We start from the raw sequence: 112,103 nt of genomic DNA, 5'->3' as shown, positions 1-112,103 counted from the left end.
TGAAGGTGGGTGGTGTGGAAAAAGTCTTTAGTGGTGGTGAGCTCAGTCTGAGGTTGCGTGATGATTCTTGAGCTCGACTGCGGAAACAGTTTTATCAAGTGGCGTGTGCTCGACGCGAATGTTCGGCGGGTGGTTGGCGAGGGTGTCGTTGATTCGGATCTCGCTTTGTTGGAGAGCTTGAAAACGCTCAAGGGGCTCGCTCTCAAGTTTTGTCGGTTGGTCAGTGTCAGGACCGCCGAAGAAACCAGTGCGCTGATTTCTCTGCTGAGAGAAGCTTTTGGTGTGTCGGCGGTATGTGCAGCGCCGTCCCGCGAAATGTCCGGGGTTCGTAATGGTTATGAGGAGTTCGAGCGGTTAGGGCTCGACCGTTGGCTGGCGATGCTTGGGGGATTCCAGCTGGCTTCGGGTGCGTGCCTTGTGCTTGATTTTGGTACGGCTGTTACCGCGGACTTTATCTCTAGGGATGGAGAGCACCTCGGAGGATTTATATGCCCGGGAATGCCTCTGATGCGAAACCAATTGCGTACCCACACCCGTAGAATTCGTTATGGCGATCTAGCAGCCGAGCGCGCTCTGGAAAGCCTTGTTCCTGGTCGGACAACTGTCGAAGCGGTCGAGCGGGGATGCTCGTTGATGCTGAGAGGCTTTGTCCTGACGCAGTTAGAGTTGGCGCGTAGCTATTGGGGAGATGATTTTGCTGTGTTCCTCACTGGAGGAGATGCAGACCTGGTTTCCGAGATCGTGCCTGAGGCCAGGGTGGTTCCTGATCTGGTGTTTGTAGGTTTGGCTATGGCGTGTCCCTTGTCCTGAGGTTTTTATGCGTTGGTTGTTTCTGCTGCTGCTTGTTCTCAATGTGTTCTATTACATCTGGCACCAGCAAGAGGCTCCTCTGCGTGCGAAGGATGTAACTCCTTTGAATTTGTATAGGGGATCGCAGCAGGATATTCGCTTGTTGAGTGAAACGACTGAAGCGGCTCGTGATAAAGGAAAACCTGCCCGGTCAGACGAAGGGTGCCTCTATCTTGGCGGTTTTGCTCGTCAGGAAGCGGCTCAGGCGGTTGAGCGGCGATTGAGTGGCATGGAAATCAAGTTCGAGTCCTTGCTGAGGGCCCCCGCTGAGTCTGATGGTTACTGGGTGCGCGTGGCACCAGAAAGCCGGCGTTGGCTGGATGACTCGCAGCTGAAAAACCTTTCTAGAGAATTCAATGAGTTAAAACATAAAATAATGCCGTGCGAGGGGGTTGCACCCGCCGAATAGTTTGCATAGAATGGCGCCCGCTTCGCAGTGAAGACCTTTAATGGTTAACACCGCAAAGTAATGTCAATGCAGCTAACCTCAGGTTTTTAATGAGAAAATGCTTGACAGAAGGCTGGCATGATATAGAATGCCGGCTCGCTTAGGAGGGGTTCCCGAGCGGCCAAAGGGATCAGACTGTAAATCTGACGTCTACGACTTCGAAGGTTCGAATCCTTCCCCCTCCACCATTTTTAGCGAGAGCTGCAAGCTCGCGGGTATAGTTTAGTGGTAGAACCTCAGCCTTCCAAGCTGATGATGCGGGTTCGATTCCCGCTACCCGCTCCAAGTTTGCAGATCCTGCATAGCGTTACGCTCTTGTAGCTCAGTTGGTAGAGCACACCCTTGGTAAGGGTGAGGTCAGCGGTTCAAATCCGCTCAAGAGCTCCATATAACAAGGCAGATATGAAAATATCTGCCTTTGTTTTAATGGCTTGTTTGACCTGCTCAATTCTTCTCCTAGGGGTGATTTTGATGGCTAAGGAAAAGTTCGAACGTAATAAGCCGCACGTCAACGTTGGTACCATTGGTCACGTCGATCACGGTAAAACTACTCTGACTGCTGCTTTGACCCGCGTCTGCTCCGAGGTTTTCGGTTCGGCAAAGGTTGACTTCGACAAGATCGATAGCGCCCCTGAAGAAAAAGCTCGTGGTATTACCATCAACACCGCTCACGTTGAGTACGATTCGGCCGTGCGTCACTACGCACATGTTGACTGTCCAGGTCACGCTGACTACGTAAAAAACATGATTACCGGTGCTGCTCAGATGGATGGCGCGATTCTGGTTTGCTCGGCCGCTGATGGCCCGATGCCGCAAACCCGTGAGCACATCCTTCTGTCTCGCCAGGTTGGCGTTCCGTACATCGTTGTCTTCCTGAACAAGGCTGACATGGTCGATGATGCTGAGCTGCTGGAGCTGGTTGAGATGGAAGTGCGCGACCTGCTGAGCGCTTACGATTTCCCAGGTGATGACACTCCGATCATCATTGGTTCAGCGCTGATGGCGCTGAATGGTCAAGACGACAACGAGATGGGCACTACTGCCGTCAAGAAGTTGGTCGAGACTCTGGATAGTTACATTCCGCAGCCTGAGCGTGCTATTGATAAGCCGTTCCTGATGCCGATCGAGGATGTTTTCTCGATCTCCGGTCGCGGTACTGTTGTGACTGGTCGTGTTGAGCGTGGCATTGTCCGCATTCAGGAAGAGGTTGAGATTGTTGGTCTTCGTGACACTGTCAAAACTACTTGCACTGGTGTTGAGATGTTCCGCAAGCTGCTCGATGAGGGGCGTGCTGGCGAGAACTGCGGCGTATTGCTGCGCGGTACCAAGCGTGATGATGTTGAGCGTGGCCAAGTTCTGGTCAAGCCGGGCACTGTCAAGCCGCATACCAAGTTCACCGCTGAAGTTTACGTTTTGAGCAAGGAGGAGGGTGGTCGTCATACGCCATTCTTCAAAGGCTACCGTCCACAGTTCTACTTCCGGACCACCGACGTGACCGGTAACTGCGAACTGCCGGAAGGCGTTGAAATGGTGATGCCAGGTGATAACGTCCAAATGACGGTCACTCTGATCAAAACCATCGCAATGGAAGATGGTCTGCGTTTCGCCATTCGTGAAGGCGGTCGTACCGTCGGCGCTGGTGTGGTTGCTAAGGTTATCGAGTAAATTGTTGTAATGTCTTTTTCGGGCCGGCATAATGGTCGGCCTGATTTTGTTTTAGGTCAGTAGCTCAATTGGCAGAGCGACGGTCTCCAAAACCGTAGGTTGGGGGTTCGATTCCCTCCTGACCTGCCAGATTCACTTGGTGTGTCTGGCTTTCTTTTCACAGGATCTTCATAGATGACTCCTAAAGCTGAAGCTCAAGGCTCTCGCTTCGATCTGCTCAAGTGGCTAGTAGTAGTTGCTTTGGTGGTTGTTGGCGTTGTTGGCAATCAGTATTACTCTGCTTCGCCGATCCTGTACCGCGTACTTGCTTTGCTCGCCATTGCTGCTGTAGCTGCCTTTGTAGGCCTGCAGACGGTCAAGGGCAAGTCTTTCTTTGTACTGGTTAAGGAAGCTCGCACCGAGATTCGTAAAGTCGTATGGCCAACTCGCCAAGAAACCACGCAGACCACGTTGATTGTTGTGGCTGTTGTTCTGGTTATGGCGTTGCTGTTGTGGGGGCTTGATTCCCTGCTCGGCTGGCTTGTTTCCTTGATTGTCGGCTAAGGGTGTCCCGTGGCTAAGCGTTGGTACGTTGTGCATGCTTACTCCGGTTACGAGAAGCATGTCATGCGCTCGTTGGTAGAGCGCGTAAAGCTGGCTGGCATGGAAGATGGCTTCGGCGAAATTCTGGTTCCCACTGAAGAAGTGGTTGAAATGCGTAATGGCCAGAAACGCAAAAGCGAGCGCAAGTTCTTCCCAGGTTATGTGCTGGTTCAGATGGACATGAATGAGGGTACTTGGCACTTGGTCAAGGATACTCCTCGGGTGATGGGTTTTATCGGCGGTACTGCTGATAAGCCTGCACCTATCACAGATAAAGAGGCAGAAGCGATTCTGCGTCGCGTCGCTGATGGTAGTGACAAGCCGAAGCCGAAGACGTTGTTCGAGCCAGGTGAGTCGGTACGTGTCAATGACGGTCCGTTTGCCGACTTTACCGGTACGGTCGAAGAAGTTAACTACGAGAAGAGCCGGATCCAAGTGGCAGTGCTCATTTTCGGTCGCTCTACTCCGGTAGAGCTAGAGTTCAGCCAGGTCGAAAAGGTCTAGCTGAGCAAGCATCCCAACCCCGCAGCCCTAGGCTGTGGGGTTTTGTCGTCACTGGGATAAACGCGCAAGTAACCGGGGAGCCTTTCGAGGCGTTCGAACCCGTAATTGGAGTGCCTCATGGCCAAGAAGATTACCGCTTACATCAAGCTGCAAGTGAAAGCCGCTCAGGCTAACCCAAGCCCACCTGTTGGTCCTGCTCTGGGTCAGCACGGCGTGAACATCATGGAATTCTGCAAGGCTTTCAACGCCCGTACTCAGGGTATTGAACCAGGTCTGCCGACTCCAGTGATCATCACTGTCTATAGCGACCGTAGCTTTACTTTTGAAACCAAGTCTACCCCTGCTTCGGTTCTGCTGAAGAAGGCTGCTGGTCTGACTAGCGGTTCCGCTCGTCCGAACACCGTTAAGGTTGGCACTGTGACCCGTGCTCAGCTGGAAGAAATCGCGAAAACCAAAAACGCGGATCTGACTGCAGCTGATATGGACGCAGCCGTGCGTACTATCGCCGGTTCTGCTCGTAGCATGGGCCTTAACGTGGAGGGTGTGTAATGGCTAAGTTGACCAAGCGTCAAAAGGCTATCGCCGGCAAAATCGAAGCAGGCAAGTCCTACAACTTTGTAGACGCTGCTGCTCTGCTGGCTGAGCTGTCGACTGTCAAGTTCAGCGAGTCGTTCGACGTTGCTGTAAACCTGGGTGTTGACCCGCGTAAATCCGACCAGGTTGTTCGTAGCGCTACTGTGCTGCCACACGGCACTGGCAAGACTGTTCGCGTTGCTGTGTTCACCCAGGGTCCAGCTGCTGAGGCCGCTCTGGCTGCCGGCGCTGACCGTGTAGGTATGGACGATCTGGCTGCCGAAATGAAAGGCGGCGACCTGAACTATGACGTAGTTATCGCATCCCCGGATGCAATGCGCGTTGTGGGTCAGCTGGGTCAGATCCTCGGCCCACGTGGCCTGATGCCTAACCCTAAAGTCGGCACCGTAACTCCAGACGTAGCTACCGCGGTTAAAAACGCCAAGGCTGGTCAGGTTCGTTATCGCACCGACAAAAACGGCATCATTCACACCTCCGTTGGCAAAGTCGGCTTTGATGCCGTCAAGCTGAAGGAAAACGTTGAAGCCCTGATCTCTGATCTGAAGCGTATCAAGCCGGCTTCCTCGAAAGGCATTTATGTCAAGCGCATCACCCTGAGCACCACCATGGGCCCGGGCCTGGTCATCGACCAAGGTTCGCTGGAAGCGTAAGACAAAAATTGGCGCAAGCGATTGCGCCAATTGAAAGATTGGGGTCCCTGCCTGGCGGGGGCTATCCAAGACCGTAGGCGACGCAAGTCTTAAACCTCAAGCCTACGCAGATGGTGCTCCCGGTTCCTTACCGAATCAGACACCAAAACGACATCTGACCTCGGTTGGATGAAACGGTAACAAGCAGGAGTTTTTCCCGTGGCAATTAAACTTGAAGACAAGAAGGCCATCGTCGCTGAAGTCAACAAGGCTGCCCAAGTTGCTCTGTCCGCTGTCGTGGCTGATGCCCGTGGCGTAACAGTAGGCGCTATGACCGGACTCCGTAAAGAGGCTCGTGAAGCTGGCGTATACGTACGTGTTGTGCGTAACACCCTGCTCAAGCGCGCCGTTGCTGGCACTCAATATGACGTGCTCAACGACGTGTTCACCGGCCCGACCTTGATTGCATTCTCCAAAGATCATCCGGGCGCTGCTGCCCGTATCTTCAAAGAGTTCGCAAAAGGTCAGGACAAGTTCGAGATCAAGGCAGCTGCGTTCGAGGGCAAGTTCCTCGCGGCTAATCAGATCGACGTACTGGCAAGCCTGCCGACCCGTGACGAAGCAATTTCCCAGCTGATGAGCGTGATTCAAGGCGCAACCAGCAAATTGGCTCGTACTCTGGCGGCTCTTCGCGACCAGAAAGAAGCTGCCGCAGCCTAAGGCTGAGCGACTCCTTTCAGCGTTTATTGTTTATTTCGATGGCCGCGTAGGCTGTCACCCCAATACAGGAATTTATAGTCATGTCTCTGACTAACGACCAAATCATCGAAGCAATCGGCGAAAAATCCGTTCTGGAAATCGTTGAGCTGATCAAGGCCATGGAAGAGAAGTTCGGCGTTTCCGCTGCCGCTGCTTCCGCTGGTCCAGCTGCTGTCGCTGCCGTTGTTGAAGAACAAACTGAATTCAACGTCATGCTGCTGGAAGCTGGCGAGAAGAAAGTTAACGTGATCAAGGCAGTACGTGAACTGACCGGTCTGGGCTTGAAAGAAGCCAAGGCTGTAGTTGACGGCGCTCCTGGCATGGTTCTGGAAGCTGTTTCGAAAGACGCAGCTGACAAAGCCAAAGCCACTCTGGAAGAAGCAGGCGCTAAAGTCGAGCTGAAGTAAGCATCGACTTTGCGTCTCCAGCCCGAGCGTTAAGCGAAAGGCTGATGGCTGGTGGCTCTTGCCACCGGCCTTTTTCCGTTATTGGCAGCCGACTGGGTCGGTGTTGATAACGAGCTGTAACCACCCGATGCGGTGGCGCAAACCATGGGGTTTGCACGATTTTCTGGCTGCTCCCGTCGGGAGGGGCCAAACAAGCAGGTGACCAAGCTGGGGAACGCTGATGGCTTACTCATATACTGAGAAAAAACGTATCCGCAAGGACTTTAGCAAGTTGCCGGACGTCATGGATGTGCCGTACCTCCTGGCCATCCAGCTGGATTCGTATCGTGAATTCTTGCAAGCGGGAGCGACTAAAGATCAGTTCCGCGACGTGGGCCTGCATGCGGCCTTCAAATCCGTTTTCCCGATCATCAGCTACTCCGGCAATGCTGCGCTGGAGTACGTCGGTTATCGCCTGGGCGAACCGGCATTTGATGTCAAAGAATGCGTATTGCGCGGTGTAACTTACGCCGTACCTTTGCGGGTAAAAGTGCGCCTGATCATTTTCGACAAAGAATCGTCGAACAAAGCGATCAAGGACATCAAAGAGCAAGAAGTCTACATGGGTGAAATCCCCCTGATGACTGAGAACGGTACCTTTGTAATCAACGGTACCGAGCGTGTAATCGTTTCCCAGCTGCACCGTTCCCCGGGCGTGTTCTTCGACCACGACCGTGGCAAGACGCACAGCTCCGGCAAACTGCTGTACTCCGCGCGCATCATTCCTTACCGCGGTTCGTGGCTGGACTTCGAGTTCGACCCGAAAGACTGCGTATTCGTGCGTATCGACCGTCGTCGCAAGCTGCCTGCATCGGTACTGCTGCGCGCGCTCGGCTATACCACTGAAGAAGTGCTCGACGCGTTCTACACCACCAACGTATTCCATGTGCAGGGCGAAAGTATCAGCCTGGAATTGGTGCCTCAGCGCCTGCGTGGTGAAATCGCTGTTATCGATATTCTCGATGACAAGGGCAAGGTTATTGTCGAGCAGGGTCGTCGTATCACCGCTCGTCACATTAACCAGCTGGAAAAAGCCGGGATCAAAGAGTTGGTTATGCCTCTGGACTACGTCCTGGGCCGCACCACCGCCAAGGTCATCGTGCATCCGGCAACCGGCGAAATCCTGGCAGAGTGCAACACCGAGCTGAACACCGAGATCCTGGCAAAAATCGCCAAATCCCAGGTTGTTCGCATTGAAACTCTGTACACCAACGATATCGACTGCGGTCCGTTCGTCTCCGACACTCTGAAGATCGACTCCACCAGCAACCAATTGGAAGCGCTGGTCGAGATCTATCGCATGATGCGTCCAGGCGAGCCGCCAACCAAAGACGCTGCCGAGACTCTGTTCAACAACCTGTTCTTCAGCCCTGAGCGCTATGATCTGTCTGCGGTCGGCCGGATGAAGTTCAACCGTCGTATCGGTCGTACCGAGATCGAAGGTTCGGGCGTGTTGTGCAAAGAAGACATCGTCGCGGTTTTGAAGACTCTGGTCGACATCCGTAACGGTAAAGGCATCGTCGATGACATCGACCACCTGGGTAACCGTCGTGTTCGCTGCGTAGGCGAAATGGCCGAGAACCAGTTCCGCGTTGGCCTGGTACGTGTTGAGCGTGCGGTCAAAGAGCGTCTGTCGATGGCTGAAAGCGAAGGCCTGATGCCGCAAGACTTGATCAACGCCAAGCCAGTGGCTGCGGCAGTGAAAGAGTTCTTCGGTTCCAGCCAGCTTTCCCAGTTCATGGACCAGAACAACCCGCTGTCCGAGATCACCCACAAGCGTCGTGTGTCTGCACTCGGCCCTGGCGGTTTGACTCGTGAACGTGCTGGCTTTGAAGTTCGTGACGTACACCCGACTCACTACGGTCGTGTATGCCCGATTGAAACGCCGGAAGGTCCGAACATCGGTCTGATCAACTCCTTGGCCGCTTATGCGCGCACCAACCAGTACGGCTTCCTCGAAAGCCCGTACCGTGTGGTGAAAGACGCTCTGGTCACCGACGAGATCGTGTTCCTGTCCGCCATCGAAGAAGCTGATCACGTGATCGCTCAGGCTTCGGCCACGATGAACGACAAGAAAATGCTGATCGACGAGCTGGTAGCTGTTCGTCACTTGAACGAGTTCACTGTCAAGGCGCCGGAAGACGTCACCTTGATGGACGTTTCTCCGAAGCAGGTAGTTTCGGTTGCAGCGTCGCTGATCCCGTTCCTCGAGCACGATGACGCCAACCGTGCGTTGATGGGTTCGAACATGCAGCGTCAAGCTGTACCAACCCTGCGCGCTGACAAGCCGCTGGTCGGTACTGGCATGGAGCGTAACGTTGCTCGTGACTCCGGCGTTTGCGTCGTGGCTCGTCGTGGTGGCGTTATTGATTCCGTCGACGCCAGCCGTATCGTGGTTCGTGTTGCTGATGATGAAGTTGAAACCGGCGAAGCTGGTGTCGACATCTACAACCTGACCAAATACACCCGCTCCAACCAGAACACCTGCATCAACCAGCGTCCGCTGGTGCGTAAAGGTGATCGGGTTCAGCGCAGCGACATCATGGCTGACGGCCCGTCCACCGACATGGGTGAGCTGGCGCTGGGTCAGAACATGCGCATCGCGTTCATGGCCTGGAACGGTTACAACTTCGAAGACTCCATCTGCCTGTCGGAACGAGTTGTTCAAGAAGACCGCTTTACCACGATCCACATTCAGGAACTGACCTGTGTGGCACGTGACACCAAGCTTGGGCCAGAGGAAATCACTGCAGACATCCCTAACGTGGGTGAAGCTGCACTGAACAAGCTGGACGAAGCCGGTATCGTTTACGTAGGTGCTGAAGTTGGCGCAGGCGACATCCTGGTTGGTAAGGTCACTCCCAAAGGCGAGACTCAACTGACTCCGGAAGAAAAACTGCTGCGTGCCATCTTCGGTGAAAAAGCCAGCGACGTTAAAGACACCTCCCTGCGCGTGCCTACCGGCACCAAGGGTACCGTCATCGACGTACAGGTCTTCACCCGCGACGGCGTTGAGCGTGATGCTCGTGCACTGTCGATCGAGAAGACTCAACTCGACGAGATCCGCAAGGACCTGAACGAAGAGTTCCGTATCGTTGAAGGCGCAACTTTCGAACGTCTGCGTTCCGCCCTGGTCGGCCACAAAGCCGAAGGCGGCGCCGGTCTGAAGAAAGGTCAGGAAATCACCGACGAAGTTCTCGACGGTCTTGAGCATGGTCAGTGGTTCAAACTGCGCATGGCTGAAGATGCTCTGAACGAGCAGCTCGAGAAGGCTCAGGCCTACATCGTTGATCGCCGCCGTCTGCTGGACGACAAGTTCGAAGACAAGAAGCGCAAACTGCAGCAGGGCGATGACCTGGCTCCGGGCGTGCTGAAAATCGTCAAGGTTTACTTGGCAATCCGTCGCCGCATCCAGCCGGGCGACAAGATGGCCGGTCGTCACGGTAACAAAGGTGTGGTCTCCGTGATCATGCCGGTTGAAGACATGCCGCACGATGCCAATGGCACCCCGGTCGACGTCGTCCTCAACCCGTTGGGCGTACCTTCGCGTATGAACGTTGGTCAGATCCTTGAAACCCACTTGGGCCTCGCGGCTAAAGGCTTGGGCGAGAAGATCAACCGGATGATCGAAGAGCAGCGCAAAGTCGCTGAGCTTCGTAAATTCCTCGACGAGATCTACAACCAGATCGGCGGTCGTAACGAAGATCTGGACAGCTTCTCCGACCAGGAAATCCTGGATCTGGCGAAGAACCTGCGTGGCGGCGTTCCAATGGCCACTCCAGTGTTCGACGGTGCCAAGGAAAGCGAAATCAAGGCCATGCTGAAACTGGCAGACCTGCCAGAAAGCGGCCAGATGCAGCTGACCGACGGCCGTACCGGCAACAAGTTCGAGCGCCCGGTTACTGTTGGTTACATGTACATGCTGAAGCTGAACCACTTGGTAGACGACAAGATGCACGCTCGTTCTACCGGTTCGTACAGCCTGGTTACTCAGCAGCCGCTGGGTGGTAAGGCGCAGTTCGGTGGTCAGCGTTTCGGGGAGATGGAGGTCTGGGCACTGGAAGCATACGGTGCTGCTTACACTCTGCAAGAAATGCTCACAGTGAAGTCGGACGATGTGAACGGCCGTACCAAGATGTACAAAAACATCGTGGATGGCGATCACCGTATGGAGCCGGGCATGCCCGAGTCCTTCAACGTGTTGATCAAGGAAATTCGTTCCCTCGGCATCGATATCGATCTGGAAACCGAATAACACGTGACGCGAATCGAGAGCGGGGCAGGATTGCCCGCTCTCTGCTCCGCCAGGAGGAAAGGCCTTGAAAGACCTACTGAATTTGCTGAAAAACCAGGGTCAAGTCGAAGAGTTCGACGCCATCCGTATTGGATTGGCATCGCCTGAGATGATCCGTTCGTGGTCGTTCGGTGAAGTTAAAAAGCCGGAAACCATTAACTACCGTACGTTCAAACCTGAACGTGACGGCCTGTTCTGCGCCAAGATCTTTGGCCCGGTAAAGGATTACGAGTGCCTGTGCGGTAAGTACAAGCGCTTGAAGCACCGTGGTGTGATCTGCGAGAAGTGCGGCGTTGAAGTCGCGCTGGCCAAAGTTCGTCGCGAGCGCATGGCGCACATCGAGCTGGCCTCGCCAGTTGCCCACATCTGGTTCCTGAAGTCGCTGCCGTCGCGTATCGGCTTGCTGATGGACATGACCCTGCGTGATATCGAACGCGTTCTCTACTTCGAGAGCTATGTCGTTATCGATCCAGGCATGACCACCCTTGAAAAAGGTCAGCTGCTCAACGACGAGCAGTACTTCGAAGCGCTGGAAGAGTTTGGCGACGATTTCGATGCTCGCATGGGTGCCGAAGCGGTCCGCGAACTGCTGCACGCTATCGATCTGGAGCACGAGATTGGCCGTCTGCGTGAAGAAATTCCGCAAACCAACTCCGAAACCAAAATCAAGAAGCTGTCCAAGCGTCTGAAGTTGATGGAAGCCTTCCAGGGTTCCGGCAACCTTCCAGAATGGATGGTGCTGACCGTTCTGCCGGTTCTGCCGCCAGATCTGCGTCCACTGGTCCCGCTGGATGGCGGTCGCTTCGCGACTTCCGACCTCAACGATCTGTATCGTCGAGTGATCAACCGTAACAACCGCTTGAAGCGCCTGCTTGATCTGTCCGCTCCGGACATCATCGTGCGCAACGAAAAGCGTATGTTGCAGGAAGCTGTCGACGCACTGCTCGATAACGGTCGTCGTGGCCGCGCTATCACTGGTTCCAACAAGCGTCCTCTGAAATCCCTGGCTGACATGATCAAGGGTAAACAAGGTCGTTTCCGTCAGAACTTGCTCGGTAAGCGTGTTGACTACTCCGGTCGTTCGGTAATTACCGTAGGTCCGACCCTGCGTCTGCACCAGTGCGGTCTGCCGAAGAAAATGGCTCTCGAGCTGTTCAAGCCGTTCATTTTCGGCAAGCTGGAAATGCGTGGTCTCGCTACCACCATCAAAGCTGCCAAGAAGATGGTCGAGCGCGAGCTGCCGGAAGTTTGGGACGTTCTCGCTGAAGTGATCCGTGAACACCCGGTTCTCCTCAACCGTGCGCCGACCCTTCACCGTCTGGGTATCCAGGCGTTTGAACCGGTACTGATCGAAGGTAAGGCTATCCAGCTGCACCCTCTGGTCTGTGCTGCGTACAACGCCGACTTCGACGGCGACCAAATGGCCGTGCACGTACCGCTGACACTGGAAGCCCAGTTGGAAGCGCGTGCGTTGATGATGTCGACCAACAACATTCTGTCGCCAGCCAACGGTGAGCCAATCATCGTTCCGTCGCAGGACGTTGTATTGGGTCTGTACTACATGACTCGTGAAGCGATCAACGCCAAGGGCGAAGGTCGTGTGTTCGCGGATCTGCAAGAAGTTGACCGTGTGTTCCGTGCTGGCGAAGCCGCACTGCACGCTAAAGTCAAAGTGCGGATCAACGAAACCGTCAACGATCGTGATGGCGGCAGCGTCAAGAACACCCGTATCGTCGACACCACTGTCGGCCGTGCGCTGCTGTTCCAGGTTGTTCCACCTGGCCTGTCGTACGACGTCGTCAACCAGCCGATGAAGAAAAAGGCGATCTCCAAGCTGATCAACCAATGCTACCGCGTGGTTGGTTTGAAAGAGACCGTGATCTTCGCTGACCAGTTGATGTACACCGGTTTTGCCTATTCGACCATTTCCGGCGTTTCCATCGGTGTTAACGACTTCGTTATCCCGGATGAAAAAGCCCGCATCATCAATGCTGCTACTGATGAAGTGAAAGAGATCGAAAGTCAGTACGCCTCCGGCCTGGTAACCCAGGGCGAGAAGTACAACAAAGTGATCGACCTTTGGTCCAAGGCGAACGACGAAGTTTCCAAGGCAATGATGGCCAACCTCTCGAAAGAGAAAGTCATCGACCGCCATGGCGTCGAAGTCGACCAAGAGTCTTTCAACTCGATGTACATGATGGCCGACTCGGGCGCACGGGGTTCTGCTGCGCAGATCCGTCAGCTCGCCGGTATGCGTGGCCTGATGGCCAAGCCGGACGGTTCCATCATCGAAACGCCGATTACTGCGAACTTCCGTGAAGGTTTGAGCGTACTTCAGTACTTCATCTCCACTCACGGTGCTCGTAAAGGTTTGGCGGATACCGCATTGAAAACTGCGAACTCCGGTTACCTGACTCGTCGTCTGGTAGACGTGGCGCAGGATCTGGTTGTGACCGAGATCGATTGCGGCACCGAGCATGGCCTGGTAATGACTCCGCACATTGAAGGCGGTGACGTTGTTGAGCCGCTGGGTGAGCGCGTATTGGGTCGTGTTATTGCTCGTGACGTGTTCAAGCCAGGTACCGAAGAAATCATCGTTCCTGCCGGCACACTGGTAGACGAGAAGTGGGTTGAGTTCATCGAGCTGAACAGCATCGATGAAGTGATCGTGCGTTCGCCGATCAGCTGCGAAACCCGCTACGGCATTTGCGCCAAGTGCTACGGCCGTGACCTGGCTCGTGGTCACCAGGTGAACATCGGTGAAGCGGTCGGCGTTATTGCTGCCCAGTCCATCGGTGAGCCGGGTACCCAGCTGACCATGCGTACGTTCCACATCGGTGGTGCGGCAAGCCGGACCTCCGCTGCGGACAGCGTTCAGGTGAAGAATGGCGGTACCGTCCGTCTGCACAACCTGAAGCACGTTGAGCGAGTGGATGGTTGCCTGGTTGCTGTGTCCCGTTCGGGTGAGCTGGCAATCGCTGATGACTTCGGTCGTGAGCGCGAGCGTTACAAGCTGCCGTACGGTGCTGTGATTTCGGTTAAAGAAGGTGACAAGGTCGACGCTGGCGCAATCGTGGCCAAGTGGGATCCGCACACTCACCCAATCGTTACCGAAATGAAAGGTACCGTGACCTACGTGGGCATGGAAGAAGGCATCACGATCAAGCGTCAGACTGACGAATTGACCGGTATGACCAACATTGAAGTACTCGACGCCAAAGACCGTCCGGCTGCCGGTAAAGATATCCGTCCTGCTGTGAAGATGGTTGATGACAACGGCAAGGATCTCTTGCTGCCGGGTACTGACGTAATTGCTCAGTACTTCCTGCCTGCTAACGCCCTGGTTGGTGTAGCGGATGGTGCGAAGATTGCGATCGGTGATGTTATCGCTCGTATCCCGCAAGAGACTTCGAAGACCCGTGACATCACCGGTGGTCTGCCGCGTGTTGCCGACTTGTTCGAAGCACGTCGTCCGAAAGAAGCCTCGATTCTGGCTGAAGTCAGCGGCACCATCGCGTTCGGTAAAGAGACCAAAGGCAAACGCCGTCTGGTTATCACTCCGAACGACGGCACCGATCCGTACGAAGAGCTGATTCCGAAGTGGCGTCACCTGAACGTCTTCGAAGGCGAACAGGTAAACCGCGGCGAAGTTATCTCCGACGGCCCGAGCGATCCACACGACATCCTGCGTCTGCTGGGTGTGAGTGCGCTGGCCAAGTACATCGTGAACGAGATCCAGGACGTTTATCGTCTGCAAGGCGTGAAGATCAACGACAAGCACATCGAGACCATCCTGCGTCAGATGTTGCGTAAGGTTGAAATCGCTGAATCCGGCGACTCGACTTTCATCAAGGGCGACCAGATGGAGTTGACTCACGTTCTGGTAGAGAACGAGCGTCTGGCGGGGGACGAGAAATTCGTTTCCAAGTTCACTCGCGTGCTGTTGGGTATCACCAAGGCGTCGTTGTCCACCGAATCGTTCATCTCGGCGGCTTCCTTCCAGGAAACCACTCGCGTACTGACCGAAGCGGCGGTTACCGGCAAGCGCGATTACCTGCGCGGCCTGAAAGAAAACGTGGTCGTGGGTCGTCTGATCCCGGCGGGTACCGGTCTGGCTTATCACAGCGAGCGCAAGCGCCGCCGTGATGCTGACAAACCGTTGCGCGTAAGCGCCAGTGAAGTGGAAGCGGCACTGACCGAAGCACTGAACTCGAGCGGTAACTGAGTTCGGAAGTAAATGAGCGAGAGGCCCTGATCGTTCCGTTCATCGAATCGAGACAATTTGTCGAGGTTGGATGAGTGGGGAGGTCAGGGCCTTTCCTTGACTGGGGGCAAGATCCTCTTTAGACTCTTGTACCCCTAAATTTGGCGGGAATTCGTTCCTGCCATTTTGCTTTTCTTGCAAGACAATAGCGTCGCAAGACAACAGTGGAGCTAGTAGATGGCAACTATCAACCAGCTGGTACGTCAGCCGCGTAAGCGTATCGTCGAGAAATCCGACGTGCCTGCGCTGCAGAACTGCCCGCAACGTCGTGGCGTATGCACCCGTGTGTATACCACCACGCCGAAAAAACCTAACTCGGCACTGCGTAAAGTATGCCGTGTGCGTCTGACCAACGGTTTCGAGGTTTCCTCGTACATCGGCGGTGAAGGCCACAACCTGCAAGAGCACAGCGTGGTACTGATCCGCGGCGGTCGTGTAAAAGACTTGCCAGGTGTTCGTTACCACACCGTGCGCGGTTCTTTGGATACTTCCGGTGTTAAAGGTCGTAACCAGGGTCGTTCGAAGTACGGTACCAAGAAGCCTAAGTAGTAGCGGCTTTTTGTAAAAACTGATTTTCTATTTTTCTGAGTCGATAAGAGTAAGGTCGGAGGCGTCCCGTAAGGGCACCGATTCCGAGCGAACCTGAAGACCGTTTGAGGGCTTATCCATGCCAAGAAGACGCGTAGCAGCCAAGCGCGAAGTGCTTGACGATCCAAAATACGGAAGCCAAATCCTGGCCAAGTTCATGAACCACGTAATGGAAAGCGGCAAGAAAGCCGTTGCCGAGCGTATCGTTTATGGCGCGCTGGACAAGGTTAAAGAACGCAAGAACAGCGATCCCCTGGAAATCTTCGAGAAAGCTCTCGACGCCATCGCTCCGCTGGTCGAAGTAAAGTCGCGCCGTGTAGGCGGTGCTACTTACCAGGTTCCGGTCGAAGTTCGCCCGTCCCGTCGTAACGCCCTGGCAATGCGCTGGTTGGTAGACTTCGCCCGCAAGCGCGGCGAGAAGTCTATGGCTCTGCGTTTGGCTGGCGAACTGTTGGACGCCGCTGAAGGTAAAGGTGCTGCAGTTAAGAAGCGTGAAGACGTGCACCGTATGGCTGAAGCTAACAAAGCTTTCTCGCACTACCGCTTCTAATTTTAGCGTCACTAATTTTGCGAGGGCTTTATGGCTCGTACAACACCGATTAATCGCTACCGTAACATTGGTATCGTTGCTCACGTGGATGCTGGTAAAACCACCACCACCGAGCGCGTCCTTTTTTACACTGGCAAAAGTCACAAGATGGGCGAGGTGCATGACGGCGCCGCGACCACAGACTGGATGGTTCAGGAGCAGGAGCGTGGTATTACCATTACTTCTGCTGCTATTACCGCCTTCTGGCAGGGTTCCGAGAAGCAGCACAAAGACCAATACCGCTTCAACGTCATTGACACCCCGGGCCACGTTGACTTCACCATTGAAGTTGAGCGTTCCCTGCGTGTTCTCGACGGCGCGGTCGTTGTGTTTTGTGGTACCTCGGGCGTTGAGCCTCAGTCGGAAACCGTATGGCGTCAAGCCAACAAGTACGGCGTTCCACGTCTTGTTTACGTAAACAAGATGGACCGTGCTGGTGCGAACTTCCTGCGCGTGATCGGTCAGATCAAGCAGCGTCTGGGTCACACCCCGGTGCCAATCCAGTTGGCTATCGGTTCCGAAGACAACTTTCAGGGTCAGATCGATCTGATGGCCATGGAAGCTGTTTACTGGAATGATGCTGACAAAGGCATGGTTCCAGTTCGCAAGCCTATCCCTGCTGAACTGCAGGAATTGGCTGACGAGTGGCGCGGCAACATGGTTGAGGCTGCGGCCGAAGCCAGCGAAGAGCTGATGAACAAGTACCTCGAAGGTGAGGAACTCACCAACGCGGAAATCAAGGCCGCTCTGCGTCAGCGTACTATCGCTGGTGAGATCGTTCTGGCTGTTTGTGGTTCTTCCTTCAAGAACAAGGGCGTTCCCCTGGTTCTCGACGCCGTTATCGATTACCTGCCTGCACCAGTTGATATTCCTGCCATCAAGGGTACTGACCCGGATGACGAGACTATCGACCTGGAGCGTCACGCAGATGACAGCGAGCCGTTCTCGGCTCTGGCTTTCAAAATCGCTACCGACCCATTCGTGGGTACCTTGACGTTCGTCCGCGTTTACTCGGGCGTGTTGGCCTCCGGCGACGGCGTGATCAACTCGGTCAAGGGCAAGAAAGAGCGCGTGGGTCGTATGGTGCAAATGCACGCAAACGCCCGTGAAGAAATCAAGGAAGTGCGTGCTGGTGACATCGCGGCCTTGATCGGCATGAAGGACGTCACCACTGGTGAAACTTTGTGCGACGCTGCCAAGCCAATTATCCTGGTTCGCATGGACTTCCCGGAGCCGGTTATTTCGGTTGCCGTAGAGCCTAAGACCAAGGACGACCAGGAAAAAATGGGTGTCGCTCTGGGCAAGCTCGCTCAGGAAGATCCATCTTTCCGCGTCAAGACTGATGAAGAGACTGGTCAAACGATCATCTCTGGCATGGGCGAGTTGCACCTGGACATCCTGGTTGACCGGATGCGCCGTGAGTTCAACGTCGAAGCCAACATCGGCAAGCCTCAGGTTTCCTATCGTGAGCGCATCACGAAGAACTGTGAAATCGAAGGTAAGTTCGTTCGTCAATCCGGCGGTCGTGGCCAGTTTGGTCACTGCTGGATTCGTTTTGCGCCTGCTGACGAAGGTCAGGAAGGTCTGCAATTCGTGAACGAAGTAGTGGGTGGTGTGGTTCCTAAGGAATACATCCCGGCTATCCAGAAGGGTATCGAAGAGCAGATGAAGAACGGCGTTGTCGCCGGCTATCCGCTGATCGGCCTGAAGGCTACCGTGTTTGATGGTTCCTACCACGACGTCGACTCCAACGAGATGGCGTTTAAGGTGGCTGCTTCCATGGCGACCAAGCAGCTGGCCCAGAAGGGCGGTGGTGAGTTGCTTGAGCCGATCATGGCGGTAGAGGTTGTTACACCTGAAGACTATATGGGTGACGTGATGGGCGACCTTAACCGTCGTCGCGGCATGATCCTGGGTATGGAAGACACGGTTTCCGGCAAAGTGATTCGTGCCGAAGTTCCGTTGGGTGAAATGTTCGGTTATGCGACCGACGTTCGTTCCATGTCCCAAGGTCGCGCAAGCTACTCTATGGAATTCAAAAAATACAATACAGCTCCGTCGCATATCGTCGAAACTGTTACCAAAAAACAAGGCTGATTCAGCCCCTTTAGGCTAGGAGTTAATTGTCGTGGCTAAAGAAAAATTTGTACGTGACCTCCCGCACGTCAACGTTGGCACCATCGGTCACGTTGACCATGGTAAAACCACGCTGACCGCTGCTCTGACTCGCGTCTGCTCCGAAGTTTTCGGTTCGGCCGCTGTTGCTTTCGACAAGATCGACAGCGCTCCGGAAGAAAAGGCTCGTGGTATCACCATCAACACCGCGCACGTTGAATACAACTCGCTGATCCGTCACTACGCTCACGTTGACTGCCCAGGTCACGCTGACTATGTGAAGAACATGATCACCGGTGCTGCTCAAATGGATGGCGCTATCCTGGTTTGCTCGGCCGCTGATGGTCCGATGCCACAAACCCGTGAGCACATCCTGCTGTCCCGTCAGGTTGGCGTTCCGTACATCGTTGTCTTCCTGAACAAGGCTGACATGGTTGACGACGCTGAACTGCTGGAACTGGTTGAGATGGAAGTGCGCGATCTGTTGAGCACTTACGACTTCCCAGGTGATGACACTCCGATCATCATCGGTTCGGCTCTGATGGCTCTGAACGGCCAAGACGACAACGAAATGGGCACCACTGCCGTTCGTAAACTGGTTGAGACTCTGGACAGCTACATCCCAGATCCAGTTCGTGTTATCGACAAGCCGTTCCTGATGCCTATCGAAGACGTATTCTCGATCTCCGGTCGCGGTACTGTTGTAACTGGTCGTATCGAGCGCGGTATCGTCAAGGTTCAGGATTCGCTGGAAATTGTTGGTCTGCGTGACACCGTTGTCACCACCTGCACTGGCGTTGAAATGTTCCGTAAGCTGCTCGACGAAGGTCGTGCTGGCGAGAACTGCGGCGTGCTGCTGCGCGGCACCAAGCGTGACGACGTTGAGCGTGGCCAGGTTCTGGTCAAGCCAGGTTCGGTTAAGCCGCACACTACCTTCGAAGCTGAAGTGTACGTGTTGAGCAAAGAAGAAGGCGGTCGCCACACTCCGTTCTTCAAAGGCTACCGTCCACAGTTCTACTTCCGGACCACTGACGTGACCGGTAACTGCGAACTGCCGGAAGGCGTTGAAATGGTAATGCCGGGCGACAACATCAAAATGGTTGTCACCCTGATCAAAACCATCGCAATGGAAGACGGTCTGCGTTTCGCTATTCGTGAAGGCGGTCGTACCGTCGGCGCTGGCGTCGTAGCCAAAATCATCGCTTAATAAGTGATGACTTGAAAAAGCCCCCGCCTAGCGGGGGCTTTTTTATTGGGTTGACACTGTAGTAGCCCGTCTATAGAATTGCGCCTCCTTTTAACGGGCGTATTGCGCTCGCTGGGAATAGCAGCCGGAGTCTGAAATCCAATGCAAAATCAGCAAATCCGTATCAGGTTGAAGGCTTTTGACCATCGCCTGATCGACCAATCCACCCAGGAAATCGTGGAAACCGCGAAACGTACTGGTGCTCAAGTGCGTGGTCCGATTCCACTGCCTACCCGTAAAGAGCGGTTCACCGTTCTGGTCTCCCCGCACGTCAACAAAGACGCGCGTGACCAGTATGAGATCCGTACTCATAAGCGCGTTCTGGACATCGTCCAGCCAACGGATAAAACCGTTGATGCGCTTATGAAGCTTGATCTTGCGGCCGGTGTGGAAGTGCAGATCAGCCTCGGCTAAGACTCGGTCTTAGTCGTGTAACGCTCTGAAATGGGCGGCCATAGCGGGTGAAAGCCCCGTACACTCATGAGGTTTACAACATGACTATTGGTGTAGTCGGTCGTAAATGCGGTATGACCCGTATTTTCACCGAAGAAGGTGTCTCCATTCCGGTCACGGTCATTGAGATCGAACCGAATCGCGTCACCCAGTTCAAAACTGAAGAGACCGATGGCTATCGTGCAGTGCAAGTCACTGTAGGCGAGCGTCGTGCTTCGCGTGTTACAGCTGCTCAAGCTGGCCACTTCGCTAAAGCGAACGTTGCCGCTGGTCGTACCGTAATGGAATTCCGTCTTGAAGAAGGCGAGTACCAGGCCGGCGATCTGATCAACGCTGAAATCTTCGCCGCTGGTCAACTGGTTGATGTAACCGGTCAGTCCAAAGGTAAAGGCTTCCAGGGTACGATCAAGCGTTGGAATTTCCGCGGGCAAGATAATACCCACGGTAACTCCGTGTCCCACCGCGTTCCAGGCTCTATCGGCCAGTGCCAGACTCCTGGTCGTGTATTCAAGGGCAAAAAAATGTCCGGTCATATGGGCGCTGAGCGCGTGACCGTGCAGTCCCTCGAAGTAGTGCGCGTGGACGCTGAACGCAATCTGTTGTTGGTCAAGGGCGCTGTTCCTGGCGCTACTGGCGGCAACTTGGTTGTACGTCCAGCAGCCAAGGCTCGCGGTTAAGGGGAAGCTGACATGCAATTAAATGTAAATGACGCTCAAGCGATCGAAGTTTCCGAACTGACATTTGGCGGCGAATTCAACGAGACGCTGGTTCACCAAGCAGTCGTGGCCTACATGGCCGGCGGCCGTCAAGGTAGCAAGCAGCAAAAGACCCGTTCCGACGTTCGTGGTGGCGGTAAGCGCCCATGGCGTCAGAAAGGTACTGGCCGTGCTCGTGCCGGTACTATCCGTAGCCCAATCTGGCGTGGCGGCGGTACCACTTTCGCAGCTCGTCCTCAGGATCACACTCAGAAGCTGAACAAGAAGATGTATCGCGCAGCAATGCGTTCCATCCTTGCTGAGCTGGTGCGTACTGATCGTCTGGTTGTGGTTCAGGACTTCGCTGTTGATGCACCGAAGACCAAAGATCTGCTGAACAAACTGACCGGCATGGGCCTGACTGACGTCTTGATCGTGTCTGAAGTGGTTGATCAGAACCTGTACCTGGCTGCTCGTAACCTGCCACACGTTGATGTACGTGACGTGCAAGGTTCCGATCCAGTTAGTCTGATCGCATACGACAAGGTGTTGATCACCGTGTCGGCCGTGAAGAAATTCGAGGAGCTGCTGGGATGAACCAGGAACGCGTATTTAAAGTTCTGCTTGGCCCGCACGTTTCCGAGAAGGCTACGGTTCTGGCTGACAAGAAAGGCCAGTTCGTTTTCAAGGTTGCAACTGACGCAACCAAGCTGGAAATCAAGAAGGCCGTCGAAAGCCTGTTCAGCGTGAAAGTAGAGCGTGTTACTACCCTGAATGTTCTGGGTAAGAGCAAGCGCACTGCTCGCGGTCTGGGCAAGCGTAATGACTGGAAGAAGGCAGTTATCTCCCTTCAGCCAGGCCAAGATCTCGATTTCAGCAGCAGTGCTGAGTAAGGAAGGGGTGCATCATGGCAATCGTTAAATGCAAACCGACTTCCCCTGGCCGCCGTTTTGTGGTCAAGGTGGTCAACCAGGAGCTGCATAAAGGCGCTCCTCACGCACCGCTGCTCGAGAAAAAATCGAAGACTGGTGGTCGTAACAACAATGGTCGTATTACCACTCGTCACATCGGTGGTGGCCATAAGCAGCATTATCGTCTGGTCGATTTCCGTCGCAACGACAAAGATGGCATCTCTGCCACTGTCGAGCGTATTGAATACGATCCAAACCGTACTGCTCACATCGCTCTGCTGCTGTACGCAGATGGCGAGCGTCGCTACATCATCGCCCCTAAAGGCGTGAGTGCTGGCGACCAGCTGATCGCAGGTGCTCTGGCACCGATCAAGCCGGGCAACGCTCTGCAACTGCGTAACATTCCAGTTGGTAGCACCGTACACGGCATCGAATTGAAGCCAGGTAAAGGCGCGCAAATCGCTCGTTCCGCTGGTGCTTCGGCTCAGCTGATCGCTCGTGAAGGTGTCTACGTGACCCTGCGTCTGCGTTCTGGTGAGATGCGTAAAGTGCTGGCTGAATGCCGCGCGACCCTGGGTGAAGTCTCGAACTCCGAGCACAGCCTGCGTTCGCTGGGTAAAGCTGGTGCCAAACGCTGGCGTGGCGTTCGCCCAACCGTTCGTGGTGTTGCCATGAACCCGGTTGACCACCCACATGGTGGTGGTGAAGGTCGTACCTCTGGTGGTCGTCATCCGGTATCGCCATGGGGCTTCCCGACTAAGGGCGCGAAGACTCGTGGTAATAAGCGTACCGACAAAATGATCGTCCGTCGTCGCAAGTAAATAGAGGGATACGACAGTGCCACGTTCTCTGAAAAAAGGTCCTTTTATTGATCTTCACCTACTGAAGAAGATCGAAGTGGCGGCGGAAAAGAACGATCGCAAACCAGTTAAAACCTGGTCGCGCCGTTCCATGATCCTGCCACAAATGGTCGGTTTGACCATTGCAGTGCATAACGGTCGTCAACATGTCCCAGTTCTCGTGAACGAAGACATGGTCGGCCACAAACTGGGCGAGTTTGCCGGTACCCGCACATATCGTGGGCACGTGGCAGACAAGAAAGCCAAGCGTTAAGGGGTAAGGAACGATGGAAGTAGCCGCTAAGTTGTCGGGCGCTCGAATCTCCGCCCAGAAAGCCCGCTTGGTCGCCGACCAGATCCGCGGGAAGAAGGTGGGCGAAGCGCTCAACCTGTTGGCTTTCAGCAGTAAGAAAGCCGCCGAGATCATGAAGAAAGTGCTGGAGTCGGCCGTAGCCAACGCCGAGCATAACGAAGGCGCAGACGTTGATGACCTTAAAGTCAGCACCGTTTTCGTCAACGAAGGGCGTTCGCTGAAGCGAATCATGCCACGTGCCAAAGGCCGTGCTGATCGCATCGTCAAGCGGTCTTGCCATATCACTGTCAAGGTTGCTGACAAGTAACGGAGTCGAAGAGATGGGTCAGAAAGTACATCCCATTGGCATTCGCCTGGGAATCGTCAAGGAGCACACCTCCGTCTGGTACGCAGACGGTCGGACTTATGCGGACTATTTGTTCGCTGATCTGAAGGTGCGCGAGTATCTCCAAGACAAACTAAAAAGCGCGTCCGTAAGCCGTATCGATATCCATCGTCCGGCTCAGACTGCACGTATCACCATCCACACCGCTCGTCCAGGTATCGTTATCGGGAAGAAAGGTGAAGATGTTGAGAAACTGCGTCAGGACCTGACCAAGCAAATGGGTGTGCCTGTGCACATCAATATCGAAGAGATCCGCAAGCCGGAACTCGACGGTATGCTGGTTGCGCAGAGCGTAGCTCAGCAGCTGGAGCGTCGCGTAATGTTCCGTCGCGCTATGAAGCGCGCTGTTCAGAACGCCATGCGCATTGGTGCCAAAGGCATCAAAATCCAAGTGAGCGGTCGTCTCGGCGGTGCTGAAATCGCACGTACTGAATGGTATCGCGAAGGTCGTGTGCCACTGCACACCCTGCGTGCCGACATCGACTATGCCAACTACGAAGCTCACACCACTTACGGTGTGATCGGTGTAAAGGTTTGGATCTTCAAAGGCGAAGTAATTGGTGGTCGCCAAGAAGAACTGAAACCACAAGCACCAGCGCCTCGTAAAAAAGCTGCTAAGTAAGGGGTACGCCAAATGTTGCAACCAAAGCGTACGAAGTTCCGCAAGCAGATGACAGGCCACAACCGTGGTCTGGCACAGCGCGGTAGCAAAGTCAGCTTCGGCGAGTTCGCGCTGAAGTCTGTAGCTCGTGGTCGTCTCACCGCTCGTCAGATCGAGTCAGCGCGTCGTGCTCTGACCCGTCACGTTAAACGTGGCGGCAAGATCTGGATCCGTGTATTCCCGGACAAGCCTATTTCCAAAAAGCCACTCGAAGTTCGGATGGGTAAAGGTAAGGGTAGTGTGGAGTACTGGGTTGCCCAGATTCAGCCAGGCAAAGTCCTGTATGAAATCGAGGGTGTTACTGAAGAGCTGGCGCGTGAGGCTTTTGCCCTGGCTGCTGCAAAGCTGCCGCTCGCCACCGCCTTTGTTAAACGGACGGTGATGTGATGAAAGCGAATGAACTTCGTGAAAAATCCGCACAGCAGCTGAACGAGCAACTGCTCGGCCTGCTGCGCGACCAGTTCAATCTGCGTATGCAGAAAGCAACTGGCCAGTTGGGGCAGTCTCATCTGCTCTCGCAAGTTAAACGTGACATCGCTCGCGTGAAGACTGTGCTTAACCAGCAGGCAGGTAAGTAATCATGGCTGAAGCCGAAAAAACTGTCCGTACGCTGACTGGCCGTGTTGTCAGCGACAAGATGGACAAAACCATCACCGTTCTGATCGAGCGTCGCGTTAAGCACCCGATCTACGGTAAATACGTTAAGCGTTCGACTAAGCTGCACGCGCACGACGAAACCAATCAGTGCCACATCGGCGACAAAGTCACTATTCGTGAAATTCGTCCGCTGGCCAAGACCAAGTCTTGGGCATTGGTTGATGTTCTCGAACGCGCTGTGGAAGTCTAAGGACTAGGGGTCGGAGAAATTATATGATTCAGACTCAATCCATGCTCGATGTGGCCGATAACAGCGGCGCTCGCCGTGTTATGTGCATCAAGGTGCTGGGTGGCTCCCATCGTCGTTACGCTGGTATCGGTGACATCATCAAAGTTACCGTGAAGGAAGCAATTCCTCGCGGTAAAGTGAAAAAAGGCCAAGTGATGACTGCTGTTGTAGTCCGCACTCGTCACGGCGTACGTCGTGCTGATGGCTCCATTATCCGCTTTGATGGCAACGCTGCTGTTCTTCTGAACAACAAGCAAGAGCCGATCGGCACCCGTATCTTTGGGCCAGTGACCCGTGAACTTCGTACTGAGAAGTTCATGAAGATCGTCTCGCTCGCCCCAGAAGTGCTGTAAGGAGATCCGACATGCAAAAGATTCGTCGTGACGACGAGATCATCGTGATCGCCGGCAAAGACAAAGGTAAGCGCGGTAAGGTGCTTAAGGTTCTCGCTAATAACCGTCTGGTTATTGGTGGTCTGAACCTGGTTAAGCGTCATACCAAGCCTAACCCGGCGTCGGGCGTACAAGGCGGTATCGTCGAAAAAGAAGCTCCACTGGACGCTTCTAACGTCGCCATTTTCAACGGCGAAACCAACAAGGCTGACCGCGTTGGTTTCAAAGTAGAAGACGGCAAGAAAATTCGTGTCTTCAAGTCGACCCAAAAAGCGGTTGATGCTTGAACACTGCTAGGTAGAAGACCATGGCACGACTAAAAGAGATTTACTGGAAGGAAATCGCACCGAAGCTTAAGGAAGAACTTAAGCTTTCGAACGTGATGGAAGTTCCACGCGTTACAAAAATCACCCTGAACATGGGTCTGGGCGAAGCGGTCGGTGACAAAAAAGTCATCGAGCACGCTGTTGCCGACCTGGAAAAGATCACCGGCCAGAAAGTCGTTGTGACCTACGCTCGGAAATCCATCGCTGGCTTTAAAGTCCGTGAAGGTTGGCCGATCGGCGTCAAAGTGACCCTGCGTCGTGAGCGTATGTACGAGTTCCTGGATCGTCTGCTGTCGATCTCCCTGCCTCGGGTTCGCGACTTCCGCGGCCTGAATGCCAAGTCCTTCGATGGTCGTGGTAACTACAGCATGGGCGTTAAAGAGCAGATCATCTTCCCGGAAATCGACTACGACAAGATCGATGCTCTCCGCGGTCTGGACATTACCCTGACCACCACTGCCAAGAACGATGATGAAGGTCGCGCCCTGTTGCGTGCTTTCAAATTCCCGTTCCGCAACTGATTGGAGTAGGAAAATGGCCAAGATGAGCATGAAAAACCGCGAGCTGAAGCGTCAGCTCACGGTTGCCAAGTACGCCAAAAAGCGTGCAGCACTGAAAGCTATCATCGTTGATCTGAACGCAAGTCCAGAAGCACGTTGGGAAGCTACAGTAGCTCTGCAGAAGCAGCCACGTGACGCAAGCGCCTCGCGCATGCGTAACCGCTGCCGCCTGACCGGTCGTCCACACGGCGTTTACCGCAAGTTCGGCCTTGGCCGTAACAAACTGCGTGAAGCTGCAATGCGTGGTGACGTACCTGGTCTGGTTAAAGCCAGCTGGTAAGCACTATCAAAGTCTCGGTGTTCGGGGTCGCAAGATCCTGACCGCCGGTGACCTTGAACTTGAATCAAGCCCCTTTTGGGGCTTGATTCATTTGTGGGGTGTGTCTAGAATACCCGGCTCGCCTGAGCCCGTGCTTTTTCCGCATGGATGAGCTCGGCGACAAGTAGTAGCCGCAAGGCTAATTTTTTTGTATTAGGAGCGTCTAGCCCATGAGTATGCAGGACCCGTTAGCGGACATGCTAACTCGAATCCGTAATGCCCAGATGGCTGAAAAGTCCGTCGTAAGCATGCCATCTTCTACTTTGAAGGTAGCTGTTGCCAAAGTCCTGAAGGACGAAGGTTACATTGCGGGTTATCAGATCAGCAGCGAAATCAAACCACTGCTGTCCATCGAGCTGAAGTACTTCGAAGGCCGTCCGGTCATCGAAGAAGTGAAGCGCGTTAGCCGTCCAGGCCTGCGTCAGTACAAGTCCGTCGATGATCTGCCAAAAGTTCGTGGCGGTCTCGGTGTGTCTATCGTCTCCACCAACAAAGGTGTGATGACGGATCGTGCTGCGCGCGCTGCCGGTGTCGGCGGCGAAGTTCTTTGCACTGTGTTCTAAGGGGGGATAAGCATGTCACGCGTCGCTAAGAACCCCGTTAAGCTGCCAGCCGGTGTCGAAGTCAAATTCGCAGGTCAACAGCTTTCGGTGAAGGGTGCCAAGGGCACTCTCGAACTGAACATCCATTCGTCCGTTGAGATCGTTGAAGAAGCTGGTGAGCTGCGTTTCGCTGCTCGCAATGGCGATCAACAAACTCGCGCAATGGCTGGTACCACTCGTGCGTTGGTAAACAACATGGTCCAAGGCGTAAGCCAAGGCTTCGAGCGCAAGCTCCAGCTGGTCGGTGTTGGTTACAAAGCGCAAGCAAAAGGCACAGTGCTGAACCTGGCTCTTGGCTTCTCGCACCCAGTGGATTATGAACTGCCGGAAGGCATCACCGCTGAGACTCCTAGCCAGACCGATATCCTGATCAAGGGCATCGATAAGCAGCTGGTAGGTCAAGTGGCCGCCGAGATCCGCGACTTCCGTCCACCAGAGCCGTACAAAGGCAAAGGTGTGCGCTACGCGGACGAAGTCGTCCGTCGTAAAGAAGCCAAGAAGAAGTAGGGCATAGCAAATGACCGACAAAAAAGTTACTCGACTGCGTCGCGCTCGCAAAGCACGCCTGAAAATGCACGAACTCGAAGTCGTGCGTCTCTGCGTGTTCCGCTCGTCGCAGCACATCTACGCCCAGGTCATTTCGGCCGACGGCAACAAAGTCCTGGCAAGTGCCTCGACTTTGGATAAAGAACTGCGTGATGGCGCCACTGGCAACATCGACGCGGCCACTAAGGTTGGCCAGCTGGTCGCTACGCGTGCTAAAGCCGCTGGCGTCTCGCAGGTGGCTTTCGACCGCTCTGGCTTCAAGTATCACGGCCGCGTCAAGGCGCTGGCTGATGCTGCTCGTGAAGCTGGGCTGGAGTTCTAAGTTATGTCAAATAACGACCAAAAGCGCGACGAAGGCTACATCGAGAAGCTGGTTCAAGTTAACCGCGTAGCCAAAACCGTTAAAGGCGGCCGTATCTTCACTTTCACCGCGTTGACCGTGGTTGGTGATGGTAAAGGGCGTGTTGGCTTCGGCCGTGGCAAGTCGCGTGAAGTGCCTGCTGCGATCCAGAAGGCAATGGAAGCTGCTCGCCGCAACATGATCCAAGTTGACCTGAACGGCACCACTCTGCAGTACGCGATGAAGTCCGCTCACGGCGCTTCGAAGGTGTACATGCAGCCTGCTTCTGAAGGTACCGGTATCATCGCTGGCGGCGCTATGCGTGCTGTCCTCGAAGTTGCTGGTGTTCAGAACGTTCTGGCCAAGTGCTACGGCTCGACTAACCCGGTAAACGTGGTTCACGCCACTTTCAAAGGTTTGAAAGCTATGCAGTCTCCTGAATCCATTGCCGCCAAGCGTGGAAAAAGCGTCAAGGAGATCTTCTGATCATGGCTACCGTTAAAGTTACGCTGATCAAAAGCATGACCGGCCGCATCCCTAACCACAAACTGTGCGTTAAGGGTCTGGGTCTGCGTCGCATCGGTCACACTGTAGAAGTACTTGATACTCCCGAGAATCGCGGGATGATCAACAAGGCTTACTACATGCTGCGTGTCGAGGGTTAATCGATGAAACTCAATGATCTGAGTCCAGCGCCGGGTTCCCGTCGCGAAAAGCATCGTCCGGGCCGTGGTATCGGTAGTGGTTTGGGCAAGACCGGTGGCCGTGGCCACAAAGGTCAGTCCTCCCGCTCCGGTGGCACCATTGCTCCAGGCTTTGAAGGCGGTCAACAGCCGCTGCATCGTCGCCTGCCGAAGTTCGGTTTCGTTTCCCTGAAAGCCATGGATCGCGCAGAAGTGCGTTTGTCCGAGCTGGCTAAAGTGGAAGGCGACATCGTCACCGTGCAGTCCCTGAAAGATGCCAACGTGATCAACGTCAACGTACAGCGTGTGAAAATCATGCTGTCCGGCGAAGTTACTCGCGCTGTCACCATCGGAAAGGGAATCGGCGCCACCAAAGGTGCGCGTGCGGCTATCGAAGCAGCTGGCGGCAAGTTCGAGGAATAAATGGCTAAGCAAGGTGCTCTCTCTGCGCTCGGCAAAGGCGGTATGTCTGAACTCTGGGCTCGTCTGCGTTTTCTGTTCCTGGCGATTATCGTCTACCGAATAGGCGCACACATCCCGGTTCCAGGTATCAACCCGGACCGACTCGCGGACCTGTTTCGACAGAATGAGGGGACCATTCTTAGCTTGTTCAACATGTTTTCCGGCGGCGCGCTGGAGCGGATGAGTATCTTTGCACTGGGAATCATGCCGTACATTTCGGCATCGATCATCATGCAGCTGATGACCGCCGTCAGCCCGCAGCTGGAACAGTTGAAGAAGGAAGGTGAAGCTGGGCGTCGCAAGATCGCTCAGTACACCCGCTACGGCACTGTCGTCCTCGCTCTCGTTCAGGCAATTGGCATGTCCATTGGTCTGGCAGGGCAGGGCGTTGCGTTCACTGGTGACTTTGGCTTCCATTTCGTCGCGGTATCCACGTTTGTGGCTGGTGCGATGTTCATGATGTGGCTGGGTGAGCAGATTACTGAGCGTGGTGTTGGCAACGGTATCTCGATGTTGATTTTCGCAGGTATCGTCGCCGGTCTTCCGAGAGCGATCGGGCAGTCTTTCGAGTCTGCGCGTCAGGGTGATATCAACATTTTTGCCTTGGTTGCCATCGGTTTGCTGGCAGTAGCGATTATCGGTTTCGTGGTGTTCATTGAGCGTGGTCAGCGTCGTATTGCTGTTCATTACGCCAAGCGTCAGCAGGGTCGTAAGGTCTTTGCTGCGCAGACTAGCCACTTGCCGTTGAAGGTGAACATGGCCGGTGTTATACCAGCCATTTTCGCGAGCAGCATTTTGCTGTTCCCGGCTTCGTTGGGTACCTGGTTTGGTCAGTCTGAAGGTATGGGCTGGCTGCAGGACATCTCGCAGTCGATCGCTCCTGGTCAGCCGTTGAATATTCTGCTGTTTAGTGCAGGGATTATTTTCTTCTGCTTCTTCTATACGGCGTTGATGTTCAATCCGAAAGACGTAGCGGAAAACCTGAAGAAGTCCGGTGCCTTTATTCCGGGCATCCGTCCAGGTGAGCAGTCTGCGCGCTACATTGATGGCGTTCTGACTCGTTTGACCCTGTTCGGTGCTCTATATATGACGGCCGTGTGCCTGTTGCCCCAGTTCCTGGTGGTTGCAGCAAACGTTCCGTTCTACCTTGGCGGGACCTCGTTGCTGATCGTGGTCGTGGTTGTGATGGACTTCATGTCTCAAGTACAATCGCACCTCGTTTCGCACCAGTACGAATCCCTGATGAAGAAAGCCAACCTGAAGGGTTACGGCAGCGGCATGTTGCGCTGAGTACCCATAAGGTTCGAGGAGTTGGTGATGAAAGTTCGTGCATCGGTGAAAAAGCTGTGCCGTAACTGCAAAATTATTCGCCGCGAAGGTGTTGTTCGAGTAATTTGCAGCGCGGAACCGCGTCACAAACAGCGCCAAGGCTGAGTGTGATTGTGCTTCAAGCCCGGCAGCTAGTGCGCTGCCGGGTTGATTATTTGTTATTACAGCGATATTATCTCGCGCCCTATTTCTTGGCTTCCGGGGCGTAGGTAGCTGTCAATTGGAGTCCCACTGAATGGCCCGTATTGCAGGCGTTAACATTCCAGATAACAAGCATACTGTTATCTCGCTGACCTACATCTATGGTGTTGGTCGCACTACTGCACAGAAGATCTGTGCAGTGACTGGGGTAAACCCAGCCGCAAAGATCAAAGATCTGAGCGACGAGCAGATTGAACAGCTGCGTGGCGAAGTGGCGAAGTTCACCACTGAAGGTGACCTGCGTCGCGAAATCAACATGAAAATCAAGCGTTTGATGGACCTCGGTTGCTATCGCGGTCTGCGTCATCGTCGTGGTCTTCCAGTGCGCGGTCAGCGTACCAAGACTAACGCGCGTACCCGTAAAGGTCCGCGTAAGCCGATCCGCAAGTAATCGCCCCAGCGAATCGACAGGAAATTAATCATGGCTAAACCTGCTGCTCGTCCTCGTAAAAAAGTTAAAAAGACAGTGGTTGATGGCATCGCCCACATCCATGCATCTTTTAACAACACAATCGTGACCATCACCGACCGTCAAGGCAACGCTCTTTCCTGGGCTACCTCCGGTGGTTCGGGTTTCCGCGGTTCCCGCAAGTCCACGCCGTTTGCTGCTCAAGTAGCTGCTGAACGTGCTGGTCAAGCTGCGCTGGAATACGGCCTGAAAAACCTCGACGTTAACGTCAAAGGTCCAGGTCCAGGTCGTGAATCTGCAGTCCGCGCTTTGAACGGCTGTGGCTACAAGATCGCCAGCATCACCGACGTGACGCCAATCCCGCACAACGGGTGCCGTCCGCCGAAGAAGCGCCGCGTGTAATCCAGGAGATTGTAAAGAATGGCTCGTTACATTGGTCCAAAATGCAAACTCGCTCGTCGCGAAGGCACCGATCTCTTCTTGAAGAGCGGCGTGCGCGCGATCGAATCGAAGTGCAACATTGAAGCAGCACCTGGTATCCACGGCCAACGCCGCGGTCGCCAGTCCGATTACGGCACCCAACTGCGTGAAAAGCAGAAGGTTCGTCGTATCTACGGCGTTCTCGAGCGTCAATTCAGCGGCTACTACAAAGAAGCTGCTGGCAAGAAAGGCGCAACTGGCGAAAACCTGTTGCAACTGCTCGAATGCCGTCTGGACAACGTTGTATACCGTATGGGTTTTGGCTCTACTCGTGCCGAATCCCGTCAGCTGGTATCGCACAAATCCGTAAGCGTTAACGGTCAGACCGTAAACGTGCCGTCGTACCAAGTTCGTGCTGGTGACGTGGTCGCGATTCGCGAGAAAGCAAAGAACCAACTTCGCATTGTCCAAGCTCTCGATCTGTGTGCCCAACGTGGCCGCGTAGAATGGGTAGAAGTAGACACTGAGAAGAAGTCGGGCGTTTTCAAGAACGTTCCTGCTCGCAGTGATCTGTCCGCCGACATCAACGAAAGCCTGATTGTCGAGCTCTACTCCAAGTAAGGGCTAGAAAATAGGTGCATCCATGCAGATTTCGGTAAATGAGTTCCTGACACCCCGCCATATTGATGTGCAGGTTGTCAGTCCAACCCGCGCCAAGATCACTCTCGAGCCTCTCGAGCGTGGTTTTGGCCACACCCTGGGCAACGCGCTGCGCCGCATCCTGTTGTCCTCAATGCCCGGCTGCGCAGTAGTCGAGGCCGAGATTGACGGTGTGCTCCATGAGTACAGCGCCATCGAAGGTGTACAGGAAGACGTAATTGAAATCCTGTTGAACCTTAAAGGTCTGGCTATCAAGCTGCACGGCCGTGACGAAGTTACGCTGACCTTGTCGAAGAAGGGTTCGGGGGTGGTTACCGCTGCCGATATTCAGCTGGATCATGATGTCGAGATCGTTAACCCCGATCACGTAATCGCTAACCTGGCGTCTAACGGCGCCCTGAACATGAAGCTCACCGTAGCTCGTGGTCGTGGTTATGAACCGGCAGACTCGCGTCAGAGCGATGAAGACGAAAGCCGCAGCATCGGTCGCTTGCAGCTTGACTCTTCGTTCAGCCCGGTTCGCCGTATCGCATACGTGGTGGAAAACGCCCGTGTCGAACAGCGTACTAACCTGGACAAGCTGGTTATTGATCTGGAAACCAACGGTACTCTGGATCCTGAAGAGGCAATTCGCCGCGCTGCAACCATTCTGCAACAGCAGTTGGCTGCGTTCGTCGACCTCAAAGGTGACAGTGAGCCAGTGGTTGTCGAGCAGGAAGACGAGATCGATCCGATCCTGCTTCGCCCGGTTGACGATCTGGAACTGACTGTACGTTCGGCTAACTGCCTTAAGGCGGAAAACATCTACTACATCGGTGACCTGATTCAGCGTACCGAAGTAGAGCTGTTGAAGACTCCGAACCTTGGCAAGAAATCCTTGACTGAAATCAAGGACGTTCTGGCCTCCCGCGGTCTGTCCCTCGGCATGCGCCTCGACAACTGGCCGCCTGCAAGTCTTAAGAAGGACGACAAGGCGACTGCCTGATCGTCGTAATCACCGAACGTTGTGTTTGGTAAGGAATGAACCATGCGTCATCGTAAAAGTGGTCGTCACCTGAGCCGCACTAGCTCGCACCGCAAGGCCATGTTTCAAAACATGGCAGTGTCGCTGTTCGAGCACGAGCTGATCAAAACTACACTGCCGAAAGCTAAAGAACTGCGTCGCGTTGCTGAGCCGCTGATCACTTTGGCCAAGACAGACAGCCTGGCTAACCGCCGTCTGGCTTTCGACCGCACTCGTTCGAAAGCTATCGTTGGTAAGCTCTTCAACGACCTGGGCAAGCGTTACGCTACCCGTGAGGGTGGCTACCTGCGCATCCTCAAGTGCGGTTTCCGCACTGGCGACAACGCGCCTATGGCGTACGTCGAGTTGGTTGATCGTCCTGCCGGTGGTGAAGCTGTATCCGCTGAGTAAGACGTCAGTCTGAAACGAAGAGCCGGGCCTAGTGCCCGGTTTTTTGTGCGCGCTCGAAAAGTATCGAAAAGCCTAAGCGATAAAGCCTCATTAGTATTTATCTATCGATTCTCACAATTTAATGAATTTGATGGTGCCATGTTGATGGTCAATACTCCCTCTCAGCCGATTAGCCGGCAGTAGGAAAGACTGACAGAGGAAGACATTGCATGAGCCAAAATAAAACACTTACCACCGCCAGTGGCGCTCCTGTCGCTGATAACCAGAACTCCCGTTCCGCCGGCCCTCGTGGCCCGCTGCTGCTCGACGACTTTCACCTGATCGAGAAGCTTGCCCACTTCAACCGTGAAAACATCCCGGAGCGCCGTGTACACGCCAAAGGTTCGGGTGCTTACGGTACGTTCACCGTAACTCGGGACATCACCGAGTACACCAGCGCCAAACTGTTTGAATCTGTCGGCAAGCAAACCCCAACCTTCCTGCGGTTTTCCACCGTGGGCGGCGAGCGCGGTTCTGCTGATACTGAGCGTGATCCACGTGGTTTCGCCCTGAAGTTCTATACCGAAGAAGGTAACTGGGACATCGTCGGCAACAACACGCCAGTGTTCTTCATCCGCGATCCTTTGAAATTTCCGGACTTTATTCACACCCAGAAACGTCTGCCGCAAAGCAACCTGAAAAGCGCGCAAATGATGTGGGACTTCTGGTCGCACTCACCTGAGGCGCTGCATCAGGTCACCATTCTGTTCTCGGACCGTGGCATCCCCGATGGCTACCGTCACATGCACGGCTTCGGCAGTCACACCTACAGCCTGATCAACGCCAATGGCGAGCGTCACTGGGTGAAGTGGCACTACAAAACCAAGCAAGGGATTAAAAACCTGGCGCCAGCAGAAGCAGCACGCCTGGCCGGTACCGATCCGGATTACGCACAGCGTGATCTGTTCGGCGCGATTGAGCGCGGTGATTTCCCGAAATGGCGCGTGTGCATCCAGATCATGACGGAGGCACAGGCCGCGGCGCACTACGAGAACCCGTTTGACGTGACCAAAACCTGGTCGCAGAAAGAGTTTCCGCTGATCGAAGTTGGCGAACTGGAGCTTAACCGCAACCCACAGAACTATTTTGCTGAAGTCGAGCAAGCGGCGTTCGGGCCGAGCAACATGGTCCCGGGTGTCGGTTTGTCGCCTGACCGCATGCTGCAAGGTAGAGTGTTCGCTTACGCAGATGCTCACCGCTACCGCATTGGCACCAACCACCAGCAATTGCCGGTGAACGCGCCTCGCGGCCCGGTAAACAGCTATCAGCGCGACGGTTCGATGGCGTTTGGCAGCAATGGCGGTGCAACACCTAACTACGAGCCGAACAGCTACATCGAATCGCCGAAACAAGCGCCTCGCTATGCAGAGCCCGCGCTGGTTCTAAGCGGGGCGGCTGATCGTTACGATCATCGCGAAGATACCGACTATTACAGCCACGCCGGTGCGCTGTTCCGTCTGATGAGTGATGAGCAGAAAGCCCTGCTGGTCAACAACATTGCCGGCGCCATGGGCGGCGTCTCCGGCGACGTGATTGATCGTCAATTACAGCATTTCTTCAGGGCCGACTCGGCGTACGGAGAAGCAATCGCAGCGGCGTTGGGCGTACAGCTTAACGAAGTCTAAACGAGAAGCAGAACCGCCCTCATTTGGGCGGTTTTTGCGTTATTTAAACCACTTTTCTCAGAATATCTTCGCTTTTATCGCGCAAGCAGAGTGACCAAACAGTCTGCTTGGTTCAAACTACAGACTTTCAAGCAGGGAGATGTAGGGCGATGCAAGGCCACCCAGACGTAATCGATTACCTCAACACGTTGCTGACCGGCGAACTGGCGGCGCGTGATCAATATTTCGTCCATTCGCGGATGTATGAGGACTGGGGTTTCACCAAGCTCTACGAACGTATCAACCACGAGATGGAAGAAGAAGCCGGGCACGCTGATGCCCTGATGCGCCGAATTCTGATGCTCGAAGGTACGCCGCGCATGCGCCCGGACGACCTTGATGTCGGCACTACCGTGCCGGACATGCTTGCCGCTGACCTGCGACTTGAATACAAAGTCCGCGCCGCGCTCTGCAAGGGTATAAAGCTCTGCGAACAGCACAAGGACTATGTCAGTCGCGAGATGCTGCGGGTTCAATTGCATGACACCGAAGAAGACCACACCTACTGGCTTGAAAAGCAGATGGGTCTGATCAAGTTGATCGGTCTCGAGAACTACCTGCAATCTCACGCCTGATTGCACCGATACAAAAAGCCCCTGTCGCTGAGCAAGTGACAGGGGCTTTTTTGTGCGCTGGATTCAGGCCCGATCGCGCTCCAGCAGCGGTTTGAGGTAGAAGCCGGTATGAGACTGTTTCATCTCCGACACTTCTTCCGGCGTACCGACGGCAATGATCTGACCGCCCTTTGAACCGCCTTCCGGCCCCAGGTCCACCAGCCAGTCGGCTGTTTTGATTACATCAAGGTTGTGTTCGATCACCACCACAGTGTTGCCGTGGTCGCGCAATCGATGCAATACGTCGAGCAACTGCTGAATATCAGCGAAGTGCAGGCCAGTTGTCGGCTCATCGAGGATATACAGCGTCTTGCCGGTATCGCGCTTGGACAGTTCGCGGGACAGCTTCACCCGCTGGGCTTCACCACCCGACAGCGTGGTCGCTGACTGCCCAAGCTTGATGTACGACAGGCCGACATCCATCAACGTCTGAAGCTTGCGCGCCAGGGCCGGAACCGCATCGAAGAACACTCGCGCCTCCTCGATCGTCATCTCGAGGGTTTCGTGGATGTTCTTGCCCTTGTACTTGATCTCCAGAGTCTCGCGGTTGTAGCGCTTGCTCTTGCAGACGTCGCACGGGACATAGATATCCGGCAGGAAGTGCATTTCTACCTTGATCAGGCCATCGCCCTGACAAGCTTCGCAACGTCCGCCCTTTACGTTGAAGGAGAAGCGTCCAGGACCATAACCGCGGGAGCGGGACTCCGGCACACCGGCGAACAGTTCGCGAATCGGTGTGAACAGTCCGGTGTACGTCGCCGGGTTTGAGCGTGGCGTGCGTCCGATCGGACTCTGATCGATGTCGACAACCTTATCCAGATGCTCCAGACCTTTAATGCTGTCGTGAGCAGCCGCTTCAAGCGTCGTTGCACCATTGAGTGCCGTGGCGCTCAAAGGAAACAGCGTGTTGTTGATCAGTGTCGACTTGCCCGAGCCAGACACGCCGGTGACGCAAGTCAGCAGGCCGATTGGAATGTCCAGGTCGACATTGCGCAAGTTGTTGCCGCGAGCGCCCTTGAGGGACAGCGACAGCTTCTTGTTCCTCGGTGTGCGTTTGGCCGGGACTGCAATTTTTACCCGGCCCGACAAGTACTTGCCGGTCAACGAGTCTGGATGAGCCATGACCTCGGCCGGCGTACCTTCGGCGACAATGTGTCCGCCGTGTACACCTGCGCCCGGACCGATATCCACCACGTAGTCAGCCAGGCGAATCGCATCTTCATCGTGCTCGACCACGATCACCGTGTTGCCGATATCCCGCAAGTGCTTGAGCGTACCGAGCAACCGATCGTTGTCTCGCTGGTGCAGGCCAATCGATGGTTCGTCGAGAATGTACAGAACGCCAACCAGGCCTGCGCCAATCTGGCTGGCCAGACGGATACGCTGCGCTTCACCACCGGACAACGTGTCCGCACTGCGATCCAGTGACAAATAGTCTAGGCCAACGTTGACCAGGAACTGCAGTCGCTCGCGAATTTCCTTGAGAATCTTGTCGGCAATTTCACCGCGACGGCCAGTAAGTTTCAGAACACCGAAGTACTCACAGGCATCGCCAATCGGCAGATTGGTCACCGCCGGCAGCGTCTTCTCGCCCACCCAAACATGCCGCGCCTCACGACGCAGGCGAGTACCACGGCAATCCGGGCAAGGTTGTGTGCTGAGGAACTTGGCCAGCTCTTCACGCACCGAGGCGGACTCGGTTTCACGGTAGCGACGTTCCAGATTAGGCACGATGCCTTCGAACGGGTGCGAACGTTTGACGATGTCGCCACGGTCGTTCAGGTATTTGAAGTCGACGTTCTGCGAACCGCTGCCGTGCAGGATGAACTTCTGCTGATCGGCCGGCAGTTCGTTGAACGGCACTTCCAGGCTGAACTTGTAGTGCGAAGCCAACGACCCGAGCATCTGGAAGTAATAGACGTTGCGCCGGTCCCAGCCACGAATCGCGCCTTCCGCGAGCGTCAGTTCGCCATTGACCAATCGCTTGATGTCGAAGAACTGCTTAACACCCAGACCATCGCAAGTCGGGCAAGCGCCGGCCGGGTTGTTGAAGGAGAACAGCTTGGGTTCCAGCTCGCTGATGGCATGACCGCAGATCGGGCAGGCGAAGCGCGCGGAGAAGATGATTTCTTCGCCGGGCTCGTCGTCCATCGGCGCGACCAGGGCAATGCCGTCCGCGAGCTTCAAAGCGGTCTCGAACGACTCGGCCAGGCGCTGTTGCAGGTCGGCGCGCACCTTGAAGCGGTCGACCACCACATCGATCGAGTGCTTCTTCTGCTTATCCAGCTTCGGCAATTCGTCCAGCTCGCAGAGCCGTCCGTTGACCCGAGCCCGCACAAAGCCTTGGGCGCGCAGTTCTTCGAAGACCGAAAGGTGTTCGCCTTTACGCTCGCGGATCACCGGCGCTAACAGCATAAGCTTGCTGCCCTCCGGTTGGGCGAGCACAAGGTCGACCATCTGGCTGACGGTCTGGGCTTCCAGCGGAATGTCGTGATCCGGGCAACGCGGAATACCCACGCGGGCGTAAAGCAGGCGCAGATAGTCGTAGATTTCGGTGATGGTGCCGACCGTCGAACGCGGGTTGTGCGAGGTCGATTTCTGCTCGATGGAAATGGCTGGCGACAAACCTTCAATAGTGTCGACGTCAGGCTTTTCCATCATCGACAAAAATTGCCGCGCATAGGCCGACAGCGATTCGACGTAGCGGCGCTGGCCTTCGGCGTACAGCGTGTCGAATGCCAGGGATGATTTTCCGGAGCCGGACAGGCCGGTGATGACGATCAGTTTGTCCCGTGGCAGGGTCAGGTCGATGTTCTTCAGGTTGTGGGTTCGGGCCCCACGAATCAGGATCTTGTCCAAAGTGGCCTCGCTCGGCGGGCGTCGAAAACGTAGGAGTATACGGCCAAATACTGGATGGATGCACACTATCGAATGAGCGGGTTGCAGCCTTACATGAAGAGTCTGTCAGCAGAGCGCGTCAAAGCGTCGCGATATACCCCGTCAATCGATGGGACTGGTAGAATCGCCGCCGGTTCACATGAGGTTTTTCCATGCACGATCCCCACAGCGAACGCATGAGTGGCAGTGAGACCCGCGCAGCAAGCGGTCTGGCCCTGGTGTTCGCCTTCCGTATGCTTGGCATGTTCATGGTGTTGCCGGTACTGGCGACCTATGGGATGGATCTGGCAGGAGCGACCCCGGCCCTTATCGGGCTGGCGATTGGCGCTTACGGCCTGACCCAGGCGATCTTTCAAATTCCTTTCGGCTTCATTTCCGACCGCATCGGTCGCCGTCCGGTGATTTACCTGGGGCTGATCGTCTTTGCCCTCGGTAGCGTGCTGGCGGCCAATGCCGACTCGATCTGGGGCGTGATCGCCGGACGAATCCTGCAAGGCGCCGGGGCGATTTCCGCGGCGGTGATGGCGTTGCTGTCAGACCTGACCCGCGAACAGCATCGGACCAAAGCCATGGCCATGATCGGCATGACGATCGGTCTGTCGTTCGCTGTCGCGATGGTTGTAGGACCGTTGTTGACCCGCGCCTTTGGTCTGTCCGGGTTGTTCCTCGCCACGGGCGGCATGGCGCTGTTCGGCATCGTAATCGTGATGTTCATGGTGCCGCGCTCGACCGGGCCGTTGCAGCACCGAGAATCCGGCGTTGCGCGCCAGGCACTGATACCGACGCTCAAGCATCCAGACTTACTGCGTCTGGACCTGGGCATTTTTGTGTTGCACGCGATGTTGATGTCGAGCTTCGTTGCATTGCCGCTGGCGCTGGTCGAAAAAGCCGGGCTGCCCAAAGAGCAGCACTGGTGGGTGTACCTGATCGCGCTGCTGATTTCCTTCTTCGCCATGATCCCGTTCATTATCTACGGCGAGAAGAAACGCAAAATGAAACGAGTTTTACTCGGCGCCGTCGCGACGCTGATGCTCACTGAGCTATTCTTCTGGCAGTTCGGCGATAGCTTGCGAGCTCTGGTGATCGGGACGGTGGTGTTCTTTACCGCGTTCAACTTGCTGGAAGCTTCGTTGCCATCGCTGATCAGCAAGGTTTCACCGGCAGGCGGCAAGGGCACGGCGATGGGGGTTTATTCCACCAGCCAGTTCCTCGGTTCGGCACTGGGCGGCATCCTCGGCGGCTGGCTGTTTCAGCATGGCGGTCTGTCGGTTGTGTTCCTTGGATGCGCCGGTCTGGCTGCCCTCTGGCTGGCCTTTGCTGTTACCATGCGCGAACCTCCCTACGTGACGAGCCTGCGCTTGCCGTTGTCGCCCGAGGCGATCCGCGAAGCGGGTCTGGTCGAGCGCCTGAAGGCCGTCGTAGGGGTAACAGATGCAGTGATCGTCGAAGATGAAGCGGCGATTTACATCAAATTGGACACAGAACTATTGGATCGCACCACCCTTGAACGCCTGGTGAACAACCCGGCCGGGGCAGCGTGCGTAGCCTAGGAGAACGTTATGGCCCGTGGGGTTAACAAAGTCATACTGGTCGGCACTTGCGGCCAGGATCCCGAAGTTCGCTACTTGCCTAACGGTAACGCCGTGACCAACCTGAGTCTGGCGACCAGCGAACAGTGGACCGACAAGCAAACCGGTCAGAAAGTCGAGAAGACCGAATGGCACCGTGTGTCGATGTTCGGCAAGGTTGCCGAAATCGCCGGCGAGTACCTGCGTAAAGGTTCGCAGGTCTACATCGAAGGCAAGCTGCAGACCCGCGAGTGGGAAAAAGACGGTATCAAGCGTTACACCACTGAAATCGTGGTCGACATGCAAGGCACCATGCAACTGCTGGGCGGCCGTCCACAGCAGGGCGACCAACAAGACGGGGGCAACAACTACCAGCAGTCCGCCCCGGCCCCACGCCAACAGGCCCCGCGTCCGCAGCAGTCGGCACCGCAACAGTCGCGCCAGGCACCAGCTCCACAGCAGGCCGCTCCGCAGCCGGCTCCGGATTTCGACAGCTTTGATGACGATATCCCGTTCTAACCTACATAAGAGCAAAACGTAAAGGTGATTGATTAGCTCAGCGGTTTAAATCATAGCCTTACGTGAGTAAACAAAAGCCCTCTTTGCTGTAAAGCTGGGAGGGTTTTTTTTCGCCACGTGTAAAGCTGACCTACAATTTGCTCCACAATCAAAGAATGTAAAAATAAATGCTCGTTTGGCGCTTGATCAAGCCTTAGCGCAAGAACAGATATTGGATGGAGCTGAGGATTCGCCCTTTTTGCAAGTTATGAACATCCACAAGGCGAAGGGAAAGCAATTCGATGGCGTAATTTTGGTTCGGGAGGCAAGGAGAAGCGGCGCCGTTGCGGAGTCATCGTTCATTTGGCGAGGCGGCGCGAAGCAGGGAGCTGTTTGTCACCACTACACGTGCTGTTTCCTTCGGTGGGGCGAGTGGTGATCGATGGCGATGCATTTCGCTGGGTGGCGGCGTTCTGGGATTACTGATGTCGAAGAGCGGGTTGTGGTGAGCCCGCTCACCACAACCACCGACAATAAATCTCGCCCCTGTGCAGCTGACGAGAATACGGCGTTATACCACCGCGGCAGCCGTGGCGGGTTCACCGTCGACCACTACGTTGTACGGTGCCTGTTCGCGATCACGCAGGCCGTAATCACGAATCACCGATGTCACGCGCACGCGATAGTCATCGAAGATTTTGTCGCGCCCGGCACGCTGGGCCGACAGGTGGGCTGTCACGTTGCGCCACTGCACCACGGCTTCCTCATCGCGCCAGGTGGTGACCGACATCACCTTCTTGGGGTTCAGCGTGCTTTGAAAGCACTCGACGGAGATAAACCCGTTCATGGGTTCAAGAAGCGGGGTCAGCTTGTTGACCAGGTCAACATAGGTCTCGCCCTGGCCTGGCAGTGCCTGCAACTCAAACAAAACTACGATCATTTTTGACTCCTCATCCTTGACGGTATTTTTCAGGTGGTTTTACACGGTGTAAATGCGGTGGGAGGTTGCCCGACCGCCTTTAGTGTTTTATCGGGGTGCCCAGGTTGTTCAGCCAGGCCCGCATGACGTGGCCCGCAGCGCGGCTCAGGCGGTCGCCGAGGTTAATGGCCTCGCTCCGCAACGCAACAGGATCGATGCCGGTTTGAGCCAGTTCGCTTGCATGGCCAACCAGCCATTGCTCGATGTTGGCGGTATCGGCTTCGAGGTGAAATTGCAGGCCGAGAATCGTGTTGCCCACGGCAAACGCCTGATGAGCACCCACCTGGGTACTGGCCAGCAGCACAGCGCCTTCCGGCACATCGAACTGGTCGCCGTGCCAGTGCAGCACGGGGGTGTCCATCAGCGCGGCGAGCGGCGAGTCTTGACCGGCCGCGGTCAGGGTCAGCGGTGAAAAACCGATCTCCTTGACCCCCATCGGGTAGACGTCGGCATGCATGGCCCGGGCGATCAATTGCGCACCGAGGCAGATGCCCAGCAAGGGATTACCGGACGCAACGCGCTGGCGCACCAGCTTCAATTCGTCGTGCAAAAACGGATACAGCTGCTCGTCATGGGCCCCGATAGGGCCGCCGAGTACGATCAGCAAGTCGGCCTGCAACACCTGCTCGCTGTAAATGGCGTCGACCGTGGGGTCCAGGTAAATCAGCGTATAGCCTTCTTCGGCCAGAACGGCATCCAGGGTGCCTACGTCTTCGAAGTGAATGTGGCGCAATGCAATGGCAGTTTTCATGGAAAAACCCAGTTGTTGAAGTAAGCACGGTAATGGTTCATGCCGTGGTGGTGAGGTCGACCTTGATCGTCCCGGATTGGGGGAAGGTGCAGCAGGCGAGGGCGTAGCCTTCGTCCTTGTCCTTGTCCGTCAGGCAAAAGTCGGGCTCAAGGGTGTAGTGACCCTCCGACACCTTCAGCCGGCAGTGACCGCAGATGCCGGCGCGGCAAAGGCTGCGCACCGTAATACCGCTGGTTTCGAGCATATCCAGCAAACTCTTGCCGGCGGGTGGCTCCAGCACCTGATCGTTGTGGTTCAAGTACAGGCGCAGCGTCGCGTCGGTCTGAGCCTCGGTCTGTGCGGCGGTGACCGGCGCGGCCGGTGGCGTGAATGACTCGATCAGCAAGCGGCTGGCGGGGAACATGGCCAGCGTGTGTTCGCGCATGCCCTGGGCGAAGCCATGGCTCCCGCAGATAACCACACTCTCGGGGTTACCCAGCCGGCGCAGGTCCTGGCCTTGGGGACGACCGGCACTGAAGTGCCCGTTGTTGTTGACCGCTTCGCGGGTGACGAACACCTGCAAGGAGAACCACGATGTGGTCAGCTCAAGCTCCAGCAACTCATGTAGAAACGGAATCTCGGCGATGGTCGGCACACACAGCAGCAGGCTCACATCGGGCACCGCCAGTCCGCGTCGCGCGCGCTCGACCAGGCCGCGCAGCAACGCAATCGGTAAGGTGATGCCGATGCCGCCGGCGAGCATGCCGACTTGTCGGCAACCCAGAACCGACTCCAGCGAAATATCACCCGCCACAAACTGCACCGAGGTGGTCGAGCCGGCTTGCAGCGTAGCGTGCAACTGGTCCGAAACCCCGCCATGGCCTTCGCGCTTGACTGCAATGTCGAACCGGTCGGCGCCGCGCTTGCGCGTGATCGAATACAACCGCTGGTGATGGGTGCCCGCCATGTCAGCGGCGTGCAGGGCCACGTGTTTTCCTGCTTCCAGGCTGTCGAGGAGTTCGGCGGTTGCGTCCACCGCGCGCAGGGTGAAGACTTTTACGTTGGCCGTTTCAATGGTCACGTGTTCGCACAGGGCCTGGAGGGACGTCATGGCGTTCATGCGCGGGCCTTCTCGCCTAAGGTTTCAATGGCATGCTCGGCACTGCTGAGGCCGTTGCCGGTCAAACCGATCCGGTCTATCAGGGCTTCGAGCGAGTCGGTGTAGACGCTGATTTCGTTGTTGTCGCCCACGTCATGCAGGATCTCGCCGGCATGGGGGAAATCCAGCATCGAAAACACGGTGGACCATGCGCCCATTTCGTTATTGGCGAACATCTGCACCGTGCGCAGGATGATCAAGCGCAGGTACTCGCGTTCCTTGCGGCTCAGGCCATTGACGATGTCGGAAGCGACGAAGCTGAAGACGCTGGAATGGCTCCACTCGTCCATAGCATGGGTGCGCGTGACCTCATGGCACACCGCCTGAATGCTGGCGTCCTCGGCCATGGTCTTGAGGTAGTCGGTGATCAGTGTTTCGCTGGCGCACGCGACGCCGAAGCGGGTCAGGCGTCGCTCCCATTCGGCGGTGCAGTTTGCCAGAAGGGCCTCGCGCCAGGTCACCAGGTTGAAGGCGCTGAAATCCAGCGGGGTGAGTTTGCGCATGTCATAGATATAGTTGCAGGCCATGATGGACATGCGGGTGTGCAGGGCTTCGTCGAGCAGTGCCTGAGACATCACGTCCTGCAGCAGGGCGCGGTTGTTGCTCGGCGGCGGGGTCTTGATAATGTCCTCGCAGGCAGGCACGACCACATTGCATTCGATGTAGATGGTCTTGAGGTTGTAGATGCCCCACGCGTAGGACAGGCATTTGGATTGCAAGTCCTGGGGGGCTTCGAGCCAGGCCTGGTGATAACGAAACGGCAGCAGCGACAGACTGAAGTCGTGCTTGTCGGCATCAAAGGCGAGGCCCCAGTAGTTCGGTTGCGGGTTGTTGACGGCGGCGCGGGTTTTCCAGAGCGTGGATAGTTTGGCCAGCATGTTTTTTACCACGTCATCGGTACCACAATTCAAACGTTCCATGTTTTAACTCCAAGGAAATCGACTATTGGTGTTCGGGTTTACCGTGCAGTCCTTGCAAAAATAACGGGTCCGCACAAGCGGGGGGGGGGCAGCGCAATCAATGCGGGACGTTGCCCTCCAAGTCTGCGGCAAAAACACACTGGGGCTATTGATCCAGGTCACTTGAATGCCACTTGCAGTGCCATCATTTTTCGGGTCCTGGCCAAGGACCGCTCCTGCATCAGGGTCAGTACAACGGTCAGGCCCATGAAGGCGGCGCTGGCCCAGAAAATTGCGTCGGGGTGGCCTTGGTCGAGCAGCCAGCCGAACCCGACGGGACCGATGGCGCCACCGATATTGAAACCTGTAGAGACGATGCCGAAGGTTTTGCCTTCGGCATCCTTCGGGGCGGCCGCACGTACCAGCATGTCGCGGGACGGTGCGATCACCCCGGTCAGGAAACCCGCTGTCCCCAGCACGACCAGCAGCGCCGGCTCGCTCAAGCGTGCCGTGGCGACCAGCAGCATCAGCACGGTGGCCAAGGCAAACGCGCTGGCTGCCACTACGCCATGGCGGCGGGTCCGGTCGGCCAAGGCTCCCCCTGCCAGCACGCCGAAGGCGCTGGCAAAGAGGAAGGCGGTCAACGCCGAGTTGGCCCAGGTCAAGGCCACGCCCTGGCCTTGCATCAGGGCGGCGACCGAGAACTTCTCAATAGCGCCGGTGCTCAGGTTCAGCAGCACGAACAACAGGGTCAGGCTTAGCACCATAGGCGAGAGCAGTGACAGGCGACGGGCGCCGAGGGGTGTCGGGTCGGCGGCGGGATGCACGCGACTGACCCGGGCCAGTGCGGAGCCAGGGATCAACAACAGCGCCAGCGCGAAAAAACCCACCAGTGCCGCCGCCGCGAAGGCCATGGCCGGGTTGCTCGACACCGCGATACCCAGCAAAAACACAGGGGCCACGGCCGCGCCAAGGAAACCGGCAAAGGTATGCACGGAGAACGCCTTGCCGATGTGGGCGGGGTCAATGTGTCGGGACAGCAGGGCGTAGTCGGCCGGGTGATAAATGGCGTTGGCGACGCCGGCCAGCGCCATGCCGATCAACAAACAGGTGTAGCCGGGCAGGAGTGCAATCAGCAGGAAACTGCTGCTGCCCAGTGCCAGCGCGACCAACAGCAAGCGCTTGGCACCGTGGCGGTCCACGGCAAACCCCATGGGCGCCTGTACCAGCGCCGTGACGATATTGAACAGGCTGAAAGCCAGGCCCAGCTCGACATAATCCACGTTGAAAAAAGCCGGAAGCAGGGGGAACAGCGCCGCCAGCACCATGATGTGCAAATGACTGACAAAGTGCGCTGCGGCGACCTGAGGCAACAACCCGATACGAATCGTCATGGCGAAACCTATGTGATGAGCATGGCAAAACCGGCGCAGAGCTTAATGAGGCGATGGTCTTGCGCGATAGTCCATTACCGATGAGTCCATCAGACCACTTTGAATGGCTGCGATTTCGCGACGCCTGCCCCTGCGTAGACGTGTGGCAGCGGCATTGAGCGCGGTGGTCTGCAACGTCGGCACGAACTGGTATGGCTGGCCGGTCCGTGGGCGGCTAGGGTAATGCGGCGTGTTATCGGACGTTTACACAGGGAGTGACCATGCCGCATTTCGCTTATCGGGAGGGCCACGCGCTGCCAGGGGTCAGTGGCATTGCGCTGCCCCAGGTGGACGGGGAGGTGTGGCGCGCCATCGACGCCGAGCGTCAGCGCCAGGTGCAGTCAATCGAGCTGATCGCCGCCGAAAACGTGGTCAGTCGTGCGGTGCTCGAGGCCCAAGGGTCGGTGCTGACCAACAAATATGCCGAGGGCTACCCAGGGCGTCGCTATTACGCCGGTTGCTGCAATGTCGATGCAATTGAAGAACTCGCCATCGATCGGGCCAGGCAGCTGTTCAGCTGTGCCTATGCCAACCTGCAACCCCATTCGGGCAGCCAAGCCAACCAGGCTGTGTTTCTGGCTCTGCTGGCGCCGGGGGACAAGATCCTGGGCCTGGACCTCAAGTCCGGTGGGCACCTGTCCCATGGTGCTGCGTTCAACTTGTCCGGGCGCTGGTTTCAGGCCCTCAGCTATGGGGTGCACTCGGTGACCCATAGGGTCGACATGGATCAGGTCGAGCAGATCGCCCGACAAGAACGCCCACGCCTGATCATCGCAGGGGCCTCGGCGTATTCACGGGCGCTGGATTTCGCCCGGTTTCGTGAGATTGCCGACGAGGTGGGGGCGTTCCTGATGGCCGACATCGCCCACGTCGCCGGGCTGGTCGCGGGTGGTGCGTATCCGTCTCCAGTGCCGTTCGCCCACGTCACCACCCTCAGCACCCACGCCACGTTGCGCGGTCCGCGTGGCGGGATGATCCTGTGCAATGAGCAGGCCATTGCGCAGAAGATCAATGCGGCTGTATTCCCCGGCCTACAGGGCGCGGCACTGATGCACACCGTAGCGGCCAAGGCCGTGGCGCTGGGTGAGGCATTGCAACCGGCCTTCGGCGCTTATGCCCACGCCGTGGTCGCCAATGCCCAGGCCTTGTGCGGCCGATTGGCTGAAGGTGGGCTGTTGGTCGTGTCGGGCGGCACCGACTGTCACTTGGGGGTGATTGACCTGCGGCCCTGGGGCTTGGTGGGGAATGTCGCCGAGCGTGCGTTGGAGGCAATCGGCATTACCGTGAACAAAAATGTCGTGCCCGGCGATGAGGTCAAGCCCACCGTGACGTCCGGCATTCGTCTCGGCAGTGCGGCGTGCACTTCGCGTGGCATGGGGGTCGATGAATTCAGGGAGATCGGCGACATGATTCTGGCCATGCTCGGTGGCTTGCGCAGCGGTGCCCTCGACGGCCGCACTGAACGCTCGATTCGTGAAGGCATCAGCGACCTGACCAAGCGTTTCAGGTTGCCGTATTAAACCGCCTGCGCTTTTTTGAAAAGGAATTCCAAATGCCCGGCATCATCCCCACCGGCCGTCTAGCGGCCACCCGCACGTCACGGTTCAGATTGTTCACCACCGCCAAGCCTCAACCCGTCATCGCGGTTGAATGCCCCAAGCTGCCCAGGTGTGCGCGGATGGCCGCCCAGGCCCAGCAGCTGCTGATGAACTATGCGCTGGGCCATTAGATTTTCAGGGCGTTGGCCAGGCGCAACATGGCGGCTTCGATTTCATACGCGGTCAGGGAGGAGTAGCCCAGCAGCCAGCCCTGTTGCTTCGGGTCGCCCGCGTACAAGCCGCTGAGGCCGGACAGTTGCACGCCGGCAGTGGCGGCCTGGCGGATGGTTTTTTCCTCGGACCATCCGGCTTTCAGCAAGCAGGGGATTTGCAACCCGCCCGGCGGCAGTTCGGCGGTGACCACCGTGCTCAAGTACTTGCCGATGGCATCGTGCATGATCGACCGGCGTCCGGCATACAGCTTGCGCATGGCCCGGACATGCGCGTTGTAATGGCCGTCTTCCATAAAACGCGCAAGCGTCAGTTGCAGCGTTTGCGGAGTGTGGCCGTCCATCATGCTGCGCGCATAGGCAAAGGGCTTGACCAGCTCGGAGGGCAGCACCATATACCCCATGCGCAGGCCGGGGTAGAGGGTCTTGCTGAACGTGCCGATGTAGAGCGTGCGCTGATACTTGTCCAGGCCCTGCACGCACGCCGTGGGTTGCCCGTCGTAATGGAACTCGCTGTCGTAGTCATCTTCGATGATCCACTTGCCTTTTTGCGCCGCCCAATTGATCAACTCAAGACGCCGCTCCAGCGGCAACGTCGCGCCGGTGGGGTATTGGTGCGAGGGCGTGACATACACGCAATTGGCGCCGCTGCGGTCGGCGTGCAGCAGGTCGGTGCGGATGCCCCGTTCATCGACATCAATGGGCAGCACCTTGGTTTCGGCGATTTCGAAGGCCTTGCGGGCGCCGTAATAGCCGGGGTTTTCCAGCAGAATCGGCTTGCCGGCGTCCACCAGCAACTGTGCGCACAGATACAACGCCTGACGCGTACTGCTCAATACCAGCACCTGGTCGGGGGAGCATTTGGCGCCGCGTTCGAGGTTCAGGTAGGTGGCAATCGCTTTGCGCAGGGGCTCGGCCCCTTGTGGATCGCCATGCAGCAGCACGTTCGCGCGATAGTCCTTCATGACCTGGCGCTGCAAACGCTCCCAGACATCCGTCGGGAAGCTGCGGGTTTCCGGCAGGCCGGTGGCGAATGCCTTGATGACTTGCTGATCGCGCACGCCGCCGGTGTCGAAGATCATCCGCCCGCGTTGGCTAAGTTCGGCGCCCGGTGCGGCGACGCTGCTCCTGACTTCCTGAGCCTTGAGGCGTCGGCGGCCGGCACCGCGCAATTCGACGCCCACCGTGTCGCAGACGTAACTGCCGGCGCCTTCGCGGCGCACGATAAACCCGTCCCGATGCAACTGCACATAGGCGTTCTCAACGGTGTCGCGGGCGCAGCCCAGTGACTTGGACAGCACCCGCGTGGCGGGCAGTTTCAAGCCGGGGCGGAGAGCGCCGTCGAGTATCAGCGCACGCAACGCACGCTGGATCCGCTGGTGCAAATCCAGCAGCTGAAACTCAGCGTCGTTGAGGCGCATCTTCAGGGTTTCCAGCTCGAAGGTCTTTGCCATGTGGTCTGCTCTCTTTCTATGAACTGGCAGGTAAAGGCAGGCCAGTTTATCCGTAGACTCTGGCCCTCGCCACCCCAGGCTTTACCTCGGTGATTACGCACAGGGCAAGCGTTCTTGAACAGGAGTTACTCAACCATGGCTCGGTCACACAACTTCAGCGCAGGCCCCACCGCGGTGCCGTTGGACGTCCTCACTCAGGCGCACGAGGAGTTTTTCGATTTTGCCAGCACCGGCATGTCCGTGATGGAAATCAGCCATCGTTCGCAGGTGTTCATGACGGTGGCCCGCGAGGCCGAACGGGACCTGCGCGATATCCTCGGGGTGCCGCCCGCCTACAAAGTGCTGTTCCTGCAAGGGGGCGCCTCGTTGCAGTTCGCTCAAGTGCCGATGAACCTGATAGGCGATAAAGGCACAGCGGATTACCTGCACACCGGCCTCTGGTCGGGCAAGGCGATCGAGGCTGCACGGCGCTACTGCGATGTGCGCGTGGTTGCCAGTACCCACGCGTCCGGTTTCGACCGCGTCCCCCACGCCTCGGAGTGGCGCCTTAACGCCGACGCCGCCTACTTGCACTACACCGAGAATGAGACGGTGCACGGCGTGCAGTTCATCGACACGCCCGCGAGCGACGCGCCGCTGGTGTGCGATGCATGTTCAAGCCTGCTGTCCAAGCCGATCGACATCGCCAGGCATGGGCTGGTGTATGCCGCCGCGCAGAAAAACATGGGCGTGGCCGGGTTGACGGTGGTCATCGTGGACCCGGCGTTGCTGGAGCGTTCCCATGCCTTTACCCCGGACATTCTCAACTACGCGCGCATCAGCGACGCGCAGTCGATGCTCAATACCCCGGCGACCTTCCCCTGGTACCTCACCGGCTTGACGCTCAAGTGGATCAAGCACAGCGGCGGTCTGCAGGCCCTGCATCAGCGCAACCAGACTAAGGCGGGAATGCTGTACCGCGCGATCGATGGGAGTGACGGGTTTTATCGCAACCCTGTGCAGTTACCGTATCGCTCCATCAACAACGTGCCCTTCCGGCTGGCCGAGGCGGTTCTGGAGAAGGCCTTTTTGCGGAGCGCCGAGCAGGCCGGCCTCAATGGCCTCAAAGGCCACGCCAGCGTCGGCGGCCTGCGCGCCAGCCTCTACAACGCCGTTTCAGTGCCGGCGGTCGAGGCGCTGTGCGATTTCATGAACGTGTTTGCGCGCGAGCATGGCTGAGCCGACCGCGCAAAGTGGTCTGGTCTGCTGCGTTAAAGCGTAGGGGTAAAACCTGCCATTCAACGGCTATAAATGACCGCTTACCAGCGACCGGATACATCGTCCAGCAAGGAGCCAAGACCTATGTCATCTACTCAATCCCTCTCGTCCCTGGGTCTGCGGGACCTGCTGCACCCGGTGGTTGCCGGGCTGATTTCGGTGATCGTCAATTACGGCGGCACCTTCATCCTGGTGTTTCAGGCCGCCAAGGTCGCAGGGCTCAGCCCTGAGTTGACGGCGTCGTGGGTTTGGTCGGTGTCGATCGGGGTAGGGGTGACCGGGCTGTTCCTCAGTTGGGTGAGCCGCGAACCGATCATCACCGCCTGGTCGACCCCGGCGGCGGCTTTTTTGATCGTCGCCTTGGCTACCACACCCTACGCCGAGGCCATCGGGGCGTACATGATTTCGGCTGCAGCGTTCGTGCTGCTGGGCGTGTCCGGCTACTTTGAAAAAGCCGTTCGCCTGACCCCGCCCGGTGTGGCTGCGGGCTTGTTGGGCGGCATCCTGCTGCAGTTCGGCATCGGTGCGTTCGCCAGCATGAGCGTCGACCCGTTATTGGTCGGGGTGTTGATCGGCGCCTACATCGTGTTCAAGCGCTTGAGTGCGCGCTATGCGGTGGTCGGCATTCTGGTGCTGGGGCTTGGCTTTCTGCTGATGCAGGGGCGCGTGGATTTCATGGGGCTGGCGCTGGAGTTTGCGACACCGGTGTTCACACGGCCTGAGTTCTCGGTCAATGCGTTGTTGAGCGTGGCGTTGCCGCTGTTTCTGATCACCCTCACGGGGCAGTATATGCCGGGCATGCTGGTGCTGCGCAATGACGGGTTCAACACCAGTGCCAACCCGATCCTCAGCGTGACCGGGCTGGGTTCTTTGCTGATGGCGCCGTTCGGTTCCCATGCCTTCAATATCGCGGCCATCACGGCCGCCATCTGCACTGGCAAGGAAGCGTCTGAAGATCCGTCCAAGCGCTGGATCGCAGGCGTGGCCGCGGGCATCTTCTACATCTTGGTGGGGATTTTCGGCGTGACCCTGGCGGCGGTGTTCATGGCCTTCCCGGCGACCTTCATTACCACCCTGGCCGGGCTGGCCCTGTTGGGCACCCTCGGCGCGAGCCTGGCCAATGCCATGGCAGACGTGAAATCGCGGGAAGCGTCGCTGATCACCTTTCTGGCCTGCGCGGCCAATATCACCCTGCTGGGCATCGGCGGCGCGTTCTGGGGCCTGGTCATCGGCCTAGCGGCCTACGCCGTGCTCAATGGGCAGTTGCCGCGTCGTGAAAAGGCTGCTGTCCCACAGGCCGAACCGGTTGCAGTGCCCACCAAAGGAGCGGCCAACTGATGCCTGATCAAACCGAAGACCTCAACATCCTGCATGCGCGCCATGGTCGTTACCCACAGGCCGACAGTGTCGAAGATTTTCGCCGCAACCTGGCCGCCGTGCAGCAACGCATTGTCGAGGCGTGCCGTCGGGTAGGGCGGGACCCGGCCGGTGTGCGCTTGCTGCCGGTCAGCAAAACCTTTGATGAAGCTCATCTGCGTCTGGCCTATGCCGCCGGTTGCCGCCTGCTGGGCGAGAACAAGGTGCAGGAAGCACAGCGCAAGTGGGAAGCCATGACCGACCTGCAAGACCTGCAATGGTCGGTGATCGGCCATTTACAGACCAACAAGGCCAAGCAGGTCGCACGCTTCGCCAGCGAGTTCCAGGCCCTGGACAGCCTGCGGGTGGCCGAGGCGCTGGACCGTCGCCTGCGCATTGAAGGTCGGCAGATGGACGTGTTCGTCCAGGTCAATACCTCCGGCGAAGCCAGCAAGTACGGGCTGGCGCCCGATGACGTGGCGGCTTTCCTGGAGGCTATGCCAGCGTTCCCGACACTGCGGGTTCGCGGGTTGATGACGCTGGCGCTGTTCTCGGCTGACGCGGTGCGGGTGCGCCCATGCTTCGTCCGGCTGCGTGAATTGCGCGACCGCTTGCGTCATTGCGCCCCTGATGGGGTGTCGCTGCAAGAGCTGTCGATGGGCATGTCGGGTGACTTTGAAATCGCCATTGAAGAGGGCGCGACCGTGGTGCGCGTCGGACAGGCGATCTTCGGTGCCCGAGCCATGCCGGATGCGTACTACTGGCCGACCGCCGATGCCCGCCCCCTCAGTGAAGACACGTTGTTGTCGATCACTCCCAGCCGTTGATCCCCCTCTACAGGAAGGCCCGCAATGTCCGCTGCACCCGCTTACCTCATGCACACCTCAGCCCGACAACCGGTTTCGTTCAGCCGAGGCCAGGGCGCCTCGTTGTGGGACACCGAGGGTGTTGAATACCTGGATGCCATCGCCGGTGTGGCGGTGGCGAGCCTGGGGCATGCCAACCCCGAAATTGCCGCGGCCATCGCCGAACAGGCCACGGTGTTACTGCACACGACCAACCTGTTCCGTATCCCATGGCAGGAGCAATTGGGCGAACGACTGTGCCTGCTCTCGGGCATGCAACGGGCGTTTTTCTGCAACTCCGGAGCGGAGGCCAACGAAGCGGCGCTCAAACTGGCCCGCCTGCACGCCAACGCTCGGCAGGTGACCCAGCCGCAAGTGTTGGTGATGGATAACAGTTTTCACGGGCGCACCCTGGCCACCCTCGCCGCTACCGGCAACCCCGCCGTGCATCGCGGCTTCGAGCCCCTGATGCCGGGCTTTGTGCGAGTGCCTTACGACAACATCGAGGCGATTCGCCAGGTCGCGGCGCAGTCACCCGATATCGTTGCGGTGCTCGTCGAGCCGGTGCAGGGTGAGGGAGGCGTGCACGCCGCCTCTGCCGGCTACCTGCAGGCCCTGCGCCAACTGTGTGATGAACACGACTGGCTGATGATGATCGATGAAGTGCAGACCGGGCTGGGCCGCACCGGTACCTGGTTTGGCTTTGAGCATGCGGGCATCGAGCCGGACGTCATTACCCTGGCCAAAGCGCTGGGCAACGGTTTCCCCATCGGCGCGTGCCTGGCGCGGGGCAAGGCCGCCGAGCTGTTTTCCCCCGGCCACCATGCGTCCACGTTCGGCGGTAACCCGTTGGCGTGCCGCGTGGGCTGCACAGTGCTCGACATCATGCAGCGCGATCACATCCCGCAACGGGCTGCCGCCTCGGGCCGCCGCTTGTTGGCGGCCTTGAAGCTGGCGCTGGGCAACCATCCTGAGGTGGTGTCCGTTCGCGGCATCGGCTTGATGATCGGCATTGAACTCAATGGCCCGTGCGCCGAACTGGTCGGCCGGGCCCGTGAAGAACAACGTCTGCTGATCACCGTCACACGGGGCACCACCGTGCGCCTGTTGCCGCCGCTGATCTGCGATGACGCACAGATCGACGACATCGCCGCGCGCATCACGCGCCTGCTGTCACCCGCCGCTTGAATTCTTGACCAAGGACACTTTGCACATGTACGACTCGACGCTGACCCTCAACGCTTTCGACCCTGAGCTGTATGAATCGATTCACAACGAAGAGCATCGCCAGGAAGATCATATCGAGCTGATCGCCTCGGAAAACTATGCCAGCCCGCTGGTGATGAAAACCCAGAGCACGGTGCTCACCAACAAGTACGCCGAAGGCTACCCTGGCAAGCGCTATTACAGCGGCTGCGAATACGTCGATGTGGCCGAGCGGCTGGCCATCAAGCGGGTCAAGGCCCTGTTCGACTGCGACTACGCTAACGTGCAACCCCATGCGGGCGCCCAGGCCAACGCGGCGGTCTTTCTGGCACTGATCAACCCCGGCGATACGGTGATGGGCATGAACCTGGCCCAGGGCGGTCACCTGACCCACGGCAACCCGGCCAACTTTTCGGGGCGTCACTACACCATCGTGCCTTACGGACTGGACCCGAAAACCGGCTTTCTTGACTATGATGAGATGGAGCGAATCGCACTGCAGACACGCCCCAAAATGTTGATCGGTGGTTTTTCCGCGTATTCGCGGCACAAGGACTGGGCACGCATGCGCAGCATTGCCGACAAGGTAGGGGCTATCTTCTGGGTCGATATGGCCCACGTTGCCGGGCTGGTCGCCGCGGGCGAATACCCGGACCCGCTTCCCCATGCGCATGTGGTCACCAGCACCACGCACAAAACCCTGCGCGGGCCACGCGGCGGTTTGATTTTGTCCAAGGGACAGGATGAAGCCTTCTACAAAAAGCTCGATTCCGCTGTGTTTCCCGGCGTGCAGGGCGGGCCGCTGATGCACCAGATCGCGGCCAAGGCCGTGGCGTTCAAGGAAGCGCTTGCGCCGGAGTTCAGCATCTACCAGACCCAAGTGGTCATCAACGCCCGGGCCATGGCCGGGGTGTTGCAAAAGCGCGGGTACAAGATCGTCTCGGGCGGCACCGACAACCATATGATGCTGATCGACCTGTCCGACAAGCCCTACACCGGCAAGGAGGCCGACGCAGCCCTGAGCAGTGCCTATATCACAGCCAACAAAAACTCGGTGCCGAATGACCCGCGCTCACCGTTTGTGACATCCGGCCTTCGTATCGGTACCCCGGCGGTGACCACCCGCGGGTTTGGTTTGGAGGCCTGCGAGCAAGTGGCCGGCTGGTTGTGCGACGTACTGGACGCCCTGGAAAACGGAGGCAGCGAAAAGGTCGGGCACCACGTGCGCGAACAGGTTGTCGCGCTGTGCCGTCGTTTTCCGGTCTATCGCTGAGTCTGGCCCGGCCATTGCCTGATCGGGTGGTGGCCGGGTGTTCAACTGTTTTATCAGGCGATCCCCTTGGTCACACCCACGCGCCATTGATCAGGTAATTGCCCACAATCCGCGACTTGTACACTCGCGGATTGTGGTTCGCCAGCGTGCGCGCATTACGCCATAACCGATTTACCTCGCCGATTTCTACAGCCTGATTGGGCGTCCGTCGATTGATCCTGAGTTGATGATCCGCATGCTGATCGTCGGCTACTGCTATGGCATCCGCTCCGAACGGCGGTTGTGCGAAGATGCCCATCTGAACCTGGCCTATCGCTGGTTCTGCCGGTTGAGCCTTGAAGATAAAGTCCCCAATCACTCGACGTTTTCTAAAAATCGACACGGCCGTTAAGCCGCTATCCAGTAAGTAATAAAAAAAGCGAAGCCAGTGATCTGGCTTCGCTTTTTTGTGGGCGCTGTTAACTGAGTAAAGTGGTCACATTGGCCCGTGCCGAGTGCAGTTTCTTGTAGCTATCGATCAACCGCAGGTGTCTATCGAGCCCTTCCAGTTTGATGCTGGTCGGCGTCAAACCATGGAAGCGCACGCTGCCATCGACCGAGCCGATCACTGCATCCATTCGTTCGTTGCCAAACATCCGGCGGAAATTGGCCTCGTAGTCTTCCAGTGCCAGGTCTTCGTCCAGCTTCATCTCCAGCACCGCGTTGACGGCTTGGTAGAACAAGCCGCGCTCAACCGTGTTGTCGTTGTACTGCAGGAACATCTCCACTGCCTCTTTCGCCTCTTCAAATTGCTGCAAGGCGAGATAAATCAGCAGCTTCAACTCCAGGATCGTCAGCTGACCCCAGGCCGTATTGTCGTCAAATTCGATGCCGATCAGGGAGGTGATGTCGGTGTAGTCATCCAGCTCACTTTCCACCAGGCGCTCAACCAGCGCTTGCAGTTCGTCGTCGTCCAGGCGATGCAGGTTCAGGATATCGGCGCGGAAGAAAAGCGCTTTGTTGGTGTTATCCCAGATCAGGTCGTCCACGGGATAGATTTCCGAATAGTCCGGCACCAGGATGCGGCATGCCGTCGCGCCGATATGCTCGTAGACCGCCATGTACACTTCCTTGCCCATGCCTTCGAGAATGCCGAACAAGGTCGCGGCTTCTTCGGCATTCGAGTTTTCACCCTGGCCGGAGAAGTCCCACTCCACGAATTCGTAATCCGACTTGGCACTGAAGAAGCGCCACGACACCACGCCGCTGGAATCGATGAAGTGCTCGACGAAGTTATTCGGCTCGGTCACCGCATGGCCTTCAAACGTCGGCTGGGGCAAGTCGTTGAGGCCTTCGAAGCTGCGGCCCTGGAGCAGTTCGGTCAGGCTGCGCTCCAGCGCCACTTCCAGGCTCGGGTGCGCGCCGAACGAGGCGAACACACCGCCGGTACGCGGGTTCATCAACGTGACGCACATCACCGGGAATTCACCGCCCAGGGATGCATCCTTCACCAACACGGGGAACCCTTGCTCTTCCAGCGCCTGAATACCGGCCAGTATCCCGGGGTACTTCGCCAGCACATCGGCCGGCACATCCGGCAATGCAAATTCACCTTCGATGATTTCGCGTTTTACCGCGCGCTCGAAGATCTCCGACAGGCACTGCACCTGGGCTTCGGCCAGCGTGTTACCGGCACTCATGCCGTTGCTCAGGAAAAGGTTTTCAATCAGGTTGGACGGGAAATACACCACCTCGCCGTCCGACTGGCGCACGTACGGCAGCGAGCAGATGCCGCGCTCTTCATTGCCCGAGTTGGTATCGATCAGATGGGAACCACGTAACTCGCCGTCGCGGTTGTAAATCTTCAGGCAGTACTCGTCGAGAATTTCAGTTGGCAGCTCATCTTTACGGCCAGGCTTGAACCAGCGTTCGTCCGGGTAGTGTACGAACGGCGCGTTGGCGATCTCTTCGCCCCAGAACTGATCGTTGTAGAAGAAGTTGCAGTTGAGTCGCTCGATAAACTCGCCCAACGCCGACGCCAGCGCGCCTTCCTTGGTTGCGCCCTTGCCGTTGGTAAAACACATCGGCGAGTGCGCATCGCGGATATGCAGCGACCACACGTTGGGAACGATATTGCGCCACGAGGCGATTTCAATCTTCATGCCCAGGTCCGCCAGAATGGCCGACATATTGGCGATGGTCTGCTCCAGCGGCAGATCCTTGCCCGCAATATACGTGCTCGCCTCTGAGGTAGAAGCAGGCATCAGCAACGCTTGGGCATCGGCGTCGAGGTTTTCCACCTCTTCGATCACAAACTCAGGCCCGGCCTGGACCACTTTTTTCACGGTACACCGGTCGATGGAACGCAGGATGCCCTGGCGGTCCTTGTCGGAAATATCCGCCGGCAACTCGACCTGGATCTTGAAAATCTGGTTGTAGCGGTTTTCCGGATCAACAATGTTGTTTTGCGAAAGGCGGATGTTTTCGGTGGGAATACTGCGAGTGTCGCAGTACAGCTTCACGAAATAAGCCGCACACAACGCCGACGAAGCCAGGAAGTAGTCGAACGGACCCGGTGCCGAGCCATCGCCCTTGTAGCGGATAGGTTGATCGGCCACCACCGTGAAGTCGTCGAACTTGGCTTCAAGTCGAAGGTTGTCGAGAAAGTTGACCTTGATTTCCATGGGGGATTACCAGAATAACGGCTAGACGATTTGGCCGCCATTATCCGGCATTTCAGCTATAAGTCTTGCGGGCATCGTACTTATGTCCACACCGGCGATGGATGGATCAGTCGAGGATCAGATGTGGCAGAAACCGGCTCGAATCCTTGGTGATCAAACTGTTGTCTTCCCGCACGCCAATGCCGGCCGCTTGGTCGCCAATCACCCACGAGCCCACCAGCGTGTAGCTGTCGCCAAACTGCGGCAACGGTGCGAATTCCTGAAGGATAAACGGCGCGTCGGTGTAGGGGCCGTCCTCTTTTACGATCAGGCCCTCAGCGGTTTGCAACTCGATGTTGGCGCCTTCCCGCGAGAAGAACGGTTTGCGCACCCAGCCCTTGGGCACCGCTGTGTTCGGATTGGTATCCAGGTGGGCGGCGAGCAGGTTCGGGTGTCCTTTGTTGGAGTCCCATAGCAGCGGCAGGATGCCTTTGTTGGAAATGATGGATTTCCACGCGGGCTCGAAAAACTGCGTATCACTCTGGGCAATCGCTGCACCGAAGGGCTCGTGGAAGATGAACTCCCACGCATGCAGTTTGAACAGGTGAGGAATCCAGCGATCTTCCAGATCGACGAAACGTCCGTCAGCGGTGAGGCCGATGTCTTCGATGTCGATGTGGCGTGATTCTATTCCGACTTTTTCGGCGATCAGGCGCAGGTAATCGGTGGTGCCCTTGTCCTCGACTGAGTCTTTCATCGAGGCGAAATAGAAAGGCTGTTTAAGCTGTAGCTGGGCGAAGGCCTGATGCAGTTTGGTGTCAATGCTGTTGAACTGGTCGGCATGCTTGGGCAATAAGCCGCGTTCGATGCATTGCTCCAGCCAGCCCCACTGAAACGCTGCCGCTTCATAGAGGCTGGTCGGCGTGTCGTAGTTGAGTTCCAGCAATTTTGCCGGTCCGGTGCCGTTATACGAGAAGTCCATGCGCCCATAGAGGTGCGGGTGGCCTTCGAGCCATGAAGTCCGAATCATATCGAAGAACGGCGCAGGAATGCTCAGGCGCTCCAGCAACTCTTCGCTCTGAACCACCCGGGCTACCAGGTCCATGCACATCTCATGAATTTCGGTGGTCGGGTCTTCGAGATCGTTTTCGATCTGCTTGAGCGTGAACTGGTAATACGCGCTCTCGTCCCAATAGGGTTCGTCGTCGATGGTATGGAACAGAAAGCCGAGGCTTTCGGCGGTCTGTTTCCAGTCATGACGTTCTGCGCAGAGAATCTTTTTCATGGCCCGGTTTCCTTAACTGCTCGAACCGCCGCCGCCCCAGCCACTGCGTGCGCTGGCCTTGCTGCCGAAACCGCCACGGGAGGTGGACGAGGCAACCGACACCGGCTTGCTGGCGGAACGAATCGAATCGGCGTAGTTGCTGCTGCCGTACCTCGCCTGATTGGACTTGGTAAAGGTCGAGCCCTTGGCAATCCGCTGGCTGAGCGTGGAAGACGAGTAACCGCCGCGGTCATCGCGGTAGCGATACACCGGTTGCGAGAAAAAGCTGTTGCGGTTGTTGCTCAGCATGTTGCCGATCAGCAAACCGGTCAGCAGGCTGGTGCCGGAGAATCCGGAGCCTCCACTGTTCGCTTCCGAGGCGGGCAGTTGGGCCTTGGCCGCGTCCACTTGGGACTGCGTCACTTCGCCATCGGCGGTCAGTTCGAAACCGCCCAGTTTCGGGATGAACTTGCCGGTGGAATCTTGCTGGCACCAGTCTGCGACAAAGTCCGCGTCGCAATCGGCCTGATTGTCGTAGACCGGCGCAATGCGCCGATGCTCCGTCATGGCAGCCATGTAGGCGTCAGAGCAGACGTCTACCGGGAGTTTTTCATCGGCACATTGCTGGACGGACTGGAAGTTGTACTTCTTCTGCACCGGGTAGGTTTTTTCCGTCGGCCCGCAGCCGGATATCGCCATGGCGACCGAGGCGGCCAGCGACAGTTGAACGTACTTGCTTCGTTTCATCGGGAGCTCCCTGCGCGATCAGTTCGGGGTAGGGGTCATGCAGGCGGCGTTCAACATGCCGACGCTGATGGCCACGGCCGCGACATAGACACCCGCCGCGATTTCACCTTTCTTGATGCGTTCCGACGTGCCTTTCAAGACCAGGCTAGTCACCAGGAACGCCAGCAGTTGCACGACGGCGGCGATCAGCGACCAGACGACAAAGTCGAGCAGGCTGATCGAGTAGGCAATCACATTGCTGGCCGGTATCGCGAAACCGATGAGCGCACCGCCCAAAGCGATTGCGGCCGCGACGTTGCCCGAACGGATCAGTTCAAACTCCTTGTGCGGAGTGATTCGGGTGTAGATGAACTGGAACAGCGCGAACAGCACAGCGGCGCCGAGGATGTACGCAACAAACCCGAACACGGCGGCTTTGTTCAGGGAGATGGAGAGCGCTTCTAGCATGGAATTCTTCCTTATTTAAAAAGTGTTCAGGTCGGTGGTGTACAGCGAAATGCCCCGCGACGTGCTCAGGCTGATGGCACCTTCGGCATCTTCTTCGACGGAAAACAGCAGGAATTCACGGCGATCGGTCAGGCCGGTTTCGCGCGCGTACAGCATCGAACGGTGTTCAATGCTGTAGGACTCATCCGTGTTTTTCAGGTATTCGCTCAACGCTACCAGTTCTGTCTGGCCATCCTCGGTGCCCCATTCGCGGGTGTATTCGACGCCGTTGTGGGTGTAGGTCGGCAGACCGATAAGGCTTTGCGGGCCGGCCAACCGACTCAACTCCGCCTCGCTGCTGATGGTCACGTAACTGAGGTAGTTGAACAGGATCACCGACTCGACCTGCCCGGCGATGGCGCCGGTGGTGTGCACTTGCAGCCAGTAATCTTCGTCGTTCATGTAATAGCGTGACAGCCAGGTCGACTGCCCGAGATCAACAGTGCCAGCGCTCCAGATCTGTTGGGCGCCAGGGATCACCACTGTGGTGTTACCGTCGAGCAACAACTTCAGGGTGGTGTCGAACATCACCTCTTTACCCAATGCCAGGCCCAGCGGACCGATGGCGGGCAGGGTTTCGTTGGTTGTCCATTTCGATTCCGTATTCGCTTTCGGGGCCTCAAGCCCCATCAACTGTTTAAACCATCCCATTGGAGATTTCCTTGAGGCGAGTGGAGGCGATGTAGAAGAGTTCACCGCCCTCAACGCGAGTGGCGCCGGGCGGGTTGATCGAAGGGTGTCGGGCGCCTTTGGCGCGGTACCCTATAAGGGTCGCGTTGTGATGCTCTTTCATCTGTGCATACAGATCGCCGAATGTTGCTTCAAAAGCCTCGGGCAGTTTCATCAGGTACTGGGTGGCGCCTTGACCCACGCACAGCAATTCATTGATGACTACTGACGAGCCCGGATCCTGAGAGGCGCGCACCAACATCTCGATGGCCATGCTTGAGGTGCACTCCAGGCTGGGCGCGTAGGCGCTGGCGAGCGCGGCGATTTCACTGTCATTGAAGTGGGCGACCACATGCCCGACAGGGCTCAGTTGATTGATCGCCAGCACGGTGGCCAGGGACAGATCGTCTGAATGGGTTCGCACCAGGACGCGCTCGGCACCGGGAACGCCGGCACGCAGCAAAAGTGCGGCAGAGGACAGACTTTCGCCTTTGATAAAGTCTGCTTTGCCCGGCATGGGGTTTTCTTCGAGGTCGCTATCGCAAATGACGATCAAGTTGTCATTGGACGTTTCGTCCTGCAGCAGTAATTCAATGACTCGCTCGCTGGACGCACCTTCCCAGCCGATGAGAACGGTGTGACCGACCTTGCCGGTGAAATCACCTTTGCCCTTCATGCTTTTTCTCCATACATCAATGACGCTGCTGGTGGTTTTGCCGATGGCTGCCGTCAGCAGCGCAATGCCCCCGAGCATGACCCAGGTAGCCACGAAAACCCGTCCCGCCGAGGTTTGGGGAGCAAGATCGCCGTAACCTACCGTCAGCGTGGTGGTGAGGTAGAAATAGGTAAACGTGGCGGGGGCGGTGAGGTGTTGTTCGCCCAGAAGCACCAGGCCGAGCCAGGCCGTGCTCAGGTGGATGCCCAAGGCAATCGCCAGTCCCGCCCAGCCGAAACGGTGGAAGAAGGACGAGGCATACACGCGTAATAAAAGAAAAATAGACATGACGTCCCTGACTCCGTGGGATGACTCGTTCCTGGCAATGCGCAGGCCCGAACTCCTGAACGTTCAATTGCCTTTACCGGGCGGCATTAAACCTGTTGCCGGGCGTCGAGAGAAGTACCTTGGCCGCAATAAATCCGGCGAATGCCCCAGCGATATGGCCTTCGAAGGAAACCCCCTGGCGTGGAAGGAAGCCAAACACCAAGCCGCCATACAGTAGGGCGACGACCGCGGCCGTGATCAGGTTACCCCAACTGTGCTGGAACCAGGCGCGCGACAGAATGTACGCCCACAGCCCGAACACCCATCCGCTGGCACCGATGTGCATCCCGGAAAACCCGAACAGCCAGACCAGCAAGCCGCCCAGGCCAATGATGATCGCGCTCACGGCGATGAAGCGATTGAGCCCATCGACAATGACCAACGTGCCGAGGATCAAAAAGGGAATCAGGTTGGCGCTCAGGTGCGCAAAGGACGCGTGCAGAAAAGGCGAGGTAATGATGCCGAGCAGACCGTGCAATGTCCTTGGGGCCAGGCCAAATGCAACAAGGCTGTAGCCGGTCGCGGTGTTGAGTACTTGCAGCGCGACCATGAGGATTGCCAGGCCGGCAATTGTCTTGAAACCCTTCAGGGCATCCATCCTTGACCTCTACTCGACAAAAAAAGGAAGGGCAATGAATGCCCTTCCTGTTCAGCTTGCGCCCGGCCCGGTTACTCGGCTGATTTTTTCTTCAGCCGATCCAGGATTGCGTTGGCGCTGCCCGAATCCGGGGTAATGCCGGCTTCGCGCAGTTTGCGTTCCAGATCAGTACCGGTCGATGCATCGGCCAGTTGATCCTGGGCTTCCAGTTCAGCGGCGCGTTGCTGCTGCTTGGCCTGCAGGCGGTTCAGTGTACCGACGGCGGTTTCCAGCTTGCCGTTGGCGCCGCCACTGGCGATCGAAGCGCTGACCTGGGCTTTCTGTACGCTTTCGCGGGCCTTGGCCATGTCCACTTGCTGGCGCAGGCTTTTGATGCGGCTTTCGGCCTTGGTAATGTCTTTGCGCATGTTGTCCGCGTAACCGCCGAATTCGGTGGCCTGCTTTTGCTCGACATCAAGCTCATTGGTCAGGGTCGAAATGGCTTCGGCCACTTCCAACGCCAGGTCTTCGCGGTTGGCCTGGATCGCGGCCATGGCCTTGGATTCGAGGTCCTTGATCTTGGCGTTGTGCTCGGCCACACGATCAGCCGACAGCTTGTGCTTGGCCATGATGGTGACCAACTCACGCTTGGCATTGGCCAGGGCGCTGTCAGCATCGCGGATTTCCTGGTCGAGGATGCGCAGGGCCTGTTGATCGACGATTGATTCGCCGACTTCATTGGCACCGCCACGCAGCGCGGTGAACAATTTGCTCCAGATGGACTGAGTCATTGGATATTTCCTGTTCCCGAAAAATTAGATGAAGAAACGTTCAAAGGCTTCGCTGGCGCGCTGGACGTTGTCGACAAGGGTTTTGACCTCGGTCACGACGTTGGTCAGGCTGGAGTCGGAGCTCAGTGCGCCGAACATGTTGTAAACGATCTGCCCGTTGGGCATGGACTCGATACCGATCGAGGACAGCGGGAACATTTCCCGGCTGCGCAGAACGGCATCGTTGAATGCCGGTACGTCGTTGATGGACTCGACATCAACCAGAACGGTATCCACGATGACCTGATCGCCAACCACGGCGATGTAAATCGGCAAGCCACCGAAATCGTTCATTTCCAGCTTGATGCTGGAATCGGAGCCTTGAACGAGGGAGAGGGTGATGTCGTTCGAAACCACTTCGTCGAGGGCCTGAAGGGCACTGTAGAGGCGATCGATGTTCCAGTTGTTACCTGCGCTCATGTAATTCTCCGACATGAATGAGCCAGCCAGGATCGGTTGGCGTAGCTGTTTCTCCATCTGCTTGAGCAGGCTTCGGTTTTCGGGAAGCACCCAAGTCTCGTGTTTCACATAACCGGCGGCACCCAGGCCCGCGCGCATCTGCTTCATGTAGAAGCTCGACGGTTTTTTCGCGGACGGTTTCGAGCGCTCTCCCTTGCTGCTCGCGGTATCGGTATCAGGCTCGGCAGGCGGACCTGATGGAGAGCGGCTTTTCATACTGGTGACTCCGTTGTGAAATCTCACGCGTGAGAAACACTACAGTGATTTTTTACACCTCTCAATAGCTCACGCGTGAGATTTTTAGCGACCGGAAACGCAAAGGCCCACAACGCGAAAGCGCGGCGGGCCTTTTGTTTATCGAGTTGTTTCAGGGGGCGTTAGCGACTGGCCGCGAGAAATTCGTCGGTGGACACCACGCTGGCGTAGGCAAAACCCAGGGCCGACATGAAGGCGGCATGAACGTGGGCTGCCGGAACGGTGACGCCGTTGAACTCCAGATCACGGGAGGCACAGGCGTCGTGGATCACCGTGACGGTATAGCCCATATCGGCAGCCGCGCGAGTGATGCCGTCGACACACATGTGGCTCATGCTGCCGACGACGACCAGTTCCTTGATGCCTTGCTCGTCGAGGATTGACTGTAGTTCGGTTTTGCGGAACGAGTTGACGAAGTGTTTGAGCACGACCGGTTCGTCGGCGCGGTTGAGGACTTTAGGGTGCAGCTTCGCGCCCTCGGAGCCTGGAGTGAAAAAGGGCGCTTCGTCGGAGGTGAATTCGTGGCGGATGTGCACCACCGAATCACCGGCATCGCGGAAAGCTTTGAGCAGACGAACGGCGTTGCCCGCGGCGGCGTCGGCGCCGACCAGCGGCCACTTGCCTTGGGGGAAGTAGTCGTTTTGGATATCGACTACGATGAGTGCGTGCTTGGCCATGACTGTTTCCTCGAAATGCTTGTTGGTGTGGAATGAAGTATTGGGTCTGGCAGGCCGTCCGAGGATTGGCCGCACCGACAATAGAAGGGGGAAAACTGACAATGGACGCAGAAAGGGCAATCGCCGAGTTGGGCGTGCTGATCTATCCCGGTGCGCAGATGGCGGCGGTGCATGGATTGACGGACTTGTTCGGGGTGGCGAACCGGATTGCCGCCGAGCATCAGGCGGCGCAGTTGCCGTTGCTGCGGGTCAGCCATTGGCAGGTTGATGGCGATCAGGCGCCCAAGCGGGTTTACGACAGTCATCCCGCTCCGGACGGCGCGTTGGTGGCGGTGTTGATCCCGCCGTCGATTGCCGGTTTTTCCGAAGGTCTGGCACCGCAGGGGCTCATTCGCTGGCTGCGTCAGCAACATGCCAATGGCGCGACACTCGGCGGGGTTTGTGTGGGGTCGATTCTGTTGGCCGAGAGCGGCCTGCTCGACGGCCGTAGCGCCACTACTCACTGGACCTCGGCCAAAGCCTTCGCCGAGCGTTATCCGGCGATCAAGCTCAAGGCTGACACTCCCATCGTTGACGACGGCGACCTGATCACGACCGCCGGGCTGATGGCCTGGTCCGAACTGGGCTTGCGCCTGGTCAACCGTCTGCTGGGGCCAAGCATCGCCATTGGTACCGCGCGGTTTTTGGTGGTGGAACACAGCGACAGCGCAAGTGAATGCGGCAGCAATTTTTCGCCCATTCTTAGCCATGGAGATGCTTCGATTCTCAAGGTCCAGCATTGGCTGCAGAGCACCGGAGCGACCGATGTGTCGGTGGCGACGATGGCCGAGCGGGCCGGGCTGGAAGAGCGCACGTTCCTGCGTCGATTTCGTGTGGCAACCGGACTCAAATCCACTGAGTACTGCCAGCACCTGCGAGTCGGCAAGGCCCGGGAAATGCTCGAGTTCACCAACGGCACCATCGATCACATTGCCTGGACGGTGGGTTATCAGGATCCGAGTGCCTTTCGGGCGACGTTCAAGAAGATTACCGGGTTGGCGCCAAGTGAATACCGGACACGGTTTGGGGTGGGAGCTAGTCAGGGATGAGCGTCAGTCGTGCAAAATGCCAGAGTTGTATCCCTTGTCGTGCAGAATCAAGCAGGCACGGTGCCATCACGTTTTTCGCAACTGGCTGATTTGAAAAACGTTTGTCTTCGGCCCTCCTTGGCCTGATCTCTGCACCCCTTTAACTACATTCAACAAGCGCAGATTGAAGGGGGACGCATGACCCCAGCAAATCGCAAGAAACTGGTGGTGGCCCATTCCGTGCGCCCCGAGGCTCCGTTGCACGAAGTGGAAACCAATCGTGCGCTGGCCCGTTGGCTGGCACAGATCCTGGGGCTTAATTACGGCGGCAGTTACGACCCGGAGCTGCACAACGGTCGAGACCTTTATCTGTTGCCGACCCAGACGCTTGTTGGCGTCGCTGCCGCCCGGCAATTGTGCGTCAAGGGGCCGGAGGATTTGTGGGGCGGTTATGTCGACCATGATTTCATCTGCACCAAAGCCATCAGTCACGGGTTGCGCAACAAAAATGCTCACGCTCCGGAAGGCTGGTCACCGTTGTTTTCCGAACGTGTGCGCAGTGTGGTGCTCGACGGCCTCAGTGTTTTTTCCATGGACGATGCGCGTCCTGCGGCGGAGCATTTGCTCTACAGCGGGCCGATCCGCATCAAGCCGATTCATGCCTGCGCCGGACGCGGTCAGGAAGTGATCAAAAGCCTCGACCAGTTCGATGCCATCCTCGCCAGACCCGATGCCAAAGCGCTGTTCACTGAAGGCGTGGTGCTGGAGCAGGACCTGGACCAAGTGATCACCCACAGCGTCGGTCAGAGTTTTATCGGCGACACGGTGCTGAGTTATTGCGGTGATCAATACTTGACCGAAGACGGTCAGGGGGAGCAGGTTTATGGAGGGTCTAACCTGCTGGTAGTGCGGGGGCAATACGACGATTTGCTCGAATTGGAACTGCCGGACGATGTGCGGCTGGCGATCCGTCAGGCGCAAGTGTTCGACCGTGCCGCGGATGAGGCTTATCCCGGTTTCTACGCCTCGCGGCGCAACTACGACATCGCCCAAGGTGTGGACAGTAATGGCAAACAGCGCAGCGGCGTGCTCGAGCAGTCCTGGCGGATGGGCGGTGCCAGCAGTGCCGAAGTCGCCGCCTTGCAAAGCTTCGTCAACGACCCCGGGATGCGTGCTATTCGCGTGTCTTCGGTCGAGACCTACATCGACCAGCCGCTGCCGGCGGACGCCATCGAGGTGTATCGCGGGCCAGCGCAAAGCAGTGACTTTCTCCTCAAGTACGTAACGGTTAAATCCTATGACGGCTAGAAGCGAAACCATTCAAATCGACATCGACGATGAACAGATGATCGGGACCTTTCTCAGTCCCAAATCGAAAGTGCCCGGCGTGCTCTTTGTGCACGGTTGGGGCGGCAGTCAGGAGCGAGACCTGGAGCGGGCGAAAGGCATCGCCGGTTTGGGTTGCGTGTGCCTGACATTCGACTTGCGCGGGCATACCGGCGGGGCCGGTATTGCGCTGAGTCGAGTGACTCGCGAAGACAACCTGCGCGACCTGCTGGCGGCGTATGACCGCTTGCTCGCGCACCCGGCGCTCGATACATCGGCGATTGCCGTAGTCGGCACCAGTTATGGCGGTTATCTGGCCTCGATCCTGACGTCATTGCGTCCGGTGCGCTGGCTGGCGCTGCGGGTGCCGGCGCTGTATCGCGATGATCAATGGCACACGCCCAAACGTGACCTGGACAAGCTCGATTTACGTGATTACCGCCGCACGTTAGTCCGCGCCGACAGCAATCGTGCGCTGCATGCCTGTTCGCAATTCACCGGGGATGTGCTGCTGGTCGAATCGGAGACAGACGACCATGTGCCCCACGCAACCATCATGAGCTACCGCGCTGCCTGTCAGCAGACCCACTCGCTGACCCACCGGATTATCGACGGCGCTGATCACGCCTTGAGTGAGCCCGTTTCGCAACAGGCGTACACCTCGATCCTGGTGGGCTGGATCACCGAAATGGTGGTGGGCGAGCGGTTGAGCATTATTCAGTCATCGTAAAATTTTGGCTGTTAATGCCTCGGTTTCTTCTCGATCCGCATCGACTTGGCCTTGGCTTCCACAATCAAGTACATCACCAGGGTAATCAGTAGCGGCAAGATGAAATAAATCGCCCGATAGGCCAGCAATCCGGCCACCAGGCTGCCTCGGGACGCTTCATGTTGCAGCAGCGCCACGAACACCGCTTCAAGCACGCCAAGCCCGGCAGGAATGTGCGTGATGACGCCGGCAATCGCGCTGATCAGCAACACCCCGAGCACCAGCGGGTAATCCAGCTTGCTCGGCAGCAAGGTGAAAATCACTGCCGCCATCAGCGACCAGTTCAGCGCCCCGAGGGCCAGTTGCAGTACCGCCATGCGCAGGGACGGCAGGTTGATTTCCACCCCGCGTATCGCCCACTCCCGTCGCTTGGAAAATTGACACGCTGCCAGGTACCCCGCACCCACCAGCAGCAACAACACGCCCACACCTTGCAACGCACCCGTGCTCAGCTTCCAGCCTGGCGGCATTCGCACCAGCCCGCTGCTGAACACCGCACCGGCAATCACCATGTAACCGAACCAGTTGGTCGCGAGGCTCAACCCGAGAATTTTCGCGATGTTGCCCTTGCTCACCCCGAGTCGCGAATACAGCCGATAACGCATGGCAATACCGCCGACCCAAGCGCTCAGATTGAGGTTGAAGGCATAGCTGATAATCCCCACCGGCAGGATCTGCTTCCACGTCAGGTCCTGGCGAATGTAGGTACGGCCGATCAGGTCGAAGCAGGCGTAAACCAGAAAACTCACCAAGGTCAGACCAGACGCGATGATCAGCGTGCGCACCTTGAAATCTGCGAGGTTGTCGAACACTTCATCCCATTCAATGCGCTGGGCAAGCATCGTGAACAGCACGATCAGCGCCAGGAAAAACAGCATTGTCAGCGGCCGTTTCCAGCGGCTCCAGCGGGATTTGGTCGGGGTGTCGGCGTGGGGCACCGGTTGTGTATCAGAGTGGCTCATCAGGTGTCACTCCCGGCGGAATGGGAAAAAGGTTTCAGGCGCGGTTTATGCGCCGGCAGCCAACCGGCCCATGCCGGGAAGTGCCGCAGAAAGTGAAACACCAGAAAGCCGACGGTCATGTGCCAGACCCGCCCGCGCGGGGACTTGTCTGCGGACATGACCTTGCAATGGTTGTTACTCAGGTCTTCGAGGCGCTTGAACAGGTCGCGGTTGAAGGCGCGATCGCGGATCAACACATTGGCTTCCAGGTTCAAGGACAGGCTCAACGGGTCGAGGTTACTCGAACCGACCGTGCTCCAATCCTCATCCACCAGCGCGACTTTGCCGTGCAGCGGACGGTCGCAATATTCGTAAATCTGCACGCCGGATTTGAGCAAGTAGTCATAGGTCATGCGCGCGGCAAGTTTGGCCACCAGCATATCGGGCTGACCTTGCAGGATCAGCCGCACATCAACGCCACGGCGCGCCGCGTCGCGGATCTCGCGCAGCAGGCGATAGCCCGGAAAGAAGTAGGCGTTGGCGATCACGACTCGGCGCTGGGCACTGCGCAGCACCTGTCGGTAAACCTCTTCGATGTCGGTCGGATGTTCGCCGTTGTCGCGGTGCACCAGGCGAACCTGGCCGTCATGATCGGTGAACGCCAGTTCCGAGCGCCGTTGCCTGCGGCGTTGCCACCAGTATTTGGCGCGAGCCGGGCGACCGCTTTGCAGCAAGGCGAAGTGATGGATATCGGCCACCGCCGGGCCTTGTACTTCCACGGAATAATCCTGCTTGGCCTCAGGGCCGAAGTCAGCCAAATGGTCGGCCGAAAAGTTGATGCCGCCGATGAACGCAATCGTGCCATCGACCACCACGATCTTGCGGTGCAGGCGGCGGAACCAGTTGGTGCGGATGCCCAGATGTTTGGGCGCCGGGTCGAAAATCTGGATGCGCACGCCGGCCTCGCTCAGGGCGGTGAGGTATCCCGTGCTCAGTTCACCGCAGCCAAAGCCATCGAGACTGGCGCTGATCCGCACGCCGCGTTGAGCGGCGGCGATCAGTACTTCCTGCAGCTCGTTACCGACCTTGTCCTCGAACACAATGAAGGTTTCCAGCAGGATTTCAGTCTTCGCCTGACGCATGGCCTCGAACACCCGAGGGAAATACGCTTCGCCGTTTTCCAGCAGCTCTACGCGGTTGTTGCCTTGCCAGCCATATTCGACGTCGACCACGCCCGGTTCACGGATCGGCGGGGTTGTGGATAAGTGCTCCACATTGGTTTTATCCATCGATGGGCTGCTCATAGCTCGATCTCCACCGATAGCGGTGCATGGTCGGAAAGGTGTGACCAGGGCCGCGCGGCCAGCACTTGCGGATGACTGGCCTTGAGGTTGCGCACGTAGATGCGGTCAAGACGCAACGCTGGCAATCGCGCTGGAAAACTGCGCGCTGGTTTGCCGTGCAGTTCAGCGAAAACTTCCCGTAAACCGCAGGGTGTGAGCAGTGCATCGGCACGCTGGCGCCAGTCGTTGAAGTCACCGGCAACGATCACCGGGGCATCGCGCGGCAGTTCTTCGAGGCGCTGGGCCAGCAACTTGAGTTGTTCAGTCCGGTGGGTTTCGCGAATACCCAGATGCACGCAAATGGCATGCACTTCCCGGCCGTCACCGGGCAGGCGCAGCACGCAATGCAAGATGCCGCGGTTCTCGTGACCGTTGATGGAGACGTCGAGGTTGTCGTGGCGAATGATCTGGAATTTCGACAGCAGCGCATTGCCGTGATCGCCTGCCGGATAGACCGCGTTGCGTCCATAGGCGAACTGCGGCCACAGGGTGTCGGCGAGGAATTCGTATTGCGGCATCGCCGGCCAGTTGTTGTAGCGCTGGGGGTGATGCTCGTGGGTGCCGTGGACTTCCTGCAAAAACACCACGTCGGCGGACACGCTGCGCACCGCTTCGCGCAATTCCGGCAGGATGAAACGCCGGTTGAGCGCGGTGAACCCCTTGTGCGTGTTGACCGTCAGCACCGTAAAGCGGCGCACGGAGGTGATGATGGTTTGCTGTTCGTCGGTGGTGCCGACCGGTTCGGAAATGCTCATGACAGCACTCCTTCGGCGGCCAGTTCACCGGGACGGGTGGCGAGGTCTTTATCCAGATTAAAGCGCTCCAGCAAGCGTCGGGCATCGAAGGGCGCGCGGACTTTGATGTCGTTGTCGAAGTAGCAAAACACCTCACGGGACTTGCGCGCCTTGGGCTTTTGCCGGGGTGCGATCAGCTGCGGGTCGGGCGGTTGCTGGCCGTGATGCCAAGCCTCGATCCGGTCACCCCAGCGTTTCAGCGCCTCGGGGGTGTAACCGCTGGCATAAAGTTCTTCGGCACCGTGCAGGCGCAGGTAAACGAAGTCGCTGGTGAGGTCTTCGCGGTACGGCCATTTACCGGCAGTGTCGGCGATGACGAGTGCCGCGTTATAGCGTTTGAGCAGGCGAATGAAGGCGGGGTCGACGAAGCTCTCGTTTCTGATTTCTACGGCATGGCGCAAAGGCTTTTTCCCGTAGGCCTTCATGCTGGCGTGACCGTTCACGTGCGAATCATGCTGGCGGGCGAGGGCGGCGGCCTCTTCGGTGTTGTGCGGCAACTGCTCCAGAAAGGTTTCGAACAGCTCGGCTTCGAATTTGAAGTTTGGCGGAAATTGCCAGAGGATCGGACCGAGTTTTTCTTTAAGTTCCAGCACCCCGGACGCAAAGAAATTCGCCAAGGGTTTATGGACGTCCCGCAGTCGCCTGATGTGGGTGATGAAACGCGGCGCCTTGATGCTGAAAACGAAGCCCCTCGGGGTTTCGGCGTACCACTGGGCATAACGTTCGGGCCGTTGCAGGGCGTAAAACGATCCATTGATTTCGATGCTGTTGACCGCCCGTGAGGCGAATTGCAATTCGCGCTTGTGGGTCAGCCCCTTTGGGTAGAAATCCCCCCGCCAGGGCGTGTAGCGCCAGCCTGAAATACCGATGTGGATCGCCGCCATGTCGCCTCCCGTCTAATGGTTCTCGGACTGCCCTGTCTTTTGATGACTGCGGGGCGGGCGAGAAAGTTTCGACGGGACTACGGATGGTTAAAGTCTCTATTAGTGTCCGGCGATCTCTCGGGCCATGCCTAACACGATGGCGATGGCGGTTATGCGGAAAAATAGAGGGATGGGCATTTGATATTTGCGTGTAGATCAAATATCGAATGGGTTAAAGGTTTTTCAACTGCAACGCAGACCCTGTAATTGCAGCTGGCGAAGCCTGCGTCCGGCTGCGCAGCAGTCGTAAAGTCAGACACTGCGGTGTGTCAGATTCACCGTGCACTCAGGGTTCACGACTGCTGCGCAGCCGGACGCAGGCTTCGCCAGCTGCTACACGGATTGCGTTATGGCCGCATTAGCTGGTTATCTCACGGCCAAAACCGAACTTGCCTACAATTCCCCGATCAGTTCCTTACAGACCCTTTTGCCGGAGCACCGCGTTTGTTCAAGTTCAAGACCGCGATACTACTGGGGGCATTGCTGATTTTCGGCAGCAACGAGCTGGAGGCTGCCGCACTGCCGGGTGTGCCGGCCACCGCCGCGACACCACTGGCACACCCCGAACCGCTGGTACAGGGTGGTTTGCTGGGTGCCATCAGTTCGAGCATTGAGGAAGTCCAGGGAAAACTCGATCTCAACGAGGACCTGCTGGACGCCTGGCGTCTGCGTGCAGACCGGGCAGCGGTTGAGGTGGATAAACTGGTCAATCATCCATCGGCCCGTTCAAGCTGGAGCGTGGCGGGGGATTTCCTGCTGTTGTCCGGTGTGTGGATTGGCGTCTTTGCGCTGCTCTGGTTGCTGGGAGGGCTGCTCACCAAACGTCTGTGCCAGAACCGCCTGCTGCTCACTCGCGAGCGCGGTCAGGCCTTACTGGGTTATGTGTTGCCCTACACGGTTCCGGCGCTGATCAGCCTGCCCCTGACGCTCTATGTCAGCCACTTCTTGCAAGTGTCCGCCGGCCGGGCGCTGGCATTGTGTTTCGCTTATGCCACCAGCAGCGGCATTTTCGCCGCGTCGTTGCTGTTGTCGCTGCTGGTGCTGTTCAACGCCGGTCATAAGCGCCGGGCGGTGCAGATTATTCGTCAGCACAGCCCACGACCGCTCTTTTTGATGGGCTTTCTCGTGGCCCTGAGCGACGGCTTGACCAGTCCGCAGATCGCCCGCCTGCTCGGCGGCAATCTCACCAGCAGTGTCGCGGTGTTCACCGGGGTGGCGGCCTCGATCACCTTTGGTTTTTTGGTGATCAAAATGCGCCGTCCGGTCGCCCATCTGATCCGCATTTTGCCGTTGGCCCAGCGCCTCACTCAACCGGCCGTGCGTGAAATGTTGCGGATCTTTTCCGGGCTCTGGTACTGGCCGATTCTGTTGATGGTGCTGGTGTCGGTGATCAACCTGATCGGCATTGGCGACGACAACCAGAAAGTGCTGCGCTGTGCGCTGTTTACTACGGTGTTGCTGATTGCGACGGTGTTTCTCAGCACGTCGCTGCATCACCTGTTCAAGTCGCGCAGTGACGTGGCCGCGCGTCGCAGCAGTGCCTACAAAGAACGCTTTCTCAGCCTTTCGCACGCGTTGCTGCGGATCGCCCTGGCGATTGTGTTCATTGATGTCCTGGGGCGCATCTGGGGCGTGTCGCTGTTCGAGTTTGCGGTGAGCAATTCGGTCGGCCGGGCGATCAGCGATTCCCTGAGTCGAATCGGTTTGATTTTCCTGGTGACCTGGATGGGCTGGGTGGTGTTGGACACAGCGATTCAGGAAGCCCTGAAGCCACCCGTTAACAAACGCTCGGCGCGCCAACCCAGTACCCGAACCAAAACCATCCTGCCGCTGCTGCGCAACGCGATCAAAATCATCCTGGTGGTGATCTGCGCCATCACCACCATGGCCAACCTGGGAATCAACGTTGCACCCTTTTTGGCCGGTGCCGGTGTCGTGGGGCTGGCCATCGGTTTCGGTTCCCAGCAACTGGTGCAGGACGTGATCACCGGGTTGTTCATCATCATCGAAGACACGTTGTCGATTGGCGATTGGGTGGTGCTCGACTCTGGCCACGCCGGCACCGTCGAAGGCCTGACCATCCGCACCTTGCGCCTGCGCGACGGCAAGGGGTTTGTGCACTCGGTGCCGTTCGGTCAGATCAAGGCCGTGACCAATCAATCGCGGCAATTCGCCTATGCTTTTTTCTCGGTGCAGTTCACCTACGACACCGATGTCGACAAGGCTATCGAGTTGATCCGCGAGGCCGGCGATTCCATCCGCGAAGATGCGTTCCTCAAGTACAACCTGCAAGGGCCGCTGGATGTGTTTGGTGTCGACAAGATGGACCTCAACGGCGTGGTGCTGACGGCACAGTTCCGCACGGTGTCGGGCGGGCAATACGCAGTGAGTCGGGCGTTCAACCAGCGTTTGAAAAAACTTGTGGATAACAGCCCGTGGGTGCATTTCGCGCAGACTTATCCACAGCAGGTCTTGATGCCCCGGCAGGCTGTTGAGCCGCCGCAAAGCGATGGGATTGCATCGGAGCATTCATCGGTGTTCCTGCCGGATCAGCCGCGTACCCAATGATTTTGGTGCGCTTACTGGCCTCTTCGCGAGCAGGTCGAATCGTCGCACCGTCGCTCCCACAGGGGAAGGCGATCAAATGTGGGAGCGAGCCTGCTCGCGAAGGGGCCGTTGCCGACAACATCAATGCCGGATCAGTTTGTTGTGCAGCTCGGTAGTCGATTGCTGATCCAGCTCCAGCCAGAAAATCTGCTTGCCCGCGATCTCGGCAGCGGCGGGTAATCCATCGCGATACACCAATCGATTACTCGCTAATGCCGGCACCTTCGCGCCAGGTAAAAGCGTCCCGGCGAGGTTTAGCGGATCAACCCCGCACACGGCAATCAAACTTCCGTCATGCGGCCGTCGCCGCACCTCGCGCAGTAATGGAATGGCCTCGGGCAACGCAAACTGTTCACCGGCCAAGCCACTGACAAACCGCCCGCCGCGAATCTCGCCTCGAGCTTCCAGCCGATGGAAAGTGCGCAGCAATTCCCGCCAGCTCGGCAGCCAATCCGCTTCACGTTCCAGCAGGCGCCAAAACACCACGCCGTAGCGCCGGAGCAAGGTCATGGCAATGTGTTCCAGAGTGTCGCTCGGCGTGGGTGCCGGGCGCTTGTTTTCCACAACCGGCGCAGGCGCCCCGCGCCGCAACAGCGCCCAGCGTCCCGCATCGTCCATCCCGCCGACAAACGCTCCGCGCCCGCGTCGGCTGCTGCGATTCTGTCGCTTGCTGGCCGGGGTGATCAGCGCCCGCAGGCCAGCGAAACTGTCGGCATTCACCAACCCGGCGCCGACCAATTCCTGCAAGGCGATTTCCAGTTCCGAGCGCAGCAGGTGGGCTTCGTGAGTCAGCTCATCGAAAAACAGTGCGCCGTGCTGGCTGAGTGCTTCATAAACTTTTTGCGTCTTGGGCGATAGTTCGCTGATGGGCGTCTGTTCGGTCAACCCGCTCCAAAACCCGACCTGACTGCGCGGCAATAGCAGAATCGGCGTGCTGCGTAACGCCGTGCTGGCGCTCTTGTTGCGTGCGGTCAGGCGAGTCCACACCAGTTTGCCGCTGCGACACAGGTCATCCAGCCAACTTGCTGAATAGTCTTTTATGCGCGCCGGCAAAATATCGCTGTCCCAGGCTGAAGCGGCGGCGGGGTAGCCTTCGAACTGACCGACTATCGCGGGCAATACTGCGCTGCCCTGGCCTTGGGCCGCGGCAGACAGATGCTGCCAGTCGAACAGGAAACGCATGAAATCCTGCAACGCCACGGGCTCGATTTCCCGCCGCAGACGCTTGACGGTGTAGCGGTGAATTCGCGCCAGCAGGTGCCGCTCGCACCATTCTTCCTCCGCCGTGCCGGGCGTGAATTGACCACGCAGCACATAGCCTTCGCGTTCCAGTTGCGCCAACGCCTGGGTGACTTGAGTCGCCGGTAAACCGAGCGGTTCGGCAATCGCGTTCAGCGGCAACGGACCGAACGCGCTGAGCCGCGCACGAATCACTTCGGGTACCGCTTCGTCCGCCGTCCAGACTTCATCGAACCCGGGCAACGCCTCCAACGGTGGCTGCAAAATCGCTTGTGGATAAATCGCCTGCAGGCAAGTCAGCCGCTCCAGTGCCAACCACAGCGCTTGCCCTGCTTTGACTGGCAGTCGGCTGGCGCGACCGCTGTCGGCCAGGGCGTTCAGCCAATCGAGCCAGTCTGGATTGGCCTGGGCCTCGGCGTCGGTGATGCACGCGAGGCTCATCAACGCCTCATGCATTTCATCGACGCGAGTCGGCGTTGGCCAGGCTTCCTCGCGCACGGCTTGAATCGCGTCCGCATCCAGCGCGCCGAGGTCGTCGGTGGACTGCGGATCGCTCCAGCGACGGTTGAGCACCGCTTGGGTGCGGCGCTCTTCCAGCGGCGCATCGTCGAGAAAGGTGTAGGGGCGGGCACTGAGAATTTCCGCTGCCAGCGGCGAGGGCGCCGGCAGGTCGCGGCTGATCAAGCGGATGTCACCGCGCTCCATGCGCCGCAACAACGCCAGCCAGCCTTCGCTGTCCATGGCTTCGTGCAGGCAATCGTCGAGGGTTTGTTCCACCAGTGGATGGTCGGGAATTTCCCGTTCGCCAGCGAGGTTTTCCACGCAGGCAATCTGGTCGGGAAACACGCTGGCGAGCAGGTCTTCGCTTTTCATCCGCTGGATCTGCGGCGGGACTTTGCGTCCGCCACTGTAGCGCGGCAGCGCCAGAGCGACCCCGGCATTCCAGCGCCAGCGCACACCGAACAGCGGCGCATCGAGCACGGCTTGAATCAGGGTGTGCTCGGCGCTGTTGCTGTGCAAATAGCGCCAGACGTCATCGAGTTCAAAACTGTGGCTGGTGGACAGCGACAGGACGATGGCGTCTTCGCTGGCGGCAGCCTGCAATTCGAAGTTGAAGGTGCGGCAGAAACGCTTGCGCAGGGCTAAACCCCAGGCACGGTTGATGCGGCTGCCGAACGGCGTGTGGATGATCAATTGCGTGCCGCCGGACTCGTCGAAAAACCGCTCCATCAGCAGCGTGTCTTGTGACGGCAGGGCGCCGAGGGTCAGGCGCGCACGGGCCAGGTAATCGACCAATTGTTCGGCACTGGCCAGGTTCAGACCGAGGGTGTCGGTCAGCCAGTCGGTCGCAGGCTGCAAATGACCGGATGTGGCGTCGAGCAGCTCATCGAGTTGCGCTTGCAGGCGGGCCACGGCAAACGACAGTTCAGCACTGCGCCCCGGCGCTTCGCCGAGCCAGAATGGAATGGTCGGCGGTTGGCCCTGAGCGTCTTCGACCCGGACCTTGCCGGTTTCGACCCGCAGAATTCGGTAGGAGGTGTTGCCCAATTGAAAGACATCCCCGGCGATGCTTTCCACCGCAAAGTCTTCGTTGACGCTGCCGATGTTCAGCCCTTGGGGTTCGAGTAAAACGCTGTAGTCGGCGTTGTCCGGGATCGTCCCGCCGCTGGTCACGGCCGTCAGTTTGGCGCCCCGGCGACCACGCAGGGTGCGGGTCACGGCGTCGCGGTGCAGGTAAGCGCTGCGGATGCCCAGGCGACCGTTGTAGCCTTCGGCGAGCATCTGCAGCAGCGCTTGATAGTGTTTTTCGTCGAGTTCGCGGTAGGGCGAGGCGTTGCGGAACATCTCCAGCAGCGCCTGCTCTTGCCATTCCTGGCAACTGACCTCAGCGATGATCTGCTGGGCCAGCACGTCCAGCGGTGCCTTCGGAATTTGCAAAGTGTCGAGCTCGCCACGCCGCACGCAGTCGAGCAGGGCGGCGCATTCGATCAGGTCGTCGCGGGTGGTGGCGAACAAACGGCCCTTGGGCGTGCCGCCGACCTGGTGCCCGGAGCGGCCGACCCGTTGCAGGAACCCGGCAATCGAACGCGGCGAGGCAATCTGGCAGACCAGGTCGACATCGCCGATATCGATCCCCAGTTCCAGGGACGCTGTGGCAATCAGCACTTGCAGGTCGCCGCGCTTGAGGCGCTGTTCGGCGTCGAGACGAAACTCCTTGGCCAGACTGCCGTGATGGGCGGCCACCGCGTCCTTGCCGAGGCGTTCGCTCAAGTGACGGCTCAGGCGTTCGGCGAGGCGTCGGGTGTTGACGAAAATCAGCGTGGTGCGGTGTTCGCGGGCGAGGGCGGCGAGGCGGTCGTAGACCAGTTCCCAGATGTCGTTGGCCATCACCGCCGACAACGGCACGGGCGGCACTTCGATGTCCAGATCCCGCGGGCGGGCGTGGCCGATGTCGATGATTTCGCACGCGCGATCACGGCCAACCAGAAACTGCGAGACGGCTTCGATGGGTTTTTGCGTGGCAGACAGGCCGATCCGCATCAGCGGTTCTGGACACAACGCTTGCAGTCGCTCGAGGCTAAGGGCCAGATGGCTGCCGCGCTTGCTGGCGGCGATCGCGTGAATTTCGTCGACGATCACCGTGCGGGCGGTACTGAGCATTTGTCGGCCGGAGTCGGAGCCGAGCAGCACGTAAAGGGATTCCGGGGTGGTCACCAGAATATGCGGCGCGGTCTTGCGCATCGCCGAGCGGTCTTTTTGCGGTGTATCGCCGGTGCGCACGGCGGTGTTGATCTGCAATTGCGGCAGGCCCATCTCGCGTAGCTGCTCGGTGATGCCGGCCAGCGGGTCTTGCAGGTTGATTTGTATGTCGTTGGATAAGGCTTTAAGAGGTGAGACGTAGACCACCAGGGTTTCATCCGGCAGATGGCCGCCGTTGGCCATTGCGCGGTGGACCAGGTCGTCGATGACCGCGAGGAACGCGGTGAGGGTCTTGCCAGAGCCCGTGGGTGCGGCGACCAGGGTCGAACGGTGCTGGCGGATCAACGGCCACGCCCGGGCCTGGGCGGCGGTGACCGTCGGGAAGGTGCTGCTGAACCAGGCGCTGACGGCGGGGTGGAAGCCTGCCAGGGCGCTGTCCGTCGGGATTGGCAGATTCATGTAGCAATTTATGCGGGCGGGGGGCTGAAGATGCAAGTACCGCTCAAGACCTTCGCCGATCCATATGGCCCCTTCGCGAGCAGGCTCGCTCCCACAGGGGATTTGTGTGCGCCCTGGATCTAATGTGGGAGCGAGCCTGCTCGCGAAGGGGCCGGAACAGGCGCCGCCGTTCTCAGGTATCTACACTTTACGGATGACGGTTGCGCACTAAACCCGCAAAATGCAACGATTCCGGCAACTATCGACGGCATCGCCCGCGAGCGGTGTCGATAAAGCCATTGTTTCAATCAGACTGGGCCTGCTGACTCTATGCGAATGCGCCTTATGTTACTGGGCGGCGGAAATGCCCTTGGGCAGGCGCTGATTCGCCTCGGTGCGGAGGAAGATATCGGCTTCCTCGCCCCCCGCCCACCGCAAGACGGCTGGGACGCCGCGACCCTGACGCAACTGCTCGACGACACCCGTCCGGACGCGTTGATCAACCTCGCCTATTACTTCGACTGGTTTCAGGCGGAGACGGTCAGCGAACAGCGTCTGGCCGGGCAGGAGCGGGCGATCGAGCGTCTGGCCGAACTGTGCCAGCATCACAACATCGTGCTGTTGCAACCGTCGAGCTATCGCGTGTTCGATGGTTCCCGGGCGACGGCCTACAGCGAAAAAGACGAACCGGTGCCCTTGGGCCTGCGCGGTCAGGCCTTGTGGCGGATCGAACAAAGCGTCCGTGCCACCTGCCCGCAACACGTGTTGCTGCGATTCGGCTGGCTGTTGGATGACAGCCCTGACGGCACCCTCGGGCGTTTCCTCGGTCGCGCCGAACTACCTGAAGAATTGCTGATGGCCGACGACCGTCGGGGCAATCCGACGCCGGTGGATGACGCCGCCCGGGTGATCATCTCGGTCCTCAAGCAACTCGATTGCTCGGCGCCGCTGTGGGGCACCTACCATTACGCCGGGCATGAGGCGACCACGCCGCTGGCACTTGGGCAGGCGATCCTCACCGAAGCACGCGCTCTGCATCCGCTGGCCATCGAAGCGCCGACCGCCCAGGCTCACGCCGCCCGGCCCGACGCCGCCGAAGAACCGCAACACGCGGTGCTGGCCTGCAAGAAAATTCTGCACACTTTCGGGATCAAGCCCCGCGCCTGGCGTGCGGCACTCCCGGGCTTACTGGATAGGTTTTATCGCCATGGCTGACAGCCCTGTTTTAATCACCGGCGGCGCCGGTTTCATTGGCTCGCACCTCACCGATGCCTTACTCGCCACGGGCCATTCGGTGCGCATTCTCGATGACCTCTCCACCGGCAAGCGCAGCAATTTGCCGCTGGACAATCCTGGCGTCGAACTGATCGTGGGCGATGTCGCCGATGCCGCGCTGGTAGCACGGGCGATGGTCGGATGCAGCGCTGTGGCACACCTGGCCGCAGTGGCGTCGGTGCAGGCGTCGGTGGATGATCCGGTGAAGACTCACCAGAGCAATTTCATTGGCTCGCTGAATGTCTGCGAAGCCATGCGCCAGTCCGGCGTCAAGCGGGTGCTGTACGCGTCCAGCGCAGCGGTCTACGGCAACAATGGCGAAGGCGAGTCGATCGACGAAGACACGCCCAAGGCACCGTTGACGCCCTACGCTTCGGACAAATTGGCGAGCGAGCAGTACTTTGATTTTTACCGTCGCCAGCATGGTCTGGAGCCGGTGATTTTCCGCTTCTTCAACATCTTCGGCCCGCGCCAGGATCCGTCCTCGCCGTATTCTGGGGTGATCAGCATTTTCAGCGAGCGCGCGCAGAAGGGCCTGCCGATCACTGTGTTCGGCGATGGTGAGCAGACTCGCGATTTCGTCTACGTCGAAGACCTGGTCGACTTGTTGGTGCAAGCCATCGAGAAACCGCAGGTCGAAGTCGGCGCGGTCAACGTCGGCTGGAACCAGGCCACGACCCTCAAGCAAATGCTTGAAGCCCTTGAAACGGTGGTCGGTCAATTGCCGCCGGTGAGCTATGGCCCGGCACGCTCCGGTGACATCCGTCACTCACGAGCGAACAATCAGCGTTTGCTGGAGCGCTTTACCTATCCTGAGCAGACACCGATGCGTGTCGGCCTTGCGCGGTTGTTGGGGCGCTGAGGTTTCCGCAGTCATGAAAAAGGCGCCTTTCGAGGCTAATGCCAGTCAGTTAAGGAACGACACAATCCGTAGCAGCTGGCGAAGCCTGCGTTCGGCTGCGCAGCAGTCGTAAACCTGAGTTTGCGGTCTTCCTGAAACACCGCATCGTCTGATTTCACGACTGCTGCGCAGCCGAACGCAGGCTTCGCCAGCTGCTACGGATCGCGTTTTGGCTTAACTGACTGGCATTAGCCTTTCGAGGCGCCTTTTTTTGTGTGGCGGGTTTAGAACTTGTAACCCAGGCCAACCATGTAGATGAACGGGTCTACGTCCACATCGACCTTGGCGCGAGTGCCCTGCGCCACTGCGTTATTTTGTACTGTCGCGGTGGTGTCGATGTCGATGTAGCGTACCTGGGCGTTGATCATGATGTTGTCGGTAATCATGTAGTCGGCGCCGACTTGGAACGCCATGCCCCAGGAGTTATCCGCCTTGAAGTTGCTGAAGCCGTTGGCGCTGGCTTCGCTGCCGACGTGCTCGTCGTAGATCCAGGTGTAGTTGATACCGGCGCCGACATACGGCTGAAATGCGGACTTCCCGTCCAGTGGGTAATACACAATGCTCAACGTCGGTGGCAGGTGTTTCAGCGTACCGAGTTTGCCGTTGGCCGCGCCCAGGGCGGTGCCTTTGAGCTTCACGTCATGCTCGAACGGCGAGGCCGCCAGCAGCTCGATCCCCCAGTGGCTGTTGAGCATGTAAGCGAAGTTCAGACCCAATTGCGTGTCGCTGCTCATGGTGGCCTTGCCACCCAGATCGGCACCTTTCAGCGGGCCTTGATCAACCTTGACGCTGGAGCTGTCGGCTTTCGGGTTGACGGTGATTGCACCGGCGCGAACGATGATATCGCCGGCTTCGTGGGCGTAGGCTAACGGTGCTGCGAGCGCGAGGGCAAACAGCGAAGCGCTGAGCAAGGACTTGTGCATGGAGGGCTCCAAAGGACGTTAAAAATTTTTGATGTCCAATGGTACGGAGCCCTCTGATACGGTCTTTTGACTCAGCTCAATGAAACAGTGATGGGGACGTCATTCACTCCGGCAGCTCATACACATAAATCTTGCCAGCCTGCATCTGATACCCGGCATCCGCCAATTCGCTGCTGGATGCCTTGACCTGCAATGCCCCTTCGATCCAGTACGGCTGATACAACTCATCAAGCTTCACACCCACCTCGCTTTTGACGTGCACGATCTGGTTCGACGGCGGTGGCGGCACATGGATGCAGGCGCCGAAATAAGGCACCAACAGAAACTCCGTGGTGCGACCTTCTTCACTCACTTCCAGCGGCACGATGTAGCCCGGCAGCCGAATGTTCTGACCGTCGAGGCTTTTCACCACCGGTGCATTGGGCATGTCTTGCTTGGCCGCGGGTGCCGATTCGGCGGCCAACGCGTTGCCCATCTGCGACAGGTTGTGCAGCGGCGTCATGTTCGGCACTTCCGGCGCGGCGTCCGGCGGGATCATTTCCGACCAGGTCAGGTCTTTCGGCTCGGTCGCCCACAGGGGCAAGGCGACCAGCATCAACAGCGCAAGCACAGCGCGGGGCATGTTCAACGTCCTCATAAACGGATCGACAGGCCATCGGCCAAAGATTGGCGATACGCGCGCCAGGCCGGCACGCTGCCCATCAGCAGTGCGGCGATCAGGATGCCACCGAGCAGCGTCCATTCATATTCGCTCGGCCAGGCCAGCGGCAGATACAAGCCGTAATTCGCTTGCACATAACCTTGGGCCAAGGCGATGCCCACATACAAAAGACCCACCCCGGCAATCACGCCCGACAGCGCCAAGGCAAACGCCTCCAGCACCAGCAAGGTTGCGATGTGCCACGGGCGGGCACCCACCGAACGCAGAATCGCCATCTCCCGACGGCGTTCGTTGAGACTGGTGAGGATCGCCGTGAGCATGCCGATCAACCCGGTCAGCACCACGAACAGCGAGACCACGAACAAGGCTTTTTCCGCCGTGCTCATCAAACTCCACAGCTCTTGCAGCGCCACGCCCGGCAGGATCGCCAGCATCGGCTCCCCCCGAAACTCATTGATCTCACGCTGCAGCGCGAAGGTCGAAATCTTGCTGTTGAGGCCGAGCATGAACGCGGTGATCGCTTGCGGCGTCAGGTCCATGTTGCGTGCCTGGTCGGCACTGATCCGGCCGTTGCCGCGCGCTGGCACGCCGTTGTGCCAGTCGATGTGGATGGCTTCCATACCGCCGAGGCTGATATGCAACGTGCGGTCCACCGGGGTGCCGGTGCGTTTGAGAATGCCGACCACGGTGAACGGCTTGTCGTCGTGCTTGACCAGACTGATCACCGCCACGCCGTGGGCCAGCACCAGTTTCTCACCGAGTTTGTAGTGCAGCGCATCGGCCACTTCGGCGCCGAGTACCACTTCGAACGGGTCGGTGGCGAAGGCGCGGCCGTCGGCCAGTTCCAGGTGTTGCTGATGACCGTATTGATAGTGCTCGAAGTACGCCTCGGTGGTGCCCATCACGCGGTAACCGCGATGGGAGTCGCCGAGGGACATCGGGATCGCCCACTTCACTTTCGGGTTGTTGGCGAAGTGTTCGAAGCTGTCCCAACGGATGTTGTTGGTGGCGTTGCCAATGCGGAACACCGAGTACAGCAACAGGTTTACCGAGCCGGAACGTGCGCCGACGATCAGGTCGGTGCCGCTGATGGTGCTGGCGAAACTGGCCTTGGCTTCGGTGCGCACCCGTTCCACGGCCAACAGCAGGCAGACCGATAGGGCAATGGCGAACGCGGTGAGGATCGCGGTGAAGCGGCGGTTAGCCAGGCTGGCCATGGCTAGACGAAACAAATACATCTCAGACCTCGGACGGGTTGGCGGCGCGATTGAGATCGGCCAGCGACAGGTGGCGATCGAACAGCGGTGCCAGGCTCTGGTCATGGCTGACGAACAGCAGGCTCGATCCGGCTTCGCGGCATTCGGCGAACAGCAAGCGAATGAAATTCTCGCGAGCGTCGTAATCCAGGGCCGAAGTCGGTTCGTCGGCAATCACCAATTCAGGCTGACCGATCAACGCGCGCGCAGCGGCAACCCGTTGCTGCTGGCCGATGGACAGCGAATCGGCGCGACGACTGAGGATGCTTTCATCCTTCAGACCCAAGTGGGCGAGGAGGGTGGCCGCCGCCTGATCGACGCTGCCGTGGCGCTGGATCGCCCGTTCCGCGCGCAGTTTGGAAAAGTGGCAGGGCAGCTCAACGTTCTCGCGCACCGAGAGAAACGGCAGCAAGTTGAACTGCTGGAAGATGTAGCCGGTGTGATCGACCCGAAAGCGGTCGCGAGCGCCGGCCGAGAGTTCGGTCAGCTCCTGGCCCAGCAATCGGATGCTGCCGCGATCAGGCTTCTGCACACCGCCGAGCAGGCCGAGCAGGGTGGTCTTGCCGCTGCCGCTGGGACCTTTGAGGAACAGGGTTTCCCCAGGCTCCAGGCGAAACGCCGGGATATCCAGCAGCGGCGGATGACCGGGCCAGCTGAAGCCCAGGTCGGACAGTTCGATGAGTGCTTGGGTCATGTGAAACCGGTCAGGTAATAGGTGAGCCCTGTGGGAGCGGGCTTGCTCGCGAAAGCGGTCTAACGGTCAACAATTGTGTTGAATTTGACGGCCCCTTCGCGAGCAAGTCGAATCGTCGCACCGCCGCTCCCACATTGGTACCGCGGTGAATTTAGAACTTGAGGGCGGCAGCCTTGGCCGTCACTTCAACCCCTTGCTGCCCGCTCGGGCTGATCAGTTGTACCTGAATCTTCTGGGTCGCCGGGAAGGTGTTGAAGATGTTCGCCAGATCCAGGTTTTTCAGCGCGCCCGGTGCCGAGCAACTAAATTGGTAGTGAGCGTGGATTTCGCTGTGGTCGTGGTGGTGCTCCTCCTTGCCCGCTTCGTCGTGATCATCATCGGCATCCGGCTTGTCGCCGAACAACGGGCTTTCCAGTTCCTGAGTCGCGACCACGCAACCAGCGGCTTTCGGCAGGTTGAACAGCACCAGCGGTTTCTCTAGCTGCGCACGAACCGCGGCGACTTTGGCTTTGTCGGCGTCGGTGGTGGCGGCGTGTTCGAAACCCACCAGGTTCATCGCCGGGCTTTCCAGCTCCAGCTCCAGGGTCTGACCATCCAGCGCTGCGTTCAGGCGACCGACACCATGTTCGTGAGCGTCGAGGCTGCCGTGCTCATGATCATGTTCATCGGCAGCGTGGGCGACGGCCAGCGGCAACAGGGCAAACGGCAGAGCGAGAAGCAGACGGCGCATGGCGGGTCTCCGAAAAGTAAAATGAAGAGTTTGTTATGTAATCTTATAACGTAGGTGGCGAGAGTTTGACCGCCTGCTTGGCGTTGCACAAGTCCCATGGGAGCATGCAAGTCAGAAATGTGCAGGAGCAGTCTTATGTTGCGTATACGCGGAAGCATCGGCGACTGGCCGGTGGATTTGACGCTGGAGATGGATGACGGCGACTGGGCACGGCTTGGTGCGCAGTTGCAGGTGGTGAAACCGGAGGCCAGTGCTGCACCGGCAAAACCGATCAATCAGGATGATGCGCTGTGGCAGATCGCCAAGGATTTGCTGCGCAAGGCCGGGCAATTGAGCGGGCCGGATTTGCTCGATCAGTTGGAAGGTTTGACCGGCAGCGCGGCGTCGGGCAAGCGGTTGCTGGTGCGTTTGCGCCACTGCTCAGATGTGAAAGTGACGAGCGGCGGGGATACGCCGCTCTACAGCTGGATCAACGCAGGTTAGTAAAGCGCAGCAAACAACTTGCGGCGGTACGTGGTCACCAGCGGGTGATCGTTGCCCAGCAGTTCGAACACCTGCAGCAAGGTCTTGTGCGGCAAGCCTTCGCTGTAGCTGCGATTGCGCACGAACAGCTTGAGCAATGCATCCAGCGCCGCGTCGTACTGCTGACGGGCCAGTTGCTGGATCGCCAGCTGATAAACCGCTTCATCGTCCTGCGGATTTTTTGCCAGGCGCGCTTTCAGGTCTGCCGCATCCGGCAAATCCTTGGCCTGGCCGAGGAACTGGATCTGCGCCTTGGCGCCGGCGAGGGTGGCCTTGTGCTCGTCGCTCTTGACCGCGTCGAGCACGGTTTGCGCTTCACCCAGCTCGCCACGTTCGGTGAGGCAGCGGGCGTAGAGAATCAGTGCCTTGGCATTGGTGTTGTCTTCGCCCAGCAGCACTTTGAGGGTGGCTTCTGCGTCGGCAAAGCGGTTGTCATCAAACAGCACCTGAGTCTGTTCAAACGGGTCGGCAGCAGCCGGTGGAGGCATTTGCACGTGAGGCTCAAGCATCGCGCGCACGGCGGATTCCGGCTGTGCACCGGCAAAACCATCCACCGGCTGACCGTCCTTGAACAGCACCACCGTCGGCAGGCTGCGAATGCCGAAGCGCGAAACGATGTCCGGTTCAACGTCGCAGTTGACCTTGGCCAGCAGCAACTCGCCCTGATAGCTCTCGGCGATGGTTTGCAGCATTGGCATCAAGGCCTTGCACGGCGCACACCATTCGGCCCAGAAATCCACCAGCACCGGTTTGTGGAAAGAGTTCTCGATCACCGACTGCTCGAAATCGGCAGTCGTGGCGTCGAAGATGTACGGCGTTTCCTGACTCATGGGGGATCTCGTAAAAGCGTGAATGGGGCAACTATACGACTTGGCGGGGTGTGGCTGAAAGTGTGGTCAGTCTGACAGATTGCCCGCGAAGCTTTTAGCCGCGCCGCGCGTGGTAGAGGCTCACATGCCGAAACTCTTCGGGCTCGGCCAGATCGGGCAAGGTCATCGCTTCCAGCATCTCGATGCGTTGATACAACGGGTGGCGAAAATCCCTCACGCGCGAATCGGCCACCAGGGTTTGCTGGCCGCGACTCAGGAATTCATCGAGCAACGGCAGATTCGCCCGGTCGTACAGCACGTCGGCCACCAGAATCAGATCAAACCGATCCGCCTCGGCGAAAAAGTCCGTGGAGTAGTTGAGGTGTACGTCATTGAGTTCGGCATTCGCCCGACACGCGGCAATCGCCAGCGGGTCCAGGTCACAGGCCACCACTTCCAGCGCTCCGGCCTTCACCGCCGCAATCCCCGCCACCCCGGAACCGGCGCCGAAATCCAGCACCCGTTTGCCTTTGACCCACTCAGGAAATGCCGCCAGATAACGGGCGACCGCCAGCCCACTGGCCCAGCAAAAACTCCAATAGGGCGGCTCATGCAGAATCCGCCGGGTTTCTTCCGGGCTGAACGCGCGGTCCATGTTGTCGCCGTCGATCAGCCAAAGCTTCAGGTCGGTGTCCGGCAATTCACAGGCAACCAGCTGTGCGTCACCGAGCAGTTCGCCTAACGCCTGTTGCAGGTCGAACGGTGCAGTCATGGCGCTTTGACGAACTGCAGCTGACCCAGCACTTGCGTCGTTGGCTGGCTGATGACTTGCGACGGCAGATGCAAAATCAGCTGGCCGGACTGGCTGGCGCGGCCACGCAGTTCAACGCGGGCACCGACCGGGAAGGATTCCGGGTTGAAACGCAGGTGAAACGGCAGAATCTGATTGGTGCCGATCAGGCTGGAACTGGCCAGCAATTGTTGCGGACGGTCCTTGTCGTCGATCACCAGCAGCGCCAGTTCGACTTCGGCGCCGGCCGGCACGCCTTGCAAGGTGCCACTCAATTCACGCTGATATGCGGGCAGCGGGCCGAGGTTGGCCGATTCCCTGGCTTTCTTCTGTGCCTGCTGTGGCGCGGGGCCTGGCGTCGGCGGCTGGGGCTTGGGCGCATCGCTGCTGCAGGCCACCAGCAGGCTGAAAAGACTGAGCAAAACGAGCGGTCTTAGGGACATTTTCGGCTCCAGCAAGGTGAAATCCATGGATCTAGCTCTATAGCCCGTCTGTATACCGCAAACCCTATGGCTTGTCTTGCCACGGGGATGCGCTACCATGGCCCTCCCTTTTTTTGTTGCCTGCCACCATGCACTGTCCCTTCTGCGGTGCCAACGACACCAAGGTCATCGACTCGCGTCTGGTCGCCGAGGGCGAACAGGTGCGCCGCCGGCGCGAATGCCTGGCCTGCGGCGAGCGTTTCACGACGTTCGAGACGGCCGAACTGGTGTTGCCGCGCCTGATCAAAACCGACGGCAGCCGCCAGCCGTTCGACGAAGAAAAACTCCGCGCCGGCATGCAGCGTGCGCTGGAGAAGCGCCCGGTAAGTGTCGAGCGCCTGGAATCGTCGTTGGTGCACATCAAACACAAACTGCGCGCCACCGGTGAGCGAGAGGTTAAATCCCTTGTCGTCGGTGAACTGGTGATGGCCGAGCTGCAAAAGCTCGACGAAGTCGCCTACATTCGTTTCGCCTCCGTGTATCGGCGCTTCCAGGACCTCAACGAGTTCCGCGAAGAGATCGATCGCCTGGCCCGTGAGCCGGTGAAAGAATGACCACCTCTTCCGAACAAGCCATCCTCGACGCCCATTACATGGCCCGCGCGCTGGAACTGGCGCGCAAAGGTCATTACACGACGCATCCCAACCCGCGGGTTGGCTGCGTGATCGTGCGGGACGGGCAGATTGTCGGCGAAGGCTGGCACGTGCGCACCGGCGAACCCCACGCCGAAGTCCACGCCCTGCGCGCCGCCGGCGATAAGGCTCGAGGCGCCACCGCTTACGTGACCCTCGAACCTTGCAGCCACCACGGACGTACGCCGCCTTGTGCGGATGCGCTGGTACATGCCGGTGTGGCTCGGGTGGTCGCGGCGATGCAAGACCCGAATCCGTCGGTTGCCGGTCGCGGCATGCAGCGCCTGGCCCAGGCCGGCATCGCTATCGAAAGCGGCGTGCTGGAAGGCGAAGCGCGCAAGCTTAATGAAGGTTTCCTCAAGCGCATGGAGCACGGCTTACCGTTCGTGCGGGTCAAGTTGGCCATGAGCCTCGACGGTCGGACAGCGATGGAAAGCGGTGAAAGCCAATGGATCACCGGTACAGCGGCGCGTTCTGCGGTACAACGCCTGCGCGCCCAGGCCAGCGTAGTGCTGACCGGCGCCGACACGGTGCTGGCAGACAACGCCCGTCTCACTGTGCGTGCCGATGAACTAGGCCTGGATCCTGAGCAAACGGCCCTGGCCATGAGCCGTCCGCCGCTTCGCGTGCTGATCGACGGCCGCCTGCGCGTGCCGCTGGATGCGCCGTTCTTCAAGGCCGGGCCTGCATTGGTCGCCACGTGCATGGCGATCGAGGAGCAATATGCCAACGGTCCGGAATGCCTGATCGTGGCGGGCGAGGAAGGCTTGGTCGACCTGCGCAAACTGCTGGTCGAACTCGCTGCCCGTGGGGTCAACGAAGTGTTGGTCGAAGCGGGGCCGCGTCTCGCCGGGGCTTTCGCTCAGCAAGGGCTGGTGGACGAGTTTCAGATTTTCATCGCTGGCAAGTTTTTAGGTTCGTCTGCGCGCCCGTTGCTGGATTGGCCGCTCGCGCAAATGAAGGATGCGCCTGAACTCAAAATCACCGAAATTCGCGCGGTTGGCGATGACTGGCGAGTCATCGCCATTCCTTCGCCAGCGGCGAGCGTATAATTCCGGGCCTGCGCCACGCGACGGCCCTGTTCTCGAGGAGGACTCCATGTTTACCGGCATCATCGAATCCATCGGCAGTATTCGTGCATTGACCCCAAAAGGCGGAGATGTGCGGGTACACGTAGAAACCGGCAAGCTCGATCTGAGCGACGTCAAACTGGGCGACAGCATCGCGGTCAACGGCGTGTGCCTGACCGCGGTTGAGTTACCAGGCAACGGCTTTGCGGCGGACGTCAGTCGCGAAACCCTCGACTGCACCGCCATGAATGATCTGAAAAGCGGCAGCCCGGTCAACCTGGAAAAAGCCCTGACCCCGACCACTCGCCTCGGCGGGCATCTGGTCAGCGGCCATGTCGATGGCGTGGGCGAAGTGGTTGCCCGTACTGAGAATGCTCGCGCTGTGGAGTTCCGCATCCGCGCTCCCAAAGAGCTGGCCAAGTACATCGCCCATAAAGGCTCGATCACCGTCGACGGCACCAGCCTGACCGTGAACGCGGTCGATGGCGCCGAGTTCTTGCTGACGATCATTCCGCACACCCTGAGCGAAACCATCATGGCGTCTTACCAGCCAGGTCGCCGGGTGAATCTTGAAGTTGACTTGCTGGCACGTTATCTGGAACGCCTATTACTAGGCGACAAGGCCGCAGAGCCCAGCTCTACTTCTAAAGAGCCCAGTAACATCACCGAAAGCTTTCTGGCCCAAAACGGCTACCTCAAATCCTGAAGCTCAAATTTCGAAAGAAGGGGGGTGCCTTGTGGCGCTCAATAGCATCGAAGAACTGGTTGAAGACATCCGCCAAGGCAAGATGGTCATCCTCATGGATGACGAAGACCGCGAAAACGAAGGCGATCTGATCATGGCCGCCGAGTGCTGCCAGCCAGAACACATCAACTTCATGGCCAAGCACGCCCGTGGCCTGATCTGCATGCCGATGAGCCGCGAGCGCTGCGAACTGCTGAAGCTGCCCTTGATGGCGCCGCGCAACGGTTCCGGCTTCGGTACCAAGTTCACCGTGTCCATCGAAGCAGCCACCGGCGTGACCACCGGCATTTCTGCCGCCGACCGTGCGCGTACCGTGCAGGCCGCTGCCGCAAAAGACGCCAAGGCTGAAGACATCGTCAGCCCCGGCCACATCTTCCCGCTGATGGCTCAGGCTGGCGGCACCCTCGCTCGTGCCGGCCACACCGAAGCGGCGTGCGACCTGGCACGCATGGCCGGTTTCGAGCCGAGCGGCGTGATCTGCGAAGTGATGAACGACGACGGCACCATGTCCCGTCGCGCGGAACTGGAAGCGTTTGCTGCCGAACACAACATCAAGATCGGCACCATCGCCGACCTGATTCACTACCGGATGATCCACGAACGTACCGTTCAGCGGATTGCCGAGCAGCCGCTGGACAGCGAACTGGGCCAATTCAACCTGGTGACCTATCGTGATTCCGTGGAAGGCGACGTGCACATGGCCCTGACTCTGGGCACCGTGTGCGCCGAAGAGCCGACCCTGGTTCGGGTGCACAACATGGACCCGTTGCGCGACCTGTTGATGGTCAAGCAGCCTGGCCGCTGGAGCCTGCGCGCCGCGATGGCCGCGGTTGCCGAGGCGGGCAGCGGTGTGGTGCTGTTGCTCGGTCACCCGCTCGATGGCGACGTGTTGCTGGCGCATATCCGCGAAACCGCGGAGCACGTACCGGCGAAAAAACCGACCACCTACAGCATTGTCGGTGCCGGTTCGCAGATCCTCCGGGACCTGGGCGTGCGCAAAATGCGCCTGATGAGTGCGCCAATGAAATTTAATGCGATATCCGGTTTCGATCTGGAAGTTGTAGAATACGTGCCCTCCGAATAATGACCGGTTGTTTCCAGTCCTTGATTCGCGGTTAACACATCACTGAGGGACGCGTAGAAAACGCGTCCCGGCTCTTTAAGAGATCTAACGAATGACCCTGAAGACCATCGAAGGTACCTTCATCGCCCCTAAAGGCCGCTACGCTTTGGTAGTAGGCCGTTTCAACAGCTTCGTCGTTGAAAGTCTGGTCAGCGGTGCAGTTGATGCCCTGGTTCGCCACGGCGTGAGCGAAAGCGACATCACCATCATCCGCGCACCTGGCGCCTTCGAAATCCCGCTGGTTGCGCAGAAAGTCGCTCAGAAGGGCGAATACGCGGCAATCATCGCCCTGGGCGCGGTCATTCGTGGCGGTACTCCGCACTTCGAATACGTGGCTGGCGAATGCACCAAGGGCCTGGCCCAGGTGTCCATGGAGTTCGGCGTTCCAGTCGCATTTGGCGTGCTGACTGTTGATTCCATCGAGCAAGCCATCGAACGTTCCGGCACCAAGGCCGGTAACAAAGGTGCTGAAGCTGCCCTGTCCGCTCTGGAAATGGTCAGCCTGCTGGCGCAGTTGGAGGCCAAGTGATTAGCGACGAAAGCGATCGTTTCAACCCGCGCGATCCAAAGCCTGCGGATGCCGGCAAGCCATCGAAAAGCGTCAAGCGTCGCGAAGCCCGTCAGCTCGCGACTCAAGCGCTGTACCAATGGCACATGGCCAAGCAATCTTTGAACGAGATCGAAGCGCAGTTCCGGGTCGATAACGATTTCAGCGATGTCGATGCCGCTTACTTTCACGACATCCTGCACGGCGTTCCGGCTCACAAGCCTGAGATCGACGCTGCACTGACACCGTGCCTGGACATCACGATCGAAGAGCTGGACCCGGTTGAACTGGCCGTTCTGCGCCTGTCGACCTGGGAACTGCTCAAGCGCGTCGACGTGCCGTACCGCGTTGTGATCAACGAAGGTATCGAGCTGGCGAAAGTCTTCGGTTCCACCGACGGCCACAAGTTCGTCAACGGTGTACTCGACAAGCTGGCCCCGCGTCTGCGTGAAGCTGAAGTGAAGGCGTTCAAGCGCTGATTCGCGCTTGAATGGCTGCCATGGGCGAGTTTGAGCTGATCCGCAATTTCTTCGCCGCCGCGCCTTGTGCGCAAGGCGGCGAAGGCGTTGCCCTCGGGATCGGCGATGACTGCGCCTTGCTGGCTGTTCCCCCCGGGGAGCAGTTGGCAATTTCCACCGACACACTGGTTGCCGGTGTGCATTTCACAGATCCTTGCGACCCGTTTCTGCTCGGTCAGCGCTCGCTGGCTGTGGCCGTCAGCGATCTGGCTGCCATGGGCGCCACTCCCGTTGCCTTTACCCTTGCCCTGACCTTGCCGACGGTGACCGCCGATTGGCTGGACGCCTACGCCCGTGGTTTGAACATCATGGCGCAGCGCTGTGGTGTGGCCCTGGTGGGCGGTGATACCACCCGTGGGTCGTTGAGCCTGACCATGACCGTGTTCGGTCGTGTACCGGCAGGTCTGGCGTTGACCCGCAGCGGTGCGCAGCCAGGCGACTTGCTGTGCGTTGGCGGTGAGCTTGGCAACGCGGCGGGGGCATTGCCGCTGGTGCTCGGTCAGCGGACGGCTGAAGCCACCATCGCCGATCCGCTGCTGGCACATTACTGGTCACCGCAGCCGCAACTCGCGTTGGGCCAGGCGCTACGCGGCAAAGCCACCTCGGCGCTGGACATCTCCGACGGCCTGCTCGCGGACTGCGGGCATATTGCCCTCGCATCGAAGGTCGGCATTCAGGTTGAACGGGACATGCTGCCACTGTCGAACGCTTTAGTCGCCTTCCTCGGCCAGTCGGGTGCCGAAAAAGCGGCCCTGAGCGGTGGTGATGATTACGTGCTGGCCTTTACCTTGCCGTCCGTCGAGTTGCCGCAATTGTTGAGCGACGGCTGGCCGATCCATGTGGTCGGGCGTGTTGTGACGGGGCAGGGCGTAGTGCTGCTGGACGCTGATGGACAAGACATCACCCCGCAAACCCGGGGCTATCAACATTTTCGGGAGACACCGTGACAGATCATCCCAAACAGGTCCCGGCGGAATTCGTACCGCCCTCGGTCTGGCGCAATCCGTGGCATTTCCTGGCGTTCGGCTTCGGCTCGGGCACCTTGCCAAAAGCACCGGGCACCTGGGGTTCGTTAGTTGCGCTACCCTTTATCCCGTTGTGGCAGATGCTGCCCGATTGGGGTTACTGGCTGATGCTCGGCATCACCATGCTGTTTGGCTTCTGGCTGTGCGGCAAGGTCGCTGACGATTTGCGGGTGCACGACCATGAAGGCATCGTCTGGGACGAAATGGTCGGGATGTGGATCACCCTGTGGCTGGTGCCGGAAGGTTGGTACTGGTTGCTGGCGGGGTTTTTGATGTTCCGCTTCTTCGACATCCTCAAGCCGTGGCCGATTCGCTGGATCGACCGGCATGTGCATGGCGGCGTTGGGATCATGCTCGATGACGTATTGGCCGGGGTGTTTGCGTGGTTGGCGATGCAGGGGCTGGTATGGATTTTTGCCTGACGGGCAAAACAGGGGACTAGGGATGGCTCGGCGCTGGTTGGCTGTGATGATTTTCGCGATGTTTTGCTCGCTCGCCCAAGCTAGTGACGGGGATGCAACGCCGTCGGTGATTCATCTGGCCAGCGAAGATTGGGAAGACTACACCGCCGCCGATGGCCACGGTCTGGGCTGGGACGTGTTGCGGGAAGTCTTCGAGCCAGCGGGGGTCAAGCTGGACATCCGCAGCGAACCCTACGTCCGCTCCATGGGCCTGGCCCAGCGCGGCGAAGTGGATGCCTGTGTCGGCTCCTATCTTGATGAGTCCAGCGATCTGCTCTATCCGCGCTGGAACTTCGATACCGATCACATCTATGCCTTGGGGCTGGCCAGCAACCCTGCGCCGACCCCGGAAACCCTGGGCAACTATCGACTGGCCTGGGTCCGCGGCTACGACTTTCAGGATTACCTGCCTAACGTACGCCGCTATAACGAAGTCATGCGGCGTACCGGGATTTTGTCGATGTTGACCCGCAACCGCGCCGACTTTTACATCGACGCGCTGACCGAGGTCGACTATGTCCTCAGGTGGGCCAAGGATCCGTCGCAGTTCCGTCGCACCCACATCGCGGAACTGCCGCTGTATCTGTGCTTTGCCAAGACCCCCAAGGCTCGCACCCTGATGGCGCTTTTCGACCAACGCATGGAGCAACTGGTGAAGAACGGCCAGCTGAAACCGATCTTCGAGCGCTGGAAACAACCCTATCCGTTCGACTCAAACTAAGCGCGAACCCTGTAGCCGCTGGCGAAGCCTGCGTCCGGCGGCGAAGCCGTCGTAAATTCAGGCACCGCGGTGTATCAGACTGACCGAGTCGACAGGTTTCACGACGGCTCTGCCACCGTGGCGCATTGACGCCTCGGCGTGGGCGAGTCCATTCAATTACAGGGCGTGCGTAGACTGGGCCTTAGGCACTAGTGATCTAACTTTTTGATTGTTATGCCCCATAATTCAGCCTAAGCGTCTGTCGGAACGTGCTGTTACAATGCCGCCTCTGCGAATCTCCAGTACTTATTGATCAGGAGCACACCGGTGCCTGTCGTTTTTGTCGCCGCTTCCAAGCTGCCAACGCCTTTTGCGCAATTCACCATGCACGGCTTTCTCGATGAAGAAAACGGGCGCGAGCACGTTGTGCTGAGCCTGGGTGAGTTCGTCGACGGTGCCCCGGTACTCGGCCGGTTGCACTCCGAATGCCTGACCGGCGATGCCTTGTTCAGCCAGCGTTGCGACTGCGGCTCGCAGCTCGAGGCTGCCTTGCAGGCCATCGCCCGTGAGGGCCGGGGCGTGTTGCTGTACTTGCGTCAAGAGGGCCGTGGTATTGGCCTGCTGAACAAGATCCGCGCCTATGAATTGCAGGATGGCGGCGCCGATACCGTTGAAGCCAACGAGCGTCTGGGCTTTGCCGCCGACCAACGTGACTACGCCATGTGCCTGCCGATGCTGGAGCACCTGGGCGTGAAATCCCTGCGTCTGATGACCAATAACCCACGCAAGGTCAAAGCCTTGACCGACATGGGCATCGTGGTCGCCGAGCGCGTGCCGCTGCACACCGGCCATAACCCGCATAACAAACTCTACCTGGCCACCAAGGCCAGCAAGCTCGACCACATGATGGGCAACGAGCACCAGGGTGAGGCAGACCGGGCGTGACCCGCGGTCAGGTTCGGCGGCGACTGTCCGTCAATTGGTGGCAATACCTGGCGCTGGCTTTGGTGCCGCTGTTCGTGATCAACGGCGTATTTGGCCAGAGCGAGGCGATCCTGCCGGTGCTGGCGATGCCGTTGTTCATCGCCGGTGTGGCGTCGATGTTTGTCAGCCTGAAATTCTTTGGCGGCTACAAACACGCGTTGATCGCCACTCAAAAAGCCCTCGATACCCCTGAAGAACCTGCTGCCTGGATCGCCTTGGCTGCCAAGCGTCGCACGGCGTTCCTGGCTGCCGGCCTGCCGGCCTGGATCGCCGCGCTGGCGGTATTCGTCGGCCTCGAAGCCGTGCCGTTGATGCTGCTGGCGCTGTCGACCCTGGTGCTGTTTTACCTCTACCGTATTCCGCGTCAACTCGGCTGATGCGACCCGTCTGGCTGGCGGTTTTGCTGCTGGCCGTCAGTGGCCCGACGGTTGCGGTCGAACGCGTTGTCAGCCTCGCGCCATCGCTCTCTGAAATCGTTGTTGAGCTGGATTCAGCCGACCTGTTGGTGGGTGTGCTGGATGCGGGAGAGCGTCCTGCTGAACTCAAAGACCTTCCTTCCGTTGGTCGGTACGGTCAGCTGGACATGGAACAGCTGCTCAGTCTCAAACCCGATCTGCTGTTGCTCTGGCCCGGCAGCGTTGGCCCGGCCCAGCGTGAACAGCTCAAGCGGTTGAACCTCCCGACCTACATTGCTGAACCCCACAACCTCGAACAACTCACTTCGCAGATTGAAGCGATTGCCTCACAACTCGGCCGTTCGGAGCGTGGTGTTTCATTGGCCGAAAATTTGCGTCAGCGACTGGATTCGCTTCGCCAGCGGTATAGTCGGGATGTGCCATTGCGGGTGTTTTATCAGGTCTGGGATCGACCGCTGTACACCGTTGGTGGCGGGCAGATCATCAGCGATGCGCTTGAAGTGTGCGGGGCGCGCAATGTGTTTGCCGACCTGACCCTGCCGGCGCCCCAGGTCAGTATTGAGGCGGTATTACAGCGTAATCCAGACGTGATTCTGGCCAGCGATCAGGCGCAACTCGATGCGTGGAAAGCCTGGCCGCAGGTTGCCGCAGTGGCGCAGGGGAAATTGCTGTTGGTGACGGATAAGGGGCTGGAGCGGCCGAGCGGGCAGATGATCGAAGCGACCGCGAAGTTGTGCCATGTGATCGCGCCGGACCGCTGAGACCGAGGAGCGGCCTTCGCGAGCAGGCTCGCTCCCACATTGGATCTCTGTGCGAAACCCCCTGTGGGAGCGAGCCTGCTCGCGAAGAGGCCAGCCCAAACACCGCTGGTTTCAGATCAGAGCTCCGGCGTCCAGGTCACCCCAAACATCCACGCCCGACCTTCTTCACGATACCCATTCTGACTGCCGTCATGGCTGTACAGCGCCCGGCTATAACCCTTGTCCAGCAGGTTATCGACCTTCAACTCAAACTTGATCTCACGATTCAATTCCCAGCTACTGCGCAACCCCAGCAACGCGTACCCGCCCAACGGCTGCTGATTGTTCTCATCGTCATAGCTGCTGCTCACAGCCTGCCAGCTGGCGCCGAGCCCTAGCCGGTCAAACTGCCGATCCAGATCCAGGCTCAAGGTCCGCCGCGCGCGACGAGCCAGAGTGTGTCCGCTATCGCGATCCCGCGGGTCGATGATCGCCACGCCGAGGTTGCTCTGCCAGCCGAACAGTTCCTGTTTCAATGCGGCTTCGAACCCGTTGATCCGTGCCGAGGCCACGTTCTGCGGCCGTGAATTGCTGCCGAAAATAATCGCGTCTTCCAGGTCCGTGCGGTACAGCGAAGCTTCCAGTCGGCTGGTGTCGGTCAGCTGACTGCGCCATTGCAGCTCGTAGCTTTTCGAGGTCTCGGGCTTCAGGTCCGGGTTGCTGAAATCCGGGTAATACAGGTCATTGAAGGTCGGCGCGCGGAAGCCTTCGCTGTAGGTCAGCAGCACATCGTTGTCGGGGTTCAGCGGCAGGGTAAAGGTGCCGCTCCAACTGTTCTGGCCACCGAACTGCTGGTTCTGGTCGCGACGCAGGCCCAGTTCCGTGGAGAAGCTGTCCGTCTGGTAGCGATGCTGGATAAACGCCGCACGGTTCCAGCGGCTGTCCTCGTCGAATGGCGTGCTGCTGTTGATCCGGTCCTCGTACCAGTCGCCGCCGAGGATCAGGCTGTTGCGCTCGTCGAGGGTCAGGTCGTTCTGCCAGTTCACCGAGTCGCGATACGTGTTGAACACACTGCGTTCGTCACTGAGCTTGTCCAAAGTCTTTTCGCGGTTTTCGCTGTGGCCGAACTCGACGCGGGTTTTCCACAGGTCACTGATACGCGCATCGACATAATTGCTGACGCTGCTCACCGCGAAGTCGCTGTAGGGCTGCTGCTGGACTGACCCGAACGTGTCCATGTCGAAGCGGCCGAACGGATTGTCGAACTCACTTTTGCCACGGTTATCCAGCAGGTTGGCGCCGATTTCGATGTCATCGGTGAGGGCGTGACTCAGGCTCAAACTCATCGATTTGTTGCGGTATTCGTCATGATCGCCGTCGCTGGGATACGACTCGCGGGTGCGATTGATTCCGGCGGTTTCATCGAGGCTGGCACCGAGATTGAATCGGGTCTGCTCGTCGCCGCCGGACAGCCCGAGGCTGCGTTCCCAGGTCTGGTTGCTGCCAAAGCCCACGTGCATTCGCGGTTGCAGGCCTTGCTCGCCGCCGCGACGAGTGAAGATCTGGATCACCCCGCCAATCGCATCGCTGCCATAAATCACCGAGCGGGAACCGCGCAGCACTTCCACGCGCTCGACCTGTTCGATGTTGATGTGTTGCAGGTTGCTGTCGCCGGAGGTGGAGTTGCCGATGCGCTGGCCGTCGACCAGCACCAGGCTTTGGGCTGATTTGGTGCCGCGGATGTAAATCCCCGGCAGACTCCCGCGCCCGCCGGTTTGTCCGACCTGCACACCCGGCACACGACGCAGCAAGTCAGTCACGCTGCTCGGTTGCAGGCGATCAATGTCTTCGCGGGTGAACACGGTGTTGGCGGCGCTGCTGTCATTGCGCGCTTCGACCTGACGGTTGGCGCTGATCAGCACGTCGGGAAGCTTCAGGGCCTGGTCGCGTTCGAAGGTGTCGGCCAGCAGTTCGCCGGCCGGTAGCAGGGTCAGCGTCAGGGCGAGGCGGGAGAGTTTCATCAGCAGTCCATCGGCGCTTTGAGGCGAGCACAGGTTTTGAAAGGCACAAAAAACCAATGTGGGAGCGAGCCTGCTCGCGATGACGGTGTGTCAGTCAATGAATAAGTTGACTGTCAGTCCACTATCGCGAGCAGGCTCGCTCCCACAAGGGGTTTTGCATAAGTCTGAGGTTTAGATGCTCAGCAGTTGCAAGCGCTGACGAATCGAAGCTTCGATCCCGGCCTCATCCAGCCCACACTCGGCCAGCATTTGCGCAGGCTTGGCATGCTCGACGTAACTGTCCGGCAAGCCCAGGTGCAGCATCGACTTGAGGATGTTTTCGCGGGCGAGAAATTCGCTGACGGCGCCACCGGCACCGCCCATGATCGCGTTCTCTTCGATGGTCACCAGCAGCTCGTGGCGGCCGGTGATATCGCGAACCAGTGTTTCATCGAGCGGTTTGACGAACCGCATGTCGACCACGGTTGCATCCAGCGTTTTGGCGACTTTCAGCGCCTCGGCCAGTTGTACGCCGAACACCAGCAGGGCGACTTTGCTGCCTTGGCGACGAACCACACCCTTGCCGATTTCGATCGGTTCGAGGTTTTTCTCGATCGTCGCGTTCGGGCCAGAGCCGCGCGGATAACGCACCGCCGCCGGGCCGTTGAACAGGTGGCCAGTGGTGAGCATTTTGCGCAGTTCGTTTTCGTCGCTCGGGGTCATCACCAGCATGCCGGGAATGCAGCGCAGGAACGACAGGTCGAAGCTACCTGCGTGAGTCGGGCCGTCTTCGCCCACCAGACCCGCGCGGTCGATGGCGAACAGCACGTCGAGGTTTTGCACTGCGACGTCATGGATCAGTTGGTCGTAGCCACGTTGCAGGAACGTCGAATAAATCGCCACCACCGGTTTCGCGCCTTCGCAGGCCATGCCGGCAGCGAGGGTCACGGCGTGTTGTTCGGCAATCGCCACATCGAAATAGCGCAGCGGGAAACGCTCGCTGAAGGCCACCAGATCGGAGCCTTCCTTCATCGCGGGAGTGATGCCGACCAAGCGCGGATCAGAAGCGGCCATGTCGCATAGCCATTCACCAAATACGCCCGAATACTTCGGTCCACCAGCTTTCTTCGGCGCGGCGGCCGGAGCGTCCAGCGGTTCGAGTTTGGTGATCGCGTGGTAACCGATCGGGTCGACTTCCGCCGGGGCGAAGCCTTTGCCTTTCTTGGTGACGACGTGCAGGAACTGCGGGCCTTTGAGATCGCGCATGTTGCGCAGGGTGGCGATCAAGGTCGGCAGGTCGTGGCCATCGATCGGGCCGATGTAGTTCCAGCCCAGCTCTTCAAACAGCGTGCCGGGAACCAGCATGCCTTTTGCGTATTCTTCGGTGCGACGGGCGATTTCCCAAGCGCCAGGCAGGCGCGACAGGACCTTTTTGCTGCCTTCACGCATGCTCGCGTAAGTGCGGCTGGAAAGAATCTTCGCCAGATAGTTCGACAGCCCGCCGACGTTGCGCGAGATCGACATGTCGTTGTCGTTGAGGATCACCAGCATGTTGGCGTTCACTTCCGGCGCATGGTTCAGCGCCTCGAACGCCATGCCGGCAGTCAATGCGCCGTCACCGATCACGGCGATCGCCTTGCGATCACTGTTTTGCAGGCGGGCGGCAATGGCCATGCCCAGCGCTGCGCTGATCGATGTGCTGGAGTGGCCGACGCCAAAGGTGTCGTACTCGCTCTCGGAACGACGCGGGAAGGCGGCAACGCCGTCCTTCTGGCGCAGGGTGCCCATGCGCTCACGACGGCCGGTAAGGATTTTGTGCGGATAGGCCTGATGACCCACGTCCCACACCAGCCGGTCGTCCGGGGTGTCGAACACGTAATGCAACGCGATAGTCAGCTCGATGACGCCCAGGCCGGCACCGAAATGCCCGCCGGTCTGACCGACCGTGTAGAGCAATTCCAGGCGCAACTCATCGGCCAGGGTTTCCAGCTCGGCTTCGCCTAACCGGCGCAGGCCGTCCGGCGTGTTGGCACGGTCGAGCAGGGGCGTGGTCGGGCGCTTGCGGGGAATCTCATGAAACGTCGTGGGCATCAGGCGAATCGTTATAGGTATAAAAGATGCGGCAGTTTACCTGATGCATCGCCCCCTGCCCACGCGTTGCTTTTAACTTGGCGGATACGCCATCAGCTGCGCCGGTCGACGATATAACGGGCCAGATCGCGCAACGGCTCGGCTGCCGCGTCAAACGGTCGCAGCGCATGCAGGGCTTGATCGCGCAGTTCCAGGGCGTAGGCCTTGGCAGCGTCGAGACCGAGCAGGGCCGGGTAGGTTGGCTTGTCGCGTGCGATATCGGCACCCTGGCGTTTGCCGAGGGTTTCGGTATCGCTTTCGACGTCGAGAATGTCGTCCTGCACCTGGAACGCCAGACCGATGGCCTGTGCATAAGTCTGCAAAGACTTGAGTTCGTCTTTTTCGGCGCGACCACTGGCCAGGGCGCCGAGTTTGACGCTGACCTCGATCAACGCGCCGGTCTTGTGCCGGTGCATGTATTCGAGGGCTTTTTGATCGAGTTTCAGACCGACCGAACCGAGGTCGATGGCTTGACCGCCGACCATGCCTGCCGGGCCCGCGGCCAATGCGAGAGCGCTGACCATTTGCAGGCGGATTTCAGCGTCAGAGTTGCTCAGGCGAGGGTCGAGCAGGGCGCTGAAGGCCAGGCTCTGCAAGCCGTCGCCGGCCAGAATCGCGCAAGCTTCATCGAATTTTTTGTGAGTGGTCGGCTGGCCGCGACGCAGGTCGTCGTCGTCCATGGCCGGCAAATCGTCATGCACCAGGGAATAAGCGTGAATCAGCTCCACCGCGCACGCCGCGCCGTTGGCTTGCTCGGCCTTGCCGCCCAGCGCTTCGCACGCGGCGTAGGCCAGCAGCGGGCGGACCCGTTTGCCGCCATTCATCACGCTGTAGCGCATGGCCTCGTACAGACGCGCGAGCTCAGGGCTCGGCGCGTTGAACAGGGTTTCCAGTGCAGCATTGACGCGGGCCTGGCTGGTCGCCGAATACGCTGCAATCATTCTGGCTGATCCGCGTCGAAGGGTTCCTCGGCCAGCTCGCCATCACGCTCGAGCAGCACCTGAACCTTTTGTTCGGCCTGAGCCAGCGCCGCCTGGCAATCGCGGGTCAGACCGATGCCTTGCTCGAAAGCCGTCAGCGAGTCTTCCAGCGACAATTCGCCGTTCTCCAGACGCTCCACCAGCGTTTGCAGGTCAGCGAGAGATTGTTCGAAATCCAGTGCAGCTTTTTTGCGGGCCATGGCGGCTATTTCCGGTTGACGTTAAACCGGCGCGACACTAGCAGACATGGGGGGTATGGGCAAATGGGCGGGACCCCGTTAACTCACTGGCACGACGAAGAGGCTAACTGATCAAACGAAGCAAAATATGGCGGAAGGGGGCTTCTCTCAGAAAATCTTTCGCAATCAATGGCTGTTCCTTCAGGAGGCTGACAAAGGCGTTTATCCATTTTTCACGTTCACGAACGAGCGCAGCACTTTGAAGCCCAAGCATGTCTCTCGTTTGGCGAACCACATGCTTTTCCCTCCGGTTAAGAGTGGGCATAGGTTCCAGCGAGCCATCCGATGACAGCGAGAACCGCTCGTTACAGCCGGGTGCAGGTTCAATCGGAAGGACCCGGTCTCCTTTTCGTTGTCCACACCCACCTGATCGGATACACCCGTGCGCATAGTTGGTGTAAGTGAACGTCAAGTGAGGGTGCCCATCGTTGCCGCGCTTAGGTTTGATATGGTCAATTTGTCCTGAATCAGGCTCGAGTGGCGTTTCACAATAAACGCAAAGCCCGCCTTGATCGTAATGGAGGCTCGCCTTCACGATTTTTTTCACTAAGTGAAAGGCATTTCCATCGAAGTCGCCTGGCCCCGCATGTGGATGAGCCGCGTTGAAATCCATAAGCGCCTGCGGTGTTACAGGGTTATGAGCCAACTCAATCATTACGCGCCTTCCTAACTTGCGCTGCAAGGAACGTCCAGAGCGTCATATCAGCTTCGGAAATTTCATAACCTGCGTCGTCCAACTCCTTTTTCAACTGTTTGGCTTGTGGACTGGTGCCTGCGCCGTCCCGGAACAATTGTTCATATTCGTGAGCTGTTTCAACTATGTCCATAGGAGGGCGGGTGCTCACATTCATGACCCCTGCCAGTGCGTCTCCCGATTCCTGTGCCAAAGGGCTCATTGCCGGTTGTTCAGAAATCCAGCCTTGCTCATCCTTGTGAATCACGCGGATCTGTTCGCGGTTCACGGTAGTCAATACCTGTGGACTATGTGTGCTGACGATGAACTGGATCTTTGGGAACGCTTTACGTAAGGCTGCGAGCACTTGTTGCTGCCAAGCGGGGTGAAGGTGCAGGTCGACTTCATCTATCAGAACAATGCCTTCAGTCAGCAGCGGGGCTTTATCCTGAAATTGACCATTCAAACGCGCACAGCGAAATGCCATGTCGGCGGTCAACGAGATCATCGCGCGAACGCCATCACTGAGCAGACTGATGGGCAGCAGCCCGTGATCAGGGTGAGACATCGCGAGATCTTCATAGCCAAGGCTGTAATGGAAGTTGCTCCACCCTTCATTCTCCAGAACCAGATTTACGGCGTTTTGAATTCCGGCGATTCTGGGTTTCAGGTCTGACTGCTCATAACCTGGTAGCTCTTGTTGTTGGAGCAGTGCCATTGTCGCCTTGCGCATCCACTGCTGCATTTGCACAAAGTTGGATGCAGAGGATAAGCAGTCTTCGTAACCCATGGTTCTGCTGGCACTCACCACCGCTTTTCGTGAACTGTTGTTATGGGTGATCCAGAGCCGTCCTGCTGGGTAGTAGCTAATTAGCGGCAAGGCAGTCGCTACTTCGGAACGCAGTAGCTCTTGTAGATTCTTACCCCAGTTGGCCAGAGGAGCCGCTTCTTTGGTTGTCGTACGGCTTTTGGGGCCATGCAGGGCTCTCTGCCACTGGATGCTTGGAGTATCAAGAGCCGCATCAATGACGACCGGAAACCTTTGCTCATTTTCAAAACTGTTGCCCAAGCGAACATAACGAGCGTCGGTACGCTCGATGTGCTTGGACTTTCCCATATCGAATGCGCCCACAAAGGGGCCTAGAGCGGTGGCAATGGCTTCCAGAATGGTAGTTTTACCTTGTCCGTTACGTGCGGCAATTACCGTCAGTTCAGGATGGAAGTCGATTTCAATGTCTTCAAATCGACGGAAATCCTTGAGTTTCAGTTTGCGCAGCTTCACAGGCTTACCTCTGGTTCTACCGTCCTTGCCGACGGTTTTTCTGGCCGTAGTTGACCATGAGATGACATTGAGCTCCAGTCAAAATCTTTGTTTGAAACTGGAGAGTTGCTCATCATTGAATTGGGTCTGAATCATCAATTTGATAACGCGTACTGCGCCCACCTCCGGGCAAGCGTTTCAGGCAACCCTTCTCCAGCAACTCAGCCAGATGACGAGTCGCAGTGGCCTTGGATACTTTTGCCACCGCTTGATACTGTGCCGCGCTGATGCTGCCCTCCCCATCGAGCAAGCGATTGAGTACCTTGGCCTGCTCGGCCATTAGCCCTGATTCTCGGTGCGCCTGCCAGAAACGCGCCTTGCCCAGCACGCTTTCGATCCGGGTCATGGCTTGTTGCAAGCTGCGCAGCAGCGTTTGCAGAAACCATTCCAGCCACTCGGTGATATCCGCCGTCGCCTTCTGGCTGGTTTCCAGTACCCGGTAATAGCCGGAGCGATCCTCGAGAATGCTTGCGGACATGGCATAGAAACGGATCGCCTGCGCCTCACCCTGAGCCAACGCAAGATCGGTAATGCTTCGCGTCAAGCGACCGTTGCCATCATCGAAGGGGTGCAGGGTGACGAACCAGAAGTGCGCAATGCCGGCCCGCAGCAATGGATCGAGTGCTTCCTGGCTCCGGCTGGCTTCAAACCAGCCGAGGAAGGTGTTCAGTTGCTGTTCAAGACCTTGGCGGGGCGGTGCCTCGAAGTGGACGGTCGGCCTGTCTAGACGCCCGGACACCACCTGCATCGGCTCGTCGCCGCGCAATGCTCCGACACGGATCGGCCGTACGGCGAAGTCAGTGTCCTGATCCGGAAACAACCAACTATGCCATTCCAGCAATCGCTCCAACGTCAGGGGGTGCGCAAAATGCTGGGTGGCATCAAGCATCAATTGCGCGAGCCCCTCGCTGCGTTGGCTGACTTGATTGCCATTGACCTGTTCCAGGCCCAAACGCCGCGCCAGCGATGAGCGGACCGAGCCGACATTCAGCTGTTCACCCTCGATAGCCGAAGACGTCACGATGTTCTGCAACAGTGCATCCAGTTCGCTCTGAGCGCTCAGCGAACTGCCCACTGAACAGGCCATGCCCATCAACCGACCTTGGGCCTGCACGCACTCGCGCAATAGCGGTGTCAGGCGCTCGGCTTGCCAGTTGAAATTCGGCCAATCGGGCTGCTGCCAGATCCAGTGAGGTGCCATGAACTCGGTGCTCTTGGTATGGGTGAGCCGAATAGAAACGTTATTCGGCTCATGTGGTGAGCCGAATATGACGCCTATTCGGCTCACCGTCCACGCTGCCAGCGTGAATCCCACCGCAAATGTAGATGTATCCGATTGTTAAAAAACCGCCGAATGGCTAATCTTCGCGGCTTCTACGACCCGAAAGTCATGGGTCTTTCTGACGAAACGCAGTTTTTGGATCTGTAACGCGCCGAGGATCGGGCGCAAGGTTTCGTTATGCATGGCAGGAGGCGTCACATGCGTTCATTTCTTCTATTGCTGATGGGGCTCGTCTGCGCGACCGCGGCGTTGGCCGAGCCTTCGGCCGAGGTGTCGGAACCCGTGGGTGGCTGGCGTTATTCCGGCCTGCTGGACCGCACTGAAAATCCTCAAGTCGCCTATCCCACGCCACCGATCGATCGCGGTGTGCAGCGCAATCGCACCATGATCCAGGGCCAGCTCAAGGCCATCGGCACCCAGCGAGGGCCGCACACCCTGGCCGTCAACGGCAACCCGCTGAATCTGTACACCGACGACCAGGGGCGTTTCGCCCGGCCGTATGCGTTCGGCGCGGGTTCCAACAGCGTCGAAGTGCGCAGCGCCGAGGGCAAATCGCTCAAGCGCGTTCAATTCTATGAAGCCAACAACCTGCGCACCCCGGCGCGGATTCGCGTGGTGTTGGGTTGGGACGACCCGAAAGCCGAACTCGATCTGCACATCATTACTCCCGACGGCCAGCACGCGTTCTGGGCTCGCCCGGCGATGAGCAACGGCGGCGGGCTGGACCCGGACGGCGTCGATGGCCCCGGCCCGGAAATGTTCACCATGACCGCGCCGATGCATGGCACCTATCTGGTTTACGTGAACTATTGGGGCAACTTCGGCAGTGGCGGCTATAACTTCGATGAGACCAGCAACCAGAACGAGGTGATCACCTCACAGATCAACCTGGTGCTCAACGAAAACACCGTCGACGAAAAACGCGAGACCTTCATCGTGCCCCTGCGGGCCATCGGTGACCTGCTGCTGGTCAAGACTTTCAACTATTAAGCATCCCGCTCCACGGATGACATCGGGTTTTGTGAACATGAGCGATAACACTGTTTCTCCGGCCGCCGAAACGCCAGCAGCCAAAACTCCTCGCCGCTGGCCGGCGCTGCTGATCGGGCTGGTCCTGGTGGCCGGTGTCGCGGTCGGGTTGGGCTGGTTAATGCTCAAACCCAAGGCGCCCCCGGCGGCGTTGGCCAGCGACAAACTGGGCATGAGCCGGCCGGACGGTCTGCTCGAAACCCATTCCTTGAGCCAATTGCCCAAGGACTTGCTGACGGTGCCGTTCCTCAAGGAAACCCTGACCGAAGATTTCGTCTTCTATTACGAAGCGCATGCCGATCGTCTCGGCTTGATCGGCAGCCTGCGGCGGATCATTTACGAACATGACCTGAAGTTGCAGGACAGTTTGATCGAGCAGCTCTTTGATCAACCGGCAGACGTGGCGCTGTGGCGTGGGGCGGATGGTCGGCTCAAGGATTTCCTGGTGGTGATGGATCGCGGTGGGCTGGCCAAGGTGCTGGAGCCGCTGGCCAAAGTGGCGCTGGATGATTCGCAGCTGACCAAGCTCGGCGACGTGAAAGTCGGCGCTGACGATGTGGCGCTTTATCAACTCAACTACAACGCCAGCAAAGCCCTGGTGTTCGCCTCCCACGGCGACAAACTGGTGGTGCTGTCCAACCCGACCAAACTCTACGATCCGCAAAGCAGCTCATCGGAAGAGGCAGGCAGCGTTTCGACCAAGGCCATCGCCGCATTGCTCAACGGCGACAAACTGTTCCCCGAAGCCTTCGGCTTGCAACCGCGTGCGCCGGAGGTGAAACAACGCCTCTCGGTCAATTCCAGCGTTCTGGCCATGGGGTATCAGCGCTTCATCCCGAACTTCGCCGGGCTGCGTTTCGACATGGACGACAAGGGTTGGCACAGCTTCCTGGCCATGGATGAACTGGACAACCAGCCGGACTTCGATTTCAAACCGATCTGGCAAGCCATGCCGATGGGCGCCAGTGCCTGTGTCGCCTTGCCACTTGCTGCCGAACAACAGAAACCATTGCTGGTAAAACTCGGCGCCGAAGAGTCGGTGGCCCAGGCCCTGACCGAACACATGGCCGGTGCCGCCGGCCTGTGCTGGTACGCTGATTCGCGGTTGTACACGCCGTTGCTGGTGGCCAGCCTGAACGATGATGACAGCGCCAAACTCGACGGCGATCTGGGCAACCTGTTCGGCTCGATGGTCGGTGCTTACGAAGGCAACGTCGAAGAGCACGCGTTCCCGGTGGTCGAGAAACAGGAAGGCCCAACCCACCAATGGCAGCGTCAGGTCAGCTCCAACTTCGGTTCTTACAAGGCCAAGGATGCCGAGCAACCGGACGCGATCACCGGCAAGGCGTTCATGAAAGTCAGCCTGGCGCGCCACGGTTCGACGCTGCTGTTTTCCCTCGACGACAAACTCGTGGATAAAGCCCTCGGTACTCTCGACAAACGCTTCCCGCCGATGGCCGACGTGGTGCCAAAAGACCTGCTGATGCCGGTCTACTTCGGTCCGGATTCGATGGCGCAACTGATGCAACAGGAAACCCTCGACAGCCTGCCGCAGGACATGGAACCGGTGTTCTACAACGCCGCGCAAACCTACCTGATCCCGAAACTGCGCAAACTCGGCGGTTACGGCAAATACGCCCTGACCTTGCCTGAAGGCAGCGAACCCGACGGCCACTGGCAGTGGCTGCCGCTGGAATGGAAAGCCCTGTGACAGCACTTATCCGAGGCCTCGGCCTGCTGGCGATGTTGCTGGGCACCCGGGCATTTGCCACTGAGGCGCCGCCGCTGGACGTGCAGCAATCCCAGGTATTCCGTGCCTGGTTCGTGCGCATCGCCCAGGAACAACTGACCCAAGGTCCGAGCCCGCGTTGGTATCAGCAGGACTGCGCGGGCCTGGTCCGTTTCGCCGCCAACGAAGCGCTGAAAGTTCATGACGACAAATGGCTGCGCAGCAATGGCCTGTCCAACCGTTACCTGCCGCCGGAACTGCAACTGAGCGAGGCCCAACGCGGCCTCGCCCAGCAATGGCAGCAGGGAGGTGGCAAGGTCGGGCCGTACGTCAACGCGATCAAACTGATTCAGTTCAACAGTCATTTGGTCGGCCGGGATCTGGCGCAAGCCCGGCCCGGCGACTTGATGTTTTTCGATCAGGGCGACGACCAGCACCTGATGATCTGGATGGGCCGTTACATCGCCTATCACACCGGCACCACCACCCCGACTGACAACGGCATGCGCTCCGCAAGCCTGCAGCAACTAATGACATGGAAGGACACCCGATGGATACCCGACGCAGCCAACCCCAACTTCATCGGCGTCTATCGACTGAACTTTCTCTCCCAATGATCGGTGCCCGCATGCTGCGTTTTCTGCCTCTGCTGTTGGTCTTAGTGCTGCCTTTTTCGGCGGTCAACGCCGAAGACACCGTCGAGCCAAGCGGCTACACGCCGGTGGCCGGTGAAAGCTTTTTTCTGTTGGCCGACAGCAGTTTTGCCAGCGATGAACAGGCGATGGTTCGCCTCGAAGCGCCGGGGCGCGACTACCGACGGTTTCGCATGGAGCCTTACGGCGGCGCGGACATTCGCGTGTACCGCATCGACAAGCCGCTGGATTTCCTCAAGCGCCAGAAGAACCTGCACCGCGTGGTCAGCGACGGCCAGTTCAAGGGCGAAGGCCTGTCGAACACCCTCGCGTACCTGTGGGACAACTGGTACCGCAAATCCCGTCGCGTGATGCAGCGAGCGTTCTCCTACGAATCGCGTAAGCAAGTCACCGAGGAAGTGCCAGAGCTGAAGATGGGCGCCGCGATGGTCGCGCCAACGCCTTACGACGCGCAGCCGCAATTTGCACTGATTCCGGGCCTGCCGGTGGTCAGCCAATTCCGTTATCCGCTGTGGCAAGCCAAACCGATCCAGCCGCCGGAAGGCGTGAACCTGGCCGGTTCTTCCAGTGAGTTCGTCAGCGTTGCGCCGGGTAACGTTTACATCCCGTTGGGCAACCTCAAACCGGGTCTGTATCTGGTGGAAGCGCTGATCGGCAAGTACCGTGCGACCACCATGGTCTTCGTCTCCAACACCGTAGCCGTGAGCAAGATTGCCGGTGATGAATTGCTGGTGTGGGCCGCGCGCAAACACGAAGGCAGTTCGGTGCCGAAGGTCAACGTGCTGTGGACCGATGGGCTGGGCGTGATGAGCAGTGGCGCGACCGATGCCGATGGTTTGCTGCGCTTGAAACACGTCAGCCCGGAGCGTTCGTTCGTGATCGGCGAGGACGAAGAGGGCGGGGTGTTTGTCTCCGAAAACTTCTATTACGACAGCGAAATCTACGACACCAAACTCTATGCCTTCACCGACCGGCCGCTGTACCGGCCGGGGGATTGGGTGTCGCTGAAGATCGTTGGTCGTGAGTTCAAGAACGCCCGTGACTCGGTGTTGCCGACTGCCGCCGACGTCAACGTGACCGTGCTCGATGCCACCGGCACGGCGCTGCAATCACTGGCGCTGAAACTCGATTCCAAGGCTGGCACTCAAGGTCGGTTCCAGTTGCCGGACAACGCGGTAGCGGGCGGTTACGAGCTGCGTTTCAGCTACAAGGATCAGGCCTACAGCAGTGCCTTCCGTGTCGCCGAATACATCAAGCCGCACTTCGAAATATCCCTGAACCTGGCCAAGCAGGATTACCGCACCGGCGAACCGGTGAAAGGCAACCTCGTGCTGCTGTACCCGGACGGCAAACCGGTGGCCAACGCCAAGTTGAGCCTGAGCCTGCGCGCCCAACAGCTGTCGATGGTCGACAATGAACTGCAATACCTCGGGCAATTCCCGGTGGAACTGACCAGCACCGAACTGACCACCGACTCCAAGGGCAACGCGACGCTCGATCTGCCGGCTGCCGAGAAGCCGAGTCGCTACATGCTCACCGTGTTCGCCAGCGATGGCGCGGCGTATCGGGTCAAGACCACCAAGGAAATCCTCATCGACCGCGGCGCGGCGAGTTTCAGCCTGCGCGCGCCTCAGCGTTTTAGCGCGGTGGGCGACAAGGTTGCGTTCAGTTATTTGAATGAAGGCGGCAGCGAGCAAAGTAAAGCAGTCACGCCAAGCAGCTACAGTTGGGTGCGTCTGGAAGACCAGACGGTTGGCGAAGGCAAACTCGCCGCGAAAGACAAAGGCTTCACCCTGGCCTTCGACCGTCCGGGTACTTACAACCTGACGTTGAAGGATGACCATGACCGCGTGGTGGGTGCCACCGGTCATTCGGTCACGGGCGACGGCGTCAAAGCCGTGCCGGGCACCGTGGAAATCGTCCTCGATAAACCCGAGTACAAGGCCGGCGACGAAGCCCTGGCATTGATCACGCTCCCTGAGCCGATCAGCGATGCACTGCTGTCGCTCGAGCGCGACAAGGTCGAGGCCACAGCGCTACTGTCCAAGGGCGGCGACTGGCTGAAGATGGAGAAACTCAGCGAGACTCAGTACCGCGCGCGGATCCCGGTGAAGGATAGTTTTGCGCCGAACCTGACGTTCTCGGTGCTTTACACCAAGGGCGGTCAGTACAGCTTCCAGAACGCGGGCATCAAGGTGATCGCGCCGCAAATCGACGTGGCGATTGCCACGGACAAAGAGTCGTATCAGCCGGGCGATACCGTGTCGGTGGACTTGACCACGCAGTTCGCCGGCAAGCCTGTTCCAGCGCACCTGACGGTCAGCGTGGTGGACGAAATGGTCTACGCGTTGCAACCGGAAGTTGCGCCGACCATCGACCAGTTTTTCTACCACCCGCGCCGCAACAACGTGCGCACCAGCGCCAGTCTGTCGTTCATCAGCTACGACGTGGCATTGCCGGGCAGCCCTGGCGCGCCGGGCAAAGCTAACCGTAGCGAGCGGGGCGTGAAAGTGCTGGAGCGGCCGCGTCGTGAAGACGTCGACACTGCCGCGTGGCAGCCGGAGTTGATCACCGACGCCACCGGCAAAACCCGTTTCACCTTCAAGATGCCGGACTCGCTGACCCGCTGGCGCATCACCGCCCGGGCCATCGCCGATGACGGTCAGGTCGGGCAGAAGAAGCAATTTGTACGCTCGGAAAAACCGCTGTACCTGAAGTGGAGCGGCCCGACCAAATTCCGCAACGGCGACAAACCTGATCTGGGTGTGTTTGCTTTCAGCCAAGCGGAAAAACCGGTCAAGGCTGAGCTGGTGATTCATTTCGGCGGTACCGAACAACGCGTCCCCGTGACGCTGAATAACGGCATCAACTACATCGCGCTGCCAGCGTTCGCGTTGGCCAGTGGCGAGTGGACGGCTGAGCTGGTGCAGGACGGTAAAACGGCTGATGCTTTGGCTGTGCGACTGACCGCGGCCGGCGAAGGCTGGCAAGTGATCCAAAGTCAAAGCCTGGACGTGGCCAGCGGTGATACGCCGCTGACCTTGCCAGCGGATGCGACGGATATTCGCCTGCGTCTGGATGACAGTCCGCAAGCGCTGTTCCGCTCGGCACTCGACGATCTGTTGAGTTATCCGTACGGCGGCGTCGAACAAACGGCCAGTCGTTTGCTGCCGCTGAGCATTGCGTATCCGGCCTTATCGTCGAATCCGCAAATCCGCGATCGCTTGCGCCTGATCATGCAAAACAGCCG

The 112,103-nt window shown here is 58.5% G+C and carries 115 protein-coding genes, 4 tRNA genes and 1 pseudogene (2 of these 120 cut by a window edge); 83 read left to right on the top strand and 37 right to left on the bottom strand.

Annotated features, from left to right (window positions below; genetic code table 11):
• The 50 genes from birA to bfr all read left to right on the top strand — a co-directional run.
• Window positions 1–71 carry the 3' portion of a bifunctional biotin--[acetyl-CoA-carboxylase] ligase/biotin operon repressor BirA gene (birA, locus tag QFX16_RS26240; protein WP_283181877.1) on the top strand. It extends 889 nt beyond the left edge of the window, so the window shows 71 of its 960 coding nt (coding positions 890–960); the start codon falls outside the window, past its left edge; the stop codon is at window positions 69–71.
• Window positions 61–810 (top strand): pantothenate kinase, encoded by a 750-nt coding sequence (locus tag QFX16_RS26235; RefSeq protein ID WP_283181876.1) that lies wholly within the window; start codon window positions 61–63, stop codon window positions 808–810. Before birA ends, QFX16_RS26235 begins: the two co-directional genes overlap by 11 nt.
• A 7-nt stretch (window positions 811–817) precedes the next feature.
• Window positions 818–1,258: a hypothetical protein gene (locus tag QFX16_RS26230; RefSeq protein WP_283181875.1), complete on the top strand. Its 441-nt coding sequence runs from the start codon at window positions 818–820 to the stop codon at window positions 1,256–1,258.
• Between the two features lie 142 nt (window positions 1,259–1,400).
• A tRNA-Tyr gene (locus tag QFX16_RS26225) sits at window positions 1,401–1,485 on the top strand.
• 23 nt (window positions 1,486–1,508) lie between these two features.
• Window positions 1,509–1,582 (top strand) — tRNA-Gly (locus QFX16_RS26220).
• 26 nt (window positions 1,583–1,608) lie between these two features.
• Window positions 1,609–1,684: transfer RNA gene (locus QFX16_RS26215), tRNA-Thr, on the top strand.
• Window positions 1,685–1,768: 84 nt separating this feature from the next.
• On the top strand, window positions 1,769–2,962 hold the full coding sequence (tuf, locus tag QFX16_RS26210; RefSeq protein ID WP_019693885.1) for an elongation factor Tu: 1,194 nt from the start codon (window positions 1,769–1,771) through the stop codon (window positions 2,960–2,962).
• Between the two features lie 53 nt (window positions 2,963–3,015).
• A tRNA-Trp gene (locus QFX16_RS26205) sits at window positions 3,016–3,091 on the top strand.
• Window positions 3,092–3,136: 45 nt separating this feature from the next.
• Window positions 3,137–3,505: a preprotein translocase subunit SecE gene (gene secE, locus QFX16_RS26200; protein ID WP_008145488.1), complete on the top strand. Its 369-nt coding sequence runs from the start codon at window positions 3,137–3,139 to the stop codon at window positions 3,503–3,505.
• Window positions 3,506–3,514: 9 nt separating this feature from the next.
• Window positions 3,515–4,048, top strand: coding sequence for a transcription termination/antitermination protein NusG (gene nusG / locus QFX16_RS26195; RefSeq protein ID WP_007896622.1), 534 nt, complete (start codon window positions 3,515–3,517; stop codon window positions 4,046–4,048).
• Between the two features lie 117 nt (window positions 4,049–4,165).
• Complete coding sequence (rplK, locus tag QFX16_RS26190) at window positions 4,166–4,597, top strand: 50S ribosomal protein L11 (protein WP_003210097.1); 432 nt, start codon at window positions 4,166–4,168, stop codon at window positions 4,595–4,597.
• A complete protein-coding gene (gene rplA, locus QFX16_RS26185; protein ID WP_128872506.1) occupies window positions 4,597–5,292 on the top strand; it encodes a 50S ribosomal protein L1 in 696 nt (231 codons plus the stop codon). Before rplK ends, rplA begins: the two co-directional genes overlap by 1 nt.
• A 198-nt stretch (window positions 5,293–5,490) precedes the next feature.
• A complete protein-coding gene (gene rplJ, locus QFX16_RS26180) occupies window positions 5,491–5,991 on the top strand; it encodes a 50S ribosomal protein L10 (RefSeq protein ID WP_008145489.1) in 501 nt (166 codons plus the stop codon).
• 80 nt (window positions 5,992–6,071) lie between these two features.
• Complete coding sequence (gene rplL, locus QFX16_RS26175; RefSeq protein ID WP_010467258.1) at window positions 6,072–6,437, top strand: 50S ribosomal protein L7/L12; 366 nt, start codon at window positions 6,072–6,074, stop codon at window positions 6,435–6,437.
• A 220-nt stretch (window positions 6,438–6,657) separates the two neighbouring features.
• Window positions 6,658–10,731 (top strand): DNA-directed RNA polymerase subunit beta, encoded by a 4,074-nt coding sequence (rpoB, locus tag QFX16_RS26170; RefSeq protein WP_149630379.1) that lies wholly within the window; start codon window positions 6,658–6,660, stop codon window positions 10,729–10,731.
• Between the two features lie 64 nt (window positions 10,732–10,795).
• Window positions 10,796–14,995 (top strand): DNA-directed RNA polymerase subunit beta', encoded by a 4,200-nt coding sequence (rpoC, locus tag QFX16_RS26165; protein ID WP_008145492.1) that lies wholly within the window; start codon window positions 10,796–10,798, stop codon window positions 14,993–14,995.
• Window positions 14,996–15,211: 216 nt separating this feature from the next.
• Window positions 15,212–15,583: a 30S ribosomal protein S12 gene (gene rpsL, locus QFX16_RS26160; RefSeq protein WP_002555494.1), complete on the top strand. Its 372-nt coding sequence runs from the start codon at window positions 15,212–15,214 to the stop codon at window positions 15,581–15,583.
• Between the two features lie 118 nt (window positions 15,584–15,701).
• Window positions 15,702–16,172, top strand: coding sequence for a 30S ribosomal protein S7 (rpsG, locus tag QFX16_RS26155; RefSeq protein WP_010490886.1), 471 nt, complete (start codon window positions 15,702–15,704; stop codon window positions 16,170–16,172).
• A 30-nt stretch (window positions 16,173–16,202) separates the two neighbouring features.
• Entirely contained in the window at window positions 16,203–18,308 is a 2,106-nt protein-coding gene (gene fusA / locus QFX16_RS26150) for an elongation factor G (RefSeq protein ID WP_283181874.1), read from the top strand.
• 31 nt (window positions 18,309–18,339) lie between these two features.
• Entirely contained in the window at window positions 18,340–19,533 is a 1,194-nt protein-coding gene (tuf, locus tag QFX16_RS26145; protein ID WP_134423355.1) for an elongation factor Tu, read from the top strand.
• 141 nt (window positions 19,534–19,674) lie between these two features.
• Complete coding sequence (gene rpsJ, locus QFX16_RS26140; RefSeq protein WP_003186070.1) at window positions 19,675–19,986, top strand: 30S ribosomal protein S10; 312 nt, start codon at window positions 19,675–19,677, stop codon at window positions 19,984–19,986.
• Window positions 19,987–20,066: 80 nt separating this feature from the next.
• Entirely contained in the window at window positions 20,067–20,702 is a 636-nt protein-coding gene (gene rplC, locus QFX16_RS26135) for a 50S ribosomal protein L3 (protein WP_003186059.1), read from the top strand.
• A gap of 12 nt (window positions 20,703–20,714) precedes the next feature.
• Window positions 20,715–21,317, top strand: coding sequence for a 50S ribosomal protein L4 (rplD, locus tag QFX16_RS26130; protein WP_007896707.1), 603 nt, complete (start codon window positions 20,715–20,717; stop codon window positions 21,315–21,317).
• On the top strand, window positions 21,314–21,613 hold the full coding sequence (gene rplW / locus QFX16_RS26125; RefSeq protein WP_002555488.1) for a 50S ribosomal protein L23: 300 nt from the start codon (window positions 21,314–21,316) through the stop codon (window positions 21,611–21,613). Before rplD ends, rplW begins: the two co-directional genes overlap by 4 nt.
• A gap of 14 nt (window positions 21,614–21,627) precedes the next feature.
• Window positions 21,628–22,452, top strand: coding sequence for a 50S ribosomal protein L2 (gene rplB, locus QFX16_RS26120; RefSeq protein WP_003176423.1), 825 nt, complete (start codon window positions 21,628–21,630; stop codon window positions 22,450–22,452).
• 16 nt (window positions 22,453–22,468) lie between these two features.
• Window positions 22,469–22,744, top strand: a complete 276-nt coding sequence (rpsS, locus tag QFX16_RS26115; protein ID WP_002555486.1) for a 30S ribosomal protein S19 — start codon at window positions 22,469–22,471, stop codon at window positions 22,742–22,744.
• A 13-nt stretch (window positions 22,745–22,757) separates the two neighbouring features.
• On the top strand, window positions 22,758–23,090 hold the full coding sequence (rplV, locus tag QFX16_RS26110; RefSeq protein WP_003103908.1) for a 50S ribosomal protein L22: 333 nt from the start codon (window positions 22,758–22,760) through the stop codon (window positions 23,088–23,090).
• Between the two features lie 13 nt (window positions 23,091–23,103).
• Window positions 23,104–23,790: a 30S ribosomal protein S3 gene (rpsC, locus tag QFX16_RS26105; RefSeq protein WP_003176422.1), complete on the top strand. Its 687-nt coding sequence runs from the start codon at window positions 23,104–23,106 to the stop codon at window positions 23,788–23,790.
• 12 nt (window positions 23,791–23,802) lie between these two features.
• The gene (gene rplP / locus QFX16_RS26100) at window positions 23,803–24,216 is read left to right on the top strand and encodes a 50S ribosomal protein L16 (RefSeq protein WP_008145497.1); all 414 of its coding nucleotides are present in this window, start codon (window positions 23,803–23,805) and stop codon (window positions 24,214–24,216) included.
• On the top strand, window positions 24,216–24,407 hold the full coding sequence (gene rpmC / locus QFX16_RS26095) for a 50S ribosomal protein L29 (protein WP_002555481.1): 192 nt from the start codon (window positions 24,216–24,218) through the stop codon (window positions 24,405–24,407). The genes rplP and rpmC overlap by 1 nt, the downstream gene beginning before the upstream one ends.
• Window positions 24,408–24,409: 2 nt before the next feature.
• Window positions 24,410–24,676 carry a 30S ribosomal protein S17 gene (rpsQ, locus tag QFX16_RS26090; RefSeq protein ID WP_283181873.1) on the top strand — a complete coding sequence of 89 codons (267 nt, stop codon included), beginning with the start codon at window positions 24,410–24,412 and terminating at the stop codon, window positions 24,674–24,676.
• 23 nt (window positions 24,677–24,699) lie between these two features.
• Entirely contained in the window at window positions 24,700–25,068 is a 369-nt protein-coding gene (gene rplN, locus QFX16_RS26085) for a 50S ribosomal protein L14 (protein WP_002555479.1), read from the top strand.
• An 11-nt stretch (window positions 25,069–25,079) separates the two neighbouring features.
• Window positions 25,080–25,394: a 50S ribosomal protein L24 gene (gene rplX / locus QFX16_RS26080; protein WP_008145498.1), complete on the top strand. Its 315-nt coding sequence runs from the start codon at window positions 25,080–25,082 to the stop codon at window positions 25,392–25,394.
• Between the two features lie 20 nt (window positions 25,395–25,414).
• A complete protein-coding gene (rplE, locus tag QFX16_RS26075; protein ID WP_003176415.1) occupies window positions 25,415–25,954 on the top strand; it encodes a 50S ribosomal protein L5 in 540 nt (179 codons plus the stop codon).
• A 13-nt stretch (window positions 25,955–25,967) separates the two neighbouring features.
• Complete coding sequence (gene rpsN / locus QFX16_RS26070) at window positions 25,968–26,273, top strand: 30S ribosomal protein S14 (RefSeq protein WP_003176414.1); 306 nt, start codon at window positions 25,968–25,970, stop codon at window positions 26,271–26,273.
• A 209-nt stretch (window positions 26,274–26,482) separates the two neighbouring features.
• The gene (rpsH, locus tag QFX16_RS26065; RefSeq protein ID WP_003186040.1) at window positions 26,483–26,875 is read left to right on the top strand and encodes a 30S ribosomal protein S8; all 393 of its coding nucleotides are present in this window, start codon (window positions 26,483–26,485) and stop codon (window positions 26,873–26,875) included.
• A gap of 12 nt (window positions 26,876–26,887) precedes the next feature.
• Window positions 26,888–27,421, top strand: a complete 534-nt coding sequence (gene rplF, locus QFX16_RS26060) for a 50S ribosomal protein L6 (protein WP_003176412.1) — start codon at window positions 26,888–26,890, stop codon at window positions 27,419–27,421.
• A 10-nt stretch (window positions 27,422–27,431) separates the two neighbouring features.
• Entirely contained in the window at window positions 27,432–27,782 is a 351-nt protein-coding gene (gene rplR / locus QFX16_RS26055) for a 50S ribosomal protein L18 (protein WP_003186037.1), read from the top strand.
• Window positions 27,783–27,785: 3 nt separating this feature from the next.
• Window positions 27,786–28,286: a 30S ribosomal protein S5 gene (rpsE, locus tag QFX16_RS26050; RefSeq protein ID WP_003186035.1), complete on the top strand. Its 501-nt coding sequence runs from the start codon at window positions 27,786–27,788 to the stop codon at window positions 28,284–28,286.
• Between the two features lie 2 nt (window positions 28,287–28,288).
• Window positions 28,289–28,465: a 50S ribosomal protein L30 gene (gene rpmD, locus QFX16_RS26045; RefSeq protein ID WP_003186033.1), complete on the top strand. Its 177-nt coding sequence runs from the start codon at window positions 28,289–28,291 to the stop codon at window positions 28,463–28,465.
• A gap of 3 nt (window positions 28,466–28,468) precedes the next feature.
• A complete protein-coding gene (gene rplO / locus QFX16_RS26040; RefSeq protein WP_007896782.1) occupies window positions 28,469–28,906 on the top strand; it encodes a 50S ribosomal protein L15 in 438 nt (145 codons plus the stop codon).
• Entirely contained in the window at window positions 28,907–30,235 is a 1,329-nt protein-coding gene (secY, locus tag QFX16_RS26035) for a preprotein translocase subunit SecY (protein ID WP_007896784.1), read from the top strand.
• Between the two features lie 27 nt (window positions 30,236–30,262).
• A complete protein-coding gene (gene rpmJ / locus QFX16_RS26030; RefSeq protein ID WP_002555468.1) occupies window positions 30,263–30,379 on the top strand; it encodes a 50S ribosomal protein L36 in 117 nt (38 codons plus the stop codon).
• A gap of 130 nt (window positions 30,380–30,509) precedes the next feature.
• Entirely contained in the window at window positions 30,510–30,866 is a 357-nt protein-coding gene (gene rpsM, locus QFX16_RS26025) for a 30S ribosomal protein S13 (protein WP_003186020.1), read from the top strand.
• Between the two features lie 30 nt (window positions 30,867–30,896).
• Window positions 30,897–31,286: a 30S ribosomal protein S11 gene (gene rpsK, locus QFX16_RS26020; RefSeq protein WP_002555466.1), complete on the top strand. Its 390-nt coding sequence runs from the start codon at window positions 30,897–30,899 to the stop codon at window positions 31,284–31,286.
• 18 nt (window positions 31,287–31,304) lie between these two features.
• Entirely contained in the window at window positions 31,305–31,925 is a 621-nt protein-coding gene (rpsD, locus tag QFX16_RS26015; protein WP_003210056.1) for a 30S ribosomal protein S4, read from the top strand.
• A 22-nt stretch (window positions 31,926–31,947) separates the two neighbouring features.
• Window positions 31,948–32,949, top strand: coding sequence for a DNA-directed RNA polymerase subunit alpha (locus QFX16_RS26010; RefSeq protein ID WP_003186012.1), 1,002 nt, complete (start codon window positions 31,948–31,950; stop codon window positions 32,947–32,949).
• A 42-nt stretch (window positions 32,950–32,991) separates the two neighbouring features.
• Entirely contained in the window at window positions 32,992–33,378 is a 387-nt protein-coding gene (rplQ, locus tag QFX16_RS26005) for a 50S ribosomal protein L17 (protein WP_008145500.1), read from the top strand.
• A 209-nt stretch (window positions 33,379–33,587) separates the two neighbouring features.
• On the top strand, window positions 33,588–35,042 hold the full coding sequence (locus QFX16_RS26000) for a catalase (RefSeq protein WP_283181872.1): 1,455 nt from the start codon (window positions 33,588–33,590) through the stop codon (window positions 35,040–35,042).
• Between the two features lie 149 nt (window positions 35,043–35,191).
• On the top strand, window positions 35,192–35,656 hold the full coding sequence (gene bfr, locus QFX16_RS25995; RefSeq protein WP_007943775.1) for a bacterioferritin: 465 nt from the start codon (window positions 35,192–35,194) through the stop codon (window positions 35,654–35,656).
• A gap of 63 nt (window positions 35,657–35,719) precedes the next feature.
• Here the strand turns inward: bfr and uvrA are convergent, their stop codons facing one another.
• Window positions 35,720–38,554, bottom strand: a complete 2,835-nt coding sequence (uvrA, locus tag QFX16_RS25990) for an excinuclease ABC subunit UvrA (RefSeq protein ID WP_283181871.1) — start codon at window positions 38,552–38,554, stop codon at window positions 35,720–35,722.
• A 191-nt stretch (window positions 38,555–38,745) separates the two neighbouring features.
• Here uvrA and QFX16_RS25985 point away from each other — a divergent pair, with 191 nt between their 5' ends.
• Both QFX16_RS25985 and QFX16_RS25980 read left to right on the top strand, forming a co-directional pair.
• Window positions 38,746–40,143: an MFS transporter gene (locus QFX16_RS25985; protein ID WP_095131472.1), complete on the top strand. Its 1,398-nt coding sequence runs from the start codon at window positions 38,746–38,748 to the stop codon at window positions 40,141–40,143.
• Between the two features lie 9 nt (window positions 40,144–40,152).
• A complete protein-coding gene (locus QFX16_RS25980; protein ID WP_283181870.1) occupies window positions 40,153–40,680 on the top strand; it encodes a single-stranded DNA-binding protein in 528 nt (175 codons plus the stop codon).
• A gap of 550 nt (window positions 40,681–41,230) precedes the next feature.
• On the opposite strand, the gene QFX16_RS25975 is transcribed toward QFX16_RS25980, so the two are convergent.
• From QFX16_RS25975 to QFX16_RS25955, 5 genes are all read right to left on the bottom strand, one after another.
• Window positions 41,231–41,599: an antibiotic biosynthesis monooxygenase family protein gene (locus QFX16_RS25975; protein ID WP_123359022.1), complete on the bottom strand. Its 369-nt coding sequence runs from the start codon at window positions 41,597–41,599 to the stop codon at window positions 41,231–41,233.
• 79 nt (window positions 41,600–41,678) lie between these two features.
• Window positions 41,679–42,389 carry a glutamine amidotransferase gene (locus QFX16_RS25970; RefSeq protein WP_123359023.1) on the bottom strand — a complete coding sequence of 237 codons (711 nt, stop codon included), beginning with the start codon at window positions 42,387–42,389 and terminating at the stop codon, window positions 41,679–41,681.
• A gap of 37 nt (window positions 42,390–42,426) precedes the next feature.
• Window positions 42,427–43,488, bottom strand: a complete 1,062-nt coding sequence (locus QFX16_RS25965) for a 2Fe-2S iron-sulfur cluster-binding protein (protein ID WP_283181869.1) — start codon at window positions 43,486–43,488, stop codon at window positions 42,427–42,429.
• Window positions 43,485–44,447 (bottom strand): AurF N-oxygenase family protein, encoded by a 963-nt coding sequence (locus tag QFX16_RS25960; RefSeq protein ID WP_283181868.1) that lies wholly within the window; start codon window positions 44,445–44,447, stop codon window positions 43,485–43,487. The genes QFX16_RS25965 and QFX16_RS25960 overlap by 4 nt, the downstream gene beginning before the upstream one ends.
• 158 nt (window positions 44,448–44,605) lie before the next feature.
• Window positions 44,606–45,820 (bottom strand): MFS transporter, encoded by a 1,215-nt coding sequence (locus QFX16_RS25955; RefSeq protein WP_283181867.1) that lies wholly within the window; start codon window positions 45,818–45,820, stop codon window positions 44,606–44,608.
• Between the two features lie 260 nt (window positions 45,821–46,080).
• Between QFX16_RS25955 and QFX16_RS25950 the strand changes: the two genes are divergently transcribed.
• Window positions 46,081–47,379: a serine hydroxymethyltransferase gene (locus QFX16_RS25950; RefSeq protein WP_283181866.1), complete on the top strand. Its 1,299-nt coding sequence runs from the start codon at window positions 46,081–46,083 to the stop codon at window positions 47,377–47,379.
• A gap of 32 nt (window positions 47,380–47,411) precedes the next feature.
• Window positions 47,412–47,588, top strand: coding sequence for a hypothetical protein (locus tag QFX16_RS25945; protein ID WP_283181865.1), 177 nt, complete (start codon window positions 47,412–47,414; stop codon window positions 47,586–47,588).
• Here the strand turns inward: QFX16_RS25945 and pdxR are convergent.
• On the bottom strand, window positions 47,585–49,081 hold the full coding sequence (gene pdxR, locus QFX16_RS25940; protein WP_283181864.1) for a MocR-like pyridoxine biosynthesis transcription factor PdxR: 1,497 nt from the start codon (window positions 49,079–49,081) through the stop codon (window positions 47,585–47,587). The two genes, QFX16_RS25945 and pdxR, sit on opposite strands and share 4 nt — an antisense overlap.
• Window positions 49,082–49,216: 135 nt before the next feature.
• Between pdxR and serC the strand changes: the two genes are divergently transcribed.
• The 6 genes and pseudogenes from serC to QFX16_RS25910 all read left to right on the top strand — a co-directional run.
• A complete protein-coding gene (gene serC / locus QFX16_RS25935) occupies window positions 49,217–50,299 on the top strand; it encodes a 3-phosphoserine/phosphohydroxythreonine transaminase (RefSeq protein ID WP_283181863.1) in 1,083 nt (360 codons plus the stop codon).
• Between the two features lie 123 nt (window positions 50,300–50,422).
• Window positions 50,423–51,676, top strand: coding sequence for a benzoate/H(+) symporter BenE family transporter (locus QFX16_RS25930; protein ID WP_283181862.1), 1,254 nt, complete (start codon window positions 50,423–50,425; stop codon window positions 51,674–51,676).
• Window positions 51,676–52,521: a YggS family pyridoxal phosphate-dependent enzyme gene (locus tag QFX16_RS25925; protein WP_283181861.1), complete on the top strand. Its 846-nt coding sequence runs from the start codon at window positions 51,676–51,678 to the stop codon at window positions 52,519–52,521. Before QFX16_RS25930 ends, QFX16_RS25925 begins: the two co-directional genes overlap by 1 nt.
• A gap of 24 nt (window positions 52,522–52,545) precedes the next feature.
• Complete coding sequence (locus QFX16_RS25920; RefSeq protein ID WP_283181860.1) at window positions 52,546–53,727, top strand: aspartate aminotransferase family protein; 1,182 nt, start codon at window positions 52,546–52,548, stop codon at window positions 53,725–53,727.
• 25 nt (window positions 53,728–53,752) lie between these two features.
• Window positions 53,753–55,018: a serine hydroxymethyltransferase gene (gene glyA, locus QFX16_RS25915; protein ID WP_283181859.1), complete on the top strand. Its 1,266-nt coding sequence runs from the start codon at window positions 53,753–53,755 to the stop codon at window positions 55,016–55,018.
• A gap of 172 nt (window positions 55,019–55,190) precedes the next feature.
• Window positions 55,191–55,406: pseudogene (locus QFX16_RS25910) on the top strand (transposase); the annotation flags it as partial.
• Window positions 55,407–55,476: 70 nt separating this feature from the next.
• On the opposite strand, the gene QFX16_RS25905 reads toward QFX16_RS25910, so the two are convergent.
• The 10 genes from QFX16_RS25905 to QFX16_RS25860 form a co-directional block, all read right to left on the bottom strand.
• Entirely contained in the window at window positions 55,477–57,681 is a 2,205-nt protein-coding gene (locus QFX16_RS25905) for an OsmC domain/YcaO domain-containing protein (protein ID WP_283181858.1), read from the bottom strand.
• A gap of 106 nt (window positions 57,682–57,787) precedes the next feature.
• On the bottom strand, window positions 57,788–58,945 hold the full coding sequence (locus QFX16_RS25900; RefSeq protein WP_283181857.1) for a glutathionylspermidine synthase family protein: 1,158 nt from the start codon (window positions 58,943–58,945) through the stop codon (window positions 57,788–57,790).
• Window positions 58,946–58,957: 12 nt separating this feature from the next.
• A complete protein-coding gene (locus QFX16_RS25895; protein WP_283181856.1) occupies window positions 58,958–59,671 on the bottom strand; it encodes a DUF1190 domain-containing protein in 714 nt (237 codons plus the stop codon).
• Between the two features lie 18 nt (window positions 59,672–59,689).
• Window positions 59,690–60,118 (bottom strand): DUF350 domain-containing protein, encoded by a 429-nt coding sequence (locus QFX16_RS25890; RefSeq protein WP_131062034.1) that lies wholly within the window; start codon window positions 60,116–60,118, stop codon window positions 59,690–59,692.
• 15 nt (window positions 60,119–60,133) lie between these two features.
• On the bottom strand, window positions 60,134–60,808 hold the full coding sequence (locus QFX16_RS25885; RefSeq protein ID WP_283181855.1) for a DUF2491 family protein: 675 nt from the start codon (window positions 60,806–60,808) through the stop codon (window positions 60,134–60,136).
• On the bottom strand, window positions 60,795–61,829 hold the full coding sequence (locus tag QFX16_RS25880) for an ion channel (RefSeq protein ID WP_283181854.1): 1,035 nt from the start codon (window positions 61,827–61,829) through the stop codon (window positions 60,795–60,797). The genes QFX16_RS25885 and QFX16_RS25880 overlap by 14 nt, the downstream gene beginning before the upstream one ends.
• Window positions 61,830–61,902: 73 nt before the next feature.
• Window positions 61,903–62,466, bottom strand: coding sequence for a rhomboid family intramembrane serine protease (locus QFX16_RS25875; protein ID WP_283181853.1), 564 nt, complete (start codon window positions 62,464–62,466; stop codon window positions 61,903–61,905).
• Window positions 62,467–62,537: 71 nt separating this feature from the next.
• The gene (locus QFX16_RS25870; protein WP_283181852.1) at window positions 62,538–63,236 is read right to left on the bottom strand and encodes a PspA/IM30 family protein; all 699 of its coding nucleotides are present in this window, start codon (window positions 63,234–63,236) and stop codon (window positions 62,538–62,540) included.
• A 24-nt stretch (window positions 63,237–63,260) separates the two neighbouring features.
• Window positions 63,261–63,950, bottom strand: coding sequence for a YjfI family protein (locus tag QFX16_RS25865; protein ID WP_439900099.1), 690 nt, complete (start codon window positions 63,948–63,950; stop codon window positions 63,261–63,263).
• A gap of 161 nt (window positions 63,951–64,111) precedes the next feature.
• A complete protein-coding gene (locus QFX16_RS25860) occupies window positions 64,112–64,666 on the bottom strand; it encodes a cysteine hydrolase family protein (protein WP_283181851.1) in 555 nt (184 codons plus the stop codon).
• A gap of 101 nt (window positions 64,667–64,767) precedes the next feature.
• Here QFX16_RS25860 and QFX16_RS25855 point away from each other — a divergent pair, with 101 nt between their 5' ends.
• The 3 genes from QFX16_RS25855 to QFX16_RS25845 all read left to right on the top strand — a co-directional run bounded on the left by QFX16_RS25855 (window position 64,768) and on the right by QFX16_RS25845 (window position 67,789).
• Complete coding sequence (locus QFX16_RS25855) at window positions 64,768–65,754, top strand: GlxA family transcriptional regulator (RefSeq protein ID WP_283181850.1); 987 nt, start codon at window positions 64,768–64,770, stop codon at window positions 65,752–65,754.
• 177 nt (window positions 65,755–65,931) lie between these two features.
• A complete protein-coding gene (locus tag QFX16_RS25850) occupies window positions 65,932–67,041 on the top strand; it encodes a DUF3182 family protein (protein ID WP_283181849.1) in 1,110 nt (369 codons plus the stop codon).
• Window positions 67,031–67,789, top strand: coding sequence for an alpha/beta hydrolase family protein (locus tag QFX16_RS25845; protein ID WP_283181848.1), 759 nt, complete (start codon window positions 67,031–67,033; stop codon window positions 67,787–67,789). The genes QFX16_RS25850 and QFX16_RS25845 overlap by 11 nt, the downstream gene beginning before the upstream one ends.
• An 11-nt stretch (window positions 67,790–67,800) precedes the next feature.
• Here QFX16_RS25845 and QFX16_RS25840 read toward each other — a convergent pair whose 3' ends face one another.
• From QFX16_RS25840 to QFX16_RS25825, 4 genes are read right to left on the bottom strand one after another with little or no spacing between them, the layout of a single operon-like run.
• Entirely contained in the window at window positions 67,801–68,790 is a 990-nt protein-coding gene (locus tag QFX16_RS25840) for a lysylphosphatidylglycerol synthase domain-containing protein (RefSeq protein ID WP_283181847.1), read from the bottom strand.
• Complete coding sequence (clsB, locus tag QFX16_RS25835) at window positions 68,790–70,073, bottom strand: cardiolipin synthase ClsB (protein WP_283181846.1); 1,284 nt, start codon at window positions 70,071–70,073, stop codon at window positions 68,790–68,792. Before clsB ends, QFX16_RS25840 begins: the two co-directional genes overlap by 1 nt.
• The gene (locus QFX16_RS25830; protein ID WP_283181845.1) at window positions 70,070–70,867 is read right to left on the bottom strand and encodes an endonuclease/exonuclease/phosphatase family protein; all 798 of its coding nucleotides are present in this window, start codon (window positions 70,865–70,867) and stop codon (window positions 70,070–70,072) included. Before QFX16_RS25830 ends, clsB begins: the two co-directional genes overlap by 4 nt.
• On the bottom strand, window positions 70,864–71,790 hold the full coding sequence (locus QFX16_RS25825; protein ID WP_283181844.1) for a DUF72 domain-containing protein: 927 nt from the start codon (window positions 71,788–71,790) through the stop codon (window positions 70,864–70,866). Before QFX16_RS25825 ends, QFX16_RS25830 begins: the two co-directional genes overlap by 4 nt.
• A 483-nt stretch (window positions 71,791–72,273) precedes the next feature.
• Here QFX16_RS25825 and QFX16_RS25820 point away from each other — a divergent pair, with 483 nt between their 5' ends.
• A complete protein-coding gene (locus QFX16_RS25820; RefSeq protein WP_283181843.1) occupies window positions 72,274–74,397 on the top strand; it encodes a mechanosensitive ion channel family protein in 2,124 nt (707 codons plus the stop codon).
• Window positions 74,398–74,517: 120 nt separating this feature from the next.
• Here the strand turns inward: QFX16_RS25820 and QFX16_RS25815 are convergent, their stop codons facing one another.
• Entirely contained in the window at window positions 74,518–78,834 is a 4,317-nt protein-coding gene (locus QFX16_RS25815; protein ID WP_283181842.1) for a DEAD/DEAH box helicase, read from the bottom strand.
• A gap of 309 nt (window positions 78,835–79,143) precedes the next feature.
• Between QFX16_RS25815 and QFX16_RS25810 the strand changes: the two genes are divergently transcribed.
• Together QFX16_RS25810 and pgnE are read left to right on the top strand one after the other, a co-directional pair.
• Window positions 79,144–80,028 (top strand): sugar nucleotide-binding protein, encoded by an 885-nt coding sequence (locus QFX16_RS25810; RefSeq protein ID WP_046053235.1) that lies wholly within the window; start codon window positions 79,144–79,146, stop codon window positions 80,026–80,028.
• Complete coding sequence (gene pgnE / locus QFX16_RS25805) at window positions 80,021–80,950, top strand: UDP-N-acetylglucosamine epimerase PgnE (RefSeq protein WP_283181841.1); 930 nt, start codon at window positions 80,021–80,023, stop codon at window positions 80,948–80,950. The genes QFX16_RS25810 and pgnE overlap by 8 nt, the downstream gene beginning before the upstream one ends.
• 263 nt (window positions 80,951–81,213) lie before the next feature.
• Here pgnE and QFX16_RS25800 read toward each other — a convergent pair whose 3' ends face one another.
• The 5 genes from QFX16_RS25800 to QFX16_RS25780 all read right to left on the bottom strand — a co-directional run bounded on the left by QFX16_RS25800 (window position 81,214) and on the right by QFX16_RS25780 (window position 85,253).
• On the bottom strand, window positions 81,214–81,912 hold the full coding sequence (locus QFX16_RS25800) for an OmpW/AlkL family protein (RefSeq protein WP_283181840.1): 699 nt from the start codon (window positions 81,910–81,912) through the stop codon (window positions 81,214–81,216).
• A 103-nt stretch (window positions 81,913–82,015) separates the two neighbouring features.
• Entirely contained in the window at window positions 82,016–82,534 is a 519-nt protein-coding gene (locus QFX16_RS25795; protein WP_283181839.1) for a DUF3299 domain-containing protein, read from the bottom strand.
• A gap of 11 nt (window positions 82,535–82,545) precedes the next feature.
• Window positions 82,546–83,811 carry an ABC transporter permease gene (locus QFX16_RS25790; RefSeq protein ID WP_283181838.1) on the bottom strand — a complete coding sequence of 422 codons (1,266 nt, stop codon included), beginning with the start codon at window positions 83,809–83,811 and terminating at the stop codon, window positions 82,546–82,548.
• A 1-nt stretch (window position 83,812) separates the two neighbouring features.
• The gene (locus tag QFX16_RS25785; RefSeq protein WP_283181837.1) at window positions 83,813–84,523 is read right to left on the bottom strand and encodes an ABC transporter ATP-binding protein; all 711 of its coding nucleotides are present in this window, start codon (window positions 84,521–84,523) and stop codon (window positions 83,813–83,815) included.
• A gap of 151 nt (window positions 84,524–84,674) precedes the next feature.
• Window positions 84,675–85,253, bottom strand: coding sequence for a DUF2796 domain-containing protein (locus QFX16_RS25780; RefSeq protein WP_283181836.1), 579 nt, complete (start codon window positions 85,251–85,253; stop codon window positions 84,675–84,677).
• A gap of 135 nt (window positions 85,254–85,388) precedes the next feature.
• On the opposite strand from QFX16_RS25780, the gene QFX16_RS25775 reads away from it, so the two are divergent.
• Window positions 85,389–85,736: a hypothetical protein gene (locus QFX16_RS25775; protein WP_223432919.1), complete on the top strand. Its 348-nt coding sequence runs from the start codon at window positions 85,389–85,391 to the stop codon at window positions 85,734–85,736.
• On the opposite strand, the gene trxA is transcribed toward QFX16_RS25775, so the two are convergent.
• The 3 genes from trxA to QFX16_RS25760 all read right to left on the bottom strand — a co-directional run bounded on the left by trxA (window position 85,733) and on the right by QFX16_RS25760 (window position 87,817).
• The gene (gene trxA / locus QFX16_RS25770; protein WP_283181835.1) at window positions 85,733–86,605 is read right to left on the bottom strand and encodes a thioredoxin; all 873 of its coding nucleotides are present in this window, start codon (window positions 86,603–86,605) and stop codon (window positions 85,733–85,735) included. The two genes, QFX16_RS25775 and trxA, sit on opposite strands and share 4 nt — an antisense overlap.
• A 94-nt stretch (window positions 86,606–86,699) precedes the next feature.
• Window positions 86,700–87,356: a class I SAM-dependent methyltransferase gene (locus QFX16_RS25765; protein WP_283181834.1), complete on the bottom strand. Its 657-nt coding sequence runs from the start codon at window positions 87,354–87,356 to the stop codon at window positions 86,700–86,702.
• On the bottom strand, window positions 87,353–87,817 hold the full coding sequence (locus tag QFX16_RS25760) for a YbaY family lipoprotein (RefSeq protein WP_283184638.1): 465 nt from the start codon (window positions 87,815–87,817) through the stop codon (window positions 87,353–87,355). Before QFX16_RS25760 ends, QFX16_RS25765 begins: the two co-directional genes overlap by 4 nt.
• A gap of 128 nt (window positions 87,818–87,945) precedes the next feature.
• On the opposite strand from QFX16_RS25760, the gene nrdR reads away from it, so the two are divergent.
• The 12 genes from nrdR (at window position 87,946) to QFX16_RS25700 (ending at window position 96,838) form a co-directional block, all read left to right on the top strand.
• Complete coding sequence (nrdR, locus tag QFX16_RS25755) at window positions 87,946–88,410, top strand: transcriptional regulator NrdR (RefSeq protein WP_003228656.1); 465 nt, start codon at window positions 87,946–87,948, stop codon at window positions 88,408–88,410.
• Window positions 88,407–89,540 carry a bifunctional diaminohydroxyphosphoribosylaminopyrimidine deaminase/5-amino-6-(5-phosphoribosylamino)uracil reductase RibD gene (gene ribD, locus QFX16_RS25750; protein ID WP_283181833.1) on the top strand — a complete coding sequence of 378 codons (1,134 nt, stop codon included), beginning with the start codon at window positions 88,407–88,409 and terminating at the stop codon, window positions 89,538–89,540. Before nrdR ends, ribD begins: the two co-directional genes overlap by 4 nt.
• Window positions 89,541–89,586: 46 nt before the next feature.
• Entirely contained in the window at window positions 89,587–90,264 is a 678-nt protein-coding gene (locus tag QFX16_RS25745) for a riboflavin synthase (protein ID WP_283181832.1), read from the top strand.
• Between the two features lie 31 nt (window positions 90,265–90,295).
• On the top strand, window positions 90,296–91,387 hold the full coding sequence (gene ribBA / locus QFX16_RS25740; RefSeq protein WP_033059428.1) for a bifunctional 3,4-dihydroxy-2-butanone-4-phosphate synthase/GTP cyclohydrolase II: 1,092 nt from the start codon (window positions 90,296–90,298) through the stop codon (window positions 91,385–91,387).
• 91 nt (window positions 91,388–91,478) lie between these two features.
• Window positions 91,479–91,955 (top strand): 6,7-dimethyl-8-ribityllumazine synthase, encoded by a 477-nt coding sequence (gene ribH, locus QFX16_RS25735; protein ID WP_003185938.1) that lies wholly within the window; start codon window positions 91,479–91,481, stop codon window positions 91,953–91,955.
• Window positions 91,952–92,452 carry a transcription antitermination factor NusB gene (gene nusB / locus QFX16_RS25730; RefSeq protein WP_008153530.1) on the top strand — a complete coding sequence of 167 codons (501 nt, stop codon included), beginning with the start codon at window positions 91,952–91,954 and terminating at the stop codon, window positions 92,450–92,452. Before ribH ends, nusB begins: the two co-directional genes overlap by 4 nt.
• A gap of 20 nt (window positions 92,453–92,472) precedes the next feature.
• On the top strand, window positions 92,473–93,438 hold the full coding sequence (thiL, locus tag QFX16_RS25725; protein ID WP_283181831.1) for a thiamine-phosphate kinase: 966 nt from the start codon (window positions 92,473–92,475) through the stop codon (window positions 93,436–93,438).
• Window positions 93,435–93,938 (top strand): phosphatidylglycerophosphatase A family protein, encoded by a 504-nt coding sequence (locus tag QFX16_RS25720; protein ID WP_003228639.1) that lies wholly within the window; start codon window positions 93,435–93,437, stop codon window positions 93,936–93,938. The genes thiL and QFX16_RS25720 overlap by 4 nt, the downstream gene beginning before the upstream one ends.
• 22 nt (window positions 93,939–93,960) lie before the next feature.
• Window positions 93,961–94,698 (top strand): substrate-binding periplasmic protein, encoded by a 738-nt coding sequence (locus QFX16_RS25715; RefSeq protein WP_283181830.1) that lies wholly within the window; start codon window positions 93,961–93,963, stop codon window positions 94,696–94,698.
• 306 nt (window positions 94,699–95,004) lie between these two features.
• The gene (gene ribA, locus QFX16_RS25710) at window positions 95,005–95,622 is read left to right on the top strand and encodes a GTP cyclohydrolase II (protein ID WP_033059420.1); all 618 of its coding nucleotides are present in this window, start codon (window positions 95,005–95,007) and stop codon (window positions 95,620–95,622) included.
• Window positions 95,619–96,038, top strand: a complete 420-nt coding sequence (locus QFX16_RS25705; RefSeq protein ID WP_074871267.1) for an MFS transporter — start codon at window positions 95,619–95,621, stop codon at window positions 96,036–96,038. The genes ribA and QFX16_RS25705 overlap by 4 nt, the downstream gene beginning before the upstream one ends.
• Entirely contained in the window at window positions 96,038–96,838 is an 801-nt protein-coding gene (locus QFX16_RS25700) for a cobalamin-binding protein (protein ID WP_283181829.1), read from the top strand. Before QFX16_RS25705 ends, QFX16_RS25700 begins: the two co-directional genes overlap by 1 nt.
• A gap of 116 nt (window positions 96,839–96,954) precedes the next feature.
• Here QFX16_RS25700 and QFX16_RS25695 read toward each other — a convergent pair whose 3' ends face one another.
• From QFX16_RS25695 to QFX16_RS25665, 7 genes are all read right to left on the bottom strand, one after another.
• Window positions 96,955–98,838, bottom strand: a complete 1,884-nt coding sequence (locus QFX16_RS25695) for a TonB-dependent receptor domain-containing protein (RefSeq protein WP_283181828.1) — start codon at window positions 98,836–98,838, stop codon at window positions 96,955–96,957.
• Between the two features lie 171 nt (window positions 98,839–99,009).
• On the bottom strand, window positions 99,010–100,908 hold the full coding sequence (gene dxs / locus QFX16_RS25690; RefSeq protein WP_283181827.1) for a 1-deoxy-D-xylulose-5-phosphate synthase: 1,899 nt from the start codon (window positions 100,906–100,908) through the stop codon (window positions 99,010–99,012).
• A 92-nt stretch (window positions 100,909–101,000) separates the two neighbouring features.
• The gene (gene ispA, locus QFX16_RS25685; protein WP_095131404.1) at window positions 101,001–101,888 is read right to left on the bottom strand and encodes a (2E,6E)-farnesyl diphosphate synthase; all 888 of its coding nucleotides are present in this window, start codon (window positions 101,886–101,888) and stop codon (window positions 101,001–101,003) included.
• Complete coding sequence (locus QFX16_RS25680; RefSeq protein WP_007894317.1) at window positions 101,885–102,127, bottom strand: exodeoxyribonuclease VII small subunit; 243 nt, start codon at window positions 102,125–102,127, stop codon at window positions 101,885–101,887. The genes ispA and QFX16_RS25680 overlap by 4 nt, the downstream gene beginning before the upstream one ends.
• Before the next feature lie 103 nt (window positions 102,128–102,230).
• Complete coding sequence (locus QFX16_RS25675; protein WP_283181826.1) at window positions 102,231–102,821, bottom strand: retron system putative HNH endonuclease; 591 nt, start codon at window positions 102,819–102,821, stop codon at window positions 102,231–102,233.
• Complete coding sequence (locus QFX16_RS25670) at window positions 102,814–104,121, bottom strand: AAA family ATPase (RefSeq protein WP_283181825.1); 1,308 nt, start codon at window positions 104,119–104,121, stop codon at window positions 102,814–102,816. The genes QFX16_RS25675 and QFX16_RS25670 overlap by 8 nt, the downstream gene beginning before the upstream one ends.
• A 112-nt stretch (window positions 104,122–104,233) precedes the next feature.
• Window positions 104,234–105,361, bottom strand: a complete 1,128-nt coding sequence (locus QFX16_RS25665; protein WP_283181824.1) for a Fic family protein — start codon at window positions 105,359–105,361, stop codon at window positions 104,234–104,236.
• A gap of 279 nt (window positions 105,362–105,640) precedes the next feature.
• On the opposite strand from QFX16_RS25665, the gene QFX16_RS25660 reads away from it, so the two are divergent.
• The 4 genes in view from QFX16_RS25660 to QFX16_RS25645 are tightly spaced (at most 37 nt apart) and all read left to right on the top strand, a layout consistent with a single transcriptional unit that may run on beyond the window.
• The gene (locus QFX16_RS25660; protein WP_283181823.1) at window positions 105,641–106,432 is read left to right on the top strand and encodes a YfaP family protein; all 792 of its coding nucleotides are present in this window, start codon (window positions 105,641–105,643) and stop codon (window positions 106,430–106,432) included.
• 37 nt (window positions 106,433–106,469) lie between these two features.
• Window positions 106,470–108,182 (top strand): DUF2138 domain-containing protein, encoded by a 1,713-nt coding sequence (locus tag QFX16_RS25655; protein WP_283181822.1) that lies wholly within the window; start codon window positions 106,470–106,472, stop codon window positions 108,180–108,182.
• Between the two features lie 32 nt (window positions 108,183–108,214).
• Window positions 108,215–108,817, top strand: coding sequence for a DUF1175 domain-containing protein (locus tag QFX16_RS25650; RefSeq protein WP_224789262.1), 603 nt, complete (start codon window positions 108,215–108,217; stop codon window positions 108,815–108,817).
• On the top strand, window positions 108,814–112,103 hold the 5' portion of the coding sequence (locus QFX16_RS25645; RefSeq protein WP_283184637.1) for an alpha-2-macroglobulin family protein. 1,276 nt of this gene lie beyond the right edge of the window; 3,290 of the gene's 4,566 nt are visible here — the first part of the coding sequence; the start codon lies at window positions 108,814–108,816; its stop codon lies off the right edge, out of view. The genes QFX16_RS25650 and QFX16_RS25645 overlap by 4 nt, the downstream gene beginning before the upstream one ends.

Origin of the sequence: Pseudomonas svalbardensis (assembly GCF_030053115.1) — a bacterium.
GTDB lineage: Bacteria > Pseudomonadota > Gammaproteobacteria > Pseudomonadales > Pseudomonadaceae > Aquipseudomonas > Aquipseudomonas svalbardensis.
Note: the sequence above shows the minus strand (reverse complement) of the source record. Positions and strands in the feature narration are given on the sequence as shown.

What these genes read in the sequence shown, in the direction of transcription:
- QFX16_RS26235 (WP_283181876.1), top strand. Translation starts at nt 61, where the DNA reads ATGATTCTTGAGCTCGACTGCGGAAACAGTTTTATCAAGTGGCGTGTG.
- QFX16_RS26230 (WP_283181875.1), top strand. Translation starts at nt 818, where the DNA reads ATGCGTTGGTTGTTTCTGCTGCTGCTTGTTCTCAATGTGTTCTATTAC.
- tuf (WP_019693885.1), top strand. Translation starts at nt 1,769, where the DNA reads ATGGCTAAGGAAAAGTTCGAACGTAATAAGCCGCACGTCAACGTTGGT.
- secE (WP_008145488.1), top strand. Translation starts at nt 3,137, where the DNA reads ATGACTCCTAAAGCTGAAGCTCAAGGCTCTCGCTTCGATCTGCTCAAG.
- rplK (WP_003210097.1), top strand. Translation starts at nt 4,166, where the DNA reads ATGGCCAAGAAGATTACCGCTTACATCAAGCTGCAAGTGAAAGCCGCT.
- rplA (WP_128872506.1), top strand. Translation starts at nt 4,597, where the DNA reads ATGGCTAAGTTGACCAAGCGTCAAAAGGCTATCGCCGGCAAAATCGAA.
- rplL (WP_010467258.1), top strand. Translation starts at nt 6,072, where the DNA reads ATGTCTCTGACTAACGACCAAATCATCGAAGCAATCGGCGAAAAATCC.
- rpoB (WP_149630379.1), top strand. Translation starts at nt 6,658, where the DNA reads ATGGCTTACTCATATACTGAGAAAAAACGTATCCGCAAGGACTTTAGC.
- rpsL (WP_002555494.1), top strand. Translation starts at nt 15,212, where the DNA reads ATGGCAACTATCAACCAGCTGGTACGTCAGCCGCGTAAGCGTATCGTC.
- rpsG (WP_010490886.1), top strand. Translation starts at nt 15,702, where the DNA reads ATGCCAAGAAGACGCGTAGCAGCCAAGCGCGAAGTGCTTGACGATCCA.
- fusA (WP_283181874.1), top strand. Translation starts at nt 16,203, where the DNA reads ATGGCTCGTACAACACCGATTAATCGCTACCGTAACATTGGTATCGTT.
- rpsJ (WP_003186070.1), top strand. Translation starts at nt 19,675, where the DNA reads ATGCAAAATCAGCAAATCCGTATCAGGTTGAAGGCTTTTGACCATCGC.
- rplC (WP_003186059.1), top strand. Translation starts at nt 20,067, where the DNA reads ATGACTATTGGTGTAGTCGGTCGTAAATGCGGTATGACCCGTATTTTC.
- rplD (WP_007896707.1), top strand. Translation starts at nt 20,715, where the DNA reads ATGCAATTAAATGTAAATGACGCTCAAGCGATCGAAGTTTCCGAACTG.
- rplW (WP_002555488.1), top strand. Translation starts at nt 21,314, where the DNA reads ATGAACCAGGAACGCGTATTTAAAGTTCTGCTTGGCCCGCACGTTTCC.
- rplB (WP_003176423.1), top strand. Translation starts at nt 21,628, where the DNA reads ATGGCAATCGTTAAATGCAAACCGACTTCCCCTGGCCGCCGTTTTGTG.
- rplV (WP_003103908.1), top strand. Translation starts at nt 22,758, where the DNA reads ATGGAAGTAGCCGCTAAGTTGTCGGGCGCTCGAATCTCCGCCCAGAAA.
- rpsC (WP_003176422.1), top strand. Translation starts at nt 23,104, where the DNA reads ATGGGTCAGAAAGTACATCCCATTGGCATTCGCCTGGGAATCGTCAAG.
- rplP (WP_008145497.1), top strand. Translation starts at nt 23,803, where the DNA reads ATGTTGCAACCAAAGCGTACGAAGTTCCGCAAGCAGATGACAGGCCAC.
- rpmC (WP_002555481.1), top strand. Translation starts at nt 24,216, where the DNA reads ATGAAAGCGAATGAACTTCGTGAAAAATCCGCACAGCAGCTGAACGAG.
- rpsQ (WP_283181873.1), top strand. Translation starts at nt 24,410, where the DNA reads ATGGCTGAAGCCGAAAAAACTGTCCGTACGCTGACTGGCCGTGTTGTC.
- rplN (WP_002555479.1), top strand. Translation starts at nt 24,700, where the DNA reads ATGATTCAGACTCAATCCATGCTCGATGTGGCCGATAACAGCGGCGCT.
- rplX (WP_008145498.1), top strand. Translation starts at nt 25,080, where the DNA reads ATGCAAAAGATTCGTCGTGACGACGAGATCATCGTGATCGCCGGCAAA.
- rplE (WP_003176415.1), top strand. Translation starts at nt 25,415, where the DNA reads ATGGCACGACTAAAAGAGATTTACTGGAAGGAAATCGCACCGAAGCTT.
- rpsN (WP_003176414.1), top strand. Translation starts at nt 25,968, where the DNA reads ATGGCCAAGATGAGCATGAAAAACCGCGAGCTGAAGCGTCAGCTCACG.
- rpsH (WP_003186040.1), top strand. Translation starts at nt 26,483, where the DNA reads ATGAGTATGCAGGACCCGTTAGCGGACATGCTAACTCGAATCCGTAAT.
- rplF (WP_003176412.1), top strand. Translation starts at nt 26,888, where the DNA reads ATGTCACGCGTCGCTAAGAACCCCGTTAAGCTGCCAGCCGGTGTCGAA.
- rplR (WP_003186037.1), top strand. Translation starts at nt 27,432, where the DNA reads ATGACCGACAAAAAAGTTACTCGACTGCGTCGCGCTCGCAAAGCACGC.
- rpsE (WP_003186035.1), top strand. Translation starts at nt 27,786, where the DNA reads ATGTCAAATAACGACCAAAAGCGCGACGAAGGCTACATCGAGAAGCTG.
- rpmD (WP_003186033.1), top strand. Translation starts at nt 28,289, where the DNA reads ATGGCTACCGTTAAAGTTACGCTGATCAAAAGCATGACCGGCCGCATC.
- rplO (WP_007896782.1), top strand. Translation starts at nt 28,469, where the DNA reads ATGAAACTCAATGATCTGAGTCCAGCGCCGGGTTCCCGTCGCGAAAAG.
- secY (WP_007896784.1), top strand. Translation starts at nt 28,907, where the DNA reads ATGGCTAAGCAAGGTGCTCTCTCTGCGCTCGGCAAAGGCGGTATGTCT.
- rpmJ (WP_002555468.1), top strand. Translation starts at nt 30,263, where the DNA reads ATGAAAGTTCGTGCATCGGTGAAAAAGCTGTGCCGTAACTGCAAAATT.
- rpsM (WP_003186020.1), top strand. Translation starts at nt 30,510, where the DNA reads ATGGCCCGTATTGCAGGCGTTAACATTCCAGATAACAAGCATACTGTT.
- rpsK (WP_002555466.1), top strand. Translation starts at nt 30,897, where the DNA reads ATGGCTAAACCTGCTGCTCGTCCTCGTAAAAAAGTTAAAAAGACAGTG.
- rpsD (WP_003210056.1), top strand. Translation starts at nt 31,305, where the DNA reads ATGGCTCGTTACATTGGTCCAAAATGCAAACTCGCTCGTCGCGAAGGC.
- QFX16_RS26010 (WP_003186012.1), top strand. Translation starts at nt 31,948, where the DNA reads ATGCAGATTTCGGTAAATGAGTTCCTGACACCCCGCCATATTGATGTG.
- rplQ (WP_008145500.1), top strand. Translation starts at nt 32,992, where the DNA reads ATGCGTCATCGTAAAAGTGGTCGTCACCTGAGCCGCACTAGCTCGCAC.
- QFX16_RS26000 (WP_283181872.1), top strand. Translation starts at nt 33,588, where the DNA reads ATGAGCCAAAATAAAACACTTACCACCGCCAGTGGCGCTCCTGTCGCT.
- bfr (WP_007943775.1), top strand. Translation starts at nt 35,192, where the DNA reads ATGCAAGGCCACCCAGACGTAATCGATTACCTCAACACGTTGCTGACC.
- QFX16_RS25985 (WP_095131472.1), top strand. Translation starts at nt 38,746, where the DNA reads ATGCACGATCCCCACAGCGAACGCATGAGTGGCAGTGAGACCCGCGCA.
- QFX16_RS25980 (WP_283181870.1), top strand. Translation starts at nt 40,153, where the DNA reads ATGGCCCGTGGGGTTAACAAAGTCATACTGGTCGGCACTTGCGGCCAG.
- QFX16_RS25975 (WP_123359022.1), bottom strand. Translation starts at nt 41,599, where the DNA reads ATGATCGTAGTTTTGTTTGAGTTGCAGGCACTGCCAGGCCAGGGCGAG.
- QFX16_RS25970 (WP_123359023.1), bottom strand. Translation starts at nt 42,389, where the DNA reads ATGAAAACTGCCATTGCATTGCGCCACATTCACTTCGAAGACGTAGGC.
- QFX16_RS25965 (WP_283181869.1), bottom strand. Translation starts at nt 43,488, where the DNA reads ATGAACGCCATGACGTCCCTCCAGGCCCTGTGCGAACACGTGACCATT.
- QFX16_RS25960 (WP_283181868.1), bottom strand. Translation starts at nt 44,447, where the DNA reads ATGGAACGTTTGAATTGTGGTACCGATGACGTGGTAAAAAACATGCTG.
- QFX16_RS25955 (WP_283181867.1), bottom strand. Translation starts at nt 45,820, where the DNA reads ATGACGATTCGTATCGGGTTGTTGCCTCAGGTCGCCGCAGCGCACTTT.
- QFX16_RS25950 (WP_283181866.1), top strand. Translation starts at nt 46,081, where the DNA reads ATGCCGCATTTCGCTTATCGGGAGGGCCACGCGCTGCCAGGGGTCAGT.
- QFX16_RS25945 (WP_283181865.1), top strand. Translation starts at nt 47,412, where the DNA reads ATGCCCGGCATCATCCCCACCGGCCGTCTAGCGGCCACCCGCACGTCA.
- pdxR (WP_283181864.1), bottom strand. Translation starts at nt 49,081, where the DNA reads ATGGCAAAGACCTTCGAGCTGGAAACCCTGAAGATGCGCCTCAACGAC.
- serC (WP_283181863.1), top strand. Translation starts at nt 49,217, where the DNA reads ATGGCTCGGTCACACAACTTCAGCGCAGGCCCCACCGCGGTGCCGTTG.
- QFX16_RS25930 (WP_283181862.1), top strand. Translation starts at nt 50,423, where the DNA reads ATGTCATCTACTCAATCCCTCTCGTCCCTGGGTCTGCGGGACCTGCTG.
- QFX16_RS25925 (WP_283181861.1), top strand. Translation starts at nt 51,676, where the DNA reads ATGCCTGATCAAACCGAAGACCTCAACATCCTGCATGCGCGCCATGGT.
- QFX16_RS25920 (WP_283181860.1), top strand. Translation starts at nt 52,546, where the DNA reads ATGTCCGCTGCACCCGCTTACCTCATGCACACCTCAGCCCGACAACCG.
- glyA (WP_283181859.1), top strand. Translation starts at nt 53,753, where the DNA reads ATGTACGACTCGACGCTGACCCTCAACGCTTTCGACCCTGAGCTGTAT.
- QFX16_RS25905 (WP_283181858.1), bottom strand. Translation starts at nt 57,681, where the DNA reads ATGGAAATCAAGGTCAACTTTCTCGACAACCTTCGACTTGAAGCCAAG.
- QFX16_RS25900 (WP_283181857.1), bottom strand. Translation starts at nt 58,945, where the DNA reads ATGAAAAAGATTCTCTGCGCAGAACGTCATGACTGGAAACAGACCGCC.
- QFX16_RS25895 (WP_283181856.1), bottom strand. Translation starts at nt 59,671, where the DNA reads ATGAAACGAAGCAAGTACGTTCAACTGTCGCTGGCCGCCTCGGTCGCC.
- QFX16_RS25890 (WP_131062034.1), bottom strand. Translation starts at nt 60,118, where the DNA reads ATGCTAGAAGCGCTCTCCATCTCCCTGAACAAAGCCGCCGTGTTCGGG.
- QFX16_RS25885 (WP_283181855.1), bottom strand. Translation starts at nt 60,808, where the DNA reads ATGGGATGGTTTAAACAGTTGATGGGGCTTGAGGCCCCGAAAGCGAAT.
- QFX16_RS25880 (WP_283181854.1), bottom strand. Translation starts at nt 61,829, where the DNA reads ATGTCTATTTTTCTTTTATTACGCGTGTATGCCTCGTCCTTCTTCCAC.
- QFX16_RS25875 (WP_283181853.1), bottom strand. Translation starts at nt 62,466, where the DNA reads ATGGATGCCCTGAAGGGTTTCAAGACAATTGCCGGCCTGGCAATCCTC.
- QFX16_RS25870 (WP_283181852.1), bottom strand. Translation starts at nt 63,236, where the DNA reads ATGACTCAGTCCATCTGGAGCAAATTGTTCACCGCGCTGCGTGGCGGT.
- QFX16_RS25865 (WP_439900099.1), bottom strand. Translation starts at nt 63,950, where the DNA reads ATGAAAAGCCGCTCTCCATCAGGTCCGCCTGCCGAGCCTGATACCGAT.
- QFX16_RS25860 (WP_283181851.1), bottom strand. Translation starts at nt 64,666, where the DNA reads ATGGCCAAGCACGCACTCATCGTAGTCGATATCCAAAACGACTACTTC.
- QFX16_RS25855 (WP_283181850.1), top strand. Translation starts at nt 64,768, where the DNA reads ATGGACGCAGAAAGGGCAATCGCCGAGTTGGGCGTGCTGATCTATCCC.
- QFX16_RS25850 (WP_283181849.1), top strand. Translation starts at nt 65,932, where the DNA reads ATGACCCCAGCAAATCGCAAGAAACTGGTGGTGGCCCATTCCGTGCGC.
- QFX16_RS25845 (WP_283181848.1), top strand. Translation starts at nt 67,031, where the DNA reads ATGACGGCTAGAAGCGAAACCATTCAAATCGACATCGACGATGAACAG.
- QFX16_RS25840 (WP_283181847.1), bottom strand. Translation starts at nt 68,790, where the DNA reads ATGAGCCACTCTGATACACAACCGGTGCCCCACGCCGACACCCCGACC.
- clsB (WP_283181846.1), bottom strand. Translation starts at nt 70,073, where the DNA reads ATGAGCAGCCCATCGATGGATAAAACCAATGTGGAGCACTTATCCACA.
- QFX16_RS25830 (WP_283181845.1), bottom strand. Translation starts at nt 70,867, where the DNA reads ATGAGCATTTCCGAACCGGTCGGCACCACCGACGAACAGCAAACCATC.
- QFX16_RS25825 (WP_283181844.1), bottom strand. Translation starts at nt 71,790, where the DNA reads ATGGCGGCGATCCACATCGGTATTTCAGGCTGGCGCTACACGCCCTGG.
- QFX16_RS25815 (WP_283181842.1), bottom strand. Translation starts at nt 78,834, where the DNA reads ATGAATCTGCCAATCCCGACGGACAGCGCCCTGGCAGGCTTCCACCCC.
- QFX16_RS25810 (WP_046053235.1), top strand. Translation starts at nt 79,144, where the DNA reads ATGCGAATGCGCCTTATGTTACTGGGCGGCGGAAATGCCCTTGGGCAG.
- pgnE (WP_283181841.1), top strand. Translation starts at nt 80,021, where the DNA reads ATGGCTGACAGCCCTGTTTTAATCACCGGCGGCGCCGGTTTCATTGGC.
- QFX16_RS25800 (WP_283181840.1), bottom strand. Translation starts at nt 81,912, where the DNA reads ATGCACAAGTCCTTGCTCAGCGCTTCGCTGTTTGCCCTCGCGCTCGCA.
- QFX16_RS25795 (WP_283181839.1), bottom strand. Translation starts at nt 82,534, where the DNA reads ATGCCCCGCGCTGTGCTTGCGCTGTTGATGCTGGTCGCCTTGCCCCTG.
- QFX16_RS25790 (WP_283181838.1), bottom strand. Translation starts at nt 83,811, where the DNA reads ATGTATTTGTTTCGTCTAGCCATGGCCAGCCTGGCTAACCGCCGCTTC.
- QFX16_RS25785 (WP_283181837.1), bottom strand. Translation starts at nt 84,523, where the DNA reads ATGACCCAAGCACTCATCGAACTGTCCGACCTGGGCTTCAGCTGGCCC.
- QFX16_RS25780 (WP_283181836.1), bottom strand. Translation starts at nt 85,253, where the DNA reads ATGCGCCGTCTGCTTCTCGCTCTGCCGTTTGCCCTGTTGCCGCTGGCC.
- QFX16_RS25775 (WP_223432919.1), top strand. Translation starts at nt 85,389, where the DNA reads ATGTTGCGTATACGCGGAAGCATCGGCGACTGGCCGGTGGATTTGACG.
- trxA (WP_283181835.1), bottom strand. Translation starts at nt 86,605, where the DNA reads ATGAGTCAGGAAACGCCGTACATCTTCGACGCCACGACTGCCGATTTC.
- QFX16_RS25765 (WP_283181834.1), bottom strand. Translation starts at nt 87,356, where the DNA reads ATGACTGCACCGTTCGACCTGCAACAGGCGTTAGGCGAACTGCTCGGT.
- QFX16_RS25760 (WP_283184638.1), bottom strand. Translation starts at nt 87,817, where the DNA reads ATGTCCCTAAGACCGCTCGTTTTGCTCAGTCTTTTCAGCCTGCTGGTG.
- nrdR (WP_003228656.1), top strand. Translation starts at nt 87,946, where the DNA reads ATGCACTGTCCCTTCTGCGGTGCCAACGACACCAAGGTCATCGACTCG.
- ribD (WP_283181833.1), top strand. Translation starts at nt 88,407, where the DNA reads ATGACCACCTCTTCCGAACAAGCCATCCTCGACGCCCATTACATGGCC.
- QFX16_RS25745 (WP_283181832.1), top strand. Translation starts at nt 89,587, where the DNA reads ATGTTTACCGGCATCATCGAATCCATCGGCAGTATTCGTGCATTGACC.
- ribH (WP_003185938.1), top strand. Translation starts at nt 91,479, where the DNA reads ATGACCCTGAAGACCATCGAAGGTACCTTCATCGCCCCTAAAGGCCGC.
- thiL (WP_283181831.1), top strand. Translation starts at nt 92,473, where the DNA reads ATGGGCGAGTTTGAGCTGATCCGCAATTTCTTCGCCGCCGCGCCTTGT.
- QFX16_RS25715 (WP_283181830.1), top strand. Translation starts at nt 93,961, where the DNA reads ATGGCTCGGCGCTGGTTGGCTGTGATGATTTTCGCGATGTTTTGCTCG.
- QFX16_RS25700 (WP_283181829.1), top strand. Translation starts at nt 96,038, where the DNA reads ATGCGACCCGTCTGGCTGGCGGTTTTGCTGCTGGCCGTCAGTGGCCCG.
- QFX16_RS25695 (WP_283181828.1), bottom strand. Translation starts at nt 98,838, where the DNA reads ATGAAACTCTCCCGCCTCGCCCTGACGCTGACCCTGCTACCGGCCGGC.
- dxs (WP_283181827.1), bottom strand. Translation starts at nt 100,908, where the DNA reads ATGCCCACGACGTTTCATGAGATTCCCCGCAAGCGCCCGACCACGCCC.
- ispA (WP_095131404.1), bottom strand. Translation starts at nt 101,888, where the DNA reads ATGATTGCAGCGTATTCGGCGACCAGCCAGGCCCGCGTCAATGCTGCA.
- QFX16_RS25680 (WP_007894317.1), bottom strand. Translation starts at nt 102,127, where the DNA reads ATGGCCCGCAAAAAAGCTGCACTGGATTTCGAACAATCTCTCGCTGAC.
- QFX16_RS25675 (WP_283181826.1), bottom strand. Translation starts at nt 102,821, where the DNA reads ATGATTGAGTTGGCTCATAACCCTGTAACACCGCAGGCGCTTATGGAT.
- QFX16_RS25665 (WP_283181824.1), bottom strand. Translation starts at nt 105,361, where the DNA reads ATGGCACCTCACTGGATCTGGCAGCAGCCCGATTGGCCGAATTTCAAC.
- QFX16_RS25660 (WP_283181823.1), top strand. Translation starts at nt 105,641, where the DNA reads ATGCGTTCATTTCTTCTATTGCTGATGGGGCTCGTCTGCGCGACCGCG.
- QFX16_RS25655 (WP_283181822.1), top strand. Translation starts at nt 106,470, where the DNA reads ATGAGCGATAACACTGTTTCTCCGGCCGCCGAAACGCCAGCAGCCAAA.
- QFX16_RS25650 (WP_224789262.1), top strand. Translation starts at nt 108,215, where the DNA reads ATGTTGCTGGGCACCCGGGCATTTGCCACTGAGGCGCCGCCGCTGGAC.